Here is a 114626-nt window from a genome sequence, read left to right on the forward strand (position 1 = left end):
GACGGTTCGATGCTGAGGCCAGCGACTCGAATCAGGTATGCGCCGATCGCGCTTAACCTCGCCGAAGTGACCTCAACGTCCAGTTGTCGAGATCGGGCAGATCGACGAAGAGCCTGCGCGGATTGCGGAACGCCAAAGCGAAGATTGCGCAGTTGGACTCTGCGCCGTGTCCCGCGCCCACAGATGAGCCTAGACAGGCGTACTCTCGCGACCACCCGGACCACGCGAACAGTCCGTGGCCCCAGGCTTCGAACGACACCGACTTCCGTGGTCGTGGCCGGTTGCATGAATAGCAGCCGGCCACGACCACTCACGAACTCAGAGCGGCGGTTGGCGATGTACGAGCAGCGCGCATTGCCGGGAGCGAGCCAGCGATTGCCCCGACGAGCATCGTCACGATCACGCCCCCGACCAATACATACGGCGGAATGGAAACGAGCCATCCGTTTGCGGTGGCGACCAGCCAGATGATCAACCAGCCGATCAACGACCCCCCTAGCCCACCAAGAGAAGCGAGCAGCACAGCCTCCACGAGGAACTGGGAACGGATGTGCCCCCGGGTAGCCCCAATCGCTCGGCGCAGTCCGATCTCGCGTCGTCGTTCAAGTACCGTGATGACCATCGTGTTCGCCACGCCGATACCGCCCACCAGGAGCGCGATCGATCCCACTCCTACGAGGAGGCCTGTGAAAGCTTGGTCGATAGTGTTCTTCGCCGCGAGTGCATCCGATGGACGGCTCACCTTCACCTCGTTGGGTGACTCAGGGTTCACTGTCCGCGGGAGGAGCTCGCGTACGACCGCAACCGACTCGTCGCTGGAGCGCTCATAGATAGTCGTGGGTGATCCATCGAAGACGAACAGCTCTCCGGCGATCTCGCCGCCGATGAGTGCGGCGACATCAAGTTCAGGGGCGAGCGGAGCTGGTTCCAAGATGCCTACTACAGTGAACAGCCGACCCCCGAGCGATACTTGGCTCCCGATCGTGCGGATGCCGAGGCGCTCGGCTGCTTTCGCCCCCAAGACTGTGGTCGGCAGGTTTGCGGTCGCAGGGTTTAGCCACACACCGGCGCGCAAGCTGGATCCGGTCGCCGGCAGGAGTTCGTCTCCTGCGGCAAGAACTGTCAAACCTCCCGTTGCCTCCGCGTCGATCGAGGGGTTCCGGTAGACGTTGACCTCGGCGAGGGCCGCGGTCCAAGTTGCCGTTTCGACGCCGGACAGATTGCGGACTCGCTGAATGCCGTCTGCAGGCAGCTTCGAATCGGAGCCGAACAGGTCTGATCCGGCGGTCACGGTCAAGAGATTGGTGCCGAGGGACGAAAGTCGTTCCTTGACGAGCGCCTCGCTGGATGTCGAGATGCCGATCACCGCGACCATCGCCGCAATCCCTATCGCAATGCCGAGGGCTGACAACGCCGCGCGAAGGGGATTGGCCCTGAGCCCATGGAAACCGAGCTTGAGCAGGTCGGAAGTACGCAGGCGGGACTGCAGGAATCTGCTCATGTGAGCACCTCCAGATCCGGGGGAACCTCGAGCTTACGTAACGCCGAACCGGAGTCACTGACGACTTCTCCATCCCTGATGCGCACCTGTCGAGGCATCCTGTCGGCGAGGTCTTGATCGTGGGTGATGACCACCACGGTGGTTCCTGCCTCGTTCAGTTCCCTCAGGATCTCCACCACTGCTGCCCCTGACCGGCTGTCGAGACTTCCTGTGGGCTCATCCGCAAGCAGCAGGTCAGGTTTCCCGACGACCGCTCGCGCTATAGCTACACGCTGGCGTTCACCTCCCGACAGGTGGCGGGGCTGGTGGCGCAGGCGATGCTTCAGCCCTACGCGCTCCAGCGCAAGCGCTGCACGCCGTCTTCGCTCCGCGACGGGACCACCGGTGTACATCAGCCCGGTGGCGACGTTGTCCAAGGCTGTGACGCCGTCAGCGAGGTGGAACTGCTGGAATATGAACCCGATCGTATATGCGCGCAGCGCAGACAGCTCAGCGTCTCCAAGCTCCGCCACGTCATGGCCCGCGATACATGTGCGTCCCGACGTCGCACGGTCAAGAGTGCCCATCAGGTTCAGCAGAGTGGACTTTCCCGAGCCGCTCGGGCCCACAATGGCCACCATCTCTCCCCTGTCGATGCGGAGGTCTACACCGCGCAAGGCGAGGGTGGGGGGCGACCCGTACGAACGGGTCACCCTGGCAAGATCGATCACGGCGTTCACTTTGCGACCGCCACTGCATCGCCCTCAGCGACATCGCCACCTACGATCTCCACCATTCCGTCGGCGAACTTTCCGAGCTCGACGGGCACGACCTCGCTCTTGTTCTTTCCGACGCGTTCAACCGCCGACACTCCGCCGACGTCGGCGAGAAGCGCCGTGACCGGCACGAGGAGCACATCCTCGGCGATCACGTCGCGCAAGGTGACACTGATCGTCACGGTATCGAAAGCTGCCGCCACAGAAGGGTCATCGAGCACGAGTGTCAGTGGAAGCTTCAGCGAGGTGCCACCGTTCGGGCTATCACGTTCGACTGGCGAGCCAACTGCAGTGATGGTTCCTTCGGCCGACGTTCCGTTCGGGAGCTGGACAACTACCTTCGCACCCAGCGGAGCGTTGGCTGCCATGCTCGGATCGAGGTCGATGCTGGCCTGCTTGCTCGTGTCTGAAACCTTCAGAACTACGCCGCCCGCTCCACTTCCGACGCCCGCCACCACGTCCTGTATTCGCAGGTCCGCAGGCGCGAACACAATTCGACCTTGCTCGATCCTTCCCGTTCGTTCGAGCCCACGGGCGTTCTGCCACTTCCTGATGGCGACGATGGTTGACCACCTGAACTTTTCATCGGGTGTTTCGCCGAAGAATCCGAGGGCAGCAAGGTTCTCTTCAAGCTGTCGAACGTCGGGGCCGTCGCTCATCCCTTCAGCGAACTCGCGCCAGGCAGGAAGCCCTCCCAGCATCAGGATCACCGGGGTGTTGTCCACTCGAAACAGCTCCCCCCCGCGTCCAACCACTGTTCCCGGAGTTGGGACGGCCGTCACGGTGCCCTGAAGAAGGGAACCCAGATCACGGATGTTTCCGAACTCGAGTTTGCCCGTAAGCCGGACCTGCTCCACAAGATCCCCCCGACTGACTTCAGTGGTATCGGTCGGCGGCGCACCGCGTTCGTCGTTCGCTTCCGCTGGCGGCCTGGCTAGGAGGAAGGCCGCAACAACTGCGATGACCACTGCAGCGCTCGTCGCCGCGACTATCCATCCGCGGCGAGCACCCCGTGAATGGGATCTGTTCTCTGAATCGTCCTCCTTCACGGAATCAGAGGATTCAAGGCTTGGAAGCGCATCCGGGGATTCGTTTGGATGCTGAGGGCGCTTGAGGTGGGTCACTCGCCGCTTCATCCTTCCGCTCCTGGATATCCGGCTTCTTCGATGCACTTGTCCAGATCCTCGGGTGCGTAATCACCGGAAGGCATCGCCGCGACAGTGCCGCCGGGACCGATCTCAGGGTCCGGGAAGTCGTATCCTGCTTCACGCATGCATGCCGCGAGGAGGAGTCCCATCTCATTCATCTCTTCGCTAGACGGGAGGTCGTCCCGAGTGGGAGCCTGCCCGAGTTCCTCGTCACAGAACTCCATCGCCTTTTCCATCGCGACCCGATCGGCTTCAGTCGGCTTAGGCGGCGGAGCCGAGCCCTCATCGCCAGCCTCGCCGGCCTTGACCATGAACTGTGAGAGGTCGACTCCCTGATCCCCGACGCACTTCTCCCAGGCGAGCTGCCACTCCTCGTAATCCTGTTGCTGACTTGAAGAGTCCAGTTCGCCGGGTTTCTCGGTGGCGGGCGAGGGCGCGCAGGCGACGAGTCCGGTCAGCAACACGACGCCCGCAAGGGCGTGCAAGCCACGGTTACGTATGTTTCGCATGAAGATGTCCTTTCGAGTGGGCCCGTTTGTGGGCACAGCCAAGTAGGCTGGCGCGTAGCGCTTCCTGGTAGCGCGAGTCCACGGAGTCGGTAGCGGCTTTCCGGCGAGTTGGTAGCGCTCGGGCTGGGGTGTGGTGCTCTGCTGAGGGAACGGTGACGCATGGGCGTCGCCGTTCTTGTGTGGAAGGCGGAACATGACGGACTACCGGAGGATTCTCACGTTGCTGCTGGAGCGGCGCAGCTACCGGGACGTGGCCGAGGTCGTGGGGTGCTCGCATCGCGATGTCGCGCGTGTGAGGCAGGCGATCGTCGAGCATGGCATCGAGTCGGCGATCGCGGTCAGCGATCGCGAGTTGGCGGAGTGGTTCCCGGACGGGCGCCGGCGGGTGTCGGACGAGTACGACCAGCCGGATCTGGCGCGGGTGCTGGCGTCGATGCGGCAGAACCGGCACTTCACGTTGCTGCAGGCGTGGCGTCGTTACACCGATGCGCGTGGGGCGGGGAAGAAGTATGGGTACTCGCAGTTCTGCGCCCTGTTCGCCGACTACGTCCGCACCAATGATCTGGTCGCGACGCTGCATCACGAGCCGGGGCGGGCGATGCTCGTGGACTGGGCTGGTGACACGATCGACCTGGTCGACGCGGTCACCGGCGAGATCACCCGGGCGGTGCTGTTCGTCGCGGTGCTGCCGTTCTCGGGCGCGTTGTTCTGCCGCGCCTACGCGGACATGCGGTCGGAGGCGTGGCTGGACGCGCACGTGCGGGCGTTCGCGTCCTATGGCGGAGTAGTGCAGATCGTCGTGCCGGACAACCCGGCGACCTCGACGCATCAGGCGCGCAAGGGCGACGCGGAGCGAGTGGTCAACGCCCGCTATCAGCAGCTCGCCGATCATTACGGCACCGCGATCGTCCCCGCCAGGGCGAAGCGCCCGAGAGACAAGGCGGCGGCCGAGAACGCGGTCAACGTCGTCAACAAGCGTGTCATCGGCTACCTCGAGGACGACGTCTTTACGACCCTGTCCGAGCTCAACGACGCGATCGATGAGCGGGTGCGGGAGATCAATCACGACCTGCGCCGGGCGGACGACTCGACCCGGTGGGAGCGGTTCACTGCCGAGGAGGCGCACCTGCTCGCGGCGCTGCCCGACGCCGCGTTCGAGGAAGTGACCTGGAAGGAGCTCAAGGCCGGCCGCAACTACCATGTCACCGCGGATTCGCAACGCTACTCCGTCCCCTACCGGCTGGCCGGACAGTTGCTGCGGGTCCGGTTCACGCAGACCCGGGTGACCGTGTTCGACGGCCACGACATCGTCTGCGAACACCGTCGCCTCGTCGGCCGGAAGGGGCAGTACTCGACGCTGCCCGAGCATGTCCCGCCGCAGCACCGCAACATCGACGGGTTGTGGTCCAGACGCTGGTTCACCGACCGGGCCCGCAGCTTCGGACCCGCGACAGTGGAGGTGATCGAGCAGATCCTGGACCGGCAGAAGATCGAGGCGCAAGGCTACCTCGACTGCCAGAACGTGCTCAGCGGGCTGGGGAAACAGAACCGGGAACGACTCGAAGCTGCCTGCCAGGAGCTGATCAACCGGGGCGGTCAGGCGACCTACACGACGCTGAAGCGGATCATGGCCGGCATCGACAGCGACACCAAGAAGCCCCGACCAGCGACACCGGCCGCGTCGACACGGAAACGCGGCGGCGACGTCGCCGACGGCCCGGACGTGTTCGTCCGCGACGCGTCGCACTACGCCACCAGCGGGGAGGCGGACCGGTGACGTTCACGAGCATCGACTACGAGAAGTTCCGGGCACTACGGGTCACGCACGTCGCGACCCGCCTCGAGGAACTCATCGCCGACGAGGTCAACGACACCCTCACCCCGGAGCAGCTGTTCCTCACCGCCGTCGACGACGCGCTCGAACAGCGGCGGGCACACAAGGTCGAGAAGCTGACCCGGCAGGCCGGGTTCCCGATCCCGCACGCGACAGTCGCGGAGATCGACTACCGGGACGGTCGAGGGATCACCCCCGTCCGGATGCGCCGCTACGCCGCCCACGACTGGCGGGCCGACCCGATGAACCTGCTCATCATCTCCCCGACCGGCGGCGGGAAGACCTACCTCGCCTGCGCGCTCGGGATCGCCGCCTGCCACAACGGCCACGCCGTCACCTACGCCCGCATGGACGACCTCGCCCGCAGGCTCGTCATCGCCCGCGGCGACGGCATCGCCCACCAGAAGCTGCTCAACGAGCTCTCGCAAACCGACCTGCTCATCCTCGACGACTTCCTCACCGTCGGGATCGACAGCGACGCCGCGAGCGACCTGTTCGCGATCCTCGCGAACCGTGAACACCGCCTCCCCACCGTGATCGCCTCGCAGACCGGCCCCAGCCACTGGGTCACCGAGCTACCCGACCGGGTCGCGGCGGACTCGATCGTGAACCGGCTCGCGAACCACGCCCGAACCATCAACCTCGGCCAAATCGACATGCGCAGACTCCGCCACGACCACGCCCGAACAGAAGAGACCTACTGGGAGTAACGACCAGCGGCCCGGTCAGCGACGGCCGGGCCGCTACCAACACCACCCAACACCGCTACCAACTCGCCAGACTCGCGCTACCAAGAAGCGCTACGCGCCATAGGCGGTGAGCCCGGTCGCAGGGGAGTAAAGGGATCTCTTTACGATCAGCGAACCCGTGCAGTGGTTGCATAGGAATACGAGTTGAGGAGTATCACCGTGAGGGTTTTGGTTGTTGAGGATGAGGTGTACCTCGCCGAAGCTATTCGCGCGCGGCTGGCGCTCGACGCGATTTCAGCGGACGTCACCTACGACGGCGAGGCCGCGCTTCAGGCAGTGTCGGATACCAACTATGAGGTTGTCCTGCTTGACAGGGATATCCCCGTGGTGGATGGCGACGAGGTATGCCATCGGCTCGCGGTGAACCCAGATCGACCCGCGATCCTGATGCTCACAGCAGCTCGCCGCCTCGACGACAAGGTCGAGGGACTGGCGCTGGGTGCGGACGACTATCTGTCGAAGCCGTTCGAATTTGCTGAGCTGATTGCCCGCATCCGCGCGCTCGCCCGACGCCGGTTTACGGCGCTGCCGCCAACCCTGGAATTAAACGACCTCCGCCTCAACTCGGTGCGTCGGGAGGTGACACGGTCGGGAAGGTTCGTCCAGCTCACTCGCAAGGAATTCGCCGTCCTCGAAGTGCTGATGCGTGACCCCGGGGCCGTCGTCAGCGCCGAGCAACTTCTCGAGCGGGCATGGGACGAGAATGCAAACCCGTTCACCAACTCCGTCAAGGTCACGATCAGCACTCTACGTCGCAAGCTCGGGGAGCCGCGACTAATCGATACGGTTCAGGGCGGCTACGTGATCGGAAGGTCGGGCTAAACGTGATCGGAGGTCGGGCTAAATGAGGACTGAACAAGAGACGGTCAAGCGACGAAACGCGCCGAGTCACGAAGATGCCTCATGCGCGTGAGGCCCCGGATGCGCATGGAGCGCTTCCGGCTGACGCTTCGTGCTCGCCTGGCCTACACCTACGCGGGGCTGCTCACCCTGGCGGGCGCGCTCATGATGCTCGTGGTGTATTTGGTGGTTGGCTTCTTGCCCACATACACGTTCGCAGTGCCCTCAGTCAGGACGACTGGCCCGCCCGCCGTCGGTGAGGTCGACCCGGGGATCGCGAGCACGGCTCTGACTCCGGGCTACGTCGTGTCATCTCGCGACGATGTGCTACGACTCATCCTCGTCATCGCATGCATCCTCCTCGTGCTCCTCGCGGTAGGAGGCGGTTGGGTAGGGTGGGTTGTTTCCGGACGCATGCTGCGACCGTTGCAAGAGGTGAATGCAGCGGCTCATCGGGCAGCCCGAGGGCACCTTGACCATCGCATCTCGCTACGAGGTCCACGAGACGAGATCTCTGATCTTGCAGACACCTTTGACGAGATGCTGGAGGGACTCGAGCGCTCGTTCGCAACTTATCGTCGATTCGCGGCAAACGCATCTCATGAACTGAGGACGCCCCTCGCGACGACTCGCGCGATGCTCGACGTCGCGCTCGCGGGCGCGGAGGACGCCGAACGTCCCCTTCTTCAGCGCCTGCGAGAAACTAACGAGCGGAGCATTCAAACGGTTGAATCGCTCCTTGACCTCAGTGAGGTCGAGGCTGCCCGCCCAGTGCAACAGCCTGTCGAGCTGGAGCAGATCGTATCCTTCGTCCTCGCCGATGTCGCACAGGAGGCGGACGAAGCCTGCATCCGGATTGATTACCGGCTCTCGGCGGCGACGGTCAACGCTGACCCGACCCTCCTCCGTCAGCTGGTGCTGAACCTGATTCAAAACGCAATCCGGCACAACTCGGAGGGCGGGTGGATAGTGGTCACTACTTCCCTCGAACGCAGGGGCTGCCCGGTTCTCCAGGTGAAGAACAGCGGGGCCCACGTTCCCGAGTCCGCAATCGATTCGCTGACGTCACCTTTCTTTCGACTGCAGGGTCGCTCGACGGCATCCACGTCGAAAGGACGTGGGCTCGGGCTCTCGATAATCGAGGCTATTGCCGACCGTCACGACGCCCACTTGGGGCTCGAGCCAGGACGAGAAGGAGGGCTTGTCGCCACCGTCACGTTCCCTTCAGGCGAAAACCGCCAATCGGAACGTTCGCGTGGGGCGCCAGCCCTAACTCCGTCTGAGCTCGAACTACCTCGAGCACGCGACGGAGCTTCTCGAGCCCCGTCGCGTAGATAAGGCTAACCGGCCCATTCGATCCTGGTGGAAGTGCTTAGTGGCACGTCGACGTTGCGCCAGGACGCGGTCTTCAGTCAGGTCGGCACCAGCCGATCTGCGCGCGTGGTTGGCACGGCTGACGGATGCTCGAATCTATGTATTGCGCTCCGCGGGCTCGCATCAGTCTCACGCGCGGCAGAGAGGCGCGACTGGGCGGCCGGATCAGTTGCTCAAATCCTTGACCCACGGTCACCGCACCTTGTCCCAACAGGACCGAGCGCTCGGACACGAGACTGCTCTCGGGCAGACCTCAATGACAGGGGCTCCTTCACTATCGACGCGCGCTTCCACCTCTCGTCATAAGCCAAGTCAGAAAACGTCCCAGTCGCGCGCACGTTCAACAAGGCCGTCAATCACCCTCGTCGTGGGGGCCGTCAACGGCGTGGCAGCCGCGATCGCGAGGTGGAGGGTGTTTATCGGTCTCTCTCCCGGGCGGTGAAGCACCTCCACGCTCCCGGCGCCAATCGCCGCGTCGGCGAGGTATCGCGGCAGCGCAGAGATTCCCGCGCCCGCCACAACGGCGGTGAGAACGCCGCGCAGATCGGGAACGATCAATGCAAGACTGTTAGTTGGTCTGTGACCGAACTGGCTACGCCAGTACCGCCGCACGATTGACAAGTCGGCGTCGTACGCTACCAAGGGGAGATGCTGTAACGCTGTCGCCGGATCGGTCGCGAGGTGGTCTCGATCGATGCTGCGAGCAAGTGACGGAGCACCGACCAGAACGAATTCCTCGTCCACGAGCCCGCGATATCGGATGCCCTTCATCGGTTTCCGCACTGACGACACGACGATATCGAGAGCGCCCTGAGCGAGCTGGTTCAGCAGGTCCTCTGCCAGGCCCAGGGTGAACTCGAGCCGTATGCCATCGGCGGTGAGGGGCGCGAGCGTCGGTATCACCCGAGCAGCCACGACGTCGCTCGCCCCGCCAACACGCACCGTTGAGTCGAGACCTGACGGCGGCGCAGTCCAGGCATCTTGCAGTCGGTCGACGGCCGCCGCCACCTTCAGCACTAATGCTTCCCCCGCGGAGGTCGCCACCGATCCACTGACCGAGCGGATGAAGAGCGACGTGCCGAGGTCCGCTTCCAGACGGGCGATCCGGTCGCTGACCGCAGGCTGGCTAAGGCCAAGGCGGGTCGCTGCAGCGGTGAATGAACCTGCGCGGTGCACGACGACGAACGTATGCAGCAGATCGAGGTCGGGCATCGATTGCTCCCATCAGAAAAGTGATCTTCACCGAGGATCATAAGAAATTTACGTGATGTATACCTCGTTTCCAACCTCAACGGCCCAAGCATGCCGTCGAAAAGGAGAAGACATGGCACACACACTTTTGGTGGTTACCGGCGCGAACTCCATCGCGCTCGCAGACTCCACGGCGCACCCGACCGGATTCTGGGCAGAGGAACTTGTCGAACTGCATCGGGGCCTCGTTAGTGCCGGTCACGACGTGGACCTTGCAACGCCAGGCGGTGTGCATCCGGTGGTCGACCCTGGCAGCCTCGTCGGGGAACACGCCGAGGACTTAAAGGCGTACCTCGCCTCGATCGACGGATTCCTCGCGCGCCCGCGTGCTCTCGCGGACATTCGCTCAGGGCAGTACGACGCGATCATTCTGCCGGGCGGCCACGGGCCAATGGTCGACCTTGCGTTCGATGCATACCTCGGGCGCCTCCTCATAGACGCGATTGACCGCGATGCGGTCGTGGGGGTGCTGTGTCATGGACCGGCTGGGCTGCTCAGCGCGGTGCGCCAAGACGGGTCGCTCGCGTTCGCAGGTCGCCGATTGGCCGTGTTCACCGATGACGAAGAGCGCCAGGGGGGACTCGGCGACGCGTCGCCATATCTGGTGGAGTCCCGGCTGAGGGCACTCGGTGTTCTTGTCGAGTCTGGCAAGCCCTGGTCGGTAACCGTCGTCACCGACGGATCACTCGTAAGCGGTCAGAATCCGCAGTCCAGCATCGCGACTGCTCGGGCGCTAGTCGAGGTGCTTTCGGGTCGCTGATCGACGGTCGGCGCAACCTGATCGTCAGCATCGAGTCACCCGAAGTCGAGGTTGATTTGTGGACGCCGGTCTATCAGCAGGTGCGGTCCACGATTGAGATTTCTAGGGGACGGGACGTACCTGTCGTCCTCGAGCTGACCGTCGAACTGAGAACAACTTGAGAAACATTGAGCGGAAACGAGTACAAGCGAAGAGGGCGTCCAGTCGACCTGTGCCGCGTCAGTTGGGTCCGAACCCGCTCATCTGATCGAGTAGGGCCGCTGCGCAAGGAGTTCAAATCCCTCCGTCTCCGCCACTTTCGCCCGTTTTGAGCCTGTTTCACGCGGCTTCGTTGGGCTTGGATGCTTCTGGTCCCGACTCGTTCGTGGGCAAAGAGACCGCCTGGCCAGCGTGCCTATTCCACTCGGCGCTCAGCGTTATGCAGTCTGCGTGGCACGTATCTGCCTCGTGTGTCGAGACGCGTGCTCTGGCGGGTTCGATTTGTTAGTTCAGTCAAGCTGCCCACGCTTTGCCCACCTGAGACCGAGGGCCGATACCTCTGGCTCGCGCCTCGCTCAGCCGAAAAGTCGACTCGCCTCGAGGTAGCGCTCCGCAGACACCCGTTTCGATGCGCCCAGAGCGCTTTCGAGTGGGACGTCATCCACCTCGGTCCCGTGGAGGGCAACCATGCGTCCCCATGATCGGTTTGCCGCCAGCTCGACGGCTGCCATTCCAAAACGCGTTGCGAGTACCCGATCGAATGCGGTCGGCACGCCTCCGCGCTGGATGTGTCCGAGCAGGGAGGCGCGTGTTTCGATCCCGGTGTGTTCCTCGATCAGCGAGGCCATACGGTCGCCGATCCCACCGAGGCGGGGCCTCCCGAATGCGTCGTTGCCTCTGGTCGAATGAGCAGTCTCGGCACCCTCCGGGACGAAGCCCTCGGCGATGACCACGAGCGGTGCGCGCCCGCGGGTGCGCGCAGAGTTGACCCAACCCAGGAGTTCCGCGGTGGTCGTAGCGTGCTCGGGGATGAGGATCGCGTGCGCTCCGGCCGCCATACCGGAGTGCAACGCGATCCAACCAGCGTGACGGCCCATGACCTCGGCGACCATGCAGCGGCCGTGGGAGTCGCCGCTCGTGCGCAACCGGTCCATCGCATCGGTCGCGATCGACACGGCTGTGTCGAATCCGAACGTCATATCGGTTGCGTTCAGGTCGTTGTCCACCGTTTTCGGTACGCCCAGAACGGGGAATCCTGCGGTGTGAAGTCGGTGTGCGACGGCAAGAGTTCCATCGCCTCCGATGGCGAGGATGGCGTCGATCCCCTGTTCGCGCATGACGTGTTTCACCGCTTGTTCGCCACCGAACTCCCAGGGGTTGGTCCGACTCGTGCCGAGGATGGTACCTCCGAGCCGAGCGATGCCTCGGACGTCGCTGCGTTCGAGGTTCATCACATCGCCGGTCGCGGTGCCCCGCCATCCGCCACGGAAGCCTGCGAAAGAAAATCCATGTGCCTTCGTGCCGTGAAGAACCGCTCCACGGATGACCGCATTGAGACCAGGGCAGTCCCCGCCGCCGGTAACGATGCCGATCCTCATATCAGCGTGGTCCGACAACGTTCGGCACAGAGATCACGGCCAGGCTTCCCGAACCGTCCGCATTCGCCTCGGTGCGATGGGGAAGGAAGGCCGCCGCGCCGGGAAACAGCGGGACGCTGCGGACCCCATCACTGATCGTGCTTTCCCCCCGCAAGCCGACAACGATTCGGGGACCGCCCCCGGCGATCGCGACCTCGCCGGAGCGCAGATCGTGGACGCGCAGGTGGAACTCTTCCGATACTCGGGCACCGGGTCCGTCGGGATCGTGGGGGCGGCTCACGTTGGCGGGGTCGGTGAGGACGTTCGCGATCGATTCCTCGATGTCGACGCGCTTGGAGGTGAGGCCCAGCCGGAAGACGTTGTCGGAGTTGGCCATCACCTCGAGGGCGAGTCCGGACATGTACGCGTGGGGAACGCCCGAGGCAACCATCACGGAATCACCGGGATCGAGGTGCACTTTCCGAAGCATCAGGCTGACCGCGACGCCGGGGTCGCCCGGGTACTGCTCCGCGAGGGCGAGGAGAGTCTGCGCGGGTACGGAGCCATGGTCAGCGAGGGTACGTGCTTGTGCCACGACCTCGTGGACGTCCGTCGTGGAGGCTCGTGCCAGCGTTGCGAGCGCCGACGCGATACCCGAGGTGCCGTGGGTGGAGAGCTCCGCACGTGCCGCACGCGCAACCGGATGGTCGAACATGTCCAGTGCCTGCAGCGCTTCATCCAGAGGGAGGAGCCCGACCAGCCCCTCGAATGCGGTCAGAGCGAAGATCTGCTCCGGCTTGTGACGTGGGTCCACGAACATCCGCTCTCCGGCCGGATCGTGCAGTTCTGCTGAATAGCCCGCACGGGCCCGCGCCTGGTTCGGATGAACCTGCAGCGAGACGGCCTGCCCCGGCGCGATGAACTTCACGAGGAATGGCAGCGCGCCATCGAAACGCTCGGATACCTCTTCGCCCAGTACGCTCACGTTGTCTGCGCGGATCAGTTCCTCGAGTGTTCCTCCGTCGTCCAGGTGTGAGGGCCCGGAGGGATGGGCGCCGTACCAGATCTCGGCGAGTGGTTCCCCGGCACGGCCGAGCCCGGTGAGGCTTTGTATCGCAGAGCGCGAGCCCCAGGAGTATTCCTTCAGAGTCGGCTGCAGACGATGCATGTGCGCCCCCATTATCCGAATCGATCCACGTCGTCGGGAAGCTGTGGCCACCCACCCATGTACTGGCATGTGAACGATCCACGTTCGGTTCCACTCCGCAACGATTGCTCGACGTCCTCGCCGCGCAGTCGGGCCGCGATGAACCCCGCCATGAAGGAGTCGCCAGCACCTGTCGTATCGACAACGTCCACAGGATGCGCCGGCACACGCCATCGCATGGACGCCTGCCCGGCTCGAGCGCCCTGCGCGCCCAGCGTGGCCACAGCGATGTGGGCGGAAGTCGCGAGCGCCTGAGTGAGGCTCCGCTCGGCCGCGGATTCGTCCTCGCTCGCGGAGGCGAAGTGGACGGCGAGGCTGTGCCACTCGGGCGATACGCTGCAGTCCTGGCTCATGGGCGGGCCGGACGGCCGAGCTAGGTATTCACCGAACGATCGTGACCGGCTCAGCATCCCAACATGCACCCAGCGGGCGGTGGAGATTCGGTCCATCGCCGTTTCGTCCGGATAGTAGTCGGCGGTGACACCGAAGTCTTCGGACTCGAAGCGTCGGTCTCCGTTGGCGTCTCTTCGAATCGTCGTCAGCGCGGTAGCGCCGTCGGCGGTGACCATGTCGAAGAGATCCACGCCACGGGCACGTGCGGCCGTGCGTACGATGTCCGCGTTCGCATCGGTGCCGACGGCACCGAAGTAGCCCACTCGGAAGCCGAGCATGGCGAGTTGGACAGCGACATTGAGGGCGTTCCCTCCGACCAGATCGCCCAGTTCTGGTTCGTCGAGGAATCGATCGATGGTGTTGTCACCGACGACGGCGACGTCGAGTCTCTCGGGTGGCATGGAGCTCCTCAGTTGCGGTTCCGGTCGGATTGTTGAGGGGGCCCAGCGCGGACAAACGCAGCGGGCCCCCTCAACGTACGCCCTCTTAGAAGTCGCCCTTTTTGTAGTAGCGACGAGTCGTCAGCGGGTGGTCTCGAACGATCTCGAGGTGAGCGCTCAGGCGCTCGAAGATCGCGGCGAGCACGATGGGGGAGATGAGTGCTCGGACGCGCTCTGAGATGCCCGGCAGAGCGAAGTCCTTCGTGTCGAAGACGCGCAACTTTCTCGTCACCGTCGGGGCGAAGCGCTCCACTCGCTCGGCTAGTGCGCGCTGCTCATCCTCGCCCTTGACGAGAATGACGCTCGTGTCCTCCTCGAGCAGTTCCAGCGTGCCGTGGAAGAAGTCCGAAGCGTGGACCGGCCGCGTCCAGATCCACTGCATCTCTTCAAGGATGCACATGCCGTAATACCAGGCCTCGTACCAAGCACCGCCGGCGCCGGTGAGGATGTGATTCTGCTCGTCCTTGATCTCCAGAGCGAAGGCCTCGGCCCTCGGCTCGAACGCCCGCTTGACCTCGACCAGGAGCTCGGGCAGCGTCTGCAGTTCAGCGACGACATCGTCGTAGCCGTCGTACTCACCGCGGAGGTCCATGATCGCGAGCGCGATGAAGAGCGTCTGCAGGTAGAAGTTCTCGCTGGACGTGTCGTCGGCGCAGAAGTTGCTGAAGTTGATGTCCGCCATTACTGCGAGCGGGGAGTCGGCCTTCGCTGTGAGCGTGAGCACGCGGGCCCCCTTGCTGCGCACGAACTCCAACGCGGCGACGGCTTCCTTGGTCGTGCCGGAGACCGAGGGGAAGACGACGATCGAGGCGGGACCCAGGTTGGCGTTGCCGGAGTTCACCAACTCGGCTGCCATGTCGATGAATGTCGGGAACGTGGACTTGGTCTGCAGGATGCGCGCAGCCGGCTGCGTCAAGAAGTTCACTCCGCCGGCGCCCGCGAAGAAGATGTTCTTCGCACCGTTGTCGAGCTCCTTCTTGAGCGCCTCTCGAATCTCTGCTGCAAGCCCTACGGCGCCGCTCTGAATGTCTACGTAGCGGGCTTCATCGAAGTTCAGCATGCACCTCATACCTTTCGTGGATGTTGTCTGATCAAAAGACTAGATGTCGGACAACCATACATGAGGTCGGTCATGTCGAGAAGATCGACCCGAATGCGCTGGAGGATGCTTCGCTCTCCGGCTATCGGTTGTTATGGTCGAGGCATTGCGCGACGCCACTGTCTGACAATGTCAGGAACGAGATGTGCGCGTCCTGTCCGAGAAGGTGAGCCGAATGAACCCCGCAGGAAAAGCGAGCATGGTCGAGCGGGTCTACGACCAGGTGCAGGAACTGATCTCGGAGCTGGGGCTCAAGCCGGGCGACCGACTGAACACCGAGTCGGAGCTCTCCGAGTTGTTCGGAGTCTCGCGTTCGACGGTGCGCGAGGCCCTGCGCCTGCTCGAGCAGGAGGATGTCGTCCATGCGATCCAGGGGCAGGGGCGCTTCATCTCGGCGTCCGTTTCTCTGCGGGTGGAACGGCCGATGACCAAGTACGAGAGCATCACAGAGGTACTCACCGCCCGCGGGTATCGCGTGAGCAGCGCGGTCCTCGACGTGTCGATCGGCGCCGCTGACGATGAAGAAGCCGAGGCCCTGCGAATCCAGCCCGGTGCCGAGGTGATTCGGTTGCTGAGGATTCGCTATGGAGACGATGAGCCACTCGTCGTGAGCGCCAACACCCTCCCGCGGTCCACCCTGCCCGGCCCGATCGAGCACCGAGACTGGGGCGGCTCACTCACTGCGGCGCTCGCCACTCATGGGCACCACGTCAACGCGTCTATCGCGACGATCTCGGCCGTCGACCTTCCGCAGGAGTGGCAGGAGCGTTACAAGCTCGCTGGGCTGGGCCCGTGGCTGCTGGTGAAGGAGGTCGGGATGAGCCGTCAGGGCGAGCGTGTCCTCTACGCGGCCGACTACCACCGCGGCAGCGAGATGTCTTTCAGCGTGCTCCGGCAGCGATAGCGCTCGCGCGCCCCTGGGTCGGACCCGTGTGTCCACCCTTCGCTGGAGCGCGGCGTGGTGCACATTGCGCTGGGATCGGGACGGGGCACGACGCTGTGGTTCCGCGGCACGAACAGCCCAACTATGTTTCAGTCCAATTACGCATGGTCTGATGTCTTGACTTGTTGTCAGACATCGCTCTAAGTTGCTAGTCAACCTCCTTGCGAGGTTGTACCCGCACCAGCCTTGCTGTTGTCGGACGTGGCCGTCCTCATTCGTCAGTGGACACCGGCCTCCGCAGCAGCCTCATCCACATCAACGGCGAACAGAGAACGAGGACCAATCATGAACAGAAACAGCAAGCACGCATCTTTCGGCATCGGCGTCGGGATCCTGACGTCCGCTCTCGCCCTGGCGGGATGCGCCGGCAGCGGCGATGCGTCGAGCAGCGGTGGATCAGAGCAGATCACGGTCGCGTTCATCCCGGGCATCGCCTCCGATCCGTTCTTCCGGGCCATGGAGATCGCCGCCAAGGAGGAGGCCGAGGAGCTGGGGATTCGTCTCATCTGGCAGGGCGCTGCCGATCAGTACTCGCCTCAGTCGCAGCTGCCTTTCGTCGACGCGGCTCTGACGGAGGACCTCGACGCGCTCGTGCTCGTTCCCACCGACGCTGACGCACTTCAGCCCAGCGTGACCAAGGCGACGGCTCAGGGCGTGCCCGTGATCACCGTAGACACGACCGTGTCTGACCGCTCCGACCTCGTGTCCCACATCACCGGCGACAACCGCGACGGTGGCGAGCGCGCTGCCGAGGAGATGGCTGCTCAGACAGGCGGCAGCGGGAAGGTTCTGGTGATTTCTGCATCGCCGACCAACACCACAGGAACACAGCGCGTGGAGGGATTCGAGCAGGCCCTCTCCGACGACTACGAGGGCCTGGAAATGCTTCCCGTGCAGTTCGCATACAGCCAGCCCTCCGAGGCGACGACCATCCTCAACACCACACTGTTGGAAAACCCCGATCTCGCGGGCGTCTTCGCCGTTGATGGCACGTCCTGCACCGGAGCCGTCGCCGCGCTGAACAACTCCAACATGGTCGGCAAGGTCAAGTTGATCTGCTACGACGCCTACGCCGCGCAGGTCGAAGAGCTGGAGGCCGGCGCGATCTCCGCGCTCATCGCGCAGGACCCGGCCCAGGAGGCCCGGCTCGCTCTCCAGTTCGCATACGCCAGGGCGACCGGCGTCGGCGAGGACGAGATCAAGGAAGAAGTCGTGATCCCCAACGTCGTCATGAACCTCGACAACCTCGACGAGACCCGCAAGTACCAGTACGCCGAGTGAACGCGATGACCAACGACACGAAATCGAATAGTCCGAGCGTCGAGACGAGCCCGATCGTCTCGGGGAGGGGCGAACGATGGAAGGAGCTCGCGACGCGGCAAGAGACGCTTCTGATCGGCGTTTACATCGTGATGGTGTTGGTTTTCTCGTTGCTGAATCCGCGCTATTTCTCCACGGCGTCCTTCGGGAACATCCTCCAGGACTTCGCGCCCGTCCTGCTCATGGCGATCGGGCAGACGTTCGTCATCATCACGGGCGGGATCGACCTGTCGGTCGGCGCCGTGCTCGGGCTCTCCGGAGTCTCCGCAGCGCTCGCCATCCGGAGCACGACGGAGAGCGGGATGGATCCGGCGCTGAGCATCACGGTGGGAATCATCGCCGCGCTCGCCGTGGGTGCGACGGTGGGAGTCGTCAATGGTCTCTTGATCACTCGGGTCCGGCTTGCGCCATTCATCGCGACGCTAGCGACGATGGGTGTTTGCCTGGGCACGACACTCGTGATTACCGGCGGAGTGCAGATCGCTGGCGCTCCGAAGCAGGTCGTGCTTCTGGGTAATACGCGGTTCCTCGAGATTCTCACCGTGCCCCTCATAGTGGTCTTCGGCATTCTCGTGATCGCGTGGCTGACGCTGTCGCGGACGCGGTTCGGGCGGCACACCTACGCCATCGGGTCCAACCAGTTCGCCGCGCGAGTCGCTGGCATCAACGTGGACCGACACCTCATGAAGGTCTACGTCATCGGAGGCATTCTCGCTGCGGTCGCCGGGCTCTTCGTCTACTTCCGTCTCGGCTCGGGCTCACCGTCTTCGGGACGCGGGGGCGAATTGCAGGCGATCGCCGCAGCGGTCATCGGCGGCGTGAGTCTCATGGGCGGGGTCGGACGCGTGACCGGAACCGCGCTGGGCGCGCTCATCACCGCCAGTGTGCTGAGCGGACTGATCCTCATCGGCATCGAGCCCAACGCCCAGCAGATCGTCGTCGGTGCGCTCATTGCCGTGGCTGTCGCCGTTCAGGGCATCGGCCGCGCCAATTCCCGAAGCTAAGGAGCACGACATGAACGCAGAGCCCGTGTACCAGGTGACGGGTGTCACCAAGAAGTACGGGAACGTCCTCGCACTCGAGGACGTCGACTTCTCCGTCGCGGCAGGCGAAGTCGTCGGTCTCGTCGGCGACAACGGCGCGGGCAAGTCGACCCTCGTCAAGGTCTTGTCCGGGGCACACCGTCCCGATCGGGGCGAAATACGTCTCGACGGCGCTCCCGTGCAGTGGCACTCGCCGCAGCAGGCGTTGGAGAGCGGAATCGAGACCCTCTATCAGGACTCGTCTCTCGCCCCGGACCTGACGGTGAGCGCCAATGTCTTTCTGGGGCGGGAGGAAGTGGTGCCGGGCTTCTGGGGTCGGCTGGGGTTTCTCGCCAACCGGCGAATGGACGAGGTGGCGCGACAAGAACTGGAGAAGGTCGGGATCGCGGTTCCGTCCTCGACCCGAACGGTCTCGCGCCTCTCTGGCGGGCAACGCCAGGCCGTTGCCATCGGTCGTGCCGCCGCATGGGCGAGCAAGGTCATCATCCTGGACGAACCGACCAACCACCTCGGTGCGCGACAGTCCGCCGAGGTCCTGGAAGTCATCAAACAGGCGAAGATGAAGGGGCTCGCGGTCGTCTTCATCTCGCACACGCTCCCGCACGTCCTCGAGGTGACGGATCGCATCGTGGTCTTGCGACTCGGACGTGTCCTGGTCGACGCGCCGACGAGCACCTTCACGCCTGACAGCCTCGTCAAGGCGATCACCGGGCTGAGCGGGGCCGCGTGATGGGCTCGACCAACGAGAACGCCACCGCCAGACTCGAGGCGCTCGATGCGGCGATCCTGGAGCACGCACAAGAGGCCGAGCGCCTCCTGATCGACCTCGTCGCCGTCCCCAGCGTGAACCCGCTGCAACCGGGCGTTGACGCCGAGACCTACGCGGGCGGCGAATCCCGTGCCAACGAGCTCTTCGGCGAATGGCTTCGAGGCGCCGGTATGGAGACGCAGACCGTAGAAGCCGAGACCGGCAGGGCGAACCTCGTGGGCATCCGTCGGGGAAGCGGTGCCGGACGATCGCTCGGGATCAACGCTCACATCGACACGGTCGCCCCCCAGAGCGGGCGGTTCGAGAACCCGTGGAAGGCGGAACGCATCGGCAACCTGCTCTACGGGCTGGGTGCGACGGACATGAAGGCCGCGCATGCGGCTGCATGGCTCGCCGTGAAGGCTCTGAACGATGTGGGAGTCGTCCTGGATGGGGATCTGCATATCCACTCCGTCGTCGGTGAAGAGACGATGAGCCACGGTCTCGGCACGACCGCGGTTCTCGACGCCGGGTTCGATGTCGACGCCGTCCTCATCCCGGAACCCACCTCCAGCGGCGCCGATCTGTTCCGTCTCGCGAACACGGCAGCGGGCAACTACCTCTTCTCGCTCACGGTGCGAGGGAAGTCCACCCACTGGGCTTCGCGAAATCTCGCCATCCGGGCAGGCGGAGGCGGGGACGCCGTCGGGGTCAACGCCATCGACAAGGGCTTCTACATCTACAGCGCCATGCGTCAGCTCGAAGAGCAGTGGGCCTTCACCAAGAAGCATCCGCAGTTCCCCGCCGGCGCGTTCATCATCCATCCAGGTGTGCTGCATGCCGACATCGGGTTTGCAGCGGCTCCGTACTTTCCCGACCGTGCCCGGTTCGACTATCTCCTCTCGTTCCCGCCGGGGGAGACGTCGGAGCAGATCCGAGAGGAGATCGAGGCGCACATCAACGCCGCGGCTGCGCTGGATCCGTGGCTCGCCGCTCACCCCGTGGAGTTCGAGTGGATCGATACGTGGCCGCCTGCCTACACGGATCCTTCGTCGGATTTCGCCAGGATCGCACTCGACGCACGCAACACCGTCGCGACCGCCCTGGGAGCGCCGTCGCTGGAGGCACCGCAAACCAATGGTGCGCAGTCCGACGCTTCCTTCTACGAGGCGCGAGGCATTCCGGCCCTCGTCTGCGGACCGGGAAATCTCCTGGTCGCGCACTCCGCAGACGAGTTCGTCGACGTAAATCTGATCCCCGCGGCAGCGAGCATGATCGTTCGCACCGCACTGGGTTGGTGCGGGGGATGACGAATCGGACGGTTCGCGTCCCGGGACGGCCTCATCGGTGATGACCCACTTCGATGCGGTGGTGTTCGACTGCGACGGAGTCCTCGTCGACAGTGAGGTGCTGTCCGCGAGGGTGTCGCAGCGAATACTGAGCGATCTCGGCTGGAACGCCGCGCTCGAAGAACTGATGGAGCTGTTCACCGGCTGCTCGCAGGAGTTCTTCGTCGCTGAGATCGAGCGACGGATCGGGCGGCGATTGGAACCCGGATGGGATGATCCGTATGCGGGCTGGCTCATGGAAGCGTTCCGGTGCGAGCTCACCGCGGTGCCCGGGATCGAGAGTGCGCTCGAGCAGATCGCGCTCCCTGTCGCCGTCGCATCCAACAGTGGACGCGAGCGCATTCGGAGCAGTCTCGACCTCGTCGGCCTGCTCCCGCGGTTCGCCGGAAAGATCGCGAGCGCTGAAGACGTCGTCGCAGGGAAACCCGAACCGGATGTGTATCTGCGAGCGGCGGAGATCCTGGGGGTCGCGCCCGAGCGCTGCATAGCCATCGATGACAGCGCTTTCGGGGTCGAGGCGGCCCGACGGGCCGGTATGTATGTGCTGGCGTACGGCCCTGGCGCGGCGACACGAGCCGGAGATGGCGTTCCCTCGATAAGCGACTTGCGCCTGCTCCCGGCCGTCGTGGATCGGCTGGTCAGCCTGGGGTCCACCGCCTCCGGGAGAAGATAGGTCCGCAGTGCGACAAGGTGTTTCGTGGTCGATTGATGGGAACTACGAGGTGACTCGAAGATGCGGCGCTTGCCGCGACGATTGTCTGGCAATCAGGACGCTCGGGAGCTGAACTTCGCGTGCGGGATCGTCGAGGCCATTCACCCGCTGCATGACCATCCGAGCGGCAAGTGCTCCCAGCTCCCGAACAGGCTGAGATACGACGGACAGAGCTCGTTCGAATCCCCCACTCCATGGGCTGTTGTCGAAGGTGCTGACCGATAGGTCGTCGGATATGTGTAGTCCAGCTTTCCGTGCGGCTGCCAGAGCGGAGAGCGCCACAAGGCTGTCCGTAGCGAGTATCGCCGTCGGCGCATCCTTCTTCTCGAACCGTGCCGCGGCTGTGGTGTTGACGGGGAATGTCCACTGGTGGGACAACCCCCGCGCCCTGAGGCGCCTGCAGGCCAGTGAGCCCGACCAGTGGTGCCGACGTCGGGGCTGCGAGGACTGGCCGCTCGGTCCGACGGTGGCTGCAGCGATTTCGAGGGTCGACATCGCGCGAAGCGCCGATTCCTTATAGTTTGTACCCCAACGAAATACGCGTCCACGATCAAGGGAGAACGTGTGCAGTTTTACCGAGACGGATACCGCCCCGGCGATCCCGATATCCAGCCTGCCGCGACCGAAGCGCTCGCGCGATCGGACGAGTTCCCCGCGGAACTCGACGTGCTGATCGTCGGCACCGGACCCGCAGGTACGGTGCTGGCCGCGCAGATGGCGGAGTTCCCCGGCATCTCGACCCGCATCATCGAACGTCGGGCCGAGCCTCTCGCGGCTGGCCACGCGGATGGGGTGGCTTGCCGCACCGTCGAAATGTTCCAGGCGTTCGGTCTTGCCGACGCGCTGCTGCGCGAGGCGTACTGGGTGAACGAGGTGCGGTTCTGGGGGCCGTCGGAGACCGATCGTTCGAAGATCGTGCGCACTGGGTGGGTTGAGGACACCCCCGCGGGGCTCAGTGAGTTCCCTCACGTGATCGTGAACCAGGCGCGTATGCAGCAGTACCTGCTGGAGTATGCCGCGCGCTCGGCGAGCCGGCTTGAGGCCGACTATGGCCTCGAGTTCGTTGGGTTCGAGATGGTCGAGGGCGATCGACCCGTGGCGGTCACCCTCCGGCGCACCGCGGGGATGAACGAGGGTGAGGAATTCGTCGTCCACGCCCGCTACGTCGTCGGATGCGACGGCGCCCGGAGCAACGTACGCCGGTCGCTCGGTATACGGCTCGAGGGCGACGCGGCGAACCACGCCTGGGGCGTGATGGACGTGCTCGCCACGACAGACTTCCCCGACTGGCGCACGAAGAACGTTGTGCAGTCGGCAGGCAAGGGAAGTCTTCTCATGATCCCGCGCGAGGGCGGGAACATGGTGCGCATCTACGTCGATCTGGGGGAGGTAGCCGCGGGAGACCGGGCCATCCGCGGCACATCGGCAGAGCAGCTCCGTGCGATTGCGAACGCGATCCTGGATCCCTATTCGATCGATGTGAAGGAAGTCGCTTGGTCGAGCGTGTACGAGGTCGGCCAGCGGGTTGCCAGAGGCTTCGATGATCTCGGTCCCGAGCCGCCGGCGAACGCCGTGCCCCACCTGTTCCTCGCGGGCGACGCATGCCACACGCACAGTGCAAAGGCGGGGCAGGGCATGAACGTGTCGATGCAGGATGCATTCAATCTCGGATGGAAGCTCGCCGCCGTGCTGCAGGGACGCTCGGATGCGTCGCTCCTCCGTACATACTCGGAGGAACGCCAGGCGATCGCGACCGATCTGATCGAGTTCGACAAACACTGGTCTGCATTCATAGCCCAGCCTTCGCGCGATCCCGAGCATCCCGAGCGCGGCGGGGTCTCGCCCGAGGAGATGCAAGCCGAGTTCGCTCGGCAGGGCCGGTACACCGCCGGCCTCGCCACCACCTATGCGACCTCGATCCTCACCGGAACGCTCGATCACCAAACCCTCGCAACGGGGTTCGAGGTCGGAGCGCGGTTCCATTCTGCCCCGGTGCGGCGTGTGGCTGACGCCCGGCTGATGCAGCTCGGACACGCGCACCGCGCCGACGGTCGCTGGCGTCTCTACGCGTTCGGTGACGAATCCGGAGCCGAACTACAAGACCTGCTCGCTTGGCTCGGCAGCGACGTGGGCTCTCCCGTTAACACGTTCCGCTCACCGCATGCCGACATCGACGCCGTTATCGACGTGCACGCGGTATTCCGGGGCTCGCATCACGACATCGACATGACCTCGCTGCCCGAGATTCTGCTGCCGATCTCGGGACCTCTCGGTTTGCAGGATTGGGAGAAGGCGTGGGCGGCCGACCCCGCCGACGACATCTTCGCGCGGCGCGGCATCGCCGCGGACGGGGCGATGATCGTCGTGCGTCCAGATCAATACATCGCACACGTGCTGCCGCTGACTGCACGCGACCAGCTGTGCGCGTTCTTCGGCGGTGTCCTGCGCCCGGTGTGATTGGCTGACACGATTGATGCCGTGACCGCCCACGACCTCCCCGAATCGATTGCCGAGCCGCAGCGGCACGTCGGCAATCTGATCCGCCGTGCCCAGCAGTTGCACTTGGCTACGTGGGCGCGCACGGTGTCTGCGGAGATCACCAGCGCGCAGTACAGCATCCTCGCTGTGTTGAACCGCCTCGGCGGAGCGAGCCAGCGCGAGTTGTGCGATGAAGTCGACCTCGACCGCTCCACCATCACTGACCTCGTTCGCCGGATGGAGCGTGCCGGGCTCATCAGCAGGCAGCGCGCGGACGGCGACGCGCGACGTAACGTCGTCACCCTCACCGAGCGGGGCGAGAGCGAGCGTCGTCGCCTCGCACCGCTCGTTCTTGAGGTGCAGCGCGAGCTGACCCAGCACATGGACCCCGCGGAGGCAACGGCGCTCTACCGCGCGCTGTGGTCGCTTCTCGAGCGATAGGGTCCGTGCTTACTCGGCAGCACCGGCTGTGGGCGCCGGCGGGCCGCCCCAGCCGGCGAGCGTCGCCGACTGCCACGGACCTGCGGCGCGGATCAATTTTCCGGTGAGGTCGGGGATCGCTCCAGGCAGTGCGGTCAAGCTGCTCGCGTTGCACGCTTGACCAGACGGGCTCGTTGTCCAGCCCGGCGGTCGTGATGCGACGCTGGGTGAGCGGACTATGCCGTGGCCGACATGCCCTCATTCGCCCTCCGGGCAATGAGACGTGCGAAGATCTGCGAACAACTGAATCCCCGCAGGCGTAGACGAACCTCCACGAGAATCATCGAGAAACCGCGCTACATCGAGTTGAACCCTCCTGCCGGACCGAGCAGCCTCGTCTGGACCGGATTCAGATCCCTCCGTCTCCGCGAGAATACAACTGATCAGGGTAATTTTCACGAGACGGCATCGAGGGGACTTTGCTCCGGTCCTGCACGGGCGCGCTTTGCCGCGCGGGGAGTTCGATGCGCAGAGCCGTTCCCTCGCCGAGAACGGACGATACGGAGACGTCTCCTCGATGCGCGCGAACGATTTCGCGGACGATGGCGAGCCCCAGACCTGTTCCCGCACCGCCTGAACTTGGGCGTTGGTGGCTCGGAAGAAGCGCTCGAAAACATGAGGGATGTCATCGGCCGGGATGCCCATTCCCGTGTCGGTGATGTCGATCGTGACGCTCGGGCTCCCATTCAGCCTTCTGGCCGCCATCACTTCGACATCCACGCATCCCGCAACCGGCGTGAATTTCACCGCATTCTCGATCACGTGCGTGAAGGTCTGTTCGAGCTGGTCCTCGTCGCCCTCGACGATCGTCGCGACGTCACCGCCGATCCTGAGGCTCACCTTCCGTGAGTGGGACAGAGGGCGCAGCGATTCCTCGACTCGGTGCAGCATCGCACCGATCTCGAATCGGCGCCCCCCTGGCTGAGACCGTCTTCGCTGACGAGGTTCCTAGTGGGCGAATGGACTGGCTCCTGCCCGTATGGGTGAAGGAGCTCGAAGCCGCCGAGGCGCGACTGTCCGATGCCCTGATGACGACCCCGGACCTGATGACAGCGAGTCTCTGACCGAGGCGGTCGCCACCCTTTGATAGGGCTGACTCGTCCACCCGATCAGATCGTGATCACCTTCGGTGCGACGAGGCCCTTCATCCCGTGCATGCCGAACTCGAGACCGTATCCCGATGCCTTCGTTCCCCCGAAGGGCACGGCCGGATTGAGCGTCCCGTGCTGGTTGATCCACACCGTGCCGCTCTCGAGGCGGTGGGCGACTCGCTCCGCTTCGACCGGGTCGCCCCACACGGAAGCGCCGAGTGCCTGTTCGGATGCGTTGGCCCGCCGTACGGCGTCGTCGAGATCGGTGTAGCGGATCACCGGTATCACCGGACCGAACTGCTCCTCGTCCACCAGCGGGGCTCCGTCCTCGATGTCCGCGACGATCGTGGGGCGGTAGAAGCGCGGTCCGAGCTCGGGGGCGGCCTCGCCGCCCGTCACGACACGTGCGCCCCGGGCGCGTGCATCATCGACCAGGTGCGAGACGATGTCGAACTGCTGGTCGGTGGACAACGGGCCGAGCTGGCTCGTCTCATCCAGACCGGGTCCGAGCGCCGCGCCCTCGGCCAGCATCGCCAGCTCCCGCACGACGTCGTCGTAGATCGCATCGTGTACGTAGAGCCTCTTGAGCGCCGCGCACGTCTGACCGGTGTTGATGAAGATCCCCCAGAACAGCCCCTGCGCGATCGCCGCGGGATCCGCGCTCGCCAGGACGATCCCGGGATCGTTTCCGCCGAGTTCGAGCGTGAGGCGCGCGAGATTGCCGGCCGAGCTCTTCACGATCTCCCGGCCGGTCTTCGTCGACCCCGTGAACATCACCTTGGAGATACCACGGTGACCGGCCAAACCCGCACCCACCTCGCGGTCGCCCGACACTCCGATCAGTACTCCCTCCGGCAGGTGACGGTTCATCAGCTCGATCAACGCCAGCACGCTGAGAGGGGTGTATTCGCTCGGCTTGGCCACAACCGTGTTGCCGACGCGCAGGGCAGGAGCGATCTGCCACATCGCGATGAGCGCGGGCCAGTTCCACGGGCTGATCGCCGCGACGACACCCAAGGGCACGTAGTGCAATTCCGAGCGGTTTCCCCCTGCTTCGAAGAGCACCTCGGGCTCGAGTTCGAGGTCTGCCGCGCTGCGCAGCCAGACGGCGCAGCCGGCCGCCTCGAAGCGCGCTCCCGCGCCGTTCAGCGGTTTGCCCTGCTCTCGAGCGATGATCTGCGCGAGCTCCTCCGCGTGTGCGTCGATCTCGTCGGCCGCACGGCGCAGGTAGTCGGCGCGCTCGCCCGACGAGAGCCCCGCCCATGACTGCTGCGCGGCATGCGCGCGCACCACCGCGCTGTCGAGATCCTCGATGGTGTGCACGCGTGCCCATCCGATGGTCTCACCGGTTGCGGCATCCGGGATCGCTCTGCCCTCGCGCTCGCCTACGGTGATGGCGTCGAGAAGTGTCGTCGTTGGCTCGGTCATGGTTCCTCCTAGAACTGACGTCGTTGTTGCGTTCGCGCCCGTCCTCTGGAGCCGGGGACGGGCCCCTGGCATGACTCGGGCCATGCCAGGGGTTCGCGGTCTGGTCTCCCCGCCTCGGGGATACGGGGGTCAGAACGGATACTGCCCCGGCTCGCGGCGCATCGTGATCCAGCGCGTCTCCGTGAAGGCCTCGACGTTCGCGCGTTCTCCGCCGTGACGCGAGCCTGTGCCGGAGGCGCCGACGCCGCCGAAGGGCGCGTTCGCCTCGTCGTTCACGGTCTGGTCGTTGATGTGCACGATGCCGGTGGGAATCTGCTTCGCCAGTTCGTACGCGCCGAGCGCATCACGGCTGACGATCCCGAGCGACAGCCCGTAGTCGGTGTCGGCGGCGATGCGCACGGCCTCCTCGTCGGTCGCATAGGCGACCACGGAGGCAACCGGGCCGAATACCTCTTCGCAGTAGGCGGCCGCGTCGCGCGACGGGTGGGCGAGCACGGTGGGTCGATAGAACAGTCCCTCGTAGGTGCCGCCCGCCGCGAGAGTCGCTCCCAGTGCCACCGACTCCTGCACGAGCGCGTGCACGCGGTCTCGCTGGGATGCATCGATGAGCGGGCCCAGGTGCACGTGCTCGGTGGCAGGATCTCCAACGGCCATCGACTCCGCTTTGGCCGCGAGCTTCGCGACGTATTCATCGAACAACGATTCGTGCACGATGTGCCTGCCGACGGTCATGCAGATCTGGCCCTGGTGCAGGAACGCGCCCCAGGCTGCCAAGTTCACCGCCTCGTCGACGTCCGCATCCGCCCGAACGATGAAGGCGGAGTTCCCGCCGAGTTCCAGGTGGGCGCGCGTCAGATGGCGGCCCGCGAGTTCCCCCACGATCCTGCCCGCCCGGGTGGAGCCGGTGAACGCGATGACGCGCACGCGCGGGTCGGCGACCATCGCCTCGCTCACATCGGCGCCGCCGGGAACGAGCTGGAGCAGGCCTGCGGGAAGCCCCGCCTCTTCGAAGATCCGCACCATCGAGACACCGCCCGTGATCACCGTGCGGGGGTCGGGCTTGAGGAGCACGGCGTTGCCGAGTGCGAGCGCGGGGGCGACCGCCCGAATGCCCAGGATCAGGGGGACATTGAACGGAGAGATGACACCGACGACGCCGACGGGCACCTGCTGGGCCAGTGACAGCCGCGGCTCTTCACTGGAAAGTATCGAGCCGAGCGGGGCAGAGGGGAGGGCTGAGGCCTCGTAGCACTCGGCAGCAGTGACGTGCAGCGCGAAACCGGCGAGTGCCGGGACGGCTCCCACCTCCCGGACGTTCCATCCCATGATCTCCTCGGCGTGCTGTTCCCACAGCTGTGCGGCTCTGCGCATCACGGCCGCGCGCACCGGGTGCGGCGTCGCGGCCCACTCCGCCTGCGCGCGGGCGGCGCCTTCGGCGGCGCGAGCGACATCGCCGGGTGAGGCCAAGCCGACCTTGGCGAGAGTTCTTCCGGTAGCTGGTTCGATGGAGTCCGCTTCACCGCCCTCCCCGACGATCCATTCCCCATCGATGTGGATCCGGCCGGAGAAGACCGACTCGTCGATGAGTGCGGGTTGGGTCATTTCGGTTGCGGGCATGGGGTGTATTCCTTCCGAGTTACCGACCAGCGGTAGTCGGCTGGCGCTGACTCTCCCGTAATAGGGCGGCGGCCGCCATCCCTCCCGAGCACGTGTGCGCGGCAGGGAAAGCGGGCTGCGCGCGTGGTCAAAGAGGCATCGCCGAGGGCGCAGACGTTCACGGGCCATGCCGATTAGCCGAGTACGCACGTGACTTGACCCGAGCCGCACGGTTGCCGGACGACGTCTTCTCCCCGGGGTCGATGAACCATAGCGTGGCGAATCCAGGCACCTACGACCCGGGCCCGGTCGCTCCGAGACGGCACCGCTGCCGCGACGGCGCGCGAAGCGAATGACATGGGCGTCACGCATCGACACTCTTGAAGGACGGCATCACATGACCAGAGAAGAACTCACGGCAACTCGCACCCCTCGCGGCGGATATCGCCGACTGGCACCGCTCCTTGCGCTGCCGGTCGTGCTCGTTCTCGCCTCGTGCGGGGGCGGCGGATCCTCCAATGCGGGTGGCGGGACGGGTAGCGCTGCACCCATCGACGCCGAATGCGGCAGCGTGCCGGTGGTCGCTCCGAAGGACCCGGATGGACTCATCGCGAAGATGCCGGAGGAGATCCAGACCGCCTTCAACGGATGGCCCGACACGGTCGAGGCGAGCGCCTGGTCGGACCTCGAGTCGAAGATCGCCGATGGGCCGATCACTGTCGGCTACCTGCAGCAGGACTCCGGCAGCCCCGTCGCGGCCTCGCTCGCCGCCGAGATCGACCGACTGTTCGCGAAGTCCAAGTCGGCTGGTGACGTCGCGGACCTCATCGTGGAGACTCCCGGTGGAACGGGGGGCGCGGTGACCGCCGCTGATCAGGTACGGGCGTTCGAGCAGCTCGTGCGCAAGGGTGCCGACATCATCATCGCCCAGCCGCTCTCGGGCGAGGCGCTCGTCGCGGCGGTGAACAGCGCGGGCGAGCAGGGCGTACCCACCGTGACCTTCACGGGCTATGTCGCATCGCCTTATGCGCTCAACATCACCCCGAACGCGTTCGACGGCGTCGCGCAGGCCATCTCGCGCGGCGCCGACATGATCGGCGGCGAGGGCAACGTCGTGATCATGCAGGGCATCGAAGGCATGACCGTGAACACGTCTTCCGTGTCCGCTGCCGAGCAGACCCTCGCGCTCTGCGAGGGGATCGAGATCGTGGGGAAGCCGGCCGGCAGCTTCAACGACCCGGGTGCGAAGTCCGCGATGGTGAGCTTCCTCGCCTCGAACCCGGAGGATGTCGACATGGTGTACCAGGTCGCCTCGATGGGCGCCGGAGTCTTTGCTGCGTTCGCCGACACGGGTCGTGACGATCAGCCGCTCGTCGTGGACAATCTCCCGACCGCGGCATCACTCGCCTGGTGGGAGCAACTGAGCCCCGACGGGTACAAGGGACTGGCGATGCCGGGCACGGGCACGCAGTTCGGTGAGGCGTTGTGGGATGTCGCACTGCGCACGATGCGAGGCGAGGGACCGAAGATCAATCAGATCGCCCTCCAGACGCAGTTCATCACGGCCGACAACGTCGACGAATACCTCGTACCCGGTGCGACCACGACATCCACGGAAGAGACCAAGACGGTCGGATCGCTCCTGCCGGCCGACTACCTCGACGGTTACTTCACGCACCCCGCATCCTGATCGATATCGGGGCGGCGCCCGCGGTGACGCGGCGCCGCCCCGCCCGCGACGTCAACAAGGAGGCAGGGCAGTGACGATCACCCCAACAGAACAAGGCTCACGTGCTTCCGCCGATCCCGATCGCGCTATCCTGCGCGTCGAATCGGTGAGCAAGCGTTTCGGCCCCACCATCGCTCTTCGTGACGCATCCCTCGATGTGCGCGCTGGCGAGATCCATGCTCTGGTCGGAGAGAACGGATCCGGAAAGTCGACTCTCGTGAAGATCCTCAGCGGGGTCCACGCACCGACCAGCGGAACAATCGCGGTCACAGGCCGCTCGGAGCGGCGGTTCCGCTCGCCTGCCGAGGCTCAAGCAGCCGGTATCTTCACCGTCTTCCAGGAAGTGCTTTCGATCGAGAGCCGGAGCGTGCTCGAGAACCTCTGGCTCGGCTCCGACGGTCTCTTCGCTTCACGACTCAGCCGCGAAGAGCGGATGGGTCGTGCCGAGGACGTGCTCGCGGAACTCCTCGAATCGCCGCCGTCGTTGAGTGCTCTCGTCGAGGACCTCACCTTGAGCGAGCGCCAGGTGTGCTCCATCGCGCGGGCGCTGCTCCGCGACCCGCAGGTGCTGATCCTCGACGAGGCGACGTCCGCTCTGGACTACGACAGTCGCACGCGCTTGTTCGCCACGGCGCGTCGGCTTCGGGACGAAGGCAAGGGGTTGGTGCTCATCACCCACCGCATGGATGAGGTCGAGGAGATCGGCGACCGCATCACCGTCCTCCGTTCGGGCGTCACGGTCGGAACCCTCGATCAGGGGGAATGGACCGTTCCCGGCCTCGTCGAGATGATGACGGGAGGAGACCATCTCGCTCCTGCCGACGTTCGGGCCGAGGTTCGCGAGCGGCGTCCCGCGGGCGAGGTGGTGCTGCGCGCCCGCGATGTCGCCCTCGCCCCCGGGAGCGCGCCCGTGACGCTCGACGTGCGCGCGGGCGAGATGCTCGGCCTGGCCGGGCTGGAAGGCCAGGGTCAGGACGTGTTCCTTCGCGCCCTCGCCGGGTTCGGCCAGGAGACCGGCGAGGTCGTGAGGGTCGACGGTTCCGACGAGCGGGTCATCACGAGCCACGCCTCGGCGCACCGCGAAGGCATCGCCTACGTGCCACGTGAGCGTCGGGCGGAGTCGCTGTTCGAGTGGATGTCGATCCTCGATAACTTCGCGATCTCGACGATCGCCGACGACGCACGGGGTGGATTCGTGCGGGCGAGCCGGACGACACGTCGCTTCGAAGAGTACGTCGAGCCGCTGCGCATCAAGTACGGGCGCGCGACCGACGCCATCACGACCCTGAGCGGAGGAAACCAGCAGAAGGTCGTCATCGCCAGATGGCTGGCGACACGACCTCGGATCCTGCTGCTCAATGACCCGACCCGTGGCATCGACATCAATGCGAAGCGCGACCTGTACCGGCTGCTCGCCGATCTCACCGCCGAGGGGCTGGCGGTCGTCATGCTCTCGACGGAGGTCGATGAGCACATCGAACTGATGGACCGGGTCCTCGTCTTCAACGGTCACGAGTGCAGCGCCGTCCTCGACCACGCGGAACTCACCCGCGAGGCCCTCGTATCCAGCTTCTTCGGCAGGGAGAACGCACTATGACCATCCTGGCGCCACCGCGCGGCACGCCATCACGACAGATCCCCACAACACTGAGGGCCTTCTTTCGCCGACACCCGGCTGCCTTCGCCGCGATCCTCGCGCTTCTGATGCTCGTCGTGAATCTCGTCCTCCAGCCCGACTTCGGGCCGGTTCAGCAGCTCGCCGCTTTCGCGCCGCTCGCGCTGGCCGCGATGGCGATGGGTGCGACGATCGTCGGGGGCGGCGTGGACCTCTCGATCAGCCCGCAGATGACGCTCTCCTCGATACTCCTCGTCGGCTACCTCACGCCGGCGGGGCTCGGCGGGTACGTCGCGATTCCGATTCTCGTCGCCGTCGGCGCCCTCATCGGTACCGTGAACGGACTCATCGTCATCGGGTTGCGGCTGCCGCCGATCGTGGCGACGCTCGCGTCGATGTTCGTGCTCATGGGCGTGAATCTGCGGCTCGCACCTACCCCGTTCATCCTGTTCGAAGGGTGGGTGCTCGATCTTGCGCGCACGGTGTGGTTCGTTCCGGGAGCGCTGTTCCTCGTCGGGATCCCGTTGGCGCTGTGGTACCTCCTCATGCGGACCGCCTACGGGCGCAACCTCTACGCCGCTGGAGGCAATGACGCCACGGCGTACTCGGCAGGCATCAACGTGGCAGTGGTGCGCCTCATCGCCTATTCCATCGGAGGGATTCTCGCCTCGATCGGTGGTATCGCACTGACAGCGCTGGTCAGTTCCGTGGACGCAACCGCCAGCGGCGCCTACACCATCGGGGCGATCGCGGCCGTTGCCCTCGGCGGCATCAGCCTGCTCGGGGGCCGCGGCGGCATGCTCGGGGCTCTGGTCGGTGCTGCCGTGATCTTCCTCGTGCAGAACATGCTCACCCTCTTCAACGTCTCCCAGGTGTGGCTCAACCTCGTGTTCGGTGCCCTGCTGCTGTTCGCGGTCATCATGGGCGCCGTGCTGGCAGCATCCCCGAAGGAGGACCGTCGATGACCGCCCTGACCACCGAAGCCGTCGCTACCGAGATCGCGAAGAGGCGGCCACGGATGCTGGCAGCCGCACTGCGTCTTCAGGAGCGGTTTCCCGTGCTCCAGCTGGCGATAGCGGTCGCGGCATTCATCGTGGGGGCGACGACGCTCGACGGGTTCGCCCGCCCCACGAGTATCGTGTCCGTGCTCGTGCTTGCATCGCTCGTCGCGCTGGCGGGCATGGGACAGACGCTCGTCGTGCTGATCGGCGGCTTCGACATGTCGGTAGCCAGCTTCCTCGTCGTCGGAGCTGTCGCCGTCACCCAGCTGCCCGCGACCTTCGGCATACCGGTCGGAGTCTCCGTTCTCCTCCTGATCCCTTTCACGCTCGTGCTCGGCGCCTTCGTCGGGTGGGTCTGCCATCGCTTCAAGATCGAGCCTCTGATCGTGACGCTCGCGATGGGGACCTTCGCGCTGGGGCTCGTGCAGGTGCCGACCGAGGGCATGATCGCCGGCGGAGCGCCCGAGTGGCTGCTCGCGCTCACCTCTCTTCGTTCGACCACCTTCGGGCTTCCTTTCCCTCCGATCCTCGCGATCTGGCTGCTGCTGACCATCGCGATGGGTGTGTTCATCCACCGGACGGTGGCGGGCCGGCGGCTCCAGGCGACCGGGGCGAATGCTCGGGCCGCGTCGTACGCGCTCATCCGCGTGAGGCGCGTCTGGATCCTCGTTTTCGCGACCAGCGCCTTGATGGCTTCGCTCGCCGGAATCGCGCTCGCGTCGTTCTCGGGAACGGTCAACACCGCTATCGGTGGCCCGTACCTGTTCCAGAGTCTGGCCGCGGTCATCATCGGCGGAACCGCGTTCGGCGGCCCGGGCGACTACACCCGTACCGTCGTCGGCGCGGTGATGCTCACCATCATCACGACCGTCCTGATCGGGCATGGCCTCGCCACGAGTGACCAGCAGATCCTCTACGGGCTGGTGATCCTTCTCGCGATGGTCATCTACGGACGCGGACGCAGACTCGCGGACCGCGTATGACCCCGGCTCCGATCCAATCTGTTCGCCACACCGACCACCCCACCAGATAGAGGAGACCGATGATGACCCATGCAGGCACGAGAGAAGACTGGCAGGTGCCCCATCTGTCCGCGCTCGACAAGCCGTCGCTGATCGAGCTGTTCGCCGAGTTGTCGCCCCCCGCGGTCGGAGAGATGAAGGGGGAGTATGCCGGCTTCGACTACCTCGGACAGAGCGAAGACACCTTCGCGGCGGCGCTCGGGCGCATCCAGGCCGGCGGGGGCACATTCTGGCTGGGCAAGGGCTTCCCGGGGGAGGAGGACGGCGGGGCATCCGGGTACAACCGCATCCGCAACGCGGACGGTTCGGTGTCCCGGAAGGACCGGTTCGGAATCCACCGGGGCATCTCGCCGATCGACGGCAAGCCCACGCTCCTGCTCAAGTACAGCGACTTCGACAACCCGGCCGGTTCGATCGGCTTCCTGGACGAGGTGCGCAAGGTGAACGACAGGCTCTTCCTGTGCACGGGGACGCCCGAGGAGGGCCGCGGGGAGGTCGGGTTCTTCTTCCTCGCCGGTCCCCCGGTGAAACACGAGGGACCCGACGACCCGGGCAGTGAACTGCTCGCTGCCGCGGACCGATGAGGGCCGCACTGGTCGCCGCGCCCGGCGACGGCTTCCGCCTCGCCGACGTCGACCTTGCAGATCCGATCGGACGCGAGGTGGTGATCGAGGTACGCGCCAGCGGACTCTGCCACAGTGACCTCTCGATTGCGCAGCACGGCATGGGGTTTCCCATGCCGGCCCTCCTCGGACACGAAGTGGCGGGAGTCGTCGTCGAGGTCGGACCGGATGCGAGCGCCGTGTCGGTGGGTGACCGCGTGGTGGTGTGCATGGTCGCCGGATGCGGCCTTTGCGCGGAGTGCCGTAGCGCGCGCCCGTACCGCTGCACGCAGGTGGCGCGCCTCGAGCGCTCACCCGACGATCCGTCGCGGCTCGGTGTCGACGGCGAGCGCGTGACGCAGTTCATGGGGGTGGGCGGGTTCGCCGAGCGTGTGCTCGTTCACGAGAACCTCGCGATACGGCTGCATGCCGACGTGCCGTTCGAGGTGGCATGCCTGCTCGGTTGCGGTGTCGTCACGGGTGCGGGCGCGGCGATCAACACGGCCTGCGTTCGCCCCGGAGACACCGTCGCGGTCATCGGCTGCGGCGGCGTGGGGCTGAACACCATTCAGGGTGCGGCCCTGGCCGGGGCGTCTCGCATCATCGGGGTCGACCTGCATCCCGCCAAGCTCGCGCTTGCCCGGTCGTTCGGCGCGACCGATGTGGTCGATGCATCCGGTACGAATGCGGTCGAGGCGGTGCGCGAGCTTACCGGCGGAGGGGTGACCCACGCGTTCGAGGTCATCGGTCTCAAGACGACCGCGGAGCAGGCGGTACGGATGCTCGCCGTCGGTGGAGGCGCATTTCTCATCGGTGTGCAGAAGCCGGGAACGGTACTCGACGTCGATCTGTTCTCGGACATCATCCTGCCGCAGCGACGCATCATCGGCGTCTCGATGGGGTCGACGAACCCGCATGTCGATATCCCGATGTTCGCCGAGCTGTATCTGCAGGGCCGACTCCAGCTCGACGCGCTCGTCTCGCAGCGCATCGCCCTGGAGGACCTGAACGCGGGTTACGACCGGCTCATGAGCGGGGAGGTCGCGCGGTCGGTGGTCACCGCGTTCTGAGGGTCGACGCCCGCCGCACGGCTGTCCCACAGCATGGAACCGTCCCATGCTGTGGGACAATCTCGGCGGCCGGGCGAGGGGCCGCCCTAGCGTTGCACCACCTAGTTGATTGCAACGACGCACAGCGGGAGCGAGGCCATCCATGCAGCATCCAGTCGAGCCTTCGGAGTCCCGGGGCGTGATGACATCCGTCGCCCACAGCATGGATGCGTTCAACGCCCTCGTGCAGGCGTCGTTCATGCCGTTGGAGGTCACGACCTCGCGCCCCGATTTCACGGGGCGCATCCGGGCCGCACGGCGGGACGACGTCTACTGCTACGAGATCGCCGCCAACGAGCACATCGTGCAGCGCACCCCGAGGATGATCGAGACCACCACGACGGGAGAGTTCTACAAGCTCAGTACGATGCTCTCCGGCACCTCCATCGTGCTCCAGGACGACCGCGAGGCCGTGCTCGGTGTCGGCGATGTCGCCCTTTACGACACGACTCGCCCGTACACGCTGATCTCGTCCGAGGGGGCCCGCACCGCTGTCGTGATGCTGCCGAGGCAGCAGGTCGAGCTGCCCCCGGGAATCGTGCGCCAGCTCACCGCCGTCCGCCTCTCGAGCGATCACGGCATGACCTCGATCATCTCGCCCTTCATCGCGTCGCTTGCCGCGGACCTGCATCAATTCGAGTCGTCGGCCGGGGCCCGGCTCGCGCGCAACCTCGTCGATCTCGTGACGACGATGCTTGTGAGTGAACTGGACATCGACGACGAGGAGACATCGCGCCGGGCACTCCTGCGGCGAGTGTGCGCATACATTGACGACAACCTCGGCGATCCCGCCCTGGGGCCGGGGAAGATCGCCGCGGCACATTTCATCTCGGTCCGCTATCTTCAGGTGTTGTTCCAGCGTGAGGGGACGACGACATCCGCCTGGATTCGACAGCGCCGGCTCGAACGCTGCCGCCGCGATCTCACGGACCCTGTCATGGCGCAGTGGCCCATCGCGGGTATCGCCGCCCGATGGGGCTTCCTCGAGCCGACCCACTTCAGCCGCGTCTTCAAGGACCACTTCGGTCGAAGCGCGCGTGACATCCGCGCCGCCGGACAGCAGGCCGCTTAGCGCCCGGGTTGGTGCGCGCACCGTCAACAGTCGTGCGAGCGCGGTCAAACGGGGTCGTGCGCATCGCGTTTAGCGTGGAGACAAAGCTCGTACGGCCGAAGGAGGACGCGATGGTGCAGGCGCTCGTACTCGATGAGGTGGGCGGCACGTTCCGCACCGCGGATGTGCGACTCGCGTCGCCGATCGGTCGTGAGGTGCTCGTAGACGTCAAGGCGAGCGGGCTGTGTCACAGCGATCTGACGGCGAGTTCGCTCGGCGGTTTCGCGCTACCCGCAATTCTCGGACACGAGGTCTCGGGCGTCGTGAAGCAGGTAGGTCCGGATGTCGTCGACCTGGTCCCGGGTGACCATGTCGTGGCCTCCCTGCAGTCGCACTGCGGCAGTTGCGCCGCCTGTCTGCGTGGCGACATCAACATGTGCAGCCAACCGGCGTTCGTGACACGGGCACCGGGCGAGGAGGCCCGCGTCACGCTGGACGGCGCCGCCGTCACGCCCGTCGTCGAGCTCGGCGGCTTCTCCGAGCAGATCCTCGTCCACGAGAACAACCTCGTACGCATCGACGAGGACATTCCGCACGAGGTCGCATGCATCCTGGGTTGCGGCGTGCTGACGGCCGCGGGCGCCGTTCTCAACGCCTCCAAAGTGCCGGCCGGTGCGTCCGTCGCCATCTACGGTTGCGGCGGCCTCGGCCTCGCAGCGATCCAGGCGGCACGTATCGCCGGAGCCTCGACGATCGTCGCCGTGGACATCTCTGACAGCAAGCTCGAACTCGCCGTGCGCATGGGCGCGACCGCCCGCGTGAACTCATCGACGACGGAACCGGTTGCCGCGGTACGCGAGGCGACGGGGGGCGGGGCCGACTTCGTCTTCGACTTCGTGGGCCGCCCCGAGGTGACCCGGCAGGCATACGACTCGGTCGGTCGAGCGGGAGAGCTGGGCGTCGTCGGAATCAACATGCCGGGGGCGACGCTGGAGATCAGCATCGGACCCGAGTTCATCTGGAACCAGGTCCGCATCCGGCCGATCTTCAACGGATCAGGCAACTTCAAGACGGACATCCCGCGTTACGTCTCGCTGTACAACAGCGGCGTGCTCCACCTCGACGAACTCGTCTCCCGCACGATCTCACTCGAGCAGGTCAACGATGCCTACGCGCACATCCACGAGCATGTCGGACGAACGGTGGTGACGTTTCCCTGACGCACGCACCGGGCCCCCGAGGCCGTGGGGGCCCGGCTGTCGTGTCCGCAAACGGCTGGGAGCGCGCGCGATACGGTCCCTCGAGTGGCTACGCTCAACCCATGTCCTCGATTCCGGACGAGCACACCCCGGAATTCGAGGGCGTGCCGAGGGTGCTGGCTCGGACCGTGCACCTGCTGCGCTGCTTCACGTACGCGGACGACACGCTGTCGGTGCGTGAGCTGGTTCAGCGTTCCGGGTTGCCCCGGTCGACCGTGCATCGCATCACGGGCGACCTCGTCCACCTCGGCCTGCTCACCCGGACCGCGAGCGGGCGTTACGCGATGGGGACCCTCGTCTGGGAACTCGGGCAGTTCTCGCACATCAGTGTGCGCCTACGCCTGGCCGCGCAGGATCATCTGACACGGCTGTACGAGGCGTGCGGTGAGAACGTGTTCATCGCGGTCATGACGACGACGATCCCCGAGACGGCGCAGGTGATGTTCGTCGGGCACGTCCGCGGTCCGCGGTCCGTGCCGGTGCTCGCCCACGAAGGCGGGCGGTTTCCTCTCCATACGACGGCCAGCGGGCGCGCGCTGGTCTCGGCGCAGTCGCCGGACTGGATCGAACGCTATCTCGCCCGGATCTTCGACGGTGAGACGAAACGTTCCACGGTGGGGCAGGCGCGTCTACGCGCGACGATCGCCGCGGCCCGGAGCCGCGGATATGCGACGCAGCTGGGCGAGGTGGACGCCGGCGCCGCGGGCATCTCGGCGCCGATCCCGTCCGGTCTCGACACGCCGACCGCCGTCGTCACGATCGCTGCATCCTCGGAGCACTGGGATGAGCGGCGGTACGCCTCGATGCTGCGGGTGACGGCGCACGCCATCGCGAAGGACATGCACGAAGGGCTCTGACGCGCCGCGCCGCTACGGCCGGACGATGAGCCGCGGCTCCACGAGCACGTGCTCGGGCGCTGCCTCGCTGTCGCGCAGCGCGATCACGTTCCCCGTCGGCCCCATCAACAGGTCGAGCGCGCCCGCCGCGACGAGCTCGGGCGACTGCTCGACGCTCGAGATGCCCAGGGCCTCGGCCACGGGGGTGTTGTCGAATCCGATGATCGGAAGCGCTCGGCGGCCGGCGTCGGCGGCGGCGAGATGCGCGCCGACCGCGAGGGCGTCGCTGACGCACACGAGGGCGTCGAGCTCGTCGATGGTCCGGCCGTCGGCGAAGGCCGCGGTCATGACGGCGCGGGCGTCGGCGAGGCCGTCGACGGTCTCGAAGCGCGGACCGGTGGCCGAGGCCTCCGCCATCGCCTCCCGCCAGCCCCGCTCGCGGTCGTCGCCCGTGCCGCCGTCGCTCGGCCAGCCGAGAAACCCGACGCGGGGTCCCGCCGTCGCCAGCGCGTGACGCGTCGCGGCACGGGTACCGGCGGCCCCGTCGACGTCGACCCACGTGTGGGTCGAGCGATACACGTCGCCGCCTCCCCATGGTCGCCCGAAGGAGACGAAGGGCATGTCCCGCTCTGCCAGCCACCCGGTGCGCGGGTCGCCGAAGAACGTCCCCGTCACGACGACGGCGTCGATCTCGCCGCCGTCGATGAGGTCGCCGAGACGCTCCATCTCCTCCTCCGCCGTCCGGGCGCTGTAGAGCAGCACGCGCATGCCTCGTTCGCTCGCACGCTCGGTGAGGGCGTGCACGAAGCGGTCGAGGAGCACGCCCGAGATGCCGCCGGTGTAGGGATCGAGATGGATGCCGATGGTCGAGCTGCGGCGCGTGCGCAGGCGCCGCGCGGCCGCGTGGGGGCGGTAGCCCAGCTCCGCGATGACATGGGCGACGCGCTCCCGAGTGGACTCGCGGACGATCTCGGGGGAGTTGAGCACATTGGAGACGGTCTGGCGCGAGACCCCGGCGACGCGGGCGACGTCCTCGACGGTGGGCGCCTTCGCCATCTCCGCGCCTCCCGGGCCTCGGCTGCGCGGGGAGAGTGCGGCAGCGCCGCCCCCGCACATGAACGTTCAAATCGTTACGTCCAGGCTACCCCGAGTGACTTGACATGCATCGTCATGCCCTCATAGCGTGCTCTTAGCGGGCAAATTTGATCGTTCAAACTTGTCCCTCCGGCCTCACTGCGGGAGGCCCTCGTGACCTCATCAAAGGAGAGAGACATGACACGGCACACCATCCGGAACGTCATCGGGGCGGGAGCGTTCGTCCTCGTCGGCGCGCTCGCGCTCACGGGATGCGGCGGCTCGAGCTTCGACGATCCATCCGGCGTCGACGGTGAACTCACGTCCTCGGACGACGCCCTCACGATCCTCATCGGCTCCAGCGGCGAGGCCGAGACCGTCGCCGTCGAAGAGGCCGTCGCGGCCTGGTCCGCCGAATCCGGCGTGGATGCGACGGTGCAGGTCGCGAACGACCTCGCGCAGCAGCTCTCGCAGGGATTCGCTGCCGGGTCCCCGCCCGACCTGTTCTACCTGTCGACGGATCAGATCGCGGGCTACGCGGGAAACGGCTCGCTCATGCCCTACGGCGATCTGCTCTCGAACAAAGACGACTTCTACCCCTCGCTCGTCGAGAACTTCACGGTGGACGGCGAGTTCTACTGTGCGCCCAAGGACTTCTCCACCCTCGCGCTCGTCATCAACACCGAGCTGTGGGCCGCGGCGGGACTGACGGATGCCGACATCCCCACGACGTGGGAAGAGCTCGACGCGGTGGCGGCGACCCTGAGCTCGGGTGGCACGGCCGGCCTCGCCTTCGGTACGGAGTACCAGCGCATCGGCACATTCATGGCTCAGGCCGGCGGCGGCCTCGTGGTCGACGGGGAAGCCGTGGCGAACAGCTCCCAGAACGTCGAGGCGCTCGAGTACGTCAAGGCGGGCCTCGAGGCGGGCACCTTCGCCTACGCGTCGGATCTCGGCGCGGGCTGGGGCGGCGAGGCCTTTGGCAAGGGACTGGCGGCCATGGTCATCGAGGGCAACTGGATCGGCGGGGCGATGAGCAACGACTTCCCCGACGTCGAGTACGTCGTTGCGGAGCTGCCGGCGGGCCCGTCGGGCAAGGGAACTCTGCAGTTCACGAACTGCTGGGGAATGTCGGCGGACAGCCCCAACCAGGAAGCGGCGCTCGACCTCGTCGAGCACCTGACGACCGCGGATCAGCAACTGGCCTTCTCCGACGCGTTCGGTCCGATGCCATCCGTCATGTCGGCAGCGGATGCCTGGACGGAAGCCAATCCCGACCTGGCAGCGTTCTTGAACGGCGCGGAGTATGCCCAGTTCCCGCCGAACAGCGACGGCGCGAGCGACGTGATCGCGGACTTCAACGCCCAGCTGGAGTCGCTGAAGACGGGTGACCCCGCGTCGATTCTCGACTCCGTGCAGGGGAACCTCGAGGCCGTGGTCGGCTGACCATGACCACTCGGGTCACCGCCTCCCGCGCCGGATCCCGCAGGTCGGGGATCCGGCGCGGCGAGGCCGCCGCCGGATGGATCTTCACGGCCCCCGTGATCGTCATCCTGGGCGTCTTCCTGCTCGTCCCGGTGCTGATGGCGCTCTGGGTGAGCTTCTCCGACTGGACGGGAAGGGGGAGTCCCCTCTCCGGCGATGTCGGCTTCGTGGGCTTGGACAACTACGCGGCCGTCACGAGCGGCGGCGGTCTCGCCGAGCGGGACTTCGGCATCGCGATGCGCAACAACGCCTGGTACGTGCTGCTGGTGGTGCCGCTCCAGACGATCCTGTCGTTGTTCCTCGCGGTGCTCGTCAGCCGCGCGATCCTCCGCGGCCGCGGCTTCTTCCGCACGGCCTTCTACTTCCCCTCCATGACGAGCTCCGTCGCGATAACGGTCCTGTGGCTCTTCCTGTTCTCCACGACCGGGGTCGTCAACCAGGTGCTCTCGTGGGTCGGCATCTCGGGTCCGAACTGGTTCAGCGACCCGCGGGGGATCGTCCACGTGGCGCTGGGAGCCGTCGGCGTGCAGGAGGGACCCGATTTCCTCGCCTCGGGCTCGTTCCTCGGCATCAGCGCCTGGGAATGGCTCTCCGGTCCATCGGTGGCGATGAGCGCCTTCATCCTGATGGCCGTCTTCACCACGAGCGGCACGTTCATGCTTCTCTTCGTCGCGGCGTTGCAGAACATCGGGACGGAACTCGGCGAGGCAGGCATGATGGACGGCGCGAGCGGGTGGCAGCGGTTCCGTCTCATCACGCTGCCGCAGTTGCGTCCGACGCTGTTCACCGTGCTGACGCTGGGATTGATCGGCTGCTGGCAGGTCTTCGACCAGATCTACACCGGAACCCAGGGCGGACCGGCGAAGACGACGCTGACCCCGGCGTACCTCTCGTACGACTCGGCATTCATCGGTCAGGACTGGGGAGAGGGCGCGGCGATCGCGTTCATCCTCTTCGTCATCATCATCGCGTTCACGATCCTGCAGCGCTGGGTCCTGCGTGAGCGCCCGGTATCGAAGCGTCGCGCCGCGCAGTATCAGCCCAAAGGGACGAAGCGTCGCGCCGCGCAGTATCAGCCCAAAGGGACGAAGCTATGACCGACACCGCCCTCGCTGAAGCCGAGGTCCTGATCCAGGACCGGCCCGCCCGTCGCCGCGTGCGGCGCTACGGCGGGCGCGTGATCGCGGCCCAGCTCGCGCTCTACGCCCTGCTGGCCGCCCTCGCGCTCGTGTACGTCTATCCGTTCCTCGTGCAGGTCGCGACCTCGTTCAAGACGGATGCCGAGGCGGCCTCGGACCCGATCTCGCTGATCCCGAGCATCTGGTCGCTGGCGGCGTACGACCTGCTGTTCACCCGCAGCGACTTTCCGCTCTGGTTCATGAACAGCGCGATCGTCACCGTCACCGTCACGCTCGGGCGCGTGTTCTTCGTATCCCTCGCGGGGTATGCGCTGGCGCGGCTGCAGTTCCGGGGGCGCACCGTGATCTTCGCGCTCGTGGTGGCGGTCATGGCCGTGCCGGGGGTCGTGCTCCTGATCCCCAAGTTCCTCGTGCTCAACCAGATCGGCCTCTACGACACCTACGCGGGCATGATCCTGCCACTGCTGGTGGATGCCGCCGGGGTCTTCATCATGAAGAACTTCTTCGAATCGATCCCGTCCTCGGTCGAGGAGCAGGCCCGCATCGACGGCGCGGGCCCGTTCCGCGTGTTCTGGTCGATCGTGCTGCCGATGGCGCGCCCCGCGCTGATCACGATCGTCATCCTGTCCTTCCAGGGATCGTGGAACGAGCTCAGCCACTTCATCGTCGCGACCCAGTCTCCAGACCTGACGACGCTCACGAAGGGCGTGGCGTCCCTCGCCTCGGGGCAGCTGAGCCAGGGCAGTCAGTACCCGGTCAAGCTCGCCGCCGCGGCGATCATGACGATTCCCGTCGCGATCGTGTTCTTCGTCTTCCAGAAACGCATCATGAACACCACAGAAGGAGCAGTAAAGGGATGACCGATGCCCGCATGTCCATCGACGCGCCCCCCGTGCAGCCACTCATCAGCGACGCCCTGATCGTCCTGCGCGCCCCGACCCAGGTGTGGTCGGGACGCGACGGGGATGTTCGCGCAGACGATCCCGATCGTGCGATCGACGGGGTGTTCCACGGAGACGTGCGGTACTTGCGGGAGGCATCCCTGACATACGACGGCGCGAGGCCGGAGTGGATCTCCGCATCCCCGGAGAGTGCCTCGCGCGCCTTGTTCGGCGGGATCATGCGGCGCTTGGACGACCCCACACCCGACCCGAAGGTGAGGGTGGTCCGCGACCGGATCGTGGAGGCGGGAAGCGTGCACGAGACGATCTCGCTGCGCTCTCACGTCGGGCACCCGATCGAGACCGTGCTGCGCGTGCGGCTCGTGCCCGAGTTCGCCTCTCTCCACGATGTCAAGGGCGGCATGGCCGGGCCGCGCGCATGGTCCGCCGAGCAAGGGACCGCCCGGGGCGCGGCCCCCGTCGTCACCGTGTCGTCGATGGACCAGTCCTTCGCGGTGACCGCGCCCGAGGCATCCGTCGAGGTCACTGACGATGCGATCACGCTCGTGTGGAGCGTGCGGATTCCCGCGCGCGGCACGGTGGAGGTCGCGTGGTCCGTCGCGCTCGAGGACCCGACGCTCGTGGTGCAGGGTGCCGCGAGCGCCATCGAGTGGCGCCCCGTGTCGCCCGCGGGCACGCACGACGGCCGCGGGGTGGACCCCCGTGTCGAGCGCTGGCTCGACGCGGCCCTGGGCGATCTCGATGCGCTGCGGCTCGCTCTCCCCGATCATCCGCACGACGAGTTCTACGCGGCCGGCGCCCCGTGGTTCTTCACCCTCTTCGGGCGTGATTCGCTGTGGGCCGCGCGGCTCGCCCTGCCCGTCGACACGCGGATCGCGGCATCCACGCTTCGCGTCCTCGCCCGGATGCAGGGCGAGGACACCCATGCTGCGACGGCCGAGCAGCCGGGCAAGATCCTGCACGAGCTGCGGGCGACGCCCCTCGAGATGCCGGGAGAGGGCATCGTTCTGCCCCCGGTGTATTTCGGCACGGTCGATGCGACCGCGCTATGGGTGTGCCTCCTCTCGGATGCCTGGGCGTGGGGCATGCCCGACGGCGAGGTGCGCGCCCTCGTGCCCGCGCTGCGATCCGCGCTCGGTTGGCTCGTCGATCACGGCGACAGCGACGGCGACGGGTTCATCGACTACGTCGACGAGTCCGGCCACGGTCTCGCGAACCAGGGGTGGAAGGACTCGGGGGATTCGATCCAGTGGCGCACGGGAGAGCTCGCGGAGGGGCCGATAGCCCTGTGCGAGGTGCAGGGGTACGCGTACGAGGCCGCGCTCGCCGGCGCATCCATCCTCGAGCGCCTCGGCGAGTCCGGATATGACGAGCTGCGGTCCTGGGCCGCGGGGCTGAGGGAGCGCTTCGCCGAGTCGTTCTGGGTGGAGACCCCGGAGGGGCGGTATCCCGCCGTCGCGCTCGATGCGCACAAACGTCCGGTCGATACCCTGACGAGCAACATCGGCCACCTGCTCGGCACCGGCATTCTTGATCCGGCCGACGAGCGCGCGGTGGCAGAACTCCTGCTCGGGCCGAGCATGCTGTCGGGATTCGGGGTGCGGACGATGTCGACGGATGCCGCGGGGTATTGGCCCCTCAGCTATCACGGCGGCAGCGTGTGGACCCACGACTCCGCGATCGTCGCGCACGGCATGGCGCGTGCGGGCCTGGGGGAGGCCGCTGCGACGGTCGTCGACGGATTGCTCGAGGCGGCCGAGGCCTTCCGGTTCCGGATGCCGGAGTTGCACAGCGGCGACCCCCGTTCGGAGACGCGTACACCGACCCCGTATCCCGCGGCGTGTCGCCCGCAGGCCTGGTCCGCGGCCGCCGCCGTCGTCGCGGCGCAGGTGTCCCGAGGGGCCGTTCCGGGAGTCTTCGCGGGCTGACGGGCTCGTCGGTCGGGTGAGCAGATGCGTCGGGGGTGGCGGGCGGGGCCGCATACCCGCCTCTCAGCGGACGGGCCAGCAGATCTGCGTGCGCCACTTCGTCGCATCGGGCTCGACTTCCGGATCCGTGAGGTAGCTCTCCCACATCACGTCGCCGACGTCGAGGTGCGTGTCGGTGAAGTAGCGCTGCAACTCGGCGTACGTGCGCTCCATGGTGTCGAACGGGCCGACGTGCACCGCCTCGACGGTCCTCCCGCCCGGCAGCATGCCCGGCTTCACGTCACCGACCGACGCGATCACCGAGGCGACAGGGAAACCGGCTTCGACATCCACGGTCTCGCCCGGCTGGCCGTAGTACTTGCCGAACGGCGCTCCGCTGGGGTGGATGCCCTGAGCTTCGAGCGCCTTCATGGTGTGCTCGAACGCGCGGGAGAAGAACTGCGTCAGTTCGGACATCGGCACCCGCTCTCGGACGCCCGCAGTGAGTTGTTCAGGACGGTCGACGACAGTGATGGTTGTCATCTTTCGAGACTCGTAGGTCAGGGCGGCGCATGCCAGGGCCGAAGGTCCCGCGCCGTTCGCCCGCGGTCCACGACGAACTCTCGAGGATCAGGCGATCTTCGACTGATCCGTCAGCCGGTGCCACTCGCGGTTGTGGTAGACCAGCGGCTGACTCGCCGAGTCGCCCGGGTCGGCCGCTTCCGACTCAAGCGCGAGCGCGGCCACCACGGTTGAGCCGCCCGCCTCCATCTTGTTCACCACACGTCCCCGGATCCATGCGTGCGCTGCCGGGAAGTACGGCTCTCCGGTGGGCAGTCGCGCCCAGAGCGTTGTGTCGGCGAAGCGGTCGATTCCGCTCGTCGCGCCCAGCTTGGCAATCGCGAGCTGGTCTGCCGCCAACAGGTGGACCACGACGGTGTCGGCCCTGCGCAGGGTGGGCGTAGAGGAGGACAACTCCGAGATCGAGAAGACCAGCAGTGGTGGTGTGACGCTCACGGAGAACACGCTGGTGGCGGTGAGGGCAACCGGACCGTCCCCGACGTCGGCGGTGATCACGGCGACTCCGGCGGGGTGATTACGGAAGGCGGACTTGAAGTCGTCGGCGGCGAGCCAGTCGTCGCCCGATGAGGAAGTTGTCGTCATCGCCACTCCTTGAACAGCTCTTCGGGTCACCCGCGACGGAACGATCGCGAGCTTTCGTGCTGGAGGCTAACACAGGAGATATGACGAAAAACAGCCCGAGCGTTCATATTTATGGGTTACATGTTCGGATAAACCCGCTACTATCGGAAGTGCACGACACGGTGTGGCGCAATGCGTTTAGGGTGTGTGGTGCTCGAGAGACGTTCCAGACGGCGGTGCGACAATGGCGCGCCCGCTGCTGGAAACGAAAAACATCCAATGGAGGAGAGTTCAATGAGAGCCGGCGTATCGATCTTCTTTCAGAATCTGCATGAGGACTTGACCGATCGAGCGGTCATCGAGGGAGACCTGCGCCACGGCGTGCTGGCCGAAGAACTCGGGTTCGACTGGGTCTCGGTGGTCGAGCATCACTTCGACTCGTACTCGATGTCGCCCGACAACATGCAGATCCTGGCCTACCTGGCGGGCAAGACGAGCCGTATCGGGCTGCAGACCGGCGCGGTCATCCTGCCCTGGCACGATCCTCTCCGCGTGGCCGAGCGGGTCATCCTGCTCGACGAGATGAGCGGTGGTCGGCTGCGGTTCGGAGTGGGCCGCGGTCTGGCCAAGATGGAGTACGACGGCTTCCGCACCGACATGGACGAATCGCGCGAGCGCTTCGACGAGAGCCTCGCGATGATCATGCGGGCACTGGATACCGGCATCATGGAGGGCGACGGCAAGTACTACCCACAACCGGCGACCGAACTGCGACCCCGCCCGTCCCGCTCGTTCACGGACCGCATGTTCATGGTCGCCATGTCGCCGGACTCCGCGCGGGCCGCGGCCGAGGTGGGCCTGCCGATCCTGCTTTTCCCCTCGAAACCCCTCGAAGAGGAGGCGAAGACGATCGCCGCGTACCGAGAGAGCTTCGAAGACAAGCACGGTCGCAAGGCGCCGCCGGCGATCTTCAGCGACATCAGCTTCTGCCACGAAGACGCGGAGTTCGCCGCGGAGGTGCTCGAACGGCATCAGACCAAGCAGTATTCGTCCTTCCGCAATCACTACTCCTACGACGGCGATCACTTCGGCAAGACGAAGGGGTATGAGAGCTATGCCGAGTCGGCGAAGTACGTGCGTGAGACGAGCCTCGAAGACTACGTTCGCGGCTACAACGCCATTCAGGCGACGGGAACGCCCGAACAGGTGATCGCGAAGATCAAGGAGCGGGTCGAGGTGCTCGGCAAGGACACGTTCGACATGCAGTTCACACTGACCTGGGGTGGTATCCCGTACGACCTGGTCGACCACAGCATGAAGCTGCTCGCGCGCGAAGTCCTTCCCGCCATCCGCGACTTCTGAGGAGCGACGATGGGTTCCGAGAAGAACGACTCCTTGGAGCAGGCCCGCGTCACGGTCGTGACAGGCGGGGCGTCCGGGATCGGGCGTGCTGCTGCCGAGGCGGCGGCGGCGCGTGGAGACCGCGTCATCACGGTGGACCGAGCGGATGCCGACGTGGTCGCGGATCTGTCGACGCGCGCGGGGTGCCAAGAGATGGCAGAGCGTGTGCGGGAGCTGACGGACCGGATCGACGGGCTCGTGACTTCGGCTGGCGTGGCCGGAGATGTGAACCCGGATGCGCTCATCATCGGTGTCAACTACTTCGGCACGCGGGACGTCGTCGACCTCCTCTACCCGCTGCTGAAGAGCAGCCGGACGCCAGGCGTCGCGGTGGTCTCCTCGATCGCGATGCTTCGTATCGCGGATGACGATGCGCTCGTGGAAGCCCTGCTGGCCGGCGACCGCGATCGTGCCGTCGCGATCGCGGAGGCTTCGTCGGCCCTGATCTACGCCTACGAGGGCACCAAACGGGCGCTCAGTCGCTGGGTGCGCGCGACGGCGGTGACGTCTGAATGGGCCGGCGCGGGCATCATGCTGAACGCCGTCGCGCCGGGGATCGTCATGACGCCCGGGGCCGCGCACACGCTGACCAGCGAGGAGTCGCGATCGAACGCACTGGCGCGGATCCCGCACCCGGCCGGGTTCGGTCTGCCCGGCACGGTCGGCAGCCTCCTGGCCTGGCTGGTCGGACCGGACAACCGCTCGCTAACAGGCCAGACGGTGTTCGTCGACAGCGGCCATGAGGCTCTGACCGGAGTCGCCCTCCCGCGGCATCGCGACCACGACCGCGTCGTCCCCCAGAAGCCGTCGAATACGATCACGAAGGAATAGTCATGCGAACAATAAGGACCATCGTCCGCGGTCTCAACTTCCCGGAGAGCCCCCGCTGGCACGACGGCATGCTGTGGTTCTCGGACATCTACGGCAAGACGCTGTTCACGTGCCGCGACGACGGGCACCTCACCGAGGTGTTGCACGTCGAGGGATTGCCCTCCGGACTCGGTTTCGATCCACAGGGCAGAGCGCTGATCGCGTCGATGCGGGACGGCGTGCTCATTCGAAACACGACCGAGGGCCCCGAGACGGTGGCTGACCTCAGCGCGCTCGCCGCGGGGAGTGCGGCGAACTTCGGCGGTTTCATGCTCAATGACATGGTCGTGGATCCTGATGGTCGCGCCTACATCGGCGTCTACGGGGTAGGCCCGAACCAGGACAGCACGGGGATCGTGCTGGTTGAGCCAGGCGGGGACGCGCAACTCGTGGCCGACGGACTGGCGTACGTAAACGGCATGGTGATCACCCCGGATCGCTCGACCCTCATTGCCGCGGAGCTCGATGGCGAGAAGATCACCGCCTACGACCTCGCGGCCGACGGCACGCTTTCCGGGGCGCGTATCTGGGCAAGTCTGCCCGGCACCACACCCGACGGAATCTGCCTCGACGCTGAGGGGATGATCTGGACCGGTTCCGTCTACACCAACGAGTTCTTGCGCGTCCGAGAAGGCGGAGAGATCGTCGAGCGGCTTCCGGTCGGGAAGTTCGCGATGGCGCCCATGCTCGGCGGTGCCGCTGGCACGACGCTGTACCTGGCGACCGCAGACACGACGAAAGAAGAGATGCTTGCCGGAAAATCCAGCGGCGGCCTGATCGAGGTCACAGAGGTGGATGTTCCCGGTGCCGGGTGGCCGTGAGCCACTCGAGCATTTGAGTTCCGAGACACGGAAGAGACGCCCGCGAACCGGCTTCCAGGCCGCGACGCGGGCGTCTTGTCGTCTCAGACCGGCGCTGACGCGGCGGCCTCCCGGGACGCGCGTTCATTCCGATACCGCTCGGCGGCTGCCGCCTGTGCCGCACCCGTGGCCTTGGCGGTCCGAAAATCGGAGCCGACCAGCTCTGCCCACGAACGTTCGGAGGCTTGGCTCTGGCCCTGGAATTCGGGCATCACCTCCTCGGCGAAGATCTGGTAGCTCCGCCGCGTCGCCACCGGATCGGCGAAGTCGGCGCCCATGAAGAGGTACGTGCCGAAGCCGCCGGACTTCTCGGTCAGCCGCAGCAACTGCTGTCGGGCCATCTCGGGGGTGCCGATGACGCCGTATCCCGAATCGTTGATGAAATCGACGAATTCGCGGGTGGTGTCGAACGCGGGCTGACCAGGGGTGACCTTGTTGAAGTAGCTGAAGATGGCGTGCAGGCCGTATTCCATGTCCTTCGCGGCCTGCTCCACGCTGTCGGCGACGTGCATAGGACCCATCAGTCGCCAGGTCGCCTTCGAAACGTTCTGCCCGAAGGTGGCCGCTTCGGCCTGAACGATCTCCCAGTGCTCGGCGAGCTTCTCGATGCCCTGCGGATTGGTAGCGGCGACGGAGAGGAGGCTGATGCCGTTCCGGCCCGCCAGGCGCGGACCCGCCGGGGATACCACCGCGGTCACGGCCACCTCGACATCGGAATATGCGGGAAGCTGCAGTACGGCGTCTCGCAACTCGAACCAGTCGGTCTTCGCGGTCACGGTCTCTCCGCGCAAGAGCGGCAGGATGACGTTCAGGGCCTCTTCCATGCGTACGCGCAGGAGGGATGAGTCGATGCCGATCATCTCGGCATCCTTCACCAACTGTCCGGGCCCGACACCGAGCATCGTCCTGCCTCGGGTCATGTGATCGAGCTGGCGGATGCGCGCTGCCGTGTGGAACGGGTTGTGATAAGGAAGCGAAGCGACACCCGTGCCGAGTCGGATGCGCGACGTGCGTTCGGCCGCGGCCGCGATGAAGACCTCCGGTGAGGCGTTCAAGCTCAGTCCGCCGGAGTGGTGTTCGCCGATCCACGCTTCGTCGTAGCCGAACTCCTCGAGGTATGTGATCAGCTGCAGGTTGCGCTCGAACGCGAGCGTCGGGTTCGTGCCGACGCGGTGGTACGGGGAGAGGAAGGTCCCGAAGCGGAGGCGTGGACCTGTGTACGAGCTCATGAGTTACTCCTGTCTGTGATGCCGGCCGCCGTGGCCGGCAGACGTGTCATCGGGCCGGCGATACGTCGGCCGAGTTGGTCTCTTCCCTGATGGACGCGCGCATCAACGCACAGCTACCGCGTTCGCAGTGGACCCGAATGCTCCGTGGATTCGCAGCGGGACGCTCGCGAGGAGGAAGTCGTATCGCCCGTCGGCGCGGCAGGCGAGAGCCAGTTCCCGCAACGCCCAGAGCTCGCCGAGGGGGATCCCGAGACGTCGGAGGGCTGCGTCGTGTACGGCGTAGTCGATGGGGACCGCCTCGAAGGCCGGGTTGTCGGCGATCAGCGCGAGCGGGTCGAGCAACTCCCACAGAGCCACTGTGCTCGCATCGGCACCCGCTGAATCGGACGGATGCTTCCCGCCGAGTGCGTCGCGTCGGTTCTGGTAGCCCGTGTACAGCAGGACTGCGTCGCCCGGGTGGATCGAGACGTTCTGGGCATCGATCGCCGCCTCGACGGCAAGGCGGTCGACGCGGGTCTCACCCGGCAGGAACACTCCGTCCGGCGCCAGGACCGCGACGAGATCGAGCAGCACCCCGCGGGTGATGATCGCGGGTCCGAGTGCCTGAATACCCAGATGCGAGGGCGACGGCCGCCGGTACGTCTCCTCGAGACCATGCCCGTCGAGGTAAACCGAGGCGGGACCGTCATCGATCATCCCGAAATGCGCGAATGCATCCCACTGCGAGCCGCCCTGCAGGGCGATCGTGACCTGGTCGTCGTTGATGACCGCGTACCGGCCGTCTCCGAGGTCGCGAATGTCGTTGTGCAGCCGGACGGATCGCTCGAATCTCGGTCGGCCGAATGGAGGGTGTGGATCGTCGAGTTCCAGGTCGAGAGAGATCACTTCACCGGTGAGCGCGGCCTTGAGCCCCCGGAGGACGTTCTCGGGGCCGAAGCGCGCCGGCGCTCCTACCCGTGAGTCAGGACCCATTACGCGAGCGCACCCCCGTCGACCGGGATGCCGACCCCGGTCACGAAGCTCGATTCGTCCGAGGCCAGAAAGAGAACCACGTCCGCGACGTCCTCAGGGGTGCCCACCCGCCGCAGCGGCGTGTTCTGCGCCGTCCGTTCCGCGTGAGCACGAAACGCTTCGTCGCTCACACCCACCCGATTCGGGTCGGCCGTCACCTGCGCCATTCTTGTGACGATCGTGCCGGGGTTCACGGCGTTTGCGCGGACGCCGTCGGGTCCGTACATCTTGGCGACGCTGCGCATCATCAGCTGCACGCCGCCCTTGCTCATCGAGTACAGGACACCGCTCGGCGAGCCGATGAGGCCCGAGGCGGAACTCGTATAGATGATCGAAGCCTTGGGTGCCGCGCGCTTGAGCAGGGGCATGGCGGCTGAGGTGAGGAAGAAGGCGCCCTTGAGGTTCACATCGACGACGGCGTCGAAGGCGGCGAGATCGACATCGAGCCCCGCGGCGCCTGACACGCCGGCATTGCAGAACAGAACATTGAGCTGTCCCAGATTCTCGTCGACGAATCGGATGACACGCTGCACCTCCGCCACGTCGGCGAGATCGGCGCCCACGGCGTGGCCGTGCGTGCCGATCATGCTTGCCGTCTCCGCCGCTCCCTCGGCATCGATATCGACCACGACGACGTGTGCGCCTTCCGCGGCCAGGCGGAGAGCCGTGGCACGACCGATTCCGCCACCGCCGCCCGTCACGAGTGCAACGCGATCAGTGAGTCGTCCATTCGCGATCATGGGTTGAGAGTATCCACGCGATGGAGCAGAGTCAACGCAAAACTGGTCAAAAACCTATACAACTGTTATAAATTAGTGCGTAATCGAACGCGAAGGCGCGGCGCTACCCGGGTGTTGTTCACGGATCGACCTGTCGTGTTTTCGTACCGCAAATCACCTCCCGAGAGGGGCCGCTGTGCTCGACATCTACGCTCTCTACAATCGCCCGGACGATCCCGAGCACTTCACAGACCACTACGAAAGCGTTCACGCGGTGCTCTGTCGCAAGATTCCCGGACTTCGGGAGTTCGTCTGGGGCCTGACGGAGAATGAGGACGACACCTTCATGGTCGTACGCATGACCTTCGACGACGAGGGAAGTGCGACCAGCGGCATGGCCTCGCCGGAGGGTCAGGCTGCTATCGCGGACTCGCCCAACCTCCGGGCGAAGGGAGTGAGGAGCTACCGCGTCACTCGACGCTGAGCATGAATCTTCGCGAATGCAGGCTGGGCGACGACGCCCAGCCTGCTTTGTTTACTGAACAGAAGGCGCCAATCGTTTCGATAATGGGTCATACATTGACAAAATCCTGAACGTACGCTTCGATTAGCCGAACAGCGCGGTTACTCACCTCAGGTGACCGCATGAGGCGAGGAGCACGACGTGACCGATCTCAAGGTCCAGGCGGAGAGCGGCGAACTATCGCTCGCCGACTCCACGAGGCGGCGCGATGGATTCGGACTTCTGCTCAAGTACGTGATGGTGCTGGTGCTGTTGGTCGTCGTGGTCATCGCGGTGGCCGTCTACCCGAACTTCTTCAGCATCGAGAATCTGATGCTGATGCTCCGTCAGAACACGGGCCTGGGGTTGATCGCGATCGGGGCCACCTTCGTGATCGTGACCGGGAACTTCGACCTGTCGGTCGTGAGCGTCTACGTGCTGAGCGCTGCGATCTACGCGTCGCTGGCGAGCACGATGGGCTGGCCGATCGCGCTCGTTGCGGCGATCCTGGCGGCGCTCACGGTGGGACTCCTCAACGGGGTTCTGGTAGCGAACGTCAAGGTGAGTTCGTTCATCGCGACCCTCGCCACAGCCGGATTGGTCGGCGGTATCGTGCTGCTCGCTCTCGGCTCGCTGAACCTGCGGGTGGTTTCCGAGGCACGGTTCTGGGCGGAGCCCTCCATTCTCGGACCTTCGATCATGGTGCTCGTCCTGATCCTCGCATTCGTTCTGGGGCAGATCGTGCTCGGATCGACGGTGTACGGTCGGTCGCTCCTGAGCGTCGGCGGAAATCTTGAGGCCTCTCGGCTCGCCGGGATCCGCGTGAACGGCCTGCGGATCACTGCCTTCCTCGTATCGGCCGGTCTGGCCGGCCTGGCGGGTGTCTTCCTCGCCGCCAATGTCGGCTCCGTGACCCCGACGATGATCCAGACCGAGGCGCGCCTGACGCTCGACGCGATCGCCATCGTCGTCATCGGCGGCACCTCGCTCTTCGGGGGTGAGGGTGCGATCTGGCGCACGGCCGTCGGCCTGGCAGTCTTCGCCACACTCTCCAACATCTTCAACTCGCTGGCGGTGCCCTCGGCCTTCTCCGACATCATCAAGGCGCTCGTCCTGATCTTCGCCGTTGCCGCCGACTCCTACGCGCGGTCCCGTCGATTCTCCTGACCTCGGAACCCCCTCCCAGCGTCCTCCTCCCGCACGACACCCTGCACCACAAGAAGATCAACGAAGATTGGAGTCACCGTGGTTTTTTCCGTATCGGTCTCGCCCCGCACACGACGTGTAGCGAAGGGCACAGCGGTCGCCATGCTCATGGTTTCCGCGCTCGCGTTCTCAGCGTGCGCACCCTCCTCGGGAGGACAACAGGGGGACGGCAACTCCGGTTCCCCGGCCGGTGAGCCCACATGGGACGTATTCGCCGCGCCGTCGGTCGGCGGCATGGTGCCGGTCACCAAAGACGGTGACACCGTGTCCATCGAGGTCGTCGGCGGTCAGGTCGTCGAGATCGACACCGCAACGAAACCCAAGGTGGCCTTTGCCAGCATGGGCCAGGGCAACTCGTTCACCGCCACTTCGGTCAAGGCTGCGCAAGATGCAGCGGATTTCTACGGCTACGACCTCACCGTCTTCGACGCGGGTTTCGACGCCAGCAAGCAACGCGATCAGATCGAGACCATCATCAACAGCGGGGATTACCCGCTGCTGATGGTGCAGATGATGAACGTCAGCTCGTGCCTCGGCAAGGAGGCTGCCGCCGCCGGCATCGTGACGACCCTCGTCAACGTCTCCGACTGCAACGGCTCGAACCTCCCGAACGACCAGATGCTGGCCGACGGATACATGAACGGGGTGTTCGGCTCGGCAACGGCTGCGGCATACCGGACCTTCGCGGAGCGCGTGATCGCCGATACGAAGTCTCCGTCGAAGGCGATCGTCATCGCCGGTCCCATCGGGCAGCCGGCCTCAGACATGATGGTGGGCGAGCTTCAGAAGCAATCCGCGGGGTCCGACCTGGAGATCGTCGCGGTTGCCCGAGACGAGCAGGGCTCCTATCAGTACGGCCTCACCGCGGCGGAGGCGTTGCTCACCGCAAACCCCGACGTCAACGTCGTGATCGCCGACTTCTCCGAGACCACCGAGGGTGCGCTCGAGGCCGCGAAGAGCCTGGGTCGAGACGACCTCGTGATCTATGACTACGGTGCCAACCAGGCGATTCTCGACGCTGTCGACGCCGGCACCGTCCGAGCAACTCAGCCCTACTTCCCCTACACATCGGCGTACGTCGCGATGTCCTCGCTGATCCTCGCTTCGCAGGGGGAGAGCGTTCCTCGCATCATCCTCAACGACGGCCGCCCCGCGGTCGGCGACACCACCGATCCGGTGTGGGTGACGAAGGACAACATCGCCGATTTCAGGAAAGCCGAGTACTGATCGGATGCGCCGAGGGAGACAGGTTCTCCCTCGGCGCACCTCCTAGTCGGAAAGGGTGAGGATGCTGCAAACAGAAGTGACGGAGGCCGTGCGGTTCGCGGGAGTCTCCAAGGTGTACGGCGGAACGCACGCGCTCACCGATATCGATCTCGGAATTCCGGCAGGCCTCATTCACGCCTTCGTGGGTGAGAACGGGGCGGGCACATCGACGATGGCGGGCATTCTGTCCGGGAAGGTGACGCCGACGGCGGGATCGGTGACGCTCTTCGGCAAGCCCTCGCCCGTCGGGAATCCGAAGGCGCTCAAGTCCGAGGGTGTTGCGATGATCTATCAAGAGCTCACTCTCGTACCGACGCTGAGCACACAGGCCAACCTCTTCCTCGGTCAGTGGCGGAACAGGGCGGGCTTCCTCTCCGAGAAGGAGATGCGGCAGACGCTTCGCGAGCTGGGCCAGCGACTCGGGGTGCGAATCACACCGGATGTCGCCGTGTCCACGCTCCCCATCGCCGATCAGCAGATCCTCGAGATCCTCCGTGCGCAGCTGGGGGATCCCCGGCTCGTGATCTACGACGAGCCCACGGCCTCCCTCACTTTCCGGGAGCGGCGGGCGCTCGCGGGCGTCATGTTTCGACTGCGCGAACAGGGCGTCACGCAGATTCTGGTGAGCCACGACCTTCCCGAGGTGCTGGCCATCGCCGATCGAATCACCGTGTTCCGCGACGGCCGACTCGTCGACGACCGCGGCACGGCAGACTGGACCGCTCGTGAGCTGGGGACCGCAATCCGCGGCTCGAGTCACACCGAGTCGGTATCGGCGACTCCGGTCGCACGTCCCGTACTCGAACCAGGGCGCGAGGCAGTTCTGCGCCTGCGCGAGTTGCGCATTCCGCACCTCGTCGACGGCATCGACCTCGATCTGAAACCCGGCGAGATCGTCGGGATCACGGGCATCGTCGGCGCTGGACATCATGACGTGCTGCGAGCGCTCGCCGGGGATGTCAAACGGGCCACGGGACGACTGACAATCGACGGACGCTCGATTCCGCTGCCGCGGACGCCGCGGCGGGCGAAGACCCGAGGAATCGGATACATCTCGGATGATCGCCGCCGTACCGGTGTCGTGCCCGAGCTCACCTCCGCATCCAACGTGGTGCTCACCGACCTCTGGGCCTGTTCCACGGCAGGCCTATTGCCCCGCGGACGCGAGGAGCGATACGGCAGGAAGGCGGCCCAGGGTCTCCGCGTCCCGGATCACCGCTGGGGGGTCGCGGCCGGCAAGCTCTCCGGGGGTACCCAGCAGAAGCTCCTCGTCGCGCGCTGGATGCACCACCCGGTCCGTGTGCTTCTCGCGAACGAGCCGACGAAGGGGATCGACATCGGCGCGAAGGACGAGATCATGCAGATCCTCAAGCGGCTCGCCGCAGAAGGGGTCGCCGTCCTCATCGCCTCGGGCGAGCTGGAGGAACTCGTCGAGGCCAGCGACCGGGTGTTGGTCTTCCACGACGGCCGGATCGCCGAAGAGATGCACACCCATACGGGAACCGTGACCTCGGAGGCGATCGTTGCGAGCATCCAGCGCGCGGTGGCGTCATGAGCCCGGACGGGGAGCATCAGGGGTCCCTCGATCCAGTCGTCGCGCGCTATGTCCTCGCCCACCGTGGGAGGGAATTCTCGGACGACGATCGGGATCGCCCCGCCGCGTACCTGATGCGGCTGCGGGACGGATTCCCGGTGCGTTCCCTCGGCACGGCTGACACCGTGACCATCGAGTCCATCGCACCCCCCGGCGGCCCTGCCGAGAGGCCGGCGCGGTTGTATCGGGCGCGATACGCGGGGGAGAACGGGATCTCGGTGTTCCTGCACGGCGGTGGTTGGGTGGCAGGCCGGCCGGAGCACTATGACGAACTCTGCGTCCGACTGGTAGAACTCACCGGCACGGCCGTCCTCAGCGTGGACTATGCCCTTGCCCCCGAGTCGCCGTATCCCGCGGCCCTTCGCGAGACATCCGCCATGATCGATTGGGCGGTGCGCAGCCGGGAGAGTCTGGGCATCTCCGGAGATGTCGGCCTCATCGGGGTGAGCGCGGGTGGCAACCTCGCCGCAGCAGCGGCGCTTCTGGGCCGCGACGGCCTCGGTTCACTACCCGCGTATCAGGTCCTGATCTACCCCGTGCTCGATCGTTCTCGCCGATCCCGCTCCTACCGGCGCCATGGCACGGGCTTTCTCACGACGGCCGCGCAGTTGGAGTGGTTCTGGGAGCAGTATGCCGGGGCCGTGCCGGCAGATGCGCCCTCGCCCGCCGGACTCTCCCCGAATGATGCCGAGGAGCTGTCGGGCCTTCCACCGACTCTCACGATCGTGGCCGAGCTCGACCCCCTGCACGACGAAGGTGTGGAATTCGCGGAGCGCCTCGCGCGATCGGGTGTGCGCTCCGAGATCGTCGACTGCCCGGGAATGATCCATGGCTTCGTGAGTCTGTTCGGCGAACATCCGCAGACCGAGCGCGCTCTCGACGCGATCGGCCGCTTCGTGCGAGACATCACCCTCCCAGAACGAGACATCGTTCGCTCGGGAACCCACCATGGAGAGGAGACCACGTGACCGGCACCTTCTTGAGCACCGGGCAGCCCGCCCTGGCCGATCTGCTGAGCCTGCATGGCCGCACCGCGATCGTCACCGGGGCCGGTCAAGGTATCGGTGAAGCAGTGGCGTCTCGTCTCGCCGAGGCGGGTGCCGCGGTCGTCGTCGCTGACCTCGATCTCAGCCGTGCTGAGCGGGTCGCGGAGTCCATCACCCGTCGGGGACACACGGCGGCTGCGGCGCAGGTGGACGTGGCCGACTCCGGGTCGGTGCGGCGACTGGCCGGAGCCGCCGGATCGTTTCGGGATCCGCTCGAGATCTGGGTCAATTGCGCTGCAGTGGTCAGCACCGTCGGTGTGCTCGAGATGAGCGATGACGATTGGGACACGGTGATGAAGGTCGACCTCGACGGCAGCTTCTACTGCGCGCGCGAAGCCGCGCGCGTCATGTCCGACCGGTCTCGCGGGGTCATCATCCTCATCACCTCGCTCAGCGCCTTCCGTGGCAGGGTCGGGCGCAGTCACTACGTCGCAGCCAAGCACGGGGTGAACGGCCTCGTCCGTGCGCTCAGCACCGAACTCGGCAGCGCGGGCGTGCGCGTGGTGGGAATAGCCCCGTCGGTGACCGCCACCGCACTGGCCGATGGGAGCGGCGAGGACTCCTCGACCGACCGCGGGCTGTGGACCCAGATGATGGATCGCGCGATCGCCGGTATTCCCATGGGCCGGGCCGGATCGCCGGACGAGGTCGCGCGAGCGGCCCTGTTCGCCGCGAGTGACCTCGCGTCATTCGTCACAGGCAGCACGATCTCTGTCGACGGAGGGGCCTCGGGAGCATGAGGGACGCGAGCACTTTCTACGCGGCGGCCGGAGAGGTCCTCGCCCAGGCGCGCCGACGCCCCACGGCGCTCGCGGCGAGGGTCGAGCGAATAGAGTCCCGCGAAGCGATCCGGCTCGTCCTCGACTCTTACGCCTACTTCTACGACGCCGGAGACATCGACGCCGTGGCACGACTCTTCGCGCCGAATGGCGTGCTGAACAACCTCCTCGGTGAGTCGAACGGACGCGCCGCGATCGCGGCATCCATCGGATCGCTGGTCGCAGCGCTCGGAGAGCGGCGGCACCTGGTCTTGAGCACGCAGATCGCCTTCGAAACGAACGACCGCGCGACCGCCATCTCGTACCTCTACAGCGTGGCACAGACGACCGACGGGGTGATGTACGGCACGACGGGCACCTACCTCGATCGTTTGGAGCGGATCGACGGGGAGTGGCTCATCGGCCGGCGGGACGTCTCGGCGGCGCTTGGCCACCGCCACGAGGCGCTTCCGGAGGATTACGATCGCTTTGCGTCCGTGCGCGGCAACCGGGGCAGGAAGCCATGACGATACTCCTGGATCGCATCTACCACCCCAGCCACCGGGTTACCGACCTCGGAGAAGTGGAGCGGTTCTTCCGTACGGTCTTCGGCCGCCACAGCCTCCCCCGGCACAGCCTGATCATGGCGGGACTCGTCCAGCAGCCCCCGGAATTCCCCGCGGACTACTGTACTTTCACGCCGATCGCGGATCTGTTCTTCGATTCGCTCGACCCGGCGCGCTACGTCTGGGGCGGCGTGCAGCGATACCCGTCGATCGAGAGTCCGCACCTCGACGGCTATGGGTGGGGGGTCGGGGAGGGAATTCAGGAGATCTGGGACAGGTGCCGGGCCGGTGGGATCCGGTTGACCGACCAATGGAATCAGGTCGTCGATTCGCCGGTGATCCCCTCCGCATCCTTCAAGTCCGCGCCCCTGTTCTGGACGCTTCAGGAGGACACGGGACTGCGGTACGAGTTCTACCCCGCATCGAGTATCGGACCCTACGACCACCGGTCCGCGCCGGGTTGGTCCTTGCCGCCGGTGAGCCGGCACGACCCGCTGGCCATCGTGAGGACCTCGCACCACACCGTCGCCACGAGGGATCCGGTGCGCGCGCTCCGTCTTCTCGTCGGCATCCTTGGTGGTGAGATCGTGGACGTGCGGCACAATCCGGTCTGGGGCTCGGAGAGCACATTCGTCCGGATCGGTGATGACACTCACGAGTTGGCCGTGCCACTGGACGAAACGTCGCACCTCGCCGCAGACCTCGCCCGAAGGGATCCGCTCGACTCGTACTACTCGATCGGATTCCTCGTCGATGACCTCGATCGCGTCGCCCGAACACTCGAGCGCTGCGGTATCCCGTGGCTCCATCGATCAGAGACGGCGATCGTTTCCGATCCGGCGCAATCGATCGGTGTTCCGTGGGGGTTTTACACGGATGCGCCAATTGTGCACGGGGACGTGTCAAACTCGTAGTCAGTCGGTCAGAAAATTGATGATTAGGTTGAGGTATGGCGTCTGCAATTGATCGTGTGTTTACGGTTCTGAATTTCCTAGCGACCCATGTGGGGCAGTCGTACACCCTGTCCGAACTGAGTAGGCAACTGGGACTGAACAAGGCGACCGGGCACATCATCATGAAGCGTCTGCAATACGGCGGCTACGTCACGAGCACCGACGGAAAGTTCTCCCTCGGCCCCGCCTTCATCCCACTGGGCAGGGCGGCCGAGCGCGAGTTCCCCGCCGCACAACTCCTTCAGCAGGAGATCGAGAACCTCGCGACGTCTCTGGGGGCCGAGTGCATCGCTTCGGTTGCCTCCGACGACCAGGCGCTCATCGTGTTCCACGCCGGTGTGCCACAGCCGTTCGGCCTGGCGGTCGAGGCCGGTCAGCGTCTCCCCATGATTCCGCCGATGGGGAGCGCCTTCATGGCCTGGGCGGGTGAGGAGCAGATGGAGGAGTGGCTGGCGCGGCTGCCCGATGACGAGAACAACCGGAAGGCGAAGTTCCGCAAGGTGCTTCGGATGGCGCAGGCGCGCGGGTACATCGTGACCTACATGGTGAGCGCGATCTCGGACATGGGCGAGCTCTACAGCTCGGATCGGGTTGGCGCAGCCGGGAACATCGAGGAGGTGAGCATGGCCACCATCCTCGCCAACCTGACCCAGCAGGAGTACCTCGTCGATGAGCAGCCTGACGCATCGAAGCGGCTGGCCAACATCTCGACGCCCATCTTCGATGCCCAATCGCGCCTGCTGTGCATCCTGACGTTGATTCCCGGTTCGGACTACACGGCGGAGGATCTCCCGATGCTCTCGAACGCCGTGATGCGCTCGGCCGATCAGGTCATGCGTGAGATCAACGGTCGCCGCCCGGGGACGATCTACGCGGAATCTCCGGTCTTCTGAACGCTAGGGGCAGCCGACGCCGGCGACATCCACGGTCAGCTGGTGCAGATAGCCCTTGCCCTTTCCCGCGGCCTGCTCTTCACGGGTGGCCACGCATGTCATCAGGAAGAGGGTCTTCCCGTCGTCGCCTCCGAGCGCGGGCGCGACGGTCCAGGTGTCGGGCATGACGATGTCGGCCAAGACATCGCCCCCCTCGGCGACCCGGTAGAAGTGGCCCGTATACGCTGATCCGACCCACACGGCCCCCTCGGCGTCCAGGCAGATGCCGTCCGGGGTCGCACCCGGGATCTGCGCCCAGAGCCGGCGGTTCGACAGTCGACCGTCGTCATCTACGTCGTACGCGGTGAGGACATCGGAGTGCAGCTCGGCCACGATGAGTGTGCGGAGGTCCGGTGTGACCACCATCCCGTTCGGGAAGGCCAGATTCTCGGCCACGATCTCGATCTCGCCGTCGGGGCGCACGAGTGCGATGCCGCCGTTGTCCTGCTCGCCGCCGAGTCCATAGATGTTGACGTAGGAGTTGCCGCGTGAGTCGACCACGAGATCGTTGATGTAGAGGATTCCGAACAACGGCGTCGCGAGCGGGCTGAGATCGGTGAGCACCTCGAGACCGCCGTGGCCATCCTGCTGAAGGAGTAGGCCGTCGAGCATGGACGACACGATCATCCGCCCGTCGGTGCGGAAGCCGATGCCGGCCGGCCACCCTTCGACGTCCGCGATCTTCTCCATCGCGCTGGTGCGCGGCTCCCAGGTGTAGACGGCCTTTGCGTGCACGTCGGTGAACCAGAGCTTCCCGCCCTTCCAGCGAGGGCCCTCCGGAAAGATGAGCCGCGGCGTCTCGACCAGTCGAGGTTGCAGAGGTGACATGGTTCGTCTCCGTTCATCCGAAGGCGCGTCCGCACGCCTTCACCCTCAGCCGAGCGTATCGGCGATAGTCGATCGAAGCAACCAATAAAGCGATCAGTAGGATCAGTTATTTAAACGTCCGTTCGTGTTACTATCCAAATATGCTCAGGGATGCGTCTAAAGACCCCAATAGTCGGACTTTTCGAGTTGCCATCGTCGGGAGTGGGTTGGGTGGGGTCGCGGCTGCCGTCAATCTCCGCAAGCGAGGCATCGACTTCACCGTCTTCGAAAAGGCGGAGGGGCCAGGCGGGGTGTGGTGGGCCAACACCTATCCCGGCTGTGGGGTGGACACCGACTCGCTCGGGTATTCCTTCTCGTTCATGCCGTACGGGTGGAAGCGGAGCCACGGAACCCAGCCGGAGTTGCAGCAGTACGTTCAAGACGTCATCGACAACTACGACATCGGATCGAACTTCCGGTTCTCCACCGAGATCGAGAAAGCAGTGTGGGATGACGCGACGCGCGGCTACGAGCTTCACCTGAGCACCGGCGAGCGAGAACACTACGACGTGCTCGTCAGTGCCGTCGGCATGCTCAGTGATCCCGCGTTGCCGCAGTGGCCGGGCTTCGACTCCTTCGAAGGAACGATGTTTCACAGTTCGCAGTGGCCTGCCGAACTCGACCCCACGGGCAAGCGGGTGGCGGTCGTGGGAACGGGTGCGACGGCCGCTCAGCTGGTTCCGGCACTGGCGCCTCAGGTCGCGCATCTCACGCTTTACCAGCGTGAGCCGCACTGGGTGCTTCCGCGGGTGGTCGAGGTGTTCAGCCCCGAACGGCAGGCGGAGTTGGCCAGGGGTGGGCTGGGCATCAAGATGCAGCGTCTGCGCGCCTTTCACTCGATCAGCACCTATCTCTCCGGTTTCACCGTGGGATCCAAGAAGCACCAGCAGCTCGAGCAGAGCTGCCGTGACCTCATCAACCGGACCATCGAGGACCCTGCCTTGAGGGAGATCATGACGCCGACGTACCCCTACGGCTGCAAGCGTCCGGTGAAGACGTCCGATTTCTATCCCGCGCTCAATCAGCCGCATGTCGATGTGGTCCCCGCGGCGGTCTCAGCGGTGACGCCAACGGGCCTCGTCGATGTCGCAGGGGGACGCAGGGACTTCGATGTCGTCGTTCTCGCGGTCGGCTTCAAGGCCACCGAGTACCTGTCGAGTCTCCCCGTCATCGGACCTGACGGAGTAAGCCTGCAGGAGGCCTGGAATGGAAACCCGGAGGCCTACGTGGGTACGACGGTTGCCGGGTTCCCGAACCTGTTCATCATGTACGGCCCGAATACCAACGGCGGCGGCCCCATGACCGCGCAACTGGAACGCCAGGCCGAGCTCGTCGCTCGGATGTGTGCGGCGATGAAGAAGAAGGGGCGCATCATGGTCACCTCGCGCAAGGCGATGAAGTCCTTCACGAAGTGGGTCGACGAGAAGAACGAGATGAAGTGGTCGGCCCTCTCGGCGGGGTGCAACAACTACTATTTCGCCGAATCCGGACGCAACGTGACACAGTGGCCGATGAGTCATCTGCGCTTCCTGATCAAGACCAAGCTCGCGCCGATGCGCGGTATCAGTCTCCAGAGATAGGAGGTCGCTCGTGTCCGTATTCGACTACGGTCTCGATGACGAGTCGTCGGCGCTCTCGCCCCAGTTCGCCGCGGCTCACCGCGCCATGGTCGCCGCGGCGACTGATCCGGCGCATCTCGATGTGCTCACACAGCATCTGATCGGATTGGCGGTTTCGGCAGCGGTCACGCACCTGGACCGAGATGCGATGCGCCAGCACATCGCCGCGGCTCGCGATGCCGGGGCATCAGAGCGTCAGCTCATCGAGGTGCTCCAGTTGGCGAGCGTGCTCGGCATGCACACCATCGTGATCGGCGCACCGGCCTTGGCCGCGCACGCGCCGGAGGCCTTCGAGGGAGAACTGACCGCGCGTCAGGCGCGGATCAAAGCGGAGATGCTGGAGCGGCGGGGCTATTGGCCCGAGGTCTTCGAGCCGCTGCTTCGGCTCGACCCCGACTTCTTCGAGGCGAGCGCGCAGTTCCAGGATCTTGCCTATGAGGGCGAGATCGACGCAAAGACTCGCGAACTCATCTTCACCGCCATCGACACCTCGACGACGCACATGTACGCGAACGCTCAGCGTCACATCGAGCTCGCGCTTGCGTTCGGCGCGAGCCCGCGAGAAGTGATGGCGACGCTCGAACTAACCTCTCTCATCGGCGTGAAATCGTACGTTGCGGGCATCGCCGCCCTGGGCGAGCAGGTTCCCGGGTAGTCCAAGCCTCGAAACGGGCGGTTGCATCGGAGGGAAACCGTCATGGTCGAGATGTTCCGCAGACGATTCCGTGACGCCTAGGCGCTTCGGAGCTCGTCGACGAGACGGATGAGTTCCGCAGACCAGTTCTCGCCCTTCTCTCGGGTGAATCTCGCGATCGGCATCGAGATGCTGATCGCTGCGTGCTGGCCGTTGAGTTCTCCTGTCGCGATGGCCATCGCGGCGATGCCGGGCTCGCTCTCTTCGAAGTTCCATCCGATTCGTGTGTCGCGAACATCATCGATCTGCTCGTGCAGTGACGGAAGATCGACATCGATGTGCCGTCCGCGCGGACTGGCGAGCGCCATCTTGTAACGAGCGTCGATCTCCTCATCGGGCAGCTCGGCGAGGAGCGCCTTGCCCGCGGATGTCCGATGGGCGGGGAGCCAAACGCCCACGCGCAGGCCGAATCGGAGTGAGTGCGATGTCGCCTCGATGCCGTCGAGGTGTTGGATCTGAGTCCCGGCGAGAGTCGCGATGTGGACGGTCTCGTCGGTTCGTGCGAACAGCTGCTCGAGGAATGGGCGCAGCGTCATCACCAGCGTGGGCTGGGGGAACGCACCGTGCGCATGCCGGAGCGTGGCTCCCACGTGGTAGCGCTTCTGCGGACCGCGCACGACGAAGCCATCGGCAGCCATCGTTCTCAGCAGCCGAAGCGCGGTAGATGGATTGACATCGAGCGCAGAGGCGGCCTCGGTCACGCTCAAGGAGCCCTCGTCAAGGACCAGTTTGATCAGGGCAAGAGCCCTGTGTACCGACTGTATGGGTTCGAAATTGCGCTCCACGCAAGTCACTCTACTTGCTTTTGCGTCTAACGCCGCTAGTGTCGGTGCTAATTCGAGAGCACGGGTGTCGAATCGCGGTTCGGCCGGACGGCGCCACGGGACTCAGACTTCAACGACGAGGGGTTGCGATGTCAACGACGAACGCGGAGTCGATCACGTCGATCATGAGCGGGGGAGGTCGACCCGCGAACAGCCGCCGGCCGATCAAGATCGTCGAGACCTCCCTGCGGGATGGGCATCAGAGCCTGTGGGCGACCCGCATGCGCACCGAGCACATCCTCGCGATGGCCGAAGACTACGATCAGGCGGGATTCGAGCAGGTCGACCTCGTCGCTCCCATTCAGTTCGACGTCGCGGTTCGCTACCTCAAGGAGAACCCGTGGGAACGCGTGCGTCTGGCGCACGAGGCCATGCCGCGCACCCGCCTTCGGGCACTCATCCGCTCGCGCAACATCGCCGCCTTCGACTTCCTCCCGGACGACATCATCGAGGCATGGGTCGAACGGCTCTACGCCAACGGATTCCGCGTGATCGGTTCGTTCGACGGCCTCAATGACATGGGGAACATCGTTCCGGCCCTCGTCCGCGCGAAGGAGCTCGGCGCATCGACCTTCGGCGCGGTGTCCTTCTCGGAGAGCCCCGTGCACACCGACGAGCTGTTCGTGCGTAAGGCGCAGGAGCTCATCGAGAAAGCGGACGTCGACGCGATCATGCTCAAGGATGCCGCGGGCCTGCTCACCCCGGACCGCGTGCGCACCCTCGTCCCCGCCCTCCGGGAGGTCATAGGCGACCGCATCCTCGAAGTCCACACTCACTCACTCACCGGTCTCGCCCCGCTCGTCTGCCTCGAGGCCGTCGAACTCGGCGCGGACCAGATCCACACGTCGGTGTGGCCGCTCGCCACCGGCAACGCGCAGCCGTCCACCCAGACGCTCGTGCGCGATCTGCGGGCACTCGGATACCAGGTCGACGTCGACCTCGATCGAGTCGATCGCATCAGTGAGCGACTCCTCGAGATCGCCGAGACGGAGGGAAAGGCCGTCGGCGCGCCCGTCGAGTACAACGGACTCCACTACATGCACCAGATCCCGGGCGGCATGCTCGCGAATTTCCGCTCGCAACTCGAGACCGCGGGTCTGTCCGACCGGTACGACGATCTTCTCGTCGAGGTAGCCCGGGTCCGTGAGGAACTGGCATACCCGATCATGATCACCCCGTTCGCGCAGTTCGTCGGTGTACAGGCGGTCATGAATGTCATCACCGGCGACCGATATTCGGTGGTGCCCAACGAGATCAAGAAGTACGCCCTCGGCTATTTCGGCACGCTGCTGGCCGACATCGATCCCGGAGTACTCGAGAAGATCCTGGCGAACGGATCCGCCAATATCCCCCTCGAACCACCGACCGTCATTCCGCCGATGCTCGACGACCTCCGGGCCCAGTACCCGGATGAAGACATCGACACTCTTCTGCTGCGCGCGATGTTCGCGGGCGCGCAGGTGGACGAGATGAAGGCTGCCGTCGCCGCCGGCGGCAACCCCGACAACATCAGTTGGCCGGTCCTCGACCTGATCCGCACACTGGCAGGCGCCACCGCGTCCGGCCGTCGCGAACTCAGCGCCGGAGACATCCGCATCAGCATCGACAAGGGAGCACGAGATGCCGCTTAACCCCCCTGACATCAAAGAACTCAAGGCGATCATCGACTGGGTCAACCTCAGCGAGGACGTGCGCGAGCTGACGCTCAAGTACGGCGACGTCGAGCTCTTCATCACGCGGAACGAGGGCACGAGGGGTCCCGCCGCGGCCCCCGTCCCGACCCCTGCTCCGGTCGCGCAGCCCGTGCCGGCCCCCCCAGCCCCCGCCGCGCTGCCTGCCGCGGCCGCGTCCGCGCCGGAGCCACCGGCCGCCGCGAACACAGGCGGGTCGAGCGGCGACGTCTCGCTCGCCGCCGACGAGGTGCTCGTCCGTGCGCCCATGGTCGGTACCTACTACGCCGCGCCGAAGCCGGGCGCACCCGCGTTCGTCGAGGTCGGCGGCCGGGTCGAGGCCGGGGCGGTGCTCTGCATCGTTGAGGTCATGAAGCTCATGAACAACATCGAGGCGCCCGCCGCCGGTGTCGTGACGCAGATCCTCGTGGAGAACAATCAGACGGTCGAGTACGGCCAGCCGATGTTGGTGATCCGGCGCGATGCCTGAAAAGCTCAAGAGCGTACTCATCGCCAACCGCGGTGAGATTGCTCTGCGTGTCGTCCGCGCGTGCCAGGAGCTCGGCATCCGCAGTGTCGTGGTGTACTCCGAAGGAGACGCGGGGTCCCTCCCGGTCAAGCTCGCAGATCAGGCCATCTGCATCGGACCCGCGCAGGTCAACCAGAGTTACCGCAACCCGCAAGCGATCGTCGGAGCGGCTCTCGCGCTCGGTGTCGACGCCATCCATCCCGGTTACGGCTTTCTGTCCGAGAACGCGGACTTCGCGGCTCTCTGCGAGTCGGAGGGACTGCGCTTCGTCGGACCGGCGTCGGACGTCATCCGACGGATGGGCGACAAGATCGAGGCGACGGAGATCGCGAGGCGAGCCGGCGTTCCCACGGTCCCCGGCTCGTTGGGCGCCGTCACGGAGTTCTCCGAGGCGTTGAGCGTCGCGCGCGATGTCGGGTTCCCGCTGCTCATCAAGGCTTCCGCGGGCGGTGGAGGACGGGGAATGCGCGTCGTCGAGACCGCGGAGACCCTCGAGGAGGATCTCACCGCGATCATGGCGGAGGCCGAGGTCGCGTTCGGTGACCCGTCCGTCTACATCGAGCGCTATCTCACCGACATCCGTCACATCGAGGTGCAGGTGATCTCGGACGGCGAGACCACCCTCCATCTCGGCGAGCGCGACTGCACGGCGCAGCGGCGCAATCAGAAGCTCATCGAGGAGTCGCCTTCGCCGGTGCTCACCTCCGAGGTGCGCGAAGCGCTCGCGGCGTCGGCGGTGGCGCTGTGCCGGGAAGTCGGCTATCGGAACGCCGGCACGATCGAGTTCGTCTACGACAACATCGAGCGGGCGTACTACTTCATCGAGATGAACACGCGAATCCAGGTGGAGCACCCCGTTACCGAGATGGTGACGGGCATCGACCTCATCAAGCTGCAGCTGAAGATCGCGGGCGGCGAGGCTCTCACCCTCACGCAGGAGCAGATCGTCGTGCGTGGCCACGCGATCGAGTGTCGTATCAATGCGGAGGACCCGGAGCGCGGCTTTGCTCCGAACCCCGGAACCATCGCACGCTTCCGCGCACCCGGGGGCTTCGGCGTCCGGATCGATACTCACATCGAGTCGGGATACACGATCCCCCCGTTCTATGACTCCATGGTCGGCAAGCTCATCTGCTGGGGAGCGGACCGCGACGAAGCCATCGAGCGCACGCTGCGCGCGCTCCGTGAGATGGAGATCGACGGCGTCACGACCACCGCGGCATTCCATCAGGAGATCGTGGCGAGCGAGCGGTTCCGCAGCGGCGAGTTCAACACGGCTTTCGTGGCAGATCATCTCGCTGCCCGCGTATCAACCCCGCCTGTGGCGACACTCGTCGCCCCCGGAAGTAAGGAGTGACAGTCATGTCCATTGCCAGCAATCCGAGCACCCGTCAGGCCGTGCTCGCCGATCTCATCGCGCGACCCGCGGGCCGCGCTCGCGCCTTCGCCGTGGACGTTGCCCTCGTGGTCGCCGGCGTTGCATTGGTCGCGCTCTTGGCCAAGGTGTCGTTCTTCATCGGCCCCGTGCCGATCTCGGGGCAGACGCTCGGCGTGATCGTCGTCGGAGCTGCTCTCGGAGCCAAGCGCGCGGCTGCATCGCTCACGACATACATGCTCGTCGGGCTCGCGGGTCTGCCGGTCTTCGCCGGCGCGACGGCGGGACCCGCCTACGTGCTCGCGCCCTCGTTCGGGTTCGTCCTGGGGTTCATCCCCGCCGCCTATCTCGCTGGCTGGGTTGCAGAGCGCGCGTGGGACCGCAACCCCGGCCTCGCGTTCGTCGGCTTCGTCGGTGCCTCGATCGTGCCGTTCCTGATCGGTGTGCCGTACTTGGCCGTGATCCTGGGAACAGTGATGGGCGTTGACGTGACGCTGTCGGGAGTCCTGGATGCTGGAGTCTGGCCGTTCGTGGTGCCGGGCCTCATCAAGGCCGCTTTCGCAGCGCTGATCATCCCCGGGGCCTGGCTGCTCGTACGAGCCGCGGATCGCGCGAAACACTGAGAGCGTCCGCGACTCACGCGGTCGGGCGACAAACCGTCGCCGCGGTTCGCGAGGCACCGTGTGGGTGCGGGGAGAACCCGTCAACCGCTGGTTCTCGCCGACGGTAGAGTCGGCGCGTGAATGGACTGCCGCCACAGACCGACGCCGTCGTCGAGTGGGGCATCCGCGCGTCACTCCTGACCTATATGGCGGGGGCGCCGGACTTCGAGGTCGAAACGTCCGGGCGTGCGACCTTCTCCCTCCCCGCCGGTGCGCGGATGACGGGGCGGGTGGACGAGCACGGTGTGCTGCGCCTGGATGGATCGGTCGTGTTGCGCGCCCACGTCGGCGCCCTGCTGGTGCCGCTCATCGATGTTCGCATCGACGGTCGCGCCCTGACGATCGCAGACCCCGCGTCATCCGAAGGATCTCACGACGTGCGCCTCGCGCTCGTGGACCTGGTTGCCCCGGAGATCGTGGAAAGCGACACGGGAGTGGTCATGTTCGGCACGCGACTGGCATCGACGGCCGACGCGCTGTTCATGTACAACTACCTGCCGGGCAGCGATTTCGACCCGCTGCGGATCCGCTTCAACGAGAGCTAGATGTCTCTGCCGGTCCGGCACCGACGTCCAGCACGCCGGCGAGCACGTCCGCCTCGTAGCGCTGCATCGCCTCGGCGGAGCCGAGCATGCGGACCAGCAGTTCGTTCAGGAGGACGACCTCCTCTTCGCTGAGCGCGTCATGGAGGATCTGCTGGCGGGTGAGGGCGATCGGCATGAGGTCGTCGTGCACTTGCACGCCCCGGGCGGTGAGGAACAGGTGCCGGGACCCACGGGGGCCGTTGAGCTGGGCGATGAGTTCGCGGTCCAGCAGCGCGTTCACGCTCTTGGATGCGATCGACTTGTTGACGCCGAGGATGTCGCAGAGCTCTCCCGATGTCGCGCCGGGGTGATTGCCGAGCGCGCTGATGATGCGCCACTCATTGGTGCCGATGCCGTGCAGGTGGTGGAAGACCCGCGATCCGCCCCACACCAGCACGTTCGAGAGCAGCTGCAGGAGCGCGGGGGTGTAGTCGTCCCGCTCGATCGTGTGTGGCAGGCGCTCGGCGACCAACCCCTGCTCGCCGGCGCGCGTCATCACCTCGGTCGACGCGCCCACGTATTTGCTCATGCCGGACATCCTCTCGGGGTCTGCCGAGTCCCGTTCGGGGAGTCTAGCCAAGAAGATTGATATTGAACATGATTATATCTAATCTTGGTGAATCTCAGTGCTCATGACGTGATGGGCGAAGGACGAGGGAGTTTGCATGAGTGACCGAATGGCCGCGGGCGGGGTCGCCACCCTCGAGATCGACCCGTTCTCCCAGGCGTCACTCGCTGACCCGCTGGTCGTGGACGAGGTGATCCGCGAGACGGCCGAGGTCGTGTGGAGCGAGCAGCACGGGGTGTGGTTCACCGGTCGTTACGCTGTGGCCGACGCCGTGTTCCGCGACTACGAGACCTTCGAGTCGTCGGCGGGCACAGGCATGACGAACACCAAGAAGACCGAGAACTGGCGCAAGCCTAGCGTGATCCTCGAGAACGATCCGCCGGGACACACGAAGTACCGCCGCATCATGACCTCGGTGCTCAGCCAGCGCGTCGTGCGCCGACTGACCGAGGACTTCCAGGCGCGTGCCGACGAACTCGTCGATACCGTCGTCCCGAAGCTGGAGTTCAACGCCGCGACCGAGCTGGCCGAGGCCTTTCCGCTCACCGTGCTCCCGGACGCCGTCGGGTTCTCGCCCGAGGGGCGCGAGCACCTGCTGCCCTATTCGAACCTGAACTTTCAGGCGATGGGACCGCGCAACGAGTTCTACGCAGCGGCCGCCGAGGCCGCGGGTGAGGCATCCGCTTTCGTCAACTGGCAGATGCGCCGCGAGGCACTCGACCCGAGCGGTCTGGGACACAAGATCTACGCCTACGTCGACGAGGGCGAGATCACCGAGGAAGACGCCGGGATGCTGGTCCGCACCTTCCTCTCGGCGGGGGTCGACACGACCATCTTCGCGATCCAGTTCACGCTCAAGGCACTCGCCGAGCATCCCGAGGCCTGGACGGCGCTCCGGCAGGACCCGACCCTCGCGCGACGGGTCTTCGAAGAGGCGCTGCGCTGGACTCCGTCGAGCCCCTACATCGGCCGCACGACATCGCGCGCGACCGCGATCGGTGGCACACCGATCGGGGCGGGCGAGAAGGTGATCATGTCCCTCGCCGCGGCGAACCGCGACCCGCGGCGCTGGGACGATCCGGACGCGTTCGACATCTCGCGCGATCCGAGCGGCCACCTCGCTTTCGGTACGGGCATCCACGGATGCGTGGGCCAGATGATGGCTCGGATGGAGGCGACGTGCCTCCTGACGGCGCTCGCCCGACGTGTCGAAACGATCGAGATCGCGGGCGACCCCGTTCCGTTCTATTCGAACTGGTTGCGGGGATTCGAAGAGCTGCCCGTACGGGTCACGCTCGTCTGAGCCCCGTCGCCCGCAGATGACATGGGGCCCGTGCACGACGACCCGGAGCGGTACACATGAAGAAGATCATCAATGAACCCGATGCGCTCATCGAGGACTACATCGAGGGCCTGGTGGCGTCCACGCCGCATCTGGCGCGCGTCGAGGGTTGGCCCGTCGTGGTCCGATCAGACCGATTCCGCAAGTCCGACGAGCGTGTCGTCCTCATCTCCGGCGGCGGCTCGGGCCACGAACCGGCACACGCCGGCTATGTCGGCACGGGGATGCTGGACGCGGCCGTACTCGGGCCGGTGTTCACCTCGCCGTCGGTCGACAGTATTCACGCGGCCATCCGGGCGGTCGCCACATCCGCGGGCGTGCTCCTGATCGTGAAGAACTACACCGGCGATCGCCTCAACTTCGGCCTCGCAGCCGAGATGGCGCGCGCGGACGGGTTCGATGTCGAGATGGTTCTGGTCGCCGAGGACGCGGCCCTGGGGGATGCATCCCGTGCGGGGCGTCGCGGTCTCACCGCGACGGTGCTCGTGCACAAGGTCGCGGGGGCGGCGGCCGAGAACGGCCGGTCGCTCTCGGAGACGGCAGAGGTCGCCCGGCGGGTGCTCGCGGGTGCGGCGACCATGGGCGTCGCACTGGGCGCTTGCACGGTGCCGGGTGGACAGGGCGCCAACTTCTCGCTCGGCGATGACGAGGTCGAGTGGGGTCTGGGAATCCACGGCGAGGCAGGCAAGGAGCGGGGCGCGATGGTCCCGTCGGCCGTCATCGCCGCCCGGTTGACCGAGATTCTCTGCGCCGATCGGGAGTGGGATCGCGACAGCGACGTCGTCGTGATGATCAACTCGTTGGGCGGGACGCCGGACCTCGAACTGCGGATACTCCAGGGCGATGTGCTCCGTGAACTCGAGTCGCGCCGGCTGCGCGTGCGGATGACCTGGGCCGGACCGTTTCTCACCTCCCTGGAGATGCCGGGCGCCTCCGTCACGATCGCGGCCGTGGACGCCGAGATGCTCGAGCTCCTGTCGGAGCCCGCGGACGTGCTCGCCTTCCCGTCTCACACACGAATGCTCGAGGCACCCGCCGTCCTGCGGTTCCCGCCGCGAGCCTCGGCGACGCGTGACGACAACCGCATCGACGGCGTGGAGAGAGCTCACGCGTCTGTCCGCACCATCGCGAATGCCCTCGTGCGTGCGGAGGACGAACTCACCGAACTCGATCGCCGGGTCGGCGACGGCGACCTCGGCATCAATCTCGCTCGTGGCGCGCGCTCGCTGCTCGCGGCGGAGCGTGATCTCGACGCATCGTCCTCGCCCTCGGCGCTCCTGCGGGCCGTCGCGGAGCGGATACGGAGCGAGGTGGGCGGCACCTCGGGTCCGCTCTACAGCCTGTTCGTCCTGGCCGCGGCTGACGCGCTTCCGGACGATCGCGAGCCGAGCGTGGCGGATTGGGTGAGCGCCGCGGCTGCGGGCGTCGCGATGGTGCGCGAGATCGGCGGCGCCGCACCCGGCGACAGCACCATGGTCGATGCGCTGCAGCCGGCGGTCGACGCGCTCGTCGCGCGCGGCGACCTCGCGGCGGCCGCTTCCGCGGCGCGCGAGGGCGCGGCGGGTACGGCCCAGCTTCTGCCCTCGCTGGGACGGAGCAGCTACGTCGGCGACCGCGCGGTCGGGGTCCCCGACCCCGGTGCGGTGGCGATTGCCGTGCAATTCGAGGCGCTGGCGAGCGACGCCACGAAATCATGACGCTCACGCTGCAGGTCGCCGCGCGTGTCGACGAGGCGAGTGGGATCGCGGGTCTCGTCCTCACCGATCCCCAGGGGCGGTCCCTGCCGTCCTGGGCGCCCGGCGCGCACATCGACGTCCACATCGACCGCGTGGGTCAGGCGCCAATCGTGCGCCAGTACTCCCTGTGCGGCGACCCCGCCGACCTCTCGTCGTATCGCATCGCCGTGCTGCGCGAGGACGATGGCGAGGGCGGCTCGCTCCACCTGCACGACGATGTGCGGCCGGGCCAGCTGGTGCGCGTTTCTTCGCCGCGTGACCTCTTCGGATTCGAGCTGCGGGACCGCATGGTGTTCGTGGCGGGCGGGATCGGTATCACCCCGATCCTGCCGATGGTCAGGGCCGCGGAGGCGGCGGGCGTGGCGTGGACCCTGCACTATGCCGGACGCGAGCCGGGGACGATGGCGTTCGGTGCCGATCTGCAGCGCTTCGGCGAACACGTCCGGGTCTATGTGAGCGCCGCGGGGCAGCGGATGGCGCTGCCGGAGATCGTGGCGGAAGCAGGGACGGCGCCCGTCTATGCCTGCGGGCCGGAACGACTTCTCGACGCGCTGGAAGAGGCAGCGGCCGCGGCGGGTGCATCGTTGCACGTCGAACGGTTCGCGAACGCGAACCTCGTTGCGACCGAGGCGGATCATCCGTTCGAGGTGGAGTTGTCGCTCACGGGCGTGACCATGACGGTGCTGCCGGGCGAGTCGATCCTGGACAAGGTGGCCGAGGCGGGTGTGCCCGCGCCGTCGTCCTGTCGCGGCGGAACGTGCGGTACCTGCGAGACCTTCGTCGTAGAAGGCGAGCCGGATCATCGGGATGCGGTGCTCAACGCGCAGGAGCGGGAAGAGTCGGAGGTCATGATGATCTGTGTTTCGCGCTGCAAGGGCACGCGCCTCGTCCTGGAACTGTGAGCACCGACCCCGGGTTCGCTTGCGCCCGAAGCGATGGATACGTCGGTGGCAGCCGCGGGTGCCGTGGACGGATCTGGCAGGCGGCCTCACGGGCATGGTGCAGCAGGCGGTCGAGAACGTAACAAGGTCCGCACGATCGCGTCACGTGGTCGAAACAGGACATTCCTACGGTTGAACTAACCAATTCACTCGAGCCGAGCAGTATGCGTGCGGGTCTCGGTGCCGGAGTCTTCGACCGTAGTGAGAGAGAAGCGCATGTCCCTGAACGAGCCCCTCACGGGTCCTGGTGTGCAGAAGACACTGCACTTCGGAGTGTTCGAGGTGATGGGTCCGCAGGTGGGCGGCACCTACAGCTGGGCGCATCCGCGCAGTCAAGGTCTGTCATACCTCGACCCCCAGCACTGGATCCGCATGGTGCGGATCCTCGAAGACACCGGTTTCGACTTCCTCTTCTTCGCCGGCGGCTACGGCTATCCGCTGATCGACGGTGATCTGCCACGGGTGGCGGTCGAGAAGGGCATCAACTTTCCGAGCCTCGACCCGGACTACCTGATTCCGATCCTCGCGCAGCACACCGACCGTCTCGGCTTCGTGATCACGCAGTCGACGGGTCTCGATCATCCGGTTCAGCTCGCCCGTCGCTTCTCGACGCTCGATCACCTGACGAACGGGCGAATCGGGTGGAACATCGTCACGGGCGCGTCACAGAACGCGATTGCCGACGTGTTCGGTCACGCCAGCATGGTGCCGCACGACACTCGTTACGAGATGGCGGCGGAGTACGTCGAACTCGCCTCCCGCCTGTGGGAGACGGGATGGGACGACGATGCTTTCGTCGGCGACTCCGCCGCGGGTGTGTTCGCGCAACGTGGCGGAGTGCACCGCGTCACCTACGACGGCGAGCACTATCGTTCGCGCGGATACTTCGGCTCTCCGCCGTCGCAGCAACGTACGCCGGTGCTCTTCCAGGCCGGTACCTCGCCCGCGGGCCGGGCGTTCGCGGCGGCCAACGCCGAGTGCGTGTTCGTGCAGGGGACGACTCCCGCCCGCACGGCCAGCGCGGTGGCCGATATTCGCCGCCTTGCGGCCGAGGCCGGCCGCGACCCGCATGCCCTGAAGCTGATGGTGGGCCTGACGGTGTTCGTCGGCGAAACCGAAGCGGACGCCCTGCGGTACGAGTCCGAGTTCGATGCGATGCAGACCGACGAGATCGTGGCGTCGCTGTACGCCGGAAACACCGGAATCGATCTGCTGGCGCTCGATCCCGACAAGACGCTGCACCAGGTCCTGGATGCCGGGGGACCGATCGGTCAGATGGGTACGAGCAACATCGACCGATTCCTCGGGGATGATGCGCCCACCGTCCGCGAAATCCTCGACCAGTTGCGCGGCCGGGGCACGCGAGGGTTCCGCATCGTCGGGAGCCCGGTGCAGGTGGCCGACCAGATCGAGGCGCTCATCGCAGCCACCGACCTCGACGGTTTCCTGATCGAGCCGGTGTACCCGCCGCACGACCTCGAGGACTTCGGGCGGTTGGTCCTGCCGATCCTGCGCGAACGCGGGCGGCTGCGTGACGGAGAGGTCGGTAACACCCTGCGTGCGCGGCTCTCGGAGGTTCCGGGCAACGATCGTCTGGGTTCCGCGCACCCGGTGCTCGCAACCTCCGCGGCGGTCAACTGATCGCGTTCCCGTGTTCGGAAGCGGATGGGTCGCGTGACCCGTGCGTCGATTCGCCGCGCCTAGGATGAGCCGGATGGAAAGCACTCCGGAACGCCAGCGGCTGCTGGGTCTGGTGGTCGACCTCATTCTGCGAGACGGGGTGATCGACCTCAGCCTGAGCGCGATCGCCCGAGCGATCGGGTCGAACAACCGCATGCTTCTCTACTACTTCGGGTCGAAGCAGGCGCTGATCGGCGAGGCGGCGCACGTCGCGTTCGACAGCTTTCCCCGATTGCGGGGAATGTTCGCCCGGTTGCGCGGACCCGGAGACCTCGAGCAACGTCTGCTCACGGCGTGGGACGACCTGGCCGATCCGGACAGCCGCCCGTATGTCCGGCTGTTCTTCCAACGCTTCGGCATCGCCATGCGCGATCCCGGTGAGTGGGGTGAGTTCATCGAACTCGTTGGCCGCGAATGGATCGAAGAGGTGCGCGACACCTTGCTGGCGGACGGGTTCACGCCCGAGCGTGCGCTGTCGGGGGCGACACGGGTCGTCGCCCTCTTGCGCGGTCTGCAGTTCCTCATCCTGTCGGGCGTCGAACCGGCGCAACTTCGCGAGTCCTACCGCGATGCCATTCGGGATCTCTCGGCCCCGGCGCCGGCTCCTGTCGCGCCCGCACCGCGGCCCTCGGCCTGAGTCGGGCTTTCGCGCCTAGGCGTCCGCTTCCTCGTCTTCTTCCGGTTCGAACGTCGAGCTGGTGCCGGTGTGGCCCGCGGCTACTCCGCCCGGTGCATCCGGGATCGTGCCGTCCTTGCCGAGCCCGCCCTGCTTCGGCGTCGCCTCGTCGTCCTCGGCGTCGGACGTGTTCTCGAGATCGCGGTCATCGGTCATGGGTGTTCCTCTCATTCAGCTGCGAGCGGCATCGGCGTCGGTGCCGGGCTCATCGCCGGAAGTGTCGGCGGGCGTTGCCGGTGCGTCGGGATCGACGTGCACGGGGGGCACGTCCTGGAGATAGGCGCGGTCCGTATCGGGGTTGCCGCTGTCTGCATTGTTCGACATGAGGTCTCCTCGTCTGTGAACGACGGTTTCGGATGGTGGTGAATCCGCGGACCTTCAGACAACCCGGTCCGAGCACGCGGCGCACGGGGGTTGACAGCGAGCTGTGGGGTGGAGAGCTTGTCAACCGGGTCCACTTCTGTCGCCCACCGCCGTACGCTCGCGGAATGTCAGTGACGGAATTGTGGTTGGTCAGGCACGGCGAGAGCGTCGGCAACGTTGCGGCGACGCGCGCGCAGCGGGAGGGACTCGAGATCATCCCTCTCGAATCCCGCGACGCCGACGTGCCCCTCTCGCCGGTCGGCGTCCGCCAGGCTCAGGCTCTGGGGGCGTGGTTCGCAGAGCACCGCGAGCTGATCGATGTGTGCTGGGTGTCGCCGTACGCCCGGGCTCGCGAAACGCTGGCGATCGCGAGCGGCGAGGCATCCGTCTCCGTGCCCGTCGTCGTCGACGAGCGTCTGCGTGATCGAGAGCTCGGCATCCTCGATCTCCTGACGAGAGCAGGCGTGGAGCGCCTGCACCCCGAGGAGGCCGCACGCCGCAGGCACCTCGGCAAGTTCTATCACCGCCCGCCGGGCGGGGAGTCGTGGGCGGATGTCGCGCTACGGCTGCGTTCGTTCCTGCGCGATGCGCTGCCTGGCCCCCGTCCCGAGAGCGCGGGCCCCGGCGACCGGGCGCTGGTCGTCGCGCACGACGCCGTCGTGATGCTCCTGCTATACGTGCTGCTCCCGCTGAGCGAGGACGAACTGCTCGATTTCGCCGCATCCAACACGGTCGAGAATGCGTCGGTCACCCACCTGCGCGCCACCGAAGCGGGTTGGGAGTTGGTGGACTTCTCGAACGTGACGCACCTCGAACGCGAGGGCGCACCCGTCACCGAGCACGCGGGGAGCCCCGATGTCCAGCCCGAGTGAGAACGTCACAGCGGATGTGCTCCGCGCCTGGGGGCTGCCCGACCCGGGCAACTCGAAGAAGACGCGCGGTCGCGTCATGGTCGTGGGCGGTTCGCGGCGCTCGCCGGGCGCGGTCCTGCTGGCGGGCGAAGCGGCCCTGCGGGTCGGCGCGGGTCGCCTGGGGTTGGTCGTACCCGGTTCGATCGAGGCCCAGATCGGCGTCGTGATCCGCGAGGCGGCGGTCTTCTCTCTGCCCGAACGAGCGGCGGATCCGATCGAAGGACACCTGCGTGACGAACTCGCCGCGGCTGACACCGTGCTCGTCGGGCCCGGTTTCGACGAACCGGACGAGACGCGCGCGACCCTCGAAGCCATCGTCGACGTCGGTGTCTCGTGTCTCGTGCTGGACGCGTTCGGCCTCGGCGTGCTGCCGGAGATCGATCGTGCACGGCTGCCGCAGGCCCTCGTTCTGAACCCGAACGAGGAGGAGGCGGCTCGGTTGCTCGGCCGCGGTCTCGGCGATGACCGCATCGCGGACCTCCGAGAGATCGCCCGGCGGTACGAGGCCGTCGTCAATTGCTATGGCGATATCGTCGACCCGTCCGGCACAACCTGGCGTGTCTCGGGCGGCGGTGCGGGGCTCGGCACGTCCGGCAGTGGTGACGTGCTCGCGGGTGCGATGGCCGGGATGGCCGCGCGCGGATTGCCGCCGGAGCGTGCGGCGGTGTGGGCGAGCTGGGTGCACGCAACGGCGGGTGACCGGCTGACGAAGCATCCGGGACTCGGGTTCCTAGCTGGTGATCTCGCCCGGGAACTGACTCCGACGATCACCACGGTGCTGCAGGAATTCACCCCCGCGTAACCTGTGGGCAGGAAGATGACCGCCATGTCGATGTCCGAACCGTTCATGCCCGCCGACGAACCGCGTCCCGAGGCTCCGCCCACCGATCGCGACATCGACACGGATGTCGACATCATCCGGGACGGGGGCGAGGACGGCTCCGAGTTCCCGGCTGCCGACTTCCCGGCCCCCGACTTCCCGGTCAATGCCGCGTTCCGCACGCCCACCCCGGGTGCGACGCTCTCCGAGGACGAGCTCGAGAAGGACCTCGACGAGGAGTAGCGTCTCGCGACCCGCAGATCGTGTGATCTGAACGCGGCGCGCTGTGCGATCATCGGGCCCTCGAAGGGGTCGCGCTCACCCAGGCCGACGCGTTACTCGGCGGTGAACGAGATCGGTTCCATGATCATCCCTCCCGGTGCAGTCATGTATCGATGTGTACGCGTGGGCGGCCGAGGTCGGGGGCGTATGGCGCCAGGGTAAGCCCGCGTTCGGGCCTCGCCGCAGATGAGCAGCACATGCACAGGTGGGGCGCTCCCTTACCCGCGAGCCGGGTAGCCGTGGATGGCGAAGAATTCGCCGTGCGTCCCCGAGATGGCACGACGTACGGTTTCGAAGGCCCAGTCGAGCGCCGCGGAGTGCTGCGCCGTGGTCCGCGCGAACAGCGAGACGTCGACGCTCGCCATCTCGAACGGGAGCTGCCGAACGACGAGCGGCCACGTTGTCGCCCAGCCCGCGCCGATCGTGTCGGGCACCGTCGCGATCATGTCGGGCCGCGCGGCGAGCAGCGGCGGGATCGACGCGAAATGATTCACGCTGACCGGCTCGTCCAGGCGCACGCCCAATCTGCTGAGAGCCGTGCGCAGGTTCGGCCGCCCCGAGTCGCTCGCGACGACGACGTGCGTCGCGGCGAGGTAATCGTCGAGGCCGACGTCGCCGCGGGCGAGCTGATGATCCTGCGACATCAGGATCGCGTAGCCCTGCGACTTCAGCACGACGTGCGGAAACTCGCCCGTGACGGGCGATGACGTCACGGCGAGATCGATGCTGCCGCGGGCGAGCCAGCCGGGCAGGCGGTCGACGTCGAGCGGCACCACCTCGAGGCGTGCGTGTGGTGCGGCCGTGCGGACGGCGTCGAGGATGGCGGGAAAGTAGCCGATCTCGCCGAGTTCGGAGAGCGCTATCCGGAATACGCGATCGAACGCGGACGGATCGAACCCGTGCACCGCGTCGAGCGTGCGGTCTATGCGGGCGAGAGCGTCGCGGAAGTCGGGGTAGAGCGAACTCGCGAGTTCGCTCGGTTCCATGACGCGCCCGACACGGCGGAAGAGGGGGTCGTCGAGTTCTCGCCGCAGGCGTCCGAGCGCCTGGCTCACCGCGGGTTGGGTCACGTACAGGCCTTCCGCGGCGGCGGTCAGACTCCGTGTTTCGTAGATGGCGACGAAGCTGCGCAGCAGGTTCAGGTCCATGGACGCACTCCCTCACGATGACGGACGCCTCGGCTAAGACATCCTTCCCACAGCATAAGCAGTGCTTATGCGCAACGCGCTTCCCGATGCCTAGGCTGACGTGAGCCGAAGTCGGCGGGTCGCCCGCCGCGAACGAAGGAGTTCCCGTGTCCGCATCCCGTCCCGAATCCCTTGCCGAAGCGATCGCCCGCGTCGGAAACCCGGTCGATGTGCTCCGCAATGCACCGGCTCGCCCCACGGTCTTCCCCGTCACGCCCGAGTTCAGCAACTGGCGCTCCGAGCAGTTGTCGTGGCGCACCTCCGTCGCCCTGCTCGATCAGTCGCATCACATGACCGATCTTTTCCTGACGGGGCCCGACGCGCTGAAGCTGCTCAGCGACGTGGGGGTCAACAGCTTCGCCAACTTCCGGGTCGACAACGCCAAGCAGTTCATCGCCGTGAACAGCGACGGGTACCTGATCGGCGACGCCATCCTCTTCTACCTCGCCGAGGAGTCTTTCGACCTGGTCGGGCACCCGATGGTCATCGACTGGGTGCAGTACCACCTCGAGACGGGCGATTACGACGCCACGTTCGAGCGTGACGGCAACTCGATCGTGCGAGCCGGGGATCCGAAGCTGTACCGCTACGAGTTGCAGGGGCCGCACGCACTCGCCCTCATGGAGAAGGTCACCGGCGCGCCCGTACCGCCGACGAAGTTCTTCCACATGGCGACCTTCACGATCGACGGTGTGACAGTACGCTCGCTCCGCCACGGCATGGCGGGTCAGCCGGGCTTCGAGTTGTTCGGCCCGTGGGCCGAGGGCGAGCGCGTGCGCTCGGCTCTGATCGAGGCGGGCGAGGAGTTCGACCTCGTGCTGGTGGGGTCCAAGGCCTATTCGTCCGCCAACCTCGAGTCGGCCTGGGTGCCGTCCCCGCTTCCCGCGATCTTCACGGGCGAGGGCACGGCGGCCTACCGGGAGTGGCTTCCGGTGGCGCGAGCCGGGTCGCTGGCGGGCAGCCTCGCCTCCGACGACATCACCGACTACTACGTCACGCCGTACGACATCGGCTACGGTCGCAGCGTTGCCTTCGACCACGACTTCATCGGCCGCGCGGCGCTGGAGCGTCACGCGGCGGAGGCTCCCCGCACCAAGGTGACCCTGGTCTGGAACGAAGAGGATGTCGCGGACGCCGTGCAGTCCCTGCTCGAGCCGGGCGTGCCCGCGAAGTACATCGACTTCCCGAAGGCGCGCTATGGCCTGTACCAGGTCGACCGGGTGCTGATCGATGGCGAGGACGTCGGCATCTCGCACGATGTCGGGTACATCACCAACGAGCACGCATTCGTTTCGCTCGCGAGCATTGCGACGGAGCACGCCGCACCGGGCACCGAAGTCCACATCCTGTGGGGCGAAGAGCCGAACTCGCAGAAGCCCGCCGTCGAGCCGCACCGCCAGATCGCGGTCCGGGCCACGGTCGAGCCCGCGCCGTACTCCGCCTTCGCGCGAGACAACTACCGGGCCGGCTGACCTCGAGACGGTACTCCGGGGTTCTCTGGCAAAAGCAAGAGACCCCGGAGTACTCTCCGAGGTCCCCCGTTCGTGCGCAGACGGGTCAGGCGTCGCGGATGTTCTCCTTGACCTCGTTGCGAGTCTTGACCGAGTCGCGCTCGGCTTCGGCCTTCTTCACCTCGGCGTCTGCCTTGACCTCGTCGACCTTGTCGCCGATACGGTCCTTGGTGTCTTCGAACGCGTCTTTCGCCTTGCGGCCAGCGGTCTCGGCGGTCTCTTTGGCGTCATCGATGAATCCCATGTCTGGCTCCTTTCGAGTGTTCGTGTGTCGACGGTAGGCGAGATCCGACGCGCGGGGCGGGGGGTTGCGTTCGGCCGCGGCGGTTGATACGGCTTCTGGCGAATGCCGGCCGCCGACCGCTCTCACAGCGCGCGGCGTTGCCTCAGCTCGAGCACCACCAGTCGGCCGCCGATGCCCACCAGGATGACCACTGCCCCGCCGATCACGGCCGCCAGGGGAAGAGTCAGTGCCAGCATGCCGCACCCCACCGCGCCGAGGACCTGCAGGATGCGGGGGAACCGTCGTGCGCTGCCGCTCTGACGGAACGCCGCCGCGTTCGCGATGAAGTAGTAGACGAGAACGCCGAACGACGAGAATCCGATCGCGCCCCGCAGATCGACGGTCGCGACCGCGACGATCACGACGACCGCGATCGCGATCTCGGCGCGGTGCGGCACGCGGTACCGGGGGTGTATCGCGGCGAGGCTGCGGGGCAGATCGTCCTCGCGGGCCATCGCGAGAGTCGTGCGTCCGATACCCGCGATGAGCGCGAGCAGGGCACCGAGTGACGCGACCGCGGCTCCGATGCGGACGACCGGCTGGGCCCACGCCCAGCCCGAGGCGGCGACCGTGTCAAAGAGGGGCGCGGATGACGCGGCCGTGCCGCCGGGGCCGAGCGCCATGAGAACCGTGACGCCGACGATGGCGTAGACGACGAGCGCGAGCCCGAGGGCGAGCATGATCGCCCTCGGAATGGTCCGGGAGGGGTCGCGCACCTCCTCGCCCATCGTCGCGATCCTGGCGTACCCGGCGAACGCGAAGAACAACAGACCGGCGGACTGCAGGATGCCGTAGCCTCCGCCCGTCCAGAGGTCCATGTCCGACAGGCCCTCGGCGCCCGCCGTGCTGGACCATCCGGCGGCCACGACGACCGCGAGTGCGAGCAGCACGATCACGACGAGCACGCGGGTGAGCTGGGCCGTGCGGGTGACGCCCAGCAGGTTCACGACGGCAAGGGCCGCTACGGCCGCGATCGCGACGGGCCGTTCCCAGCCCGGGGGTGCCGCGTAGGCCGCGAATGTGAGCGCCATCGCGGCGCAGCTGGCGAGTTTGCCGATGATGAAGGCCCAGCCCGCGACGAATCCCGACCACGGCCCGATCTCCGCCCGGCCATAGGCGTAGGTGCCGCCCGACGTCGGGTGCGCAGCGGCGAGCTGAGCGGATGCGGCGGCGTTGCAGTACGCGACGAAGCCCGCGATCGCGAGGCCGACCAGCAGGCCGGCACCGGCTGCCTGTGCCGCCGGCGCGAACGCCGCGAAGACCCCGGCGCCGATCATCGAACCGAGGCCGATGAACACGGCATCGCCGAGGCCGAGACGTCGGGCGAGCGTGTACGGGGGAGTCACGGCGCCGACTCTAGTGCGTCGACGTGTCGTGACGTGCTCGCGCCGCGTGTCTCGCGCCCCCTAACATGTGGCCATGACTTCGATGCAGATCACCGACCAGGCGGACCTCTCCGCGCTCTATACGATTTCGGGCGTCTGGGGGCTGATCTGGTACATCATCCTGGCGATCGCCCTCTGGCGTACCTTCACCAAGGCCGGTTGGCCCGGCATCCTCGCGATCATCCCGATCGTGAACATCTTCATTCTCGTGAAGGTCGGTGGGATGTCGGCATGGCTCGGCCTGCTCTACATCATCCCCATCGTCAATGTCATCTTCGCTATCGTCGTGGCCTTCAAGGTCGGCAAGAACTTCGGCAAGGGCGGCGTCTTCTCGTTCTTCCTGCTGTTCCTGCTGCAGCCGATCGGCTACCTGATCCTCGGATACGGAAGCTCGCAGTACCAGCCCGCGCGCTGATCCGCGACGGGAACACGAATGGCGGGGCACCAACCGGTGCCCCGCCATTCGTTCGTCCGGGTTCGACTCTGTGCCGGGTGTTCAGCCGCGCGAGCCGGTGGAGTACGAGCGTCCGCGCGAGCCGCCGCGGCGACCGCCGCCGGCCGCGGGACGTGCCGCGTCGCCGTGGGCACCGTCGCCACGAGGGGCGCGGTTGCCGTCACCGCGGTGCGCGCCGGAGCGACCCGCGCCGCTGCCTCCCGCGTTCCCGCGACCCGAGGCGCCACGGGGGCGCTGCGGGGCGTGAGTGCTCGCGACGATCGGTGCGGGCTTGACGTACGCGGCGGTCTCGCCGACCAGCGTGACGACGCGGGCGTCGTCGGCGCGGACCTTCTCGAGCGGCGCGTCGATGTGTGCCTTGCGCAGCAGGTCGGTGACATCGCGACGCTGGGCCTCGAGGGTCACCGTGACGACGGTGCCCTCGGCGCCCGCGCGGGCGGTGCGGCCCGAACGGTGCAGGTACGCCTTGTGCTCGACGGGCGGGTCGACGTGCACGACGAGCTCGACGTCATCCACGTGTACGCCGCGCGCGGCGACGTCGGTGGCGACGAGCACGCGCACGCCGCCCTTCGCGACGTCGGCGCCGAAGGCGGCGAGGTTGCGTTCGCGCGCGCCCTGCGCCAGGTTGCCGTGCAGGTCGACGGCGGGGATGCCCGCCGCGGTCAGCTGCTTCGCGAGCTTCTTGGCCTGGTGCTTCGTGCGGGTGAAGAGGATGCGTCGGCCGGTGCCCGACGCGAGGCGCTGCACGAGTGCGGTCTTCTCGTCGGTGCCGTCGATGACGAAGACGCGGTGGATCATCTCGCCCTGGGGGACGCTCTCGTCGTCGACCTCGTGACGGACCTCGTCGCGCAGGAAGCGACGCACGAGGCTGTCGACGCCGCGGTCGAGCGTGGCGCTGAACAGCATCCGCTGCCCGCCCTGGGGCGTTGCGGCGAGGATTCGGGTGACGCCGGGCAGGAACCCGAGGTCGGCCATGTGGTCGGCCTCGTCGAGAACGGTGATCTCGATGCGGTCCAGGCGCACGACGCCCTGCTTCATGAGGTCTTCGAGGCGGCCCGGGCAGGCGACGACGATGTCGACACCGTTGCGGAACGCCTGCTCCTGCGGGCGCTGGCTGACGCCACCGAAGACGGTGGTTACGCGCAGGCCGACGGCCTCCGCGAGGGGGATGAGGGTCGCGGCGATCTGCGTCGCGAGCTCACGCGTCGGAGCCAGCACGAGCCCGCGCGGCTGGCCCGGGGTGCGGCGTGCGGCGGATGCGCCGCTCAGGCGCGCGACGAGCGGAAGGGCGAACGCAATGGTCTTGCCGCTGCCGGTGCGGCCGCGGCCGAGTACGTCGCGACCCGCGAGCGAGTCGGGCAGGGTGTCGCGCTGGATGGCGAATGCCTCGGTCTTGCCGGAGGCTTCGAGAACGGAGGCGAGCGGCGCGGGCACGCCGAGCTCAAGGAAAGTAGACATGGTTGTGCTTTCGGGTGAAGTGCGCACCGAAACATGAGGCCGGAAAGGCCTGAGAGAGGCGCGAAGTGGGCGACGGCGCGGGATCGCGCATCGGTTCGCCGTTCGTGTAGAGCCACGGCCGAGAAGGCCGGGAAGCGTCACGACGACGCAGGCGGAACAAACCGCCATGGCAACACTAACACGCGCGGAGAACGAACGTGACGTGTCAGTCTCCTGGGCATCACCCCAGCATTCTCGGAACGGAATGCGGGTATGCGTAGTGTGAACAACAGCGATCGGCACTTGCCGTTGGCGTAGGCCCGGCCCAACACGTGAGTGGGCGCCGATCGAGTAGGTGAAGCATCTCTACTATTGCTCCCCCCGCAGCCCAGCTGGGGCCCGTGCGTCAGACGTACGCGAAAACGGACACGTATCCGAACCTCACGCGTGCGTACACCGAGGTTTCGCAGGTTGTTCGCGAGACCGGGTTGCTGGCTCGTGCCCCCAAGTTCTACTTGCTCGTCGGCTCGGCGTTGTTCGTCGCTTTCGCGGCGTGCGCGGCCGCCTTCGTTCTGCTGGGCGACAGCTGGTTCCAGCTCATCGTCGCCGGCGTCCTCGGCATCCTCCTCACGCAGGTCGCGTTCCTGTCGCACGAGGCCGCGCACAAGGCGATCTTCACCTCGGGCAAGGCGAACGACCGTCTCGCCAAGATCCTCGGCAACGGCATCGTCGGCATGAGCTACTCCTGGTGGGGCTCCAAGCACACGCGCCACCACGCCAACCCGAACCGCATCAGCCGCGACCCCGACATCGAGATCGACACGATCTCGTTCGTCGAAGAGGACGCGGCCAAGGCATCCGGTCTGCTCGGCTTCATCACGCGCCGCCAGGGCTACTTCTTCTTCCCGCTCCTCACGCTCGAGGGCATCAACCTCCACTTCCTGAGCATCAAGCACCTGGTCACGACACCGGGCGTCAAGGGTCGTTGGTACGAGCTCGCGCTGATCGCCCTGCGTTTCGCCGTCCTGTTCACGATCGTGTTCTGGATGCTCCCGCTCGGCATGGCCTTCGCGTTCCTCGGTGTTCAGCTCGCCGTCTTCGGCGTCTACATGGGGGCGGCGTTCGCGCCGAACCACAAGGGCATGCCGATCATCGACAAGGACGCGAAGCTCGACTTCTTCACCAAGCAGGTTCGCACGTCGCGCAACGTGTCCGGTGGTTGGTGGGCGACCTGGCTCATGGGTGGCCTCAACTACCAGGTCGAGCACCATCTCTTCCCGAGCATGGCTCGCACCCATCTCGCGAAGACGCGTGAGATCGTGCGCGACCACTGCGAGACGCTCGACGTGCCGTACACCGAGACGACGCTCTGGCGCTCGTACGGCATCGTCGTCGCGTACCTCAACCGTGTCGGGCTGGCGGCTCGCGATCCATTCGACTGCTACATCGTCGAGCGATTCCGTAAGGTCTGATCCCGCTTCACCGATGGCGCCGGGGACTTCCCTCGGCGCCATCGTCGTGTCCGGGTAGCGGTCGCGCTCCCAGCCGCCGGCACCCGATGCGCATCCTCGGGCGCCGAGGGCTAACCTCGAAGTGGGAGGGGACGTGGGCCCGAAAGCCTCACCGGCTGACACACCCGACGACTCGGTGGTCGTCGCGGCCCCGCCCGCGCGCCCGAAACTCTCCGAGATCGTCTCGGAGGGTCTGTACATCGCCTCTGCCGCGATCCGGTTGTCGCTGAAGAACCGCATCTTGATGGACACGATCGGCGGCGGCGCGGGGTACGACGTCGACAAGTTCATGCCCGACGCGCGCGCGGCGCTGTTGGCGCTCGCCGACGAGGCCGATGCTGCGGCCGAGCGCATCAAGAAGGAACGCAAGGACGCCTGGCACCGGTTCAGCGATCCGGATGGCACGCACGACTACGGCAGCCGCGATGTCGGCAACCTGCGCCGCAGACGCCGTCAGTCGCAGCGCGTCGCGAAGGAGCTGCGGGCGCGCGCCGAGGACGACCAGGAACTGCGCCGACTGGTCGAGGCCGCGCGCGACGCGGCGTGGAGCGAGTTGGCCGAGAACATCGACCGGAGCCTGCGGGTCGAGGCCGCACGGCCCGATCTCGAGCCCGGTTACGAGAAGATGCGCGAGGCGCGGATGCAGGCGCTCCGCCTCGTCGATCTCAGCAAGCTCTCTGCTGTGCAACGGCAGCGCCGCGCGACCGAGGCCGAGCGCGCCGAGAGCGTCGGAGTGGAAGACTGAGGCGGACGCGGATGGAGCACGATTCGCGGGCGCCCCGCGCGTGGGGTATCCTGGACGCTGGTCTGCGCGGGTCTTCGGATGCCGCGGGATCAGGATCGCGCTCGTAGCTCAATGGATAGAGCATCTGACTACGGATCAGAAGGTTGGGGGTTCGAGTCCCTTCGAGCGCACACTGTGTTGAGACAGTGAAATACCGAAAGCCCGCGGATTATCGCGGGCTTTCGTGTTTGTCCCCGCTGGGCGCGCTCCCCGCGGCGCCTCTGACTCCCTGAGCCCGAAAAGCCCGTCAGCGCCGCGGCGGTCGATCCTCGCGCTTGGCCGAACCCCCGAAGCGGTCGGGCTTCAGCTCGATCAGCTTGCCGCTGATGCGCGTGTTCTCGAGCCGCTTGAGGGTGTCGCGGGACAGGTCGGCGGGCAGCTCCACGAGCGAGAAGTCGGGCCGGATCTGGATGGCTCCGAAGTCCTCGCGCCGCAGTCCGCCTTCGTTCGCGAGCGCCCCGACGATCTGGCGCGGCTCGACCTTGTGCCGGCGCCCGACCGCGATCCGGTAGGTGACTCGTGCCCCGCCGCCGCTGCGCGGGCCCCGCTCGGAGCGTGCGCCGCGCTCGCGTCCGCCCCGGTCGGGACGATCCTGCTCGTCGCGCGAGAAGCGGGGCTCGGGTGCGGCATCCGGGTCGAGAAGCAACGGGGTGTCGCCCTGCGCCACGACGGCAAGCGCCGCGGCGACGTCCGCCTCGGGAACGTCGTGGTGCTCGACGTAGTGCGCGACGATGTCGCGGAAGAGCCCGATCTGTGCCGGGTCGGCGAGGGCTGCGGTGATCGCGTCGTCGAACCGCGTCAGTCGGGTCGCGTTGACGTCGTCGACGCTCGGCAGCTTCATCCCGGTCAGCGGCTGGCGCGTGGCCCGCTCGATCGAGGTCAGCATGCGGCGCTCGCGCGGGGTGACGAAGCTGATCGCGGCGCCCGTCCGGCCGGCGCGACCCGTGCGTCCGACACGGTGGACGTACGACTCGGTGTCGATCGGCAGGTCGTAGTTGACCACGTGGCTGATGCGGTCGACGTCGAGGCCTCGCGCCGCGACATCCGTGGCGACCAGGATGTCGAGCTTGCCGCTCTTGAGCTGGTTGACCGTGCGTTCGCGCTGCGCCTGGGCGACGTCGCCGCTGATCGCCGCTGCCGTGTAACCGCGGGCGCGCAGCTTCTCGGCGAGCGTCTCGGTCTCGTTCTTCGTGCGCGTGAACACGATCATGCCCTCGAAGTTCTCGACCTCGAGGATGCGGGTGAGCGCATCGACCTTCTGCGGGTACGACACGATCAGGTACCGCTGCGTGATGTTCGCGGACGTCGTGGTCTTGGTCTTGACCGTGATCTCTTCGGGGTCGTTCAGATACTGCGCCGAGATGCGGCGGATCTGCGCCGGCATCGTGGCGGAGAACAGGGCGACCTGCTTGGTCTTGGGGGTGTCGGCAAGGATCGTCTCGACATCCTCGGCGAAGCCCATCTTGAGCATCTCGTCGGCCTCGTCGAGCACGAGGTACTTGAGCTCGGAGAGGTCGAGCGTGCGCTTCTCGAGGTGGTCCATGATGCGGCCCGGCGTGCCGACGACGATATGGACGCCTCGGCGGAGCGCCGAGAGCTGCTGGCCGTAGCCCTGGCCGCCGTAGACGGGGAGGACGTGGACGCCGCGCAGGTGCGACGCGTACTTCTCGAACGCCTCGCAGACCTGCAGGGCCAGTTCACGGGTGGGGGCGAGCACGAGCGCCTGCGGAGTCTTCTGCGACAGATCCAGCCGGGAGAGGATCGGCAGGGCGAACGCGGCCGTCTTCCCCGTGCCCGTCTGCGCGAGACCGACGACGTCTCGACCCGCCAGAAGCGGGGGAATGGTCGCGGCCTGGATGGCGGAGGGCGTCTCGTATCCGACGTCCTTCAACGCCTTCATGACCGCGTCATCGAGACCGAGATCGGCAAAGCTGGATTCCGGGCGGGCAGGCTCTGCCTCGACGGTGTCGTTCTCGCTGGGGTAGGCCATGGATTCGACGGTAGTCCCCCAACCGTGCCCACGCGACTCGGCGACCGAAGCTAGCGCTCGGCGAACAGGCCGAGACCGATGAAGACCAGCCCGGCGACCCCGAGCAGAGCGGCCGATGCCCAGCGATAGTCCCCGTGGGTGATGCGCGCGTAGAACTCCGTGACGTGGCGCGAGATGGTCGGAAACCGGGACCAGATCCAGGCGAGGACGAGGAAGGGACCGACCAGCGCGACGAGGAACACGGCGTACGCGGCGAGCCGGAGTCCGAGGTGCGCGGTCAGACCCGCGGTCACGCGTCCGGTCATGTACATGATCGGCAACGTCGTGAACCCGATCACCGCGCAGCTCAGCCCGAGCGGAAAGTAGGTGATCGCGGGTGCGTTCTGGGCACGCGCCCGTGCCGGGCGAATGGGACGCGTCGGGACGCGGAACACCCACCACGCGATCAGGGCGGCGATGGCGAGGAAGATCGCCCCGACGACGAAGTCGACCACGCGACTCAGCAACGCGGCATCCACATCGCCGCGGATGGCGATGACGAGGTTCGTCGGATCGAAGGTCTGCAGCAGGGCGAACAGCGCCGTCGCGCCGGTTGCGAGACCCGCGACCATCCAGCTCATCCGGGCGGCGACGTGCATGTTGCGTGCGAGCATGTCGGCGGTGGCGCCGTACAGCGCGGGGTTCAATCCCATCGTCAACCCGAAGCCCACGAGAGTCGACAGCGCGACGACCCACCTGGCAAGATCCTGCACGTCCCGATCTCCTGCCCGCTCACCGACTGCTCACGGTCTGTACCGCGGGGGCGCCGAACGCTCGTCCCAGCAGCGTAGCCGTAGGGTGGGCTCACCCACTCTTCCCCATCGAAAGGGCGATTGATGCGCGTACTGGTCACGAGCTCGAGGAACACCTTCGCGCTGGATGCGATCCGGAAGCTCGGGGCCACGGGCCACGCGGTCGTCGCGAGCGACACCTACGCGGGCGCGGTCGGAAGCCACTCGAAGTATCTGACGGCACACGAGGTCACCGCATCACCGCGGTTCGAGACGGATGCCTTCATCGACGACATCAACGACATCGTCGCGCGGCACGGGATCGATCTGATCGTTCCCACCTTCGAAGAGGTCTTCTACCTCGCCGCGCGCGCGGCCGACCTGGCTGACGGTGTTAGCCTCTACGCGGGGCAGTTCGACAGTCTCGCGCGGCTGCACGACAAGGCCAGCTTCCAGCGGCTCGTGGAGCAGGCCGGTGTGCCGATTCCGGAGACCGTCGTCGCGACGGACGATGCATCCCTCGCCGAGGCCATCGCGCGCTTCCCCCGCTTCTTCGCCCGTGCGGCGTTCTCTCGTGGCGGGGTCGGCCTGCTCACCAACACGGGTCCGCTCGCCGGAAAGGTCGAGGTGAGCGATTGCCATCCCACGCCCGATCAGCCCTGGCTCGTCCAGCCCTTCGTCGACGGGCCCATGGTGTGCACCTACAGCACGATCGTCGACGGCCGTGTCACCTCGCACTGCACGTACCGGGCGCCGGAGCAGTGGGCCCACAGCACCGGCATCACCTTCCTCGCCGTCGACAGCTCCGTCACGCTCGACTACACGCAGCGGATCGTGGATGCGCTCGACACCGGCTTCACCGGGCAGCTGTCGTTCGACTTCGTCGACAACGATGGTGAGCTCTTCGCCATCGAGTGCAACCCGCGCCCGACGAACGGGATCATCCTGCTCGGCGCCGAGGAGTTCTCGGCCGCGCTCGTCGGCGAGGGGGACGGCGTCGCGGTCGTCGAGCCGGGCGTCGAGCGGGAAGTGAAGCTCGCGGTGCTCGCGGACTGCTTCGCCGAACCCCTCAGCCACCTGCCGACGTCGCTCCACGATCTGATCCACGTGCGCGACGTGGGGGCACAGTGGCACGATTCCCTGGCGATGATGTGGAGCCCCGCGACGCTCATCCACGGGGCGAAGCTCAGCCACGGCGACCGCAAGGAGCTCCTCGCGGCGCTCGGCGACGACATCGTCTGGAACGGCGAACCGATCGCGGGGATGACGGCGGCGGACGCCGAGGCGCTCGAGGCCGTTCACGAGCAGCGCATCTAGCTGTACTGACCTCGACCGTTGGTGATTCGGTCGATGGGGTTCGGCCTCCGATGCCGAGGTGGGCTCTGTCTAGGTTGTAGTAGTCGAGCCAGGCCCGCAAGGCGGCGCGGCGTTCGGCGTTCGAGGTGAAGGGGCGGGCGTAGGCCCACTCGGTGGTGAGGGTGCGGTTCAGGCGCTCGACTTTCCCATTGGTCCAGGGGCAGTGTGGCTTGATGAACTTCTGCGTGATGTGGTGCGCGTCGATCACGCGGTGGAATGCTGCAGACTTTCGGTAGGCGAACGCGTTGTCGCTGATGACGCGTTCGACCGTGACGCCGAGGGTGGCGTAGAACGCGATCGCCCGTTCGAGGAACCCGGCAGCGGTGACGCCCCTCTCATCGTCATGGGTCTCGGCGTAAGCGACGCGGGAGTGGTCATCGATCGCGGTGTGGATGTAGTCGTAGCCGATCCCGCGGCCGCGGACCTTTTCGCTGCGACCGTGAGCGCGCCATCCGCCGCCGTCGGGGATCCGGCCGAGCTTCTTCACGTCGATGTGGATCAGCGACCCGGGATGGGCGTGCTCGTAGCGGTTCGCGGACCGCCGGGTTGCCTTGATCACGACGCCGGTGACCGGGTCGAGGTCCCGCAGCAGCGGAACATGATGGCGGCGCAGCACCCGACCGACCACGGACGCGTGCATCCCCAGCCGTGCGCCGATGAAGACCGGGCCGCGACGGGTCAGTTCACGCATGATCCTCACTCGCGTCTCCTGGCAGGGTCCCGTCTGGTGCGGATGGGTGTGAGCGACGCTGGAACGCTCCTGCAGTCCCGCGACGCCCGCCTCCCGGAACCGCCGCCACCACCGCCACGCGGTCGTGCGGGAGATGCCCATCTCCGCCGCGACATGCGCGACCGCACGCCCCGACTGGATGCGCTGGACCATGATCAACCGGCCGGCCGGAGTCAGCCGGGCATTAGCGTGAGACAAGAGAGACCTCCGTGGGTTCGAGCTGAAGAACTAGACAGCTCCAACTCGACCCCGGAGGTCTCTCCTACGTCAACAACGATCCGGGTCGGTACATCTAGCGCCCGCCGTCGGGGCGCGGAGCGATCTCGCCGCGGCGGATCAGCGGCGGATCATCGCGCGGAGCGCTCGGGGAATGATCCCCGCCAGTCCGGGTCGCGGCAGGCGGTTCAGTCGTCCGGCGAGTGCGGGGAGTCGGTGCGGTGTGCCGTTGGCGAGCTGACGCATCGCGTTGAGCAGGGCCGCAGGATGCGTGTCGAGTGCGCTGTGCCCGTTCTCGATGTCCACGATCGTCGCATCCGGCATCATCGACGCAACGCGGCGCGCGGCGGTGGGTGGCGTCCTGAGGTCTCGTGAGCCGACGAGAACGACCACGGGCCAGGTGAACGACCGGTTCTCGAGGAGCAGGTCGAACGGCTCGCCGACGAACGCGGGGAATCGGTCCGCGAGGGGCGCGTAGGTCAGCGCCGGGTCGAGCGGACGCCCATCGGGTGCGGCCCCGTAGTTGAGTTCGCGGAACCCGATCGCACCCGCGATATCGAACTCGAAGAAGGAGGGGATCCGCACGATCGAGTCACCGCGACCCGCGTAGATTTCGAGCGCCTTCCACGCAGGGTTCCGCGCGCCCGCGAGCCGAGCCGCGAGGAGCGGGCGGAGGAGGTCCGGCCCCGCGAGCTCGTAGGCCGCGCGGATCACATCGAAGGTCTGGGAGTCGAGCCGACCCGACTCGGCAAGGTGGTGCACGGAGTGGGCGACGTCGTCATCGGCGTCCCAGAAGAGTCCGCGGATCCGTTCGCGCTCGAGGGCGAGGTCGCTCGTGGACTGGAGAGCGGAATCGAGGATCATGCCCGCGACCCGACTCGGATGCCTCGCGGCGAACGATGATGCCAGGTAGCTGCCGTACGACGAGCCGACGATGAGCGCAGACCCCACGCCCTCCTGCTCCAGAACGGCCGCGATGTCGTCGACGACGTCGGTGACCCACATGGCCGAATGGGGGAGTGGGCGGCCCATCGTGTCGCTCCGCGAGTGACCGATGCCGCGGTGCTCGACCATGATGACGTCCAGACCGCCGTGTGCCGCCTGTCGACGCAGCGCTCGGTACGGCAGGACGGATGCGAGTCCGGGACCGCCGGGGATGACGACGAGCGGAGTAGCGGAAGGCGGACCCGATCGCGTGTACGCCAGCGAGAAGGCGGGTGCACGCTCCGTCGCCGGTCGAAGGACGCGGTGGATGCCTGTCACTCCCCGAGCGTATTCGGTCGGCCACGGCCGCGTCGATGCCGCGTCGATGCCGCGATGGTGCCGGACGCTCACGGCATGGTTCCGGGCGCACATGACAGGGTGGGGGTATGCCGAGAACACCCGACCCGCAGACGTATGACCTCGACGGCCTGCGTGATCGGGTCATGCGCCAGAGCGGGGGTGCGGTCGATGACAGCATCCCGCAGCTCGCCGACGCCGACCCCGAGCTGCTGGGCATCGCGCTCGCGCTTCGCGACGGGTCCATCTGGGTGACTGCCCAGGCCGACGTCGCGTTCAGCGTTCAGTCCGCCGTCAAGCCGTTCCTGTTCGCCCTCGCGCTGCTCGACACGGACGGCGACGTGCTCGATCGGATCGGGATCGAGCCGACGGGCGAAGCATTCGATGCGATCAAGCTCGAGAGCGGCACGGGCCGCCCACCGAACCCCATGGTGAACGCGGGGGCGCTGTTGACGGCCGCGGTCGTGGACGGCGGCGACGTCGCGGGCCGGAACGAGCGCATCCTGCGGGGCCTCTCGGCCTTCGCCGGGCGCGCGCTCGAGGTGGATGAGGACGTCGCGCGCAACGAGCATCTGCTGGGCGATCGCAACCACGCCCTCGCCCACCTCATGCGCTCCGAAGGCACACTGCGCGTCGGCGCCGACGACGCCGTCGCCGTCTACGCGCGGGCATGCGCCGTGCTGGTCGACGCAGAAGCGCTCGCCGTGATGGGTGCGACGCTCGCTTTCCGCGGAGTCAACCCGGTCACGGGGGAGCGGGTCGTGCCCGCGCAGATCGCGCGCGATGTCGTATCGGTCATGGCCACGTGCGGTGTGTACGACGGATCGGGACGCTGGATGCGCCGAGTGGGCATCCCCGCGAAGTCGAGCGTCTCGGGCGCCATCGTCCTCTCCGTGCCCGAGACCCTCGGCGCCGCGGTCATCAGCCCGCCCCTGGACGAACAGGGGACGAGCGTCCGCGGCAGCAGGGCCTCCGACCTGCTGAGCGCCGAACTCGACCTACACGTGTTCGGGTCGCTGGACGACTGATCAGGTGTTCTGCGGGAACCCCAGGTTGATTCCGCCGTGGCTGGGGTCCAGCCAGCGGGCCGTGACTGCCTTCTCGCGTGTGAAGAAGTGGAAACCCTGGCGACCGTAGGCCTTCGAGTCTCCGAACGCGGACGCCTTCCACCCGCCGAACGAGTGGTACGCGACCGGCACCGGGATCGGCACGTTGACCCCGATCATCCCGACCTGGATCTCGTACTGGAAACGACGCGCGGCGCCGCCGTCGTTCGTGAAGATCGCCGTGCCGTTGCCGAACGCGCCCGAGTTGATCAGCTCGACGCCCTCCTCGTAGGTCGCGACCCGCACGATCGACAGCACGGGCCCGAAGATCTCCTCGATGTAGGCGGCCGAGGTGGTGGGCACACGGTCGAGCAGGGTCGGGCCGAGCCAGAAGCCGCCGGGCGCTCCGTCGGGCACGACGCCCCGCCCGTCCACGACGATCTCGGCGCCGTCGTTCGCCGCCACATCGATGTACCCGGCGACCTTGTCGCGGTGCTCGCGTGTGACCAGCGGGCCCATGTCGCAGCCGCGGCGCCCGTCGCCGATGCGCAGACCCGCCATCCGCTCCGAGATCTTCTCGATCAGGGCATCGGCCACGGGTTCCACCGCGACGACGACCGAGATCGCCATGCAGCGCTCGCCGGCAGAGCCGAACCCGGCGTTGACCGCGGCGTCGGCGACGAGGTCGAGGTCGGCGTCGGGCAGCACCAGCATGTGGTTCTTCGCGCCGCCGAGTGACTGCACGCGCTTGCCGTGACGCGCGGCCGTCTCGTAGATGTAGCGCGCGATCGGGGTGGACCCGACGAACGAGACGGACGCGACATCCGGATGCTCCAGGAGGGCGTCGACCGCGACCTTGTCGCCGTGCACCACGTTGAAGACGCCCGTGGGAAGCCCCGCTTCGGCCAGCAGCTCGGCCATCCACATCGACGCCGAGGGGTCCTTCTCGCTCGGCTTGAGCACGACGGTGTTGCCGGACGCGAGGGCGATCGGGAAGAACCACATCGGCACCATGGCGGGGAAGTTGACGGGGCTGATGATCGCGGCGACACCGATGGGCTGGCGGAACGAGTAGACGTCCACGCCGGTCGAGGCGTTGACCGAGTAGTCGCCCTTCAGGATGTCGGCGAAGCCGAGGGCGAACTCGAGCACCTCCTGGCCGCGCGCGATCTCTCCGAGAGCGTCCGAGACGACCTTGCCGTGCTCGGCCGTGATGAGCTCGGCGAGCTCGGGCTTGCGCTGTTCGAGCAGTTCGCGGAATCGGAAGAGGATGGCCTGACGGCGCGCGATCGACGTGTCCCGCCACGCCGGGAAGGCGACGGTCGCGGCACGCACGGCGGCGTCGACGTCGGCGGGCTCGGCCAGCACGACGGCGCCGCTCTGTTCTCCCGTCGCGGGGTCGTAGACCGTGCCGAGACGCCGGTCGCCAGTGTCGTGGCGCTCGCCGTCGATCCAGTGCGGGATGCGCGTGGTCATCTCTCTCGTTTCGTTCGGAGTTCGGTCAGTCCATGACGACGACGGCGCGTCCGGTGATCTCGCCACGGGCGAGCGCGTGATACGCGGCATCTGCATTGTCGAGCGTGTAGCGCCGGGTGACAAGACGCGCGGTGTCGAATCCGCCGGATGCGGCGATGTCGACGACGGCCGGAAGGTCCGCGCGGGTGCGGGCGCCGAAGGATCCGGTGATCGTGTAACCGCGGCGGACGAGCGGCGTGATCTCGACCTCGGCCGCAGCGTTGCCCACCGCGATGCCGATCGCCACCATGCGCCCTCCGTCGGCGAGGAGTCCGATCGCCTGCCGGAAGGTCGCGGGATGTCCGAGGGCTTCGAACGCCACGTCGACACCCAGACCACGACCCAGGCCGCCGGTGATTTCGCGGACCGCAGCGGCGGCATCCGTCTCGCGCGAGTTGATCGTGTGCGTCGCCCCCAGGGCGGTGGCGGCCTCGAGCTTGTCGTCGGCGACGTCGATCGCGATGATCGGGTCGGCACCCGCGGCACGCGCCATCTGCACCACTCCACTGCCCACGCCGCCGACGGCGACGACCGCGACGGCCTCGCCCGGCCGGACGTTGCCGGCCCGGTGAACGGCACCGTAGGCGGTGAATGCCGCGCACCCGAGGACGGCCGACGTGACGGGGTCGAGTCCGTCCGGCAGCCGCGTCAGCGCGGTTATCGGCACGACCGCGTATTCGGCGAGCCCGCCCATCGAGTACATGGCCAGGAACGACCCATCCGGCATCGAGAGGCGGCTCTCGCCGTCGTACAGAGTTCCGTTCAGGCGGTTCTGCCCGAAGAACTCGGCGCACAGATCGTCGCGCCCGCGTGCGCAGGCGGGGCAGGTCCCGCACGGCATGATGAAGGCGCCGATGACCGTGTCGCCGATCGCGAGCGAGGGCGGCGGTGGCGTGCCGTCGCCGAACGCCACGAGGGTGCCGCTGATCTCGTGCCCCATCACCGCCGGCCGCGGAAAGCGCACCTCGCCCTTCATGACGTGCAGGTCGGTGTGGCAGACGCCGCACGCGATGACCTTGACGAGGGCCTCGCCGGCCCGGGGCGTCGGGCGGGGAACGTCGAGGATCTCGAGTTCGGGGCCATCCGCGCGCAGGACGGCGGCTTTCATCGTCGCGGGTGTGGTGGCGGTCATGGGGTGATCCTCGACGTCATCGTTCCGGGGCTCGTGTTCGCAAGCACGGCAAGTGCACCACGGTCCCACAGGGCAGCGCCGCTCCGCTTGTCGGTGGGTGAAAACGTGCGGCCCGGAGACGCCGGAAGTCATTGGCACTCTCGGGGGTAGAGTGCTAATCTGTGATTGTTGAGTCGAGTCGACTCAACTCCTCACAACTCCATACGAATCCTCACAACTCCACACGAACCCGTTCATCGCCGGAAGCGAATCCGGCAACACCAGGAAGGACAACCACCATGGCGACATACGACCCGTTCCGCGACCTCGACCGCCTCGCGACGAGCCTTCTGGACGCGCGGCGAGGACCGCGGCGCATGCCGATGGATCTGTACCGCGACGGCGACCACTACGTGCTGACCGCCGATCTGCCCGGAATCGACCCCGGATCGGTCGACATCGACGTCGACGGCCAGCTGCTGACGATCCGCGCCGAGCGCACCCTGACGGCCGGCGACGGCGTCAAGTGGATCACCCGGGAGCGCGAGGCCGCGAGCTTCCTGCGCCAGCTCAACCTGGGTCAGGGCGTCGACACCGACCGCATCTCCGCGAGCTACAACAACGGCGTGCTGTCTGTGACGATCCCGGTCAGTGAGCGCGCGAAGCCCCGCAAGATCGAGGTCGCGACCGATGCGGATGGCCCCGTCATCGCCGCGCGCGAGTCGGAAGCCGACGCCGCGGGCCCCCAGCTCATCGAGCAGTAGGACCGATACCGCACAGAACGGATGCCGCGCCCCTCGGGGTGCGGCATCCATCGTTCGGGCAGGCGTCTCGGCGTACCGTCACTTCGCCGTCCCGCGCAGCTTCGCGGTGAGATCGCGGAGCTGTTCGAGTTCGTCGTCGTCGAGCCGAGACATCCGCTCGGCGATCGTGCGCGCGTGATGCGTCGCGACCACGCGAAAGGCGGAAGCGCCCGCCTCGGTCGCGCGGACGAGTGCGCCGCGGCCGTCGTCGGGGTCGGCGCATTTCGTGATCAGGCCGCGCGAGACCATCCGGTCGACGAGGCGCGATACCGACGGTTGGCTCACGAGCATGCGCGCCGTGACATCGCGCAGTCGCGCGGTCATGTCGGGCCCGCGAGTCACGGTCAGGAGCACGTCGTACTCCCCCTGCTCCAGGCCTGAGCCGCGGAAGTCGTCGCTGATCTCGGTGAACACCTCGTGCTGCGCGCGGAACAGACTCTCCCACGCTTCCACGGCGAGGCGGCGGTTCGTCATGCCGTCCAGGCTACTTGCACGGCGCCGCTGGCGGGTGGGCAGGTCAAGGCTCGTGTCTAGGCTGGGCCTATGCGAGGGATTATCCGGACAGGCCTGGCCGCTGCGATGTCTGTCGCGGCGGTGTCTGTGGCGGCGGTGATCGTTGCGGGGCTCGGGGTGGCCGTCGTGCCGGCGGCGGCAGCCGAACCTGGTGGGAGTGTCGAGGACATCGCCGCCGTTTCGAGCGACGTGGACGACTTCTCGTTCGCGAGTCTCGACGTCGAGTACACGCTGACGCGCGCCGAGGACGGCACGAGTCGGATGCGGGTCGTCGAGACCTTCGTTGCCGTGTTCCCCGAGACCGACCAGAACCGGGGGATGCGGCGGCTGATTCCGAACAGCTACCTCGGCGCGCCGCTGTTCCCCTCGCTCGTGTCGGTCACGGATGGCGTCGGCGGTGAGAGACCGGTCGAGACCGAGGACGAGGACGACTTCCTGGTCGTGACGTCACGCGCGGACGACTACGTGCACGGTCCGCAGACGTACGTCTTCACGTACGACCTGCAGAACGTCACCCGGGGCTTCAGCGACACCGGCGTTGACGAACTGTACTGGGACGTGAACGGAGAGGAGTGGCGGCAGCCTTTCGGTCGCGTCGGGGCGCGTCTGATCCTCGACGCCGATCTTGCCGCGTCGTTGACCGGTGACGCCGCGTGTTACCAGGGGTCGACCGGATCGACGGACCGCTGTGAGATCGAGGTGACGCCCGACGCGGCGGGCGCCGTGGTCACGGCTCGAGCCGACGCGCTTTCGCCGCGACAGACCATGACGATCGCGGTCGCCTTCGCGCCCGGCACGTTCGCGGAGTTCGATTCGTCCCCCTTCGCCTCGCCGATCGGGTGGTTGCAGGGAGGGGCGGCGCTGGTGAGCGTGCTGGCCGTGATCTGGGCCGTGGTCGTCCGTCGCCGCTGGTTGCGCGACGAGCCGGGCCGCCCGACCGTTATCGCCGAGTATGATCCTCCGCCGGGTCTCGACGCGCTCGAATCCGCTGTGCTGTGGGGTGCGCAGACGAAGGGGATACCCGCGGAGGTGCTCGAGCAGGCCATCGCCGGGTCGATCCGGATCGTCGAGGGCGCGCGCAGGTGGGGGAGTCAGACGTTCGAGCTCGAGCTGATCGATCGGTCGTTGGCCGACGAGAACGGCCGTGAACTGCTGGACGGGATGTTCCCCGACGGAAAGACCGCGTTCACGCTCGGCAAGAGCGACGCGCGCGTCTCGCGCACGGCGCAGAAGATCCTGAAGGAAGCGGATGCGACGCTGACGGCGATGGGTGTTCGGCGCGTGGTGCCGGGTATCGTGCGTGCACGGCCGATCCTGGTGGGGATTCTGGCCGCGGTTGCGGCTGTCATTCTCGGCGTCATCGGTCTGAGTGGTGGTATCACCCCGGCATGGAGTCTGACTCTGATGTTCGTCGCGCCGGTTCTTGCGGTGGTCGCGGGTGTGCTGGTCTCGCGGAGACCGCTGACATCGCGCGGAGCCGAGCTGCGGGATCACCTTGCCGGTGTGAAGGTGTTCATCGGGTGGGCGGAGGCGGACCGGATCCGGATGCTGCAGTCGCCGCGGGGTGCGGAGCGCGCGCCGATCTCGGTCGACGATCCTCGACAGATGGTCCGGTTGTACGAGCGGCTGCTGCCCTATGCGGTGGTGTTCGGGCAGGAGAAAGAGTGGGCCGAGCGCATCGTCGTGTACTACGGCGATTCGCAGCCCAGCTGGTACTACGGCACCAGCGCGTTCAGTGCTGCAGCGTTCTCGTCCAGCATCTCTTCCCTGTCGGCGAGCACGTCGACCGCGTCCTCTTCCGGTGGATCATCCGGCGGTGGATCTGCGGGTGGCGGCGGCGGCGGAGGTGGCGGCGGTGGCGTGTAGATGCGCCACCACGTGCGCGGACGGCTAGCCCGGCGTTCCCGCGTTCTACCGGGGGTTCCCGCGTTCTACCGGGTCTTTCCCGCGTTCTACCGGGCGTTCCCGCGTTCTATCCGGGCCTTTCCCGCGTTCCCCGTCTGTATCTTCGCGGTCGCACGGGGCGCCAGGGTCGTCGCGCTTCGATCCAGTTCGGCGCGCGCGTTTCGGGAGTTCCGTCACGCATGCGAACCTCCCACCCGCTCGTCTCGAGGGTGCGGTGGTGAAACCAGCACAGCAGGACGCCGTTGTCGGTGTGCGTCGGCCCGCCGCGGGCGTGGCCGATCGCGTGGTGGATCTCGCACCAGGCGGCGGGAACGTGACATCCGGGGATGACGCATCCGCCGTCCCGCGCGATGATGGCGCGTCGCTGGTGCGCGGTAAAGACGCGTTGAGGCCCGCCCAGTTCGATGATGCGGCCGCGATCGTCGTGGACCAGGCGCTGGATACCGCCGGAACACGCAATCTGGCGGGCGAAGGCCGCAGGGACCGGCTGGGCGACGGCGTCCGCGCCGGTGTCGTCGCTCAGGTGAGCGGCGTCGAGCAGGCCGTAGCCGTCGGCGCGATCGAGTTCGGACGCGCTGATCGTGACGAGCAGGGTGGGCGCCGCGCCGCCGATCGAGGGTGAGTCGGCCGAGCGGGCCGCGACGCCGAGGACCGCCGCGAGTGCGTCGTGCTGGCGCTGCGCTCGTGTGCGGTTGTCGCCGGGCGCGTGCTCGCGCAGTCCGCCCGTCCAGTCGCGGTCGGGATCGTCGAGTGCGCTCGTCTCACCGACGGCACTCTCTGCAAACGACGGCCCGGCACCGCTGTCCGCGACGCGCGGACTGTTCTGAGCGTCCATCAATCGCTGCAGTTGTGCCGCAACATCGGTCAGGAGTGCGCCCGAGATCGGCATGACGCCGTCGCGCTCTCGCCCCAGCGTCAACCCGCGGCGGCGCATGGCACGATCCGGGTCGGGAAGCACCCCGTCGGGATCGAGATAGAGCGCCCAGAGCTTCGCCTGCATCCGGATCTCGTCGGCCCCGGCGGGCGGGGCACCGTCGGGTGCCGTCCCCGTCGCGGCCGCGACCAACTCACCCTCGGCGGCCGCGATCGCCGCGATCCCGCATCTGTCTGTGAGGGGAGCGAGCGCGCCCGTTATGGCGACGAGCGCATCGATGCCCAGCTCACCGGCGCCGAACGCCGCCCGGGCAGCCGGAAAGTCAGACGGAAGAGGATCGCCCGAGAGGCTGAATCTGGGCGCAACGTGTTGGCCGAGTCGCAGGCGGGTGCGTGCCGTCGCGCCGGAAACCGAACACAGGCGCTCGACGAGCTCGGCGGGGTTGCGGCATCCGAGGCGCGTGCTCAGACCGTTCGCGCCCTGCTCGGCACTCGAGCGGCGCCCGAGCTCGGAAGCGATCAGCGTGCGCAGCGCATCGACCTGCCGGCCGAGCTGCTCTGCCGCCCGGGTCAGCTCGAGCACGTCGCTGTCGGATGAGAGTGAGAGCCCATCCAGCTCGCGTAGAACGAGCGTTTCCAGAAGAGCGGATGCCTCGGCCACGGCCGCCCGCACAGCCGCGCCCGAGGGGGCTGCGGTGGGGGCGGTCGCCGTCGTGAACATGCCTCCAGAATCCCATCGGCCACCGACATCGAAACGGACAGAAGGCCAGGTCGAGATCGTATTCTGTGGATAACTCCCGAGCGGGAGTCCTGTGGAGGAACGACCGCAACGCGGTTCGCTCCTGACCCGAAGCGGGCAAGAGTAAGGGCCGGTCAGAGAGGCTTCTGACCGGCCCTTGTCCCTTGCACCAAGAGTGTCCTGCAATCACATGACGGTCGCTGCCACAGCAAACAACTTCCGCTGCGTGAACTCTATAACGGCCAGGTAACGGCGGGCAAGGATTGTCGTTATGTTTTTGTGATGTTTTTGCTGTTCGGCCAGTCCGATGGGGCCGCGCGCCGTGCACGGGTTGTGCGTGCGCCCGTGCTGACGCCGCACGAAAAGGTTCGATCGGTCAGCTTCGCAAGGACGAAGTCGGGGTCGCGGTCGGTGCTCACGGGCGCGGCCGAGTAGTCGAAGGCGATGCCATGCCAGACCCGAAGCGATTCGCCGTCGTCCACCACGGCATAGGCGCCGTCCGCGAACGGGTGGTAGCCGTCGTCGCCGAGGGTCTTCTCGACGGCGGTGACGAAGATGCCGTCGGTCCGATACACGGTGCCCCAGCCGGCGAGCATGAAGGACTCTTCGACAACCACGTAGCCCGTTTCGCACCCGGCGTTGACCAGCGGCACGACCGTCGCGGACGAGGTGACGCACCAAACGAAACCCGCGAAACAGGCGACCGCGATCGTGAGGACGCGCGCCGGAACGAGCCAGAGTCCGCGCACGGGGATGAGGCACAGTCCGGCCGCAAGGGCCGGCGCACAAGTAAGGGCCGGTCAGAGAGGCTTCTGACCGGCCCTAGTCCCTTGCACCAAGAGTGTCCTGCAATCACATGTCGGTAGCTGCCACAGCAAAACAACTACCGTGCATGCACTCTATAACGACCAGGTAACGGCGGGCAAGGACTTCCGTTATCTTTTTGTGATTCTCTGTGATGGGACACCGTCGAGCGCAGAGCCAGGTGGCTCCCTCAGCCGCCGCTCGGCGTCCGAGCCAGCGCATCCGCTCCGCGCGCCGCCGCGTCAGCGTCACGCAGCTTCGGCTTGCGCGGCCACCAGAAGGCGTCCTTCGTGATGAAGGCCAGCGCGGGAACGACGACCGTCCGCACGAGCAGCGTGTCGATGAGCACGCCGATGCAGACGATGATGCCGATCTGCGTCAGCGTGATGAGCGGCAGCACCCCGAGCACCGCGAATACCGCGGCCAGCAGGATTCCGGCGCTCGTGATCACTGCACCGGTCGCGGCGAGAGCGCGGATCATGCCCTGCGTGATGCCGAGCTGCTCGGACTCCTCCTTCGCCCTCGTGACGAGGAAGATGCTGTAATCCACGCCGAGGGCCACCAGGAACAGGAAGCTGAACAGCAGCACGTTGGTGTCGATGGCGGGGAAGCCGAAGAGCGGCGTCTGGAACAGCCACCAACTCAGACCGATCGCGGAGAAGAAGCTCGCCACGACCGCGAGAAGCAGCAGCAGTGGCGCGACGATCGCTCGCAGCAGTACGACGAGAACGATCAAGACGAGCACCAGGATGAGCGGGATGATGAGCGCCTGATCGCGAGCCTGCGCGTTCGTGACGTCGAGTGCCTGCGCATCGAGCCCGCCGACGAGCCCCTCTCCGGTGCCGACGCCGTCGAGGGCCACGCGCATCCGCTCGATCGTCGCGAACGCCTCTTCGGTCTCGGCGCTGGCGTTGAGCGTGACGTTGATCTGGGCGAGCTCGTCCGTCGTCTCGCCGATCGTCGCGGTGTCGACCCCGTCGAGATCCGATAGCGTGCTCGCGGCCTCGTCGGCCTCGTCGAGGGGCACGATCACGACGGCGGGTGAGGTCGTACCGGCCGAGAACGCCTCGGCGAGAACTTCCTGACCCTGCACCGCCTCCGGCTTCTGCAGGAAGCGATCGTTCTGCGAGAGCCCGGTCTGGACGAAGAAGAGCCCACTCGCCATAACTCCCAGCACGATGAATCCGCTCGTCGCCACGACGATCGGGCGCTTCGAAACGCCGCGGCCGAGCTTGCCCCAGACGCTCCGTGCGATCGCGTCGGGCGACCCGAATCGCGGGATGTACGGCCAGAAGAGTCCGCGCCCGAACAGGACCAGCGCCGCGGGCAGCACGAACAGCGCGAAGATCATCGCCACGACGATGCCGACGGCGCACGCGAGTCCGAGCGCACGGTTGCCCGCGAGTTCGGCGAGCAGCAGGGTCAGCAGTGCCAGGGCCACTGTCGAGCCGCTCGCGATGATCGCGGGGCCGGCGCCGCGCAGCGCCCGCTGCATCGCGACGCGCCGACTCTCGTGCAGGCGCAGCTCGTCCCGGTATCTCGCGATGAGCAGGAGTGCGTAGTTCGTCCCCGCGCCGAAGACGAGTACAGACAGGATTCCGGTGACGGATGCGTCGAGTTGCACGCCGACCGCACTCGCCACCTGGCGTGCGACGATGCCGGCCAGCGCGTCCGCCAGCCCGATCACGACGAGGGGCACGAGCCACAGCCACGGGCTGCGGTAGGTGATGAGCAGCAGCACGGCCACGACGATCACGGTGGTCAGCAGCAGCGTGAAGTCCGCCCCCGCGAAGACCGCGGCGATGTCGACTTCGAACCCTTCGGCTCCGGTCAGGTAGACCCGCACACCGTCGAGACCGGCCGACGCGGCGTCGCGCAGCTCTTCCGCGCGCTCCCTCTGTGCGGCGACGTCGGACTCGGGCTCGAGCGGGACCACCACGAGGGCGACCGTTCCGTCCTCCGAGACTTGCGCGGGAGGGACGAATCCATCGCTGGAGATGTCCGCCAGCTCGCCGGTGGCATTCTCATTGATGCGGGCGAGGGTGTCGGCGTCCAGCTTCCCGTCTTCGGCCGCGAACACGAGCAGGGCCGAGGTGCCGTCGGCGCTCGGGAACTCGTCGCGCAGCTGATCGACCTGTACGGACTCGGCGCTGTCGGGCAGGCCTACCGACGGTGCCGTTTCGGACTCCTCGCCGCCGGCGATGGTGAAGAGCGCGGCGGCCGCGAGCGCGGCCAGCACGAGCATGATCCACGACGTCTTGGCAGATGTCAGGAAGCGCAGCAGGCCGCTCATGGTGTGTCTCCACGTCTGTAAAACTCATTTGAAGTTCAAACTATATGACTATCGAATGAATGTAGCGATATCGTGGACGTCATGCAACCGACGGCCAGGGACGAATCCGCCGCGGGTGCGGCCGGCTTCTCGCCGACCCGTCCGGCGACGGCGTTGCTGCGCGAGTTCATCGAGCTCAGCGAGGAGTTCGAGCGCTCGATCGCCACCGAGCTCGAGGTGAACCCCACCGATCTGCAGGCGATGGAGCATCTGTTGATGGGTGGCCCGCTCGGCCCGACCGAGCTCGCCCGGAGGGTGGGCATCTCGGCGGGGGCGGCGACCACGTCGATCGACCGGCTGGTGGCGCTCGGTCACGTCACGCGCGAACCGCACCCCACCGATCGGCGCGGCACCCTGGTCGTGCCCCAGCCCGCGTCACGCGACCGGGCCATGGGACGGCTCCTGCCGATGATCATGGGGATCGATGCCGAACTCGATTCGTTCACCGAGGCCGAGCAAGAGTCGATCACGCGGTATCTGGCTCAGGTGGTCGAACGCCTCCGGATGCACGCCTACCCGCGGGTCTCCGAGCCCGAGGGCTGAGGGGCGTCGGTCGGGTCAGGCTTCCCACAGTCGCTCGATGGGGACATCCCGGCCGAGGATCCGTGTCGCCGCGCGGTGGCCCGAGCACATCGCCGCGGTCACGGTGGCCGGGTCATCCGTCCACGTCGCTTCGCCGGCCAGGTGGAGCACCCCGCCGATGGGGGTCGCGAGATCGTCGTGATCTTCGGTCCTCGAGCCGAGCGTCATGTACGCGTACGAGCCGCGCGTGAACGGGTCGTCCTGCCAGTGGGTGATGTGCGCGTGCGTCGGCTGTTCGACACGGTCGCCGAAGAGCCGACGCAGCTGGGCGAGAACGGACTCGACGACGCGCCCCTCGTCCCACTCGCGGGTCTCGACACCCGCCGGCCCCGCCGCGAAGGTCAGCAGCGTGGGCTCGCCGTGCAGGGCGGTCAGGTCGTACCAGGAGTGCCACCAGCGGCCCTCCGGACCCTGCTGACGGATCGCGTACACGTCGTCGTCCCAGAACTTCGTCGGGAAACGCAGGAAGACCTTTTCGAAGGCGTTCATCGTCAGGCGGCCGAGGGCCCCGGCCACCGGTTGCGGGAGTGCCGGCTCGATTGCGAAGTCATCGGACTGCAGCACGCCCACTGGAACCGTCACCACCGCGTCGCGCGCGGCGAATGTCCCTCGGTCGGTCGTCACGACGACCCCGTCCGTGCCCCACTCGACGCGCGAGACGACGTGTTCGAGGCGCACATCGAGACCACGCGCCAACCCCGACGCGAGGACGTCGTACCCGTCGGGAAACACCACCTCGTCGCCGTCGATCGAGTCGTCGTCCAGTCCGTGCGCCGCGAGATCCCCGATCCACGCGCCGTACTGCTCTTCGGCGCGGTGCTCGAGGTATTCGCGCACGCGCTGGGTGCGCTCTTCGCCCCAGTTCTGCTGCTGGAGGGCAGCTTCGGTCACGTCGCGGTACGAGGCATCCGGGTCGGACGCGGCGATCACGTCGACGAGAGTCGCATCGACGGCATGGATGTCTGCGGCGTAACTCTGCGCGTCGGCATCCGAGAGCCGCTGCCCGTCCGGACCGTAGTAGGCGATCGGGCGGCTGTCGGGCTGATACCCGCCTACCGTGAACTCGACCATTCGCATGCCGAGGGATCCTGCGGTCGCCGCAACGGGGGAGTCGGTGATGCCGTGGATCCAGGACGCGCCGAGATCGGTCACCCGGCCGTGGCCGCGATCCGTGTGCAGGCGCCCCCCGACGCGGTCGCGAGCTTCGAGGATCGCGACGCGGCGGCCCGCGTCCCCGAGCAGACGCGCTGCGGTCAGCCCGGCGACCCCGGCGCCGACGACGATCGTGTCGAAACGGTCCATTCGCGATCACCCTTCGTCCTGCACCTCATCGTTCTGAAACGCACGGTGCGATCCCGACGCTAGCGCTCGGTGTCATCGAGCGCGAGAGCTCTGCGGGCAACGCATTGCAGAGATACCCCAGGGGGTATGCTATTGTGAGGTGGAACGACGAGAGGGGTCAGTCATGTGCAGTCCCGTGCGGTGCGATGTGTGCGGCAAGACGACGTGGGCCGGGTGCGGTCAGCATGTCGAAGAGGCGCTCCGCGGTGTGCCCGAGAACCAGCTGTGCCAGGGGCACGATGTCGTCGCGTAGTCGCTCGCGCTCTCTGCGCCTCGGCCTCGCGGCTGTCGCCGTCGCCGGGCTGCTCGCAGGGTGTGCCGCGACGCCCAGCACCGCCTCGACGATCGAACGGGGTACAGACACCGTCGTCATCGACGTGCGCACCGCGAGCGAGTACGCGTCGGGGCACCTCGAGGGTGCCGTCAACATCGATTTCCAGTCGCCCGAGTTCGCTTCCCGGATCTCGGACTTGGACGAAGAACTCGACTACATCGTCTATTGCCAGTCGGGTAACCGGTCGGCGCAGGCAGTGGCAGAGATGACGGACGAGGGTCTGTCTGTCCGGGATGCCGGCGGCGTCGACCAAGCGGCGCAGGCCACCGACCTGGAGATCGTCCGATGAGAATCGTCATCGTCGGCGGGGTCGCGGGGGGAATGAGCGCGGCCGCCCGTGCGCGGCGCCTCGACGAATCCGCCGAGATCATCGTGCTGGAGCGCGGCCCGCACGTGTCGTTCGCCAACTGCGGTCTGCCCTACTTCGTGGGCGGCGAGATCGAAGACCCCCAGAAGCTGCTCGTACAGACCCCCGAGTCGCTCCGCGCGGCCCTGGCCCTGGACGTGCGTCCCGAGCACGATGTCATCGCCGTTGACTCATCCGCGAAGAACGTGACCGTGCAGACGGCCAACGGCGTCGAGGTCATCGACTACGACGCGCTCGTACTCTCTCCCGGTGCGACCGCGGTCGTCCCCGCGATCGCCGGGATCGCATCGCCCCGCGTGCGGACACTCCGCACCATCGACGACGCCCTCGCCCTGCGCGACAGGGTCACGTCCGGCGCGCGCCGCGCGGTGGTCCTCGGCGCCGGGTTCATCGGTGTCGAGGCCGCAGAGGCGCTGGCCGCGGACGGTCTCGAGGTGTCGATCGTCCAGACCGCGCCGCACCCGCTGAGTCCGTTCGAGCCCGAGCTGGCCTGGCTCGTGACGCAGGAGCTCCGGGCGCTCGGCATCGATGTGCACGTCGGCATGGCCGCGACCGCGATCGAGCGGGACGCAGACCACGACACGGTCGTGCTGACGGATGGTTCGCGCCTGCGCGCCGACATGATCGTGCTGTCGGTCGGGGTGCGCCCCGACACGGCTCTCTTCGAGCGCGCGGGCATCGCCTGCGAGGGTGGCGCGATCCGTGTCGACGATCATGGACGCACGAGCGTGCCCGGAATCTGGGCCGTCGGTGACGCCACTCTGAACGTCGATCCGATCACCGGCGCGCGCCACCCGGTCGCCCTGGCCGGGCCGGCCAATCGCGCCGGGCGGCTCGTGGCCGACGACATCCTGCGCCCGGCGACGGCTCGAGCGATCCCGCCCGCGCTCGGCACGGCGATCGTCCGAGTGGGGTCGCTGACCGCCGCCCTGACGGGCGCGAATCGCGCGGCCCTGCGGGCGAGCGGCACGACCCACCGCACGATTCATCTGCACGCGAACCAGCACGCCGGGTACTTCCCGGGCGCGAGTCAGATCCACCTGGTCGTGCACATCGACCCCGAGACGGGGCGGCTGCTCGGCGCGCAGGCGGTCGGCGCCGAGGGGGTCGACAAGCGGATCGACGTGCTTGCGACCGCGATCCGTGCGGGCATGTCCGTCGACGAACTCATCGACCTCGATCTGGCCTATTCCCCGCCGTATGGTCAGGCGAAGGATGCCGTCAACCTCACCGGGATGGTGGGCGAGAACGTTCTGAACGGAACCCTGTCGCTCTGGTACGCCGAGGACCTCGACGATGTGATGGCGACGTCTCTGGTGCTCGACGTGCGCCGTGACGACGAGTGGGCGACGGGCCATGTGCCCGGCGCGCTGCACATTCCCCACACCGAGTTGCGGGAGCGCATCGGCGAGGTGCGCGAGCGAGCGAATGGGCGTCCGGTACGCGTCATGTGCGCATCGGGCGTGCGTTCGGCGATCGCCCACCGCGTCGTGAGCCAGGCGGGCATGGATTCCGCGTCGCTCTCGGGAGGCATCCTGACGCTGCGGGCGTCGCTCGGCGCACGCGCGCAAGACGCCCTCGTGGTCGATGAGATCGTCCGCTGACCCTGATCTTTCGTCGATCCTGAATTCGGAGACAAGCCATGTGCTACGCAGTGACCTGTAAGAAGTGCGGCAAGGCGACCTGGGCGGGCTGCGGTCAGCACGTCGATCAGGTGATGCGCTCGGTCCCGCGGTCGCAGCGGTGCGAGGGTCACGCGAAAGAGCCGTCCACCGGCCTGTTCGCACGACTCTTCGGGCGCTGAGCCCGTCTCAGGCGAGGGTGAGGAAGAGCTTCTCGAGGTCGTCCGGCGTCATCGACTCGTCCTGCGGGTCGGCGATGCACGTGCGCATGGCCGACGCGACGATCGCGTAACCCGCACGGTCGAGGGCCTTCGACACCGCGGCGAGCTGGATGACGATGTCTCGGCAGTCGGTGCCGGATTCGACCGCGTTCACGACGGCGTTGAGCTGGCCCTGCGCTCGGCGCAGGCGGTTGACGATCTTGCGTTGCTGCGCGATCAGCTCTGCTTCGCGGTCGTCCGTCGGATCGGATGTCGCGGGTACGTTCACGATGGGCCTCCTGCCGGGGCACGCCGACTGAGTGGAGTGCCTCACGCCATTCTCTCACGAAAAGTGGATACCCCGCTGGGTATTTCTCACAGGGATCGCGACTACAGTTGCCCCTTGTGAATCCGAGCAGCCTCCCGAGTCCCGACCCGGTCTTCGCCCAGTTCGCCCTCGGGCCGCTGACGATCCATACGTACGCGCTGTGCATCATCGCGGGCATCATCGCCGCGGTGCTCATCACGCAGCGACGGCTCGGCAATCGCGGGGCAGGGCCGGGAACGGTTCTCGACGTCATCATCTGGGCCGTGCCACTCGGTATCGTCGGCGCCCGTTTCTATCACGTGTTCACCCACGTCGGGGACTACTTCTACCCGGGTGCGAACGTGTGGGCGATCTTCGCGATCTGGGACGGCGGCAACGCGCTCTACGGGTCGCTGCTGGGCGGAGCGGTGGGGGCGTGGATCGGATGCCGCATCGCGGGCATCCGCCTGTGGTCGTTCGCCGACGCCCTCGCCCCGGCGATGCTGGTCGCCCAGGCGATCGGTCGACTCGGCAACTACTTCAACCACGAACTCTTCGGGCTGCCGACGACCCTGCCGTGGGGTCTCGAGATCGAGTCGACGAACCCGAAGTTCCCCGAGGGGCTCGCCGAGGGAACGCTGTTCCACCCGCTGTTCCTCTACGAGATGATCTGGAACCTCGTCGGCGTTGCCATCATTCTGCTCCTCGAGCGTCGCATCGCGTTGCGCTGGGGCAAGGCGTTCGCCGTGTACCTCATCTGGTATGGCCTGGGCCGCAGCTGGCTGGAGGCGATCCGCATCGACCCGACGAGCGACGGCCTGTTCGGCATCCCCGCCAACGTGTGGGCGTCGTTCGTGGCGATCGCGCTCGGTATCGCGCTGTTCGTGATCCAGACGATCCGTCATCCCGAGCCCGAGACGAGCATCTTCCGCGATGGCGTCGGCCCCGTCAAGGGTGGGGCCGCAGTCGAAGAACCCGCCGCGGAGACGAGCTCCGACAAGGTCTGAGCCGGGTCTTCGCGAGAGCGGATGCTTGACGCACCCGCAGTACTCAGTGATACTATCTACCAGTACCTAGTGACACTGAGTAATGAGGCGATTCCGGATGGGCAAACAAGCGACCGAGATGCTCAAGGGCGTGCTCGAGGGAATCGTCCTTGCGATCCTCGCCACGCAGGCCGCGTACGGCTACGAGATCACGGCACGGCTGCGTGACGAAGGATTCACCGACATCGCCGAGGGCACCGTCTACGCCCTGCTGATCCGCATCGAGCAGCGTGGTCTCGTCGACGTCGAGAAGGTGCCGTCAGAGAAGGGCCCGCCGCGCAAGGTCTATCGACTCAACGCTCAGGGCCGCGAACAGCTCGCAGAGTTCTGGGGGACGTGGAGCTTCCTCGTGGACCGAATCGCACAGCTCCAGAGCGAACAGACGAAGGGAAACGACTGAGATGGCCGCCAAGTGGATCGAGACCCTGACCGGGTCGCTCGAGCAGAAGAAGCAGTACCGTCGCGACAAGGCGCGCATCGATGGGCTGCCCGAGCCCTACGGGGACGTGGCGAAAGCCATGCACCGCTATTTCATGTACTACGGGGGCATCACCGACGGCGACACCCTTGTCACGATGATCGGCGACCTGGCCGATCTGTGGGAGCGTGCCGCCGCAGACGGGACGCCGATCCGCGACATCGTCGGCGACGACCCCGTCGACTTCGCCGAGACCTTCGCCCTGGCCTACACCGGCACCCGATGGGTGGACAAGGAGCGTGCACGTCTCGCGAAGGCCGTCGAAGACGCCGAGCGGCGGCAGCGGTCATGACCGCCGCGATCCAGGCTCGCGGGATCGAGAAGTCCTTCGCGGATGTCTCGGTGCTGCGCGGCGTCGACCTCGACGTCGAGGCGGGCAGCATATTCGCGCTGCTCGGATCGAACGGGGCAGGCAAGACGACGCTCGTGCGGATCCTGTCGACACTGCTGAGGGCGGATGCCGGCACGGCCCGCGTCGCCGGGTTCGACGTGGCGACCGCGCCGGCCGACGTGCGCGAATCGATCAGCCTGACCGGGCAGTTCGCCGCGGTCGATGAGGTGCTGACGGGCCGCGAGAACCTCGTGCTCGTCGCCAGGCTTCGGCACCTGCCCGACCCCGGGGCGATCGCCGACCGGCTGCTCGCTCAGTTCTCGCTCACCGATGCGGGCGGGCGTCGCGCGGGCACCTATTCGGGCGGCATGCGCCGCAGGCTCGATATCGCAATGAGCCTGATCGGCGACCCGCCGGTCATCTTCCTCGACGAGCCGACGACGGGCCTCGACCCGCAGGCTCGTATCGAGGTGTGGCGAGCCATCACCGACCTCGCGCGCGGTGGCACGACCGTGCTGCTGACCACCCAGTACCTCGACGAGGCCGAGCATCTCGCCGACCGCATCGCGATCCTGCACCGCGGCACGATCATCCAGAGCGGGACGCTGGCCGAGCTCAAGCAACTCCTGCCACCCGCGCAGGTCGAATACATCGAGAAGCAGCCGTCGCTCGAGGACGTCTTCCTCGCCCTCGTCGGGGCGCCCGAAGAATCCGAACGATCCGACGCATCCGAAGCATCCGAAGGAGATCCGTCATGACCACCCACGTCGTCACCGCTCGCGTCATCACGGACACGAGCATCCTGACGGGACGGTCGCTGCGTCACATTCTGCGCAGCCCCGACACCATCATCACGACGGCGGTGACCCCCATCGCCCTCATGCTGCTGTTCGTGTTCGTGCTCGGCGGGGCGATCGACACCGGATCCGGCGAGTCCTATGTCAACTACATGCTGCCCGGCATCCTGCTCATCACGATCGCGTCCGGGGTCGCCTACACCGCCTACCGGCTGTTCCTCGACATGCAGGGCGGTATCTTCGAACGCTTCCAATCGATGCCGATCGCGCGATCGAGCGTGCTGTGGGCGCACGTCCTGACATCCCTCGTCGCGAATCTCGTGTCGCTCGCGCTCGTCGTCGGCGTCGCGCTGCTCCTCGGATTCCGGACGGGGGCATCGATCGGAGCGTGGCTGGCGGTGGCGGGCATCCTGATCCTGTTCACCCTGGCGCTGACGTGGATCGCCGTGATCGCGGGGCTCTCGGCCAAGACCGTCGACGGGGCGAGTGCCTTCAGCTATCCCCTGATCTTCCTGCCCTTCATCAGTTCGGCGTTCGTGCCCACCGGCTCGATGCCGGGTCCGGTCGCCTGGTTCGCCGAGAACCAACCGGTCACGTCGATCGTCGACACCATCCGTGCCCTGTTCGCCGGCCAGCCCGTCGGCGGCGATATCTGGATCGCGCTGGCCTGGCTCGCGGGCATCCTCGTCGTCGCGTACGGCTTCGCGATCGTGATCTACCGGCGCAAGCTCCGCTGAACACGGATGGCTCGCCCGGGCACATGCTCGGTGCAGAATGGGTTGGGATGGACGACCAGCTGCTGCACGAGCTCAAGACGCTCCGCGCGCGGGCCTATGGCCCCGATCCGGACATCCACGACGATCCGTCGGCGCTGACGCGGCTGCAGGACCTCGAGCAGCTCGCACGGGGGTCGGCGCCCGGGCAGCTCCCGCCGAGGCCGCCGAAGCCGCCGAAACCACCGGTGCCGCCGCTGCCCGCGATGTCGGCTCGGGTGCTCGAACCCGCGGTCGATGCCGAATCGGTAGCTCCGATCGGATCCGGGCCCGAGGGCGACCGAGAGCTCCCGCACGATCATCCTGTACGGCGCAGGGCGTGGACGAAGAAGCGCGTCGTGATCGCCTGGGGCGCCTCGCTCGCGATCGCCGTCCTGG

110 protein-coding genes, 1 tRNA gene and 2 pseudogenes (1 of these 113 running past the window's edge) are annotated in these 114626 nt (G+C 66.8%); 72 read left to right on the forward strand and 41 right to left on the reverse strand.

The genetic code is table 11. From position 1 onward, the window contains the following. Positions 1-310: 310 nt before the first annotated feature. The 4 genes from C2868_RS14750 to C2868_RS14765 are packed head-to-tail and all read right to left on the reverse strand — an operon-like array spanning position 311 to position 3913. Entirely contained in the window at positions 311-1501 is a 1191-nt protein-coding gene (locus C2868_RS14750) for an ABC transporter permease (protein WP_100809667.1), read from the reverse strand. Then, on the reverse strand, positions 1498-2220 hold the full coding sequence (locus C2868_RS14755; protein WP_100809668.1) for an ABC transporter ATP-binding protein: 723 nt from the start codon (positions 2218-2220) through the stop codon (positions 1498-1500). Before C2868_RS14755 ends, C2868_RS14750 begins: the two co-directional genes overlap by 4 nt. After that, a complete protein-coding gene (locus C2868_RS14760) occupies positions 2217-3380 on the reverse strand; it encodes an efflux RND transporter periplasmic adaptor subunit (protein WP_157813849.1) in 1164 nt (387 codons plus the stop codon). Before C2868_RS14760 ends, C2868_RS14755 begins: the two co-directional genes overlap by 4 nt. 8 nt (positions 3381-3388) lie before the next feature. Then, positions 3389-3913, reverse strand: a complete 525-nt coding sequence (locus C2868_RS14765) for a hypothetical protein (RefSeq protein WP_103663531.1) — start codon at positions 3911-3913, stop codon at positions 3389-3391. 193 nt (positions 3914-4106) lie between these two features. On the opposite strand from C2868_RS14765, the gene istA reads away from it, so the two are divergent. From istA to C2868_RS14785, 4 genes are all read left to right on the forward strand, one after another. After that, on the forward strand, positions 4107-5690 hold the full coding sequence (istA, locus tag C2868_RS14770; protein ID WP_036301801.1) for an IS21 family transposase: 1584 nt from the start codon (positions 4107-4109) through the stop codon (positions 5688-5690). Beyond that, the gene (locus tag C2868_RS14775) at positions 5687-6457 is read left to right on the forward strand and encodes an ATP-binding protein (protein ID WP_036301803.1); all 771 of its coding nucleotides are present in this window, start codon (positions 5687-5689) and stop codon (positions 6455-6457) included. Before istA ends, C2868_RS14775 begins: the two co-directional genes overlap by 4 nt. Positions 6458-6655: 198 nt before the next feature. Then, a complete protein-coding gene (locus C2868_RS14780; RefSeq protein ID WP_100809748.1) occupies positions 6656-7318 on the forward strand; it encodes a response regulator transcription factor in 663 nt (220 codons plus the stop codon). A gap of 81 nt (positions 7319-7399) precedes the next feature. Further along, a complete protein-coding gene (locus tag C2868_RS14785; protein ID WP_100809671.1) occupies positions 7400-8674 on the forward strand; it encodes a HAMP domain-containing sensor histidine kinase in 1275 nt (424 codons plus the stop codon). A gap of 348 nt (positions 8675-9022) precedes the next feature. On the opposite strand, the gene C2868_RS14790 is transcribed toward C2868_RS14785, so the two are convergent. Beyond that, a complete protein-coding gene (locus tag C2868_RS14790) occupies positions 9023-9922 on the reverse strand; it encodes a LysR family transcriptional regulator (RefSeq protein WP_100809672.1) in 900 nt (299 codons plus the stop codon). A 112-nt stretch (positions 9923-10034) separates the two neighbouring features. Between C2868_RS14790 and C2868_RS14795 the strand changes: the two genes are divergently transcribed. Further along, a complete protein-coding gene (locus tag C2868_RS14795; protein ID WP_100809673.1) occupies positions 10035-10721 on the forward strand; it encodes a type 1 glutamine amidotransferase domain-containing protein in 687 nt (228 codons plus the stop codon). A 554-nt stretch (positions 10722-11275) separates the two neighbouring features. Here the strand turns inward: C2868_RS14795 and C2868_RS14800 are convergent. The 4 genes from C2868_RS14800 to C2868_RS14815 form a co-directional block, all read right to left on the reverse strand. Then, the gene (locus C2868_RS14800) at positions 11276-12298 is read right to left on the reverse strand and encodes an ATP-dependent 6-phosphofructokinase (protein WP_100809675.1); all 1023 of its coding nucleotides are present in this window, start codon (positions 12296-12298) and stop codon (positions 11276-11278) included. A 1-nt stretch (position 12299) separates the two neighbouring features. Next, on the reverse strand, positions 12300-13445 hold the full coding sequence (gene manA / locus C2868_RS14805) for a mannose-6-phosphate isomerase, class I (RefSeq protein ID WP_157813851.1): 1146 nt from the start codon (positions 13443-13445) through the stop codon (positions 12300-12302). An 11-nt stretch (positions 13446-13456) separates the two neighbouring features. Then, positions 13457-14278, reverse strand: a complete 822-nt coding sequence (locus C2868_RS14810; RefSeq protein ID WP_100809677.1) for a PfkB family carbohydrate kinase — start codon at positions 14276-14278, stop codon at positions 13457-13459. A gap of 85 nt (positions 14279-14363) precedes the next feature. Beyond that, positions 14364-15377 (reverse strand): SIS domain-containing protein, encoded by a 1014-nt coding sequence (locus C2868_RS14815; protein WP_100809678.1) that lies wholly within the window; start codon positions 15375-15377, stop codon positions 14364-14366. A 214-nt stretch (positions 15378-15591) separates the two neighbouring features. Between C2868_RS14815 and C2868_RS14820 the strand changes: the two genes are divergently transcribed. The 6 genes from C2868_RS14820 (at position 15592) to C2868_RS14845 (ending at position 21492) form a co-directional block, all read left to right on the forward strand. Continuing rightward, the gene (locus tag C2868_RS14820) at positions 15592-16320 is read left to right on the forward strand and encodes a GntR family transcriptional regulator (protein ID WP_100809749.1); all 729 of its coding nucleotides are present in this window, start codon (positions 15592-15594) and stop codon (positions 16318-16320) included. A gap of 324 nt (positions 16321-16644) precedes the next feature. Then, positions 16645-17640 (forward strand): ABC transporter substrate-binding protein, encoded by a 996-nt coding sequence (locus C2868_RS14825; RefSeq protein ID WP_100809679.1) that lies wholly within the window; start codon positions 16645-16647, stop codon positions 17638-17640. A gap of 5 nt (positions 17641-17645) precedes the next feature. Continuing rightward, a complete protein-coding gene (locus C2868_RS14830; protein WP_146048086.1) occupies positions 17646-18683 on the forward strand; it encodes an ABC transporter permease in 1038 nt (345 codons plus the stop codon). Positions 18684-18693: 10 nt separating this feature from the next. After that, positions 18694-19452 (forward strand): ATP-binding cassette domain-containing protein, encoded by a 759-nt coding sequence (locus C2868_RS14835; protein WP_100809681.1) that lies wholly within the window; start codon positions 18694-18696, stop codon positions 19450-19452. Further along, positions 19452-20780, forward strand: a complete 1329-nt coding sequence (locus C2868_RS14840; protein ID WP_100809682.1) for a M20 family metallopeptidase — start codon at positions 19452-19454, stop codon at positions 20778-20780. Before C2868_RS14835 ends, C2868_RS14840 begins: the two co-directional genes overlap by 1 nt. A 40-nt stretch (positions 20781-20820) precedes the next feature. Further along, positions 20821-21492, forward strand: coding sequence for an HAD family phosphatase (locus C2868_RS14845; protein ID WP_100809683.1), 672 nt, complete (start codon positions 20821-20823; stop codon positions 21490-21492). Positions 21493-21534: 42 nt separating this feature from the next. On the opposite strand, the gene C2868_RS17860 is transcribed toward C2868_RS14845, so the two are convergent. Further along, positions 21535-22026 (reverse strand): substrate-binding domain-containing protein, encoded by a 492-nt coding sequence (locus C2868_RS17860; protein WP_100809684.1) that lies wholly within the window; start codon positions 22024-22026, stop codon positions 21535-21537. A 69-nt stretch (positions 22027-22095) separates the two neighbouring features. Between C2868_RS17860 and C2868_RS14855 the strand changes: the two genes are divergently transcribed. Both C2868_RS14855 and C2868_RS14860 read left to right on the forward strand, forming a co-directional pair. Then, the gene (locus C2868_RS14855) at positions 22096-23988 is read left to right on the forward strand and encodes an FAD-dependent monooxygenase (RefSeq protein WP_100809685.1); all 1893 of its coding nucleotides are present in this window, start codon (positions 22096-22098) and stop codon (positions 23986-23988) included. A gap of 21 nt (positions 23989-24009) precedes the next feature. Continuing rightward, positions 24010-24450 (forward strand): MarR family winged helix-turn-helix transcriptional regulator, encoded by a 441-nt coding sequence (locus tag C2868_RS14860; protein ID WP_100809686.1) that lies wholly within the window; start codon positions 24010-24012, stop codon positions 24448-24450. 388 nt (positions 24451-24838) lie between these two features. On the opposite strand, the gene C2868_RS17865 is transcribed toward C2868_RS14860, so the two are convergent. The 4 genes and pseudogenes from C2868_RS17865 to C2868_RS14875 all read right to left on the reverse strand — a co-directional run bounded on the left by C2868_RS17865 (position 24839) and on the right by C2868_RS14875 (position 28625). Next, positions 24839-25045, reverse strand: a complete 207-nt coding sequence (locus C2868_RS17865; RefSeq protein WP_374935796.1) for a hypothetical protein — start codon at positions 25043-25045, stop codon at positions 24839-24841. A 44-nt stretch (positions 25046-25089) separates the two neighbouring features. Continuing rightward, positions 25090-25380: pseudogene (locus C2868_RS17870) on the reverse strand (ATP-binding protein); the annotation flags it as partial. A 218-nt stretch (positions 25381-25598) separates the two neighbouring features. Then, the gene (locus C2868_RS14870) at positions 25599-27008 is read right to left on the reverse strand and encodes an aldehyde dehydrogenase family protein (protein ID WP_100809688.1); all 1410 of its coding nucleotides are present in this window, start codon (positions 27006-27008) and stop codon (positions 25599-25601) included. Between the two features lie 129 nt (positions 27009-27137). After that, entirely contained in the window at positions 27138-28625 is a 1488-nt protein-coding gene (locus C2868_RS14875; protein WP_219811484.1) for an aldehyde dehydrogenase family protein, read from the reverse strand. Between the two features lie 376 nt (positions 28626-29001). On the opposite strand from C2868_RS14875, the gene C2868_RS14880 reads away from it, so the two are divergent. The 9 genes from C2868_RS14880 (at position 29002) to C2868_RS14920 (ending at position 38849) form a co-directional block, all read left to right on the forward strand. After that, positions 29002-30294, forward strand: a complete 1293-nt coding sequence (locus tag C2868_RS14880; RefSeq protein WP_157813852.1) for a substrate-binding domain-containing protein — start codon at positions 29002-29004, stop codon at positions 30292-30294. A 70-nt stretch (positions 30295-30364) separates the two neighbouring features. Then, positions 30365-31930 carry a sugar ABC transporter ATP-binding protein gene (locus C2868_RS14885; RefSeq protein ID WP_181003481.1) on the forward strand — a complete coding sequence of 522 codons (1566 nt, stop codon included), beginning with the start codon at positions 30365-30367 and terminating at the stop codon, positions 31928-31930. Beyond that, positions 31927-32913 carry an ABC transporter permease gene (locus C2868_RS14890; RefSeq protein ID WP_100809692.1) on the forward strand — a complete coding sequence of 329 codons (987 nt, stop codon included), beginning with the start codon at positions 31927-31929 and terminating at the stop codon, positions 32911-32913. Before C2868_RS14885 ends, C2868_RS14890 begins: the two co-directional genes overlap by 4 nt. Then, the gene (locus tag C2868_RS14895; RefSeq protein ID WP_100809693.1) at positions 32910-33932 is read left to right on the forward strand and encodes an ABC transporter permease; all 1023 of its coding nucleotides are present in this window, start codon (positions 32910-32912) and stop codon (positions 33930-33932) included. The genes C2868_RS14890 and C2868_RS14895 overlap by 4 nt, the downstream gene beginning before the upstream one ends. 59 nt (positions 33933-33991) lie before the next feature. Further along, positions 33992-34555: a hypothetical protein gene (locus C2868_RS14900; RefSeq protein ID WP_100809694.1), complete on the forward strand. Its 564-nt coding sequence runs from the start codon at positions 33992-33994 to the stop codon at positions 34553-34555. Continuing rightward, a complete protein-coding gene (locus C2868_RS14905) occupies positions 34552-35643 on the forward strand; it encodes a zinc-binding dehydrogenase (protein WP_100809695.1) in 1092 nt (363 codons plus the stop codon). The genes C2868_RS14900 and C2868_RS14905 overlap by 4 nt, the downstream gene beginning before the upstream one ends. Positions 35644-35824: 181 nt before the next feature. Further along, entirely contained in the window at positions 35825-36754 is a 930-nt protein-coding gene (locus C2868_RS14910) for a helix-turn-helix domain-containing protein (RefSeq protein WP_258034470.1), read from the forward strand. A 110-nt stretch (positions 36755-36864) separates the two neighbouring features. Beyond that, complete coding sequence (locus tag C2868_RS14915; RefSeq protein WP_100809697.1) at positions 36865-37953, forward strand: zinc-binding dehydrogenase; 1089 nt, start codon at positions 36865-36867, stop codon at positions 37951-37953. A 101-nt stretch (positions 37954-38054) separates the two neighbouring features. Beyond that, the gene (locus C2868_RS14920; protein ID WP_100809698.1) at positions 38055-38849 is read left to right on the forward strand and encodes an IclR family transcriptional regulator; all 795 of its coding nucleotides are present in this window, start codon (positions 38055-38057) and stop codon (positions 38847-38849) included. A 12-nt stretch (positions 38850-38861) separates the two neighbouring features. On the opposite strand, the gene C2868_RS14925 is transcribed toward C2868_RS14920, so the two are convergent. Continuing rightward, on the reverse strand, positions 38862-39884 hold the full coding sequence (locus C2868_RS14925; RefSeq protein WP_100809699.1) for a LacI family DNA-binding transcriptional regulator: 1023 nt from the start codon (positions 39882-39884) through the stop codon (positions 38862-38864). 216 nt (positions 39885-40100) lie between these two features. Between C2868_RS14925 and C2868_RS14930 the strand changes: the two genes are divergently transcribed. Genes C2868_RS14930 through C2868_RS14945 form a run of 4 tightly spaced genes read left to right on the forward strand, consistent with a single transcriptional unit; the run spans position 40101 to position 45356 of the window. Continuing rightward, positions 40101-41348 carry an extracellular solute-binding protein gene (locus C2868_RS14930; protein ID WP_103663533.1) on the forward strand — a complete coding sequence of 416 codons (1248 nt, stop codon included), beginning with the start codon at positions 40101-40103 and terminating at the stop codon, positions 41346-41348. A gap of 2 nt (positions 41349-41350) precedes the next feature. Then, entirely contained in the window at positions 41351-42484 is a 1134-nt protein-coding gene (locus C2868_RS14935) for a carbohydrate ABC transporter permease (protein WP_100809701.1), read from the forward strand. Then, entirely contained in the window at positions 42481-43386 is a 906-nt protein-coding gene (locus tag C2868_RS14940) for a carbohydrate ABC transporter permease (protein ID WP_100809702.1), read from the forward strand. The genes C2868_RS14935 and C2868_RS14940 overlap by 4 nt, the downstream gene beginning before the upstream one ends. Next, complete coding sequence (locus C2868_RS14945) at positions 43383-45356, forward strand: glycogen debranching N-terminal domain-containing protein (RefSeq protein ID WP_232711084.1); 1974 nt, start codon at positions 43383-43385, stop codon at positions 45354-45356. Before C2868_RS14940 ends, C2868_RS14945 begins: the two co-directional genes overlap by 4 nt. A 63-nt stretch (positions 45357-45419) precedes the next feature. Here the strand turns inward: C2868_RS14945 and C2868_RS14950 are convergent, their stop codons facing one another. Beyond that, positions 45420-45878: a GyrI-like domain-containing protein gene (locus C2868_RS14950; RefSeq protein ID WP_100809703.1), complete on the reverse strand. Its 459-nt coding sequence runs from the start codon at positions 45876-45878 to the stop codon at positions 45420-45422. An 87-nt stretch (positions 45879-45965) separates the two neighbouring features. Further along, on the reverse strand, positions 45966-46499 hold the full coding sequence (locus C2868_RS14955) for a flavin reductase family protein (protein ID WP_100809704.1): 534 nt from the start codon (positions 46497-46499) through the stop codon (positions 45966-45968). Positions 46500-46772: 273 nt separating this feature from the next. Between C2868_RS14955 and C2868_RS14960 the strand changes: the two genes are divergently transcribed. From C2868_RS14960 to C2868_RS14970, 3 genes are read left to right on the forward strand one after another with little or no spacing between them, the layout of a single operon-like run. Next, on the forward strand, positions 46773-47840 hold the full coding sequence (locus C2868_RS14960; protein WP_157813853.1) for an LLM class flavin-dependent oxidoreductase: 1068 nt from the start codon (positions 46773-46775) through the stop codon (positions 47838-47840). A gap of 9 nt (positions 47841-47849) precedes the next feature. Beyond that, positions 47850-48710, forward strand: a complete 861-nt coding sequence (locus tag C2868_RS14965; protein ID WP_100809706.1) for an SDR family oxidoreductase — start codon at positions 47850-47852, stop codon at positions 48708-48710. 2 nt (positions 48711-48712) lie between these two features. Beyond that, positions 48713-49570: an SMP-30/gluconolactonase/LRE family protein gene (locus C2868_RS14970; RefSeq protein WP_100809707.1), complete on the forward strand. Its 858-nt coding sequence runs from the start codon at positions 48713-48715 to the stop codon at positions 49568-49570. Positions 49571-49653: 83 nt separating this feature from the next. On the opposite strand, the gene C2868_RS14975 is transcribed toward C2868_RS14970, so the two are convergent. The 3 genes from C2868_RS14975 to C2868_RS14985 all read right to left on the reverse strand — a co-directional run bounded on the left by C2868_RS14975 (position 49654) and on the right by C2868_RS14985 (position 52589). Then, a complete protein-coding gene (locus tag C2868_RS14975; RefSeq protein ID WP_100809708.1) occupies positions 49654-50838 on the reverse strand; it encodes an LLM class flavin-dependent oxidoreductase in 1185 nt (394 codons plus the stop codon). A gap of 102 nt (positions 50839-50940) precedes the next feature. Then, a complete protein-coding gene (locus tag C2868_RS14980; RefSeq protein WP_100809709.1) occupies positions 50941-51810 on the reverse strand; it encodes a cyclase family protein in 870 nt (289 codons plus the stop codon). Then, positions 51810-52589 (reverse strand): SDR family NAD(P)-dependent oxidoreductase, encoded by a 780-nt coding sequence (locus tag C2868_RS14985; protein ID WP_103663534.1) that lies wholly within the window; start codon positions 52587-52589, stop codon positions 51810-51812. The genes C2868_RS14980 and C2868_RS14985 overlap by 1 nt, the downstream gene beginning before the upstream one ends. Positions 52590-52764: 175 nt before the next feature. Here C2868_RS14985 and C2868_RS14990 point away from each other — a divergent pair, with 175 nt between their 5' ends. From C2868_RS14990 to C2868_RS15030, 9 genes are all read left to right on the forward strand, one after another. After that, entirely contained in the window at positions 52765-53052 is a 288-nt protein-coding gene (locus C2868_RS14990) for an EthD family reductase (RefSeq protein ID WP_157813854.1), read from the forward strand. A 180-nt stretch (positions 53053-53232) separates the two neighbouring features. Next, positions 53233-54237 carry an ABC transporter permease gene (locus tag C2868_RS14995; RefSeq protein ID WP_100809712.1) on the forward strand — a complete coding sequence of 335 codons (1005 nt, stop codon included), beginning with the start codon at positions 53233-53235 and terminating at the stop codon, positions 54235-54237. A gap of 78 nt (positions 54238-54315) precedes the next feature. Beyond that, positions 54316-55503: a sugar ABC transporter substrate-binding protein gene (locus C2868_RS15000; protein WP_157813855.1), complete on the forward strand. Its 1188-nt coding sequence runs from the start codon at positions 54316-54318 to the stop codon at positions 55501-55503. Between the two features lie 61 nt (positions 55504-55564). Then, positions 55565-57097, forward strand: coding sequence for a sugar ABC transporter ATP-binding protein (locus C2868_RS15005; RefSeq protein ID WP_100809714.1), 1533 nt, complete (start codon positions 55565-55567; stop codon positions 57095-57097). After that, entirely contained in the window at positions 57094-58104 is a 1011-nt protein-coding gene (locus C2868_RS15010; RefSeq protein ID WP_100809715.1) for an alpha/beta hydrolase, read from the forward strand. Before C2868_RS15005 ends, C2868_RS15010 begins: the two co-directional genes overlap by 4 nt. After that, positions 58101-58922 carry an SDR family NAD(P)-dependent oxidoreductase gene (locus tag C2868_RS15015; RefSeq protein WP_157813856.1) on the forward strand — a complete coding sequence of 274 codons (822 nt, stop codon included), beginning with the start codon at positions 58101-58103 and terminating at the stop codon, positions 58920-58922. Before C2868_RS15010 ends, C2868_RS15015 begins: the two co-directional genes overlap by 4 nt. Beyond that, entirely contained in the window at positions 58919-59467 is a 549-nt protein-coding gene (locus C2868_RS15020; protein ID WP_100809717.1) for a nuclear transport factor 2 family protein, read from the forward strand. The genes C2868_RS15015 and C2868_RS15020 overlap by 4 nt, the downstream gene beginning before the upstream one ends. Continuing rightward, positions 59464-60420 carry a VOC family protein gene (locus C2868_RS15025; protein ID WP_100809718.1) on the forward strand — a complete coding sequence of 319 codons (957 nt, stop codon included), beginning with the start codon at positions 59464-59466 and terminating at the stop codon, positions 60418-60420. The genes C2868_RS15020 and C2868_RS15025 overlap by 4 nt, the downstream gene beginning before the upstream one ends. Before the next feature lie 35 nt (positions 60421-60455). Further along, positions 60456-61352, forward strand: coding sequence for an IclR family transcriptional regulator (locus tag C2868_RS15030; protein WP_100809719.1), 897 nt, complete (start codon positions 60456-60458; stop codon positions 61350-61352). Positions 61353-61355: 3 nt separating this feature from the next. Here C2868_RS15030 and C2868_RS15035 read toward each other — a convergent pair whose 3' ends face one another. Further along, positions 61356-62219: an SMP-30/gluconolactonase/LRE family protein gene (locus C2868_RS15035; RefSeq protein ID WP_100809720.1), complete on the reverse strand. Its 864-nt coding sequence runs from the start codon at positions 62217-62219 to the stop codon at positions 61356-61358. Positions 62220-62359: 140 nt separating this feature from the next. On the opposite strand from C2868_RS15035, the gene C2868_RS15040 reads away from it, so the two are divergent. Together C2868_RS15040 and C2868_RS15045 are read left to right on the forward strand one after the other, a co-directional pair. Beyond that, complete coding sequence (locus C2868_RS15040) at positions 62360-63838, forward strand: NAD(P)/FAD-dependent oxidoreductase (protein WP_100809721.1); 1479 nt, start codon at positions 62360-62362, stop codon at positions 63836-63838. A gap of 10 nt (positions 63839-63848) precedes the next feature. Further along, positions 63849-64532: a carboxymuconolactone decarboxylase family protein gene (locus C2868_RS15045; protein WP_100809722.1), complete on the forward strand. Its 684-nt coding sequence runs from the start codon at positions 63849-63851 to the stop codon at positions 64530-64532. A 77-nt stretch (positions 64533-64609) separates the two neighbouring features. On the opposite strand, the gene C2868_RS15050 is transcribed toward C2868_RS15045, so the two are convergent. Continuing rightward, positions 64610-65365 (reverse strand): IclR family transcriptional regulator, encoded by a 756-nt coding sequence (locus C2868_RS15050; RefSeq protein WP_100809723.1) that lies wholly within the window; start codon positions 65363-65365, stop codon positions 64610-64612. A 119-nt stretch (positions 65366-65484) separates the two neighbouring features. On the opposite strand from C2868_RS15050, the gene C2868_RS15055 reads away from it, so the two are divergent. The 5 genes from C2868_RS15055 (at position 65485) to C2868_RS15075 (ending at position 70176) form a co-directional block, all read left to right on the forward strand. After that, complete coding sequence (locus C2868_RS15055; protein WP_100809724.1) at positions 65485-67026, forward strand: pyruvate carboxylase subunit B; 1542 nt, start codon at positions 65485-65487, stop codon at positions 67024-67026. After that, positions 67016-67555 (forward strand): acetyl-CoA carboxylase biotin carboxyl carrier protein, encoded by a 540-nt coding sequence (gene accB, locus C2868_RS15060; RefSeq protein ID WP_100809725.1) that lies wholly within the window; start codon positions 67016-67018, stop codon positions 67553-67555. The genes C2868_RS15055 and accB overlap by 11 nt, the downstream gene beginning before the upstream one ends. After that, positions 67548-68951, forward strand: a complete 1404-nt coding sequence (accC, locus tag C2868_RS15065) for an acetyl-CoA carboxylase biotin carboxylase subunit (protein ID WP_100809726.1) — start codon at positions 67548-67550, stop codon at positions 68949-68951. Before accB ends, accC begins: the two co-directional genes overlap by 8 nt. Positions 68952-68956: 5 nt before the next feature. Beyond that, complete coding sequence (locus C2868_RS15070) at positions 68957-69592, forward strand: biotin transporter BioY (RefSeq protein ID WP_100809727.1); 636 nt, start codon at positions 68957-68959, stop codon at positions 69590-69592. Between the two features lie 116 nt (positions 69593-69708). After that, entirely contained in the window at positions 69709-70176 is a 468-nt protein-coding gene (locus C2868_RS15075; RefSeq protein ID WP_100809728.1) for an HtaA domain-containing protein, read from the forward strand. Here C2868_RS15075 and C2868_RS15080 read toward each other — a convergent pair. Continuing rightward, positions 70163-70744: a MarR family winged helix-turn-helix transcriptional regulator gene (locus C2868_RS15080; protein ID WP_157813858.1), complete on the reverse strand. Its 582-nt coding sequence runs from the start codon at positions 70742-70744 to the stop codon at positions 70163-70165. The genes C2868_RS15075 and C2868_RS15080 overlap by 14 nt on opposite strands. 136 nt (positions 70745-70880) lie before the next feature. Here C2868_RS15080 and C2868_RS15085 point away from each other — a divergent pair, with 136 nt between their 5' ends. The 5 genes from C2868_RS15085 (at position 70881) to C2868_RS15105 (ending at position 77119) form a co-directional block, all read left to right on the forward strand. Further along, entirely contained in the window at positions 70881-72086 is a 1206-nt protein-coding gene (locus C2868_RS15085) for a cytochrome P450 (protein WP_100809730.1), read from the forward strand. A gap of 56 nt (positions 72087-72142) precedes the next feature. Beyond that, on the forward strand, positions 72143-73822 hold the full coding sequence (locus C2868_RS15090) for a dihydroxyacetone kinase family protein (RefSeq protein ID WP_100809731.1): 1680 nt from the start codon (positions 72143-72145) through the stop codon (positions 73820-73822). After that, positions 73819-74763, forward strand: coding sequence for a PDR/VanB family oxidoreductase (locus C2868_RS15095; RefSeq protein ID WP_100809732.1), 945 nt, complete (start codon positions 73819-73821; stop codon positions 74761-74763). The genes C2868_RS15090 and C2868_RS15095 overlap by 4 nt, the downstream gene beginning before the upstream one ends. A 255-nt stretch (positions 74764-75018) precedes the next feature. Next, complete coding sequence (locus C2868_RS15100) at positions 75019-76443, forward strand: NtaA/DmoA family FMN-dependent monooxygenase (RefSeq protein WP_100809733.1); 1425 nt, start codon at positions 75019-75021, stop codon at positions 76441-76443. Between the two features lie 73 nt (positions 76444-76516). Then, positions 76517-77119 (forward strand): TetR/AcrR family transcriptional regulator, encoded by a 603-nt coding sequence (locus tag C2868_RS15105; protein WP_100809734.1) that lies wholly within the window; start codon positions 76517-76519, stop codon positions 77117-77119. 15 nt (positions 77120-77134) lie between these two features. On the opposite strand, the gene C2868_RS15110 is transcribed toward C2868_RS15105, so the two are convergent. Further along, positions 77135-77314, reverse strand: coding sequence for a hypothetical protein (locus C2868_RS15110; RefSeq protein ID WP_100809735.1), 180 nt, complete (start codon positions 77312-77314; stop codon positions 77135-77137). A 15-nt stretch (positions 77315-77329) separates the two neighbouring features. After that, a complete protein-coding gene (locus C2868_RS17510; RefSeq protein ID WP_157813859.1) occupies positions 77330-77482 on the reverse strand; it encodes a hypothetical protein in 153 nt (50 codons plus the stop codon). A 164-nt stretch (positions 77483-77646) separates the two neighbouring features. Between C2868_RS17510 and C2868_RS15115 the strand changes: the two genes are divergently transcribed. The 3 genes from C2868_RS15115 to C2868_RS15125 are packed head-to-tail and all read left to right on the forward strand — an operon-like array spanning position 77647 to position 79495. Beyond that, positions 77647-78393, forward strand: coding sequence for a histidine phosphatase family protein (locus C2868_RS15115; RefSeq protein WP_100809736.1), 747 nt, complete (start codon positions 77647-77649; stop codon positions 78391-78393). Continuing rightward, positions 78377-79234 carry an ADP/ATP-dependent (S)-NAD(P)H-hydrate dehydratase gene (locus C2868_RS15120; protein ID WP_100809737.1) on the forward strand — a complete coding sequence of 286 codons (858 nt, stop codon included), beginning with the start codon at positions 78377-78379 and terminating at the stop codon, positions 79232-79234. Before C2868_RS15115 ends, C2868_RS15120 begins: the two co-directional genes overlap by 17 nt. A 24-nt stretch (positions 79235-79258) precedes the next feature. After that, entirely contained in the window at positions 79259-79495 is a 237-nt protein-coding gene (locus C2868_RS15125; protein WP_100809738.1) for a hypothetical protein, read from the forward strand. Positions 79496-79752: 257 nt separating this feature from the next. Here the strand turns inward: C2868_RS15125 and C2868_RS15130 are convergent, their stop codons facing one another. Continuing rightward, the gene (locus C2868_RS15130) at positions 79753-80682 is read right to left on the reverse strand and encodes a LysR family transcriptional regulator (protein ID WP_100809739.1); all 930 of its coding nucleotides are present in this window, start codon (positions 80680-80682) and stop codon (positions 79753-79755) included. A gap of 146 nt (positions 80683-80828) precedes the next feature. Between C2868_RS15130 and C2868_RS15135 the strand changes: the two genes are divergently transcribed. After that, positions 80829-82193 (forward strand): aminomethyltransferase family protein, encoded by a 1365-nt coding sequence (locus C2868_RS15135; RefSeq protein WP_100809740.1) that lies wholly within the window; start codon positions 80829-80831, stop codon positions 82191-82193. Between the two features lie 85 nt (positions 82194-82278). On the opposite strand, the gene C2868_RS15140 is transcribed toward C2868_RS15135, so the two are convergent. Together C2868_RS15140 and C2868_RS15145 are read right to left on the reverse strand one after the other, a co-directional pair. After that, positions 82279-82476: a hypothetical protein gene (locus tag C2868_RS15140; protein ID WP_103663535.1), complete on the reverse strand. Its 198-nt coding sequence runs from the start codon at positions 82474-82476 to the stop codon at positions 82279-82281. A 122-nt stretch (positions 82477-82598) separates the two neighbouring features. After that, positions 82599-83861 carry an APC family permease gene (locus C2868_RS15145; RefSeq protein ID WP_100809742.1) on the reverse strand — a complete coding sequence of 421 codons (1263 nt, stop codon included), beginning with the start codon at positions 83859-83861 and terminating at the stop codon, positions 82599-82601. 73 nt (positions 83862-83934) lie between these two features. On the opposite strand from C2868_RS15145, the gene C2868_RS15150 reads away from it, so the two are divergent. Continuing rightward, positions 83935-84315 carry a DUF5684 domain-containing protein gene (locus C2868_RS15150; protein ID WP_100809743.1) on the forward strand — a complete coding sequence of 127 codons (381 nt, stop codon included), beginning with the start codon at positions 83935-83937 and terminating at the stop codon, positions 84313-84315. An 81-nt stretch (positions 84316-84396) separates the two neighbouring features. Here the strand turns inward: C2868_RS15150 and C2868_RS15155 are convergent, their stop codons facing one another. Further along, the gene (locus C2868_RS15155; protein ID WP_103663536.1) at positions 84397-85812 is read right to left on the reverse strand and encodes a DEAD/DEAH box helicase; all 1416 of its coding nucleotides are present in this window, start codon (positions 85810-85812) and stop codon (positions 84397-84399) included. A gap of 341 nt (positions 85813-86153) precedes the next feature. Here C2868_RS15155 and C2868_RS15160 point away from each other — a divergent pair, with 341 nt between their 5' ends. The 3 genes from C2868_RS15160 (at position 86154) to C2868_RS15170 (ending at position 88217) form a co-directional block, all read left to right on the forward strand. Beyond that, a complete protein-coding gene (locus tag C2868_RS15160) occupies positions 86154-87263 on the forward strand; it encodes an acyl-CoA desaturase (protein WP_100809752.1) in 1110 nt (369 codons plus the stop codon). 133 nt (positions 87264-87396) lie between these two features. Further along, the gene (locus tag C2868_RS15165; protein ID WP_232711087.1) at positions 87397-88047 is read left to right on the forward strand and encodes an asparagine synthase; all 651 of its coding nucleotides are present in this window, start codon (positions 87397-87399) and stop codon (positions 88045-88047) included. Between the two features lie 97 nt (positions 88048-88144). Then, positions 88145-88217, forward strand: a tRNA-Arg gene (locus C2868_RS15170). A gap of 116 nt (positions 88218-88333) precedes the next feature. On the opposite strand, the gene C2868_RS15175 is transcribed toward C2868_RS15170, so the two are convergent. Next, positions 88334-90076 (reverse strand): DEAD/DEAH box helicase, encoded by a 1743-nt coding sequence (locus C2868_RS15175; RefSeq protein WP_100809753.1) that lies wholly within the window; start codon positions 90074-90076, stop codon positions 88334-88336. Positions 90077-90126: 50 nt separating this feature from the next. Beyond that, on the reverse strand, positions 90127-90828 hold the full coding sequence (locus C2868_RS15180; RefSeq protein WP_100809754.1) for a hypothetical protein: 702 nt from the start codon (positions 90826-90828) through the stop codon (positions 90127-90129). A gap of 123 nt (positions 90829-90951) precedes the next feature. Between C2868_RS15180 and C2868_RS15185 the strand changes: the two genes are divergently transcribed. Further along, the gene (locus C2868_RS15185) at positions 90952-92163 is read left to right on the forward strand and encodes a carbamoyl-phosphate synthase large subunit (RefSeq protein ID WP_100809755.1); all 1212 of its coding nucleotides are present in this window, start codon (positions 90952-90954) and stop codon (positions 92161-92163) included. Positions 92164-92197: 34 nt separating this feature from the next. Here the strand turns inward: C2868_RS15185 and C2868_RS15190 are convergent. Further along, a pseudogene (locus C2868_RS15190) lies at positions 92198-93130 on the reverse strand (IS481 family transposase); the annotation flags it as partial. Between the two features lie 138 nt (positions 93131-93268). Next, entirely contained in the window at positions 93269-94411 is a 1143-nt protein-coding gene (locus C2868_RS15195) for an alpha/beta fold hydrolase (RefSeq protein WP_232711088.1), read from the reverse strand. 107 nt (positions 94412-94518) lie between these two features. Here C2868_RS15195 and glsA point away from each other — a divergent pair, with 107 nt between their 5' ends. Next, positions 94519-95457 carry a glutaminase A gene (gene glsA / locus C2868_RS15200; RefSeq protein ID WP_100809757.1) on the forward strand — a complete coding sequence of 313 codons (939 nt, stop codon included), beginning with the start codon at positions 94519-94521 and terminating at the stop codon, positions 95455-95457. On the opposite strand, the gene C2868_RS15205 is transcribed toward glsA, so the two are convergent. Together C2868_RS15205 and C2868_RS15210 are read right to left on the reverse strand one after the other, a co-directional pair. Next, on the reverse strand, positions 95458-96951 hold the full coding sequence (locus tag C2868_RS15205) for a CoA-acylating methylmalonate-semialdehyde dehydrogenase (RefSeq protein WP_100809758.1): 1494 nt from the start codon (positions 96949-96951) through the stop codon (positions 95458-95460). 25 nt (positions 96952-96976) lie between these two features. Then, a complete protein-coding gene (locus C2868_RS15210; protein WP_198519486.1) occupies positions 96977-98122 on the reverse strand; it encodes a zinc-binding dehydrogenase in 1146 nt (381 codons plus the stop codon). A 278-nt stretch (positions 98123-98400) separates the two neighbouring features. On the opposite strand from C2868_RS15210, the gene C2868_RS15215 reads away from it, so the two are divergent. Continuing rightward, complete coding sequence (locus C2868_RS15215; protein ID WP_100809759.1) at positions 98401-98865, forward strand: Hsp20/alpha crystallin family protein; 465 nt, start codon at positions 98401-98403, stop codon at positions 98863-98865. Positions 98866-98943: 78 nt separating this feature from the next. On the opposite strand, the gene C2868_RS15220 is transcribed toward C2868_RS15215, so the two are convergent. Then, on the reverse strand, positions 98944-99378 hold the full coding sequence (locus C2868_RS15220) for a MarR family winged helix-turn-helix transcriptional regulator (protein ID WP_100809760.1): 435 nt from the start codon (positions 99376-99378) through the stop codon (positions 98944-98946). Positions 99379-99447: 69 nt separating this feature from the next. Between C2868_RS15220 and C2868_RS15225 the strand changes: the two genes are divergently transcribed. Next, positions 99448-101283: a DUF2207 domain-containing protein gene (locus C2868_RS15225; protein WP_232711089.1), complete on the forward strand. Its 1836-nt coding sequence runs from the start codon at positions 99448-99450 to the stop codon at positions 101281-101283. 106 nt (positions 101284-101389) lie between these two features. Here the strand turns inward: C2868_RS15225 and C2868_RS15230 are convergent, their stop codons facing one another. From C2868_RS15230 to C2868_RS15240, 3 genes are all read right to left on the reverse strand, one after another. Next, on the reverse strand, positions 101390-102916 hold the full coding sequence (locus tag C2868_RS15230) for an HNH endonuclease signature motif containing protein (protein ID WP_100809762.1): 1527 nt from the start codon (positions 102914-102916) through the stop codon (positions 101390-101392). Between the two features lie 287 nt (positions 102917-103203). Next, the gene (locus tag C2868_RS15235) at positions 103204-103587 is read right to left on the reverse strand and encodes a hypothetical protein (protein ID WP_146048090.1); all 384 of its coding nucleotides are present in this window, start codon (positions 103585-103587) and stop codon (positions 103204-103206) included. 341 nt (positions 103588-103928) lie between these two features. Continuing rightward, positions 103929-106031 (reverse strand): MMPL family transporter, encoded by a 2103-nt coding sequence (locus tag C2868_RS15240; protein ID WP_100809764.1) that lies wholly within the window; start codon positions 106029-106031, stop codon positions 103929-103931. Positions 106032-106112: 81 nt separating this feature from the next. On the opposite strand from C2868_RS15240, the gene C2868_RS15245 reads away from it, so the two are divergent. Further along, a complete protein-coding gene (locus tag C2868_RS15245) occupies positions 106113-106613 on the forward strand; it encodes a MarR family winged helix-turn-helix transcriptional regulator (RefSeq protein WP_146048091.1) in 501 nt (166 codons plus the stop codon). A gap of 15 nt (positions 106614-106628) precedes the next feature. Here the strand turns inward: C2868_RS15245 and C2868_RS15250 are convergent, their stop codons facing one another. Next, positions 106629-107954, reverse strand: coding sequence for an NAD(P)/FAD-dependent oxidoreductase (locus C2868_RS15250; RefSeq protein ID WP_100809766.1), 1326 nt, complete (start codon positions 107952-107954; stop codon positions 106629-106631). Positions 107955-108117: 163 nt separating this feature from the next. Here C2868_RS15250 and C2868_RS17765 point away from each other — a divergent pair, with 163 nt between their 5' ends. From C2868_RS17765 to C2868_RS15260, 3 genes are read left to right on the forward strand one after another with little or no spacing between them, the layout of a single operon-like run. After that, entirely contained in the window at positions 108118-108246 is a 129-nt protein-coding gene (locus C2868_RS17765) for a hypothetical protein (protein ID WP_258034463.1), read from the forward strand. After that, positions 108233-108616 (forward strand): rhodanese-like domain-containing protein, encoded by a 384-nt coding sequence (locus tag C2868_RS15255; protein WP_219811485.1) that lies wholly within the window; start codon positions 108233-108235, stop codon positions 108614-108616. The genes C2868_RS17765 and C2868_RS15255 overlap by 14 nt, the downstream gene beginning before the upstream one ends. Further along, positions 108613-110298 (forward strand): FAD-dependent oxidoreductase, encoded by a 1686-nt coding sequence (locus C2868_RS15260; RefSeq protein WP_100809768.1) that lies wholly within the window; start codon positions 108613-108615, stop codon positions 110296-110298. Before C2868_RS15255 ends, C2868_RS15260 begins: the two co-directional genes overlap by 4 nt. 207 nt (positions 110299-110505) lie before the next feature. Here the strand turns inward: C2868_RS15260 and C2868_RS15270 are convergent, their stop codons facing one another. Next, positions 110506-110805, reverse strand: coding sequence for a metal-sensitive transcriptional regulator (locus C2868_RS15270; protein ID WP_232711090.1), 300 nt, complete (start codon positions 110803-110805; stop codon positions 110506-110508). Between the two features lie 116 nt (positions 110806-110921). Between C2868_RS15270 and lgt the strand changes: the two genes are divergently transcribed. The 6 genes from lgt to C2868_RS15300 all read left to right on the forward strand — a co-directional run. Next, complete coding sequence (lgt, locus tag C2868_RS15275) at positions 110922-111830, forward strand: prolipoprotein diacylglyceryl transferase (RefSeq protein ID WP_232711091.1); 909 nt, start codon at positions 110922-110924, stop codon at positions 111828-111830. 97 nt (positions 111831-111927) lie between these two features. Next, positions 111928-112269, forward strand: a complete 342-nt coding sequence (locus C2868_RS15280; RefSeq protein WP_100809771.1) for a PadR family transcriptional regulator — start codon at positions 111928-111930, stop codon at positions 112267-112269. Between the two features lies 1 nt (position 112270). Next, a complete protein-coding gene (locus C2868_RS15285) occupies positions 112271-112639 on the forward strand; it encodes a DUF1048 domain-containing protein (protein ID WP_100809772.1) in 369 nt (122 codons plus the stop codon). Beyond that, the gene (locus tag C2868_RS15290; RefSeq protein ID WP_100809773.1) at positions 112636-113436 is read left to right on the forward strand and encodes an ABC transporter ATP-binding protein; all 801 of its coding nucleotides are present in this window, start codon (positions 112636-112638) and stop codon (positions 113434-113436) included. The genes C2868_RS15285 and C2868_RS15290 overlap by 4 nt, the downstream gene beginning before the upstream one ends. Next, positions 113433-114212, forward strand: a complete 780-nt coding sequence (locus tag C2868_RS15295; RefSeq protein WP_100809774.1) for an ABC transporter permease — start codon at positions 113433-113435, stop codon at positions 114210-114212. The genes C2868_RS15290 and C2868_RS15295 overlap by 4 nt, the downstream gene beginning before the upstream one ends. Positions 114213-114259: 47 nt before the next feature. Beyond that, a protein-coding gene (locus C2868_RS15300) for a hypothetical protein (protein WP_146048092.1) crosses the window boundary here: on the forward strand, positions 114260-114626 show its start. 464 nt of this gene lie beyond the right edge of the window; 367 of the gene's 831 nt are visible here — the first part of the coding sequence; it begins with the start codon at positions 114260-114262; the stop codon falls past the right edge of the window.

Source organism: Microbacterium sp. CJ77 (genome assembly GCF_002911615.1).
Lineage (GTDB): Bacteria > Actinomycetota > Actinomycetes > Actinomycetales > Microbacteriaceae > Microbacterium.

Coding starts and splice junctions, on each gene's coding strand:
- C2868_RS14750 (WP_100809667.1), bottom strand. CDS start 1,501: ATGAGCAGATTCCTGCAGTCCCGCCTGCGTACTTCCGACCTGCTCAAG.
- C2868_RS14765 (WP_103663531.1), bottom strand. CDS start 3,913: ATGCGAAACATACGTAACCGTGGCTTGCACGCCCTTGCGGGCGTCGTG.
- istA (WP_036301801.1), top strand. CDS start 4,107: ATGACGGACTACCGGAGGATTCTCACGTTGCTGCTGGAGCGGCGCAGC.
- C2868_RS14785 (WP_100809671.1), top strand. CDS start 7,400: ATGCGCGTGAGGCCCCGGATGCGCATGGAGCGCTTCCGGCTGACGCTT.
- C2868_RS14790 (WP_100809672.1), bottom strand. CDS start 9,922: ATGCCCGACCTCGATCTGCTGCATACGTTCGTCGTCGTGCACCGCGCA.
- C2868_RS14795 (WP_100809673.1), top strand. CDS start 10,035: ATGGCACACACACTTTTGGTGGTTACCGGCGCGAACTCCATCGCGCTC.
- C2868_RS14800 (WP_100809675.1), bottom strand. CDS start 12,298: ATGAGGATCGGCATCGTTACCGGCGGCGGGGACTGCCCTGGTCTCAAT.
- manA (WP_157813851.1), bottom strand. CDS start 13,445: ATGCATCGTCTGCAGCCGACTCTGAAGGAATACTCCTGGGGCTCGCGC.
- C2868_RS14810 (WP_100809677.1), bottom strand. CDS start 14,278: ATGCCACCCGAGAGACTCGACGTCGCCGTCGTCGGTGACAACACCATC.
- C2868_RS14815 (WP_100809678.1), bottom strand. CDS start 15,377: ATGCTGAACTTCGATGAAGCCCGCTACGTAGACATTCAGAGCGGCGCC.
- C2868_RS14820 (WP_100809749.1), top strand. CDS start 15,592: ATGAACCCCGCAGGAAAAGCGAGCATGGTCGAGCGGGTCTACGACCAG.
- C2868_RS14825 (WP_100809679.1), top strand. CDS start 16,645: ATGAACAGAAACAGCAAGCACGCATCTTTCGGCATCGGCGTCGGGATC.
- C2868_RS14830 (WP_146048086.1), top strand. CDS start 17,646: ATGACCAACGACACGAAATCGAATAGTCCGAGCGTCGAGACGAGCCCG.
- C2868_RS14835 (WP_100809681.1), top strand. CDS start 18,694: ATGAACGCAGAGCCCGTGTACCAGGTGACGGGTGTCACCAAGAAGTAC.
- C2868_RS14840 (WP_100809682.1), top strand. CDS start 19,452: ATGGGCTCGACCAACGAGAACGCCACCGCCAGACTCGAGGCGCTCGAT.
- C2868_RS14845 (WP_100809683.1), top strand. CDS start 20,821: ATGACCCACTTCGATGCGGTGGTGTTCGACTGCGACGGAGTCCTCGTC.
- C2868_RS17860 (WP_100809684.1), bottom strand. CDS start 22,026: ATGTCGACCCTCGAAATCGCTGCAGCCACCGTCGGACCGAGCGGCCAG.
- C2868_RS14870 (WP_100809688.1), bottom strand. CDS start 27,008: ATGACCGAGCCAACGACGACACTTCTCGACGCCATCACCGTAGGCGAG.
- C2868_RS14875 (WP_219811484.1), bottom strand. CDS start 28,625: ATGCCCGCAACCGAAATGACCCAACCCGCACTCATCGACGAGTCGGTC.
- C2868_RS14880 (WP_157813852.1), top strand. CDS start 29,002: ATGACCAGAGAAGAACTCACGGCAACTCGCACCCCTCGCGGCGGATAT.
- C2868_RS14890 (WP_100809692.1), top strand. CDS start 31,927: ATGACCATCCTGGCGCCACCGCGCGGCACGCCATCACGACAGATCCCC.
- C2868_RS14895 (WP_100809693.1), top strand. CDS start 32,910: ATGACCGCCCTGACCACCGAAGCCGTCGCTACCGAGATCGCGAAGAGG.
- C2868_RS14900 (WP_100809694.1), top strand. CDS start 33,992: ATGATGACCCATGCAGGCACGAGAGAAGACTGGCAGGTGCCCCATCTG.
- C2868_RS14905 (WP_100809695.1), top strand. CDS start 34,552: ATGAGGGCCGCACTGGTCGCCGCGCCCGGCGACGGCTTCCGCCTCGCC.
- C2868_RS14910 (WP_258034470.1), top strand. CDS start 35,825: ATGACATCCGTCGCCCACAGCATGGATGCGTTCAACGCCCTCGTGCAG.
- C2868_RS14915 (WP_100809697.1), top strand. CDS start 36,865: ATGGTGCAGGCGCTCGTACTCGATGAGGTGGGCGGCACGTTCCGCACC.
- C2868_RS14920 (WP_100809698.1), top strand. CDS start 38,055: ATGTCCTCGATTCCGGACGAGCACACCCCGGAATTCGAGGGCGTGCCG.
- C2868_RS14925 (WP_100809699.1), bottom strand. CDS start 39,884: ATGGCGAAGGCGCCCACCGTCGAGGACGTCGCCCGCGTCGCCGGGGTC.
- C2868_RS14930 (WP_103663533.1), top strand. CDS start 40,101: ATGACACGGCACACCATCCGGAACGTCATCGGGGCGGGAGCGTTCGTC.
- C2868_RS14935 (WP_100809701.1), top strand. CDS start 41,351: ATGACCACTCGGGTCACCGCCTCCCGCGCCGGATCCCGCAGGTCGGGG.
- C2868_RS14940 (WP_100809702.1), top strand. CDS start 42,481: ATGACCGACACCGCCCTCGCTGAAGCCGAGGTCCTGATCCAGGACCGG.
- C2868_RS14945 (WP_232711084.1), top strand. CDS start 43,383: ATGACCGATGCCCGCATGTCCATCGACGCGCCCCCCGTGCAGCCACTC.
- C2868_RS14950 (WP_100809703.1), bottom strand. CDS start 45,878: ATGACAACCATCACTGTCGTCGACCGTCCTGAACAACTCACTGCGGGC.
- C2868_RS14955 (WP_100809704.1), bottom strand. CDS start 46,499: ATGACGACAACTTCCTCATCGGGCGACGACTGGCTCGCCGCCGACGAC.
- C2868_RS14960 (WP_157813853.1), top strand. CDS start 46,773: ATGAGAGCCGGCGTATCGATCTTCTTTCAGAATCTGCATGAGGACTTG.
- C2868_RS14965 (WP_100809706.1), top strand. CDS start 47,850: ATGGGTTCCGAGAAGAACGACTCCTTGGAGCAGGCCCGCGTCACGGTC.
- C2868_RS14970 (WP_100809707.1), top strand. CDS start 48,713: ATGCGAACAATAAGGACCATCGTCCGCGGTCTCAACTTCCCGGAGAGC.
- C2868_RS14975 (WP_100809708.1), bottom strand. CDS start 50,838: ATGAGCTCGTACACAGGTCCACGCCTCCGCTTCGGGACCTTCCTCTCC.
- C2868_RS14980 (WP_100809709.1), bottom strand. CDS start 51,810: ATGGGTCCTGACTCACGGGTAGGAGCGCCGGCGCGCTTCGGCCCCGAG.
- C2868_RS14985 (WP_103663534.1), bottom strand. CDS start 52,589: ATGATCGCGAATGGACGACTCACTGATCGCGTTGCACTCGTGACGGGC.
- C2868_RS15005 (WP_100809714.1), top strand. CDS start 55,565: ATGCTGCAAACAGAAGTGACGGAGGCCGTGCGGTTCGCGGGAGTCTCC.
- C2868_RS15010 (WP_100809715.1), top strand. CDS start 57,094: ATGAGCCCGGACGGGGAGCATCAGGGGTCCCTCGATCCAGTCGTCGCG.
- C2868_RS15020 (WP_100809717.1), top strand. CDS start 58,919: ATGAGGGACGCGAGCACTTTCTACGCGGCGGCCGGAGAGGTCCTCGCC.
- C2868_RS15025 (WP_100809718.1), top strand. CDS start 59,464: ATGACGATACTCCTGGATCGCATCTACCACCCCAGCCACCGGGTTACC.
- C2868_RS15030 (WP_100809719.1), top strand. CDS start 60,456: ATGGCGTCTGCAATTGATCGTGTGTTTACGGTTCTGAATTTCCTAGCG.
- C2868_RS15035 (WP_100809720.1), bottom strand. CDS start 62,219: ATGTCACCTCTGCAACCTCGACTGGTCGAGACGCCGCGGCTCATCTTT.
- C2868_RS15040 (WP_100809721.1), top strand. CDS start 62,360: ATGCTCAGGGATGCGTCTAAAGACCCCAATAGTCGGACTTTTCGAGTT.
- C2868_RS15055 (WP_100809724.1), top strand. CDS start 65,485: ATGTCAACGACGAACGCGGAGTCGATCACGTCGATCATGAGCGGGGGA.
- accB (WP_100809725.1), top strand. CDS start 67,016: ATGCCGCTTAACCCCCCTGACATCAAAGAACTCAAGGCGATCATCGAC.
- accC (WP_100809726.1), top strand. CDS start 67,548: ATGCCTGAAAAGCTCAAGAGCGTACTCATCGCCAACCGCGGTGAGATT.
- C2868_RS15070 (WP_100809727.1), top strand. CDS start 68,957: ATGTCCATTGCCAGCAATCCGAGCACCCGTCAGGCCGTGCTCGCCGAT.
- C2868_RS15080 (WP_157813858.1), bottom strand. CDS start 70,744: ATGAGCAAATACGTGGGCGCGTCGACCGAGGTGATGACGCGCGCCGGC.
- C2868_RS15085 (WP_100809730.1), top strand. CDS start 70,881: ATGAGTGACCGAATGGCCGCGGGCGGGGTCGCCACCCTCGAGATCGAC.
- C2868_RS15090 (WP_100809731.1), top strand. CDS start 72,143: ATGAAGAAGATCATCAATGAACCCGATGCGCTCATCGAGGACTACATC.
- C2868_RS15095 (WP_100809732.1), top strand. CDS start 73,819: ATGACGCTCACGCTGCAGGTCGCCGCGCGTGTCGACGAGGCGAGTGGG.
- C2868_RS15100 (WP_100809733.1), top strand. CDS start 75,019: ATGTCCCTGAACGAGCCCCTCACGGGTCCTGGTGTGCAGAAGACACTG.
- C2868_RS15105 (WP_100809734.1), top strand. CDS start 76,517: ATGGAAAGCACTCCGGAACGCCAGCGGCTGCTGGGTCTGGTGGTCGAC.
- C2868_RS15110 (WP_100809735.1), bottom strand. CDS start 77,314: ATGACCGATGACCGCGATCTCGAGAACACGTCCGACGCCGAGGACGAC.
- C2868_RS17510 (WP_157813859.1), bottom strand. CDS start 77,482: ATGTCGAACAATGCAGACAGCGGCAACCCCGATACGGACCGCGCCTAT.
- C2868_RS15115 (WP_100809736.1), top strand. CDS start 77,647: ATGTCAGTGACGGAATTGTGGTTGGTCAGGCACGGCGAGAGCGTCGGC.
- C2868_RS15120 (WP_100809737.1), top strand. CDS start 78,377: ATGTCCAGCCCGAGTGAGAACGTCACAGCGGATGTGCTCCGCGCCTGG.
- C2868_RS15125 (WP_100809738.1), top strand. CDS start 79,259: ATGTCGATGTCCGAACCGTTCATGCCCGCCGACGAACCGCGTCCCGAG.
- C2868_RS15130 (WP_100809739.1), bottom strand. CDS start 80,682: ATGGACCTGAACCTGCTGCGCAGCTTCGTCGCCATCTACGAAACACGG.
- C2868_RS15140 (WP_103663535.1), bottom strand. CDS start 82,476: ATGGGATTCATCGATGACGCCAAAGAGACCGCCGAGACCGCTGGCCGC.
- C2868_RS15150 (WP_100809743.1), top strand. CDS start 83,935: ATGACTTCGATGCAGATCACCGACCAGGCGGACCTCTCCGCGCTCTAT.
- C2868_RS15155 (WP_103663536.1), bottom strand. CDS start 85,812: ATGTCTACTTTCCTTGAGCTCGGCGTGCCCGCGCCGCTCGCCTCCGTT.
- C2868_RS15175 (WP_100809753.1), bottom strand. CDS start 90,076: ATGGCCTACCCCAGCGAGAACGACACCGTCGAGGCAGAGCCTGCCCGC.
- C2868_RS15185 (WP_100809755.1), top strand. CDS start 90,952: ATGCGCGTACTGGTCACGAGCTCGAGGAACACCTTCGCGCTGGATGCG.
- glsA (WP_100809757.1), top strand. CDS start 94,519: ATGCCGAGAACACCCGACCCGCAGACGTATGACCTCGACGGCCTGCGT.
- C2868_RS15205 (WP_100809758.1), bottom strand. CDS start 96,951: ATGACCACGCGCATCCCGCACTGGATCGACGGCGAGCGCCACGACACT.
- C2868_RS15210 (WP_198519486.1), bottom strand. CDS start 98,122: ATGACCGCCACCACACCCGCGACGATGAAAGCCGCCGTCCTGCGCGCG.
- C2868_RS15215 (WP_100809759.1), top strand. CDS start 98,401: ATGGCGACATACGACCCGTTCCGCGACCTCGACCGCCTCGCGACGAGC.
- C2868_RS15220 (WP_100809760.1), bottom strand. CDS start 99,378: ATGACGAACCGCCGCCTCGCCGTGGAAGCGTGGGAGAGTCTGTTCCGC.
- C2868_RS15225 (WP_232711089.1), top strand. CDS start 99,448: ATGCGAGGGATTATCCGGACAGGCCTGGCCGCTGCGATGTCTGTCGCG.
- C2868_RS15230 (WP_100809762.1), bottom strand. CDS start 102,916: ATGTTCACGACGGCGACCGCCCCCACCGCAGCCCCCTCGGGCGCGGCT.
- C2868_RS15240 (WP_100809764.1), bottom strand. CDS start 106,031: ATGAGCGGCCTGCTGCGCTTCCTGACATCTGCCAAGACGTCGTGGATC.
- C2868_RS15245 (WP_146048091.1), top strand. CDS start 106,113: ATGCAACCGACGGCCAGGGACGAATCCGCCGCGGGTGCGGCCGGCTTC.
- C2868_RS15250 (WP_100809766.1), bottom strand. CDS start 107,954: ATGGACCGTTTCGACACGATCGTCGTCGGCGCCGGGGTCGCCGGGCTG.
- C2868_RS17765 (WP_258034463.1), top strand. CDS start 108,118: ATGTGCAGTCCCGTGCGGTGCGATGTGTGCGGCAAGACGACGTGGGCC.
- C2868_RS15255 (WP_219811485.1), top strand. CDS start 108,233: ATGTCGTCGCGTAGTCGCTCGCGCTCTCTGCGCCTCGGCCTCGCGGCT.
- C2868_RS15260 (WP_100809768.1), top strand. CDS start 108,613: ATGAGAATCGTCATCGTCGGCGGGGTCGCGGGGGGAATGAGCGCGGCC.
- C2868_RS15280 (WP_100809771.1), top strand. CDS start 111,928: ATGGGCAAACAAGCGACCGAGATGCTCAAGGGCGTGCTCGAGGGAATC.
- C2868_RS15285 (WP_100809772.1), top strand. CDS start 112,271: ATGGCCGCCAAGTGGATCGAGACCCTGACCGGGTCGCTCGAGCAGAAG.
- C2868_RS15290 (WP_100809773.1), top strand. CDS start 112,636: ATGACCGCCGCGATCCAGGCTCGCGGGATCGAGAAGTCCTTCGCGGAT.
- C2868_RS15295 (WP_100809774.1), top strand. CDS start 113,433: ATGACCACCCACGTCGTCACCGCTCGCGTCATCACGGACACGAGCATC.